Source organism: Nocardia halotolerans (genome assembly GCF_042650145.1).
In the GTDB taxonomy this organism is placed as follows: Bacteria; Actinomycetota; Actinomycetes; order Mycobacteriales; family Mycobacteriaceae; genus Nocardia; species Nocardia halotolerans.
The window spans coordinates 170,736-286,078 of record NZ_JBHSDL010000014.1 but is presented as its reverse complement, the minus strand read 5'-3'; the positions used below and the strand labels follow the sequence as shown (position 1 = coordinate 286,078).

87 protein-coding genes and 1 pseudogene (2 of these 88 cut by a window edge) are annotated in these 115,343 nt (G+C 69.4%); 64 read left to right on the top strand and 24 right to left on the bottom strand.

All coding sequences use genetic code 11. The annotated features are described in order from the left end of the window. Window positions 1-724: the 3' portion of a phosphatidate cytidylyltransferase gene (locus ACFO5K_RS11860; RefSeq protein WP_378560417.1), read on the top strand. The gene continues 206 nt to the left of window position 1, outside the view; only the last 724 of its 930 coding nucleotides appear in the window; its start codon lies off the left edge, out of view; it ends in the stop codon at window positions 722-724. A gap of 4 nt (window positions 725-728) precedes the next feature. Here ACFO5K_RS11860 and ACFO5K_RS11855 read toward each other — a convergent pair whose 3' ends face one another. Further along, a complete protein-coding gene (locus tag ACFO5K_RS11855) occupies window positions 729-1,082 on the bottom strand; it encodes a LapA family protein (RefSeq protein WP_378560414.1) in 354 nt (117 codons plus the stop codon). A gap of 114 nt (window positions 1,083-1,196) precedes the next feature. On the opposite strand from ACFO5K_RS11855, the gene rlmN reads away from it, so the two are divergent. From rlmN to ACFO5K_RS11840, 3 genes are all read left to right on the top strand, one after another. Continuing rightward, window positions 1,197-2,306 carry a 23S rRNA (adenine(2503)-C(2))-methyltransferase RlmN gene (rlmN, locus tag ACFO5K_RS11850; protein WP_378560411.1) on the top strand — a complete coding sequence of 370 codons (1,110 nt, stop codon included), beginning with the start codon at window positions 1,197-1,199 and terminating at the stop codon, window positions 2,304-2,306. A 180-nt stretch (window positions 2,307-2,486) separates the two neighbouring features. After that, complete coding sequence (locus tag ACFO5K_RS11845; RefSeq protein ID WP_378560408.1) at window positions 2,487-3,662, top strand: serine/threonine-protein kinase; 1,176 nt, start codon at window positions 2,487-2,489, stop codon at window positions 3,660-3,662. Window positions 3,663-3,705: 43 nt separating this feature from the next. Then, window positions 3,706-4,710, top strand: coding sequence for a LysR family transcriptional regulator (locus ACFO5K_RS11840; RefSeq protein WP_378560405.1), 1,005 nt, complete (start codon window positions 3,706-3,708; stop codon window positions 4,708-4,710). Between the two features lie 58 nt (window positions 4,711-4,768). Here the strand turns inward: ACFO5K_RS11840 and ACFO5K_RS11835 are convergent, their stop codons facing one another. Continuing rightward, window positions 4,769-5,038, bottom strand: coding sequence for a DUF2631 domain-containing protein (locus tag ACFO5K_RS11835; RefSeq protein ID WP_378560402.1), 270 nt, complete (start codon window positions 5,036-5,038; stop codon window positions 4,769-4,771). A 95-nt stretch (window positions 5,039-5,133) separates the two neighbouring features. On the opposite strand from ACFO5K_RS11835, the gene dxr reads away from it, so the two are divergent. From dxr to ACFO5K_RS11810, 5 genes are all read left to right on the top strand, one after another. Beyond that, entirely contained in the window at window positions 5,134-6,315 is a 1,182-nt protein-coding gene (gene dxr / locus ACFO5K_RS11830) for a 1-deoxy-D-xylulose-5-phosphate reductoisomerase (RefSeq protein ID WP_378560399.1), read from the top strand. 156 nt (window positions 6,316-6,471) lie between these two features. Further along, window positions 6,472-7,668: a M50 family metallopeptidase gene (locus tag ACFO5K_RS11825; RefSeq protein ID WP_378560396.1), complete on the top strand. Its 1,197-nt coding sequence runs from the start codon at window positions 6,472-6,474 to the stop codon at window positions 7,666-7,668. A 93-nt stretch (window positions 7,669-7,761) separates the two neighbouring features. After that, entirely contained in the window at window positions 7,762-8,916 is a 1,155-nt protein-coding gene (gene ispG / locus ACFO5K_RS11820) for a flavodoxin-dependent (E)-4-hydroxy-3-methylbut-2-enyl-diphosphate synthase (protein ID WP_378560393.1), read from the top strand. Between the two features lie 90 nt (window positions 8,917-9,006). Further along, entirely contained in the window at window positions 9,007-9,858 is an 852-nt protein-coding gene (locus ACFO5K_RS11815) for a GNAT family N-acetyltransferase (RefSeq protein ID WP_378563747.1), read from the top strand. A 55-nt stretch (window positions 9,859-9,913) separates the two neighbouring features. After that, entirely contained in the window at window positions 9,914-11,701 is a 1,788-nt protein-coding gene (locus tag ACFO5K_RS11810) for a penicillin-binding transpeptidase domain-containing protein (RefSeq protein ID WP_378560390.1), read from the top strand. Here the strand turns inward: ACFO5K_RS11810 and ACFO5K_RS11805 are convergent. Beyond that, entirely contained in the window at window positions 11,695-11,910 is a 216-nt protein-coding gene (locus ACFO5K_RS11805) for a hypothetical protein (RefSeq protein ID WP_378560387.1), read from the bottom strand. The genes ACFO5K_RS11810 and ACFO5K_RS11805 overlap by 7 nt on opposite strands. A 259-nt stretch (window positions 11,911-12,169) precedes the next feature. Beyond that, window positions 12,170-12,667: a peroxynitrite isomerase gene (locus ACFO5K_RS11800; RefSeq protein ID WP_378560384.1), complete on the bottom strand. Its 498-nt coding sequence runs from the start codon at window positions 12,665-12,667 to the stop codon at window positions 12,170-12,172. Window positions 12,668-12,782: 115 nt separating this feature from the next. Between ACFO5K_RS11800 and ACFO5K_RS11795 the strand changes: the two genes are divergently transcribed. Beyond that, window positions 12,783-14,117 carry a TIGR03118 family protein gene (locus tag ACFO5K_RS11795; protein ID WP_378560381.1) on the top strand — a complete coding sequence of 445 codons (1,335 nt, stop codon included), beginning with the start codon at window positions 12,783-12,785 and terminating at the stop codon, window positions 14,115-14,117. Window positions 14,118-14,341: 224 nt separating this feature from the next. Beyond that, on the top strand, window positions 14,342-14,806 hold the full coding sequence (locus tag ACFO5K_RS11790; protein WP_378560378.1) for a hypothetical protein: 465 nt from the start codon (window positions 14,342-14,344) through the stop codon (window positions 14,804-14,806). Between the two features lie 95 nt (window positions 14,807-14,901). On the opposite strand, the gene ACFO5K_RS11785 is transcribed toward ACFO5K_RS11790, so the two are convergent. Continuing rightward, window positions 14,902-15,765 carry a helix-turn-helix domain-containing protein gene (locus ACFO5K_RS11785; RefSeq protein ID WP_378560375.1) on the bottom strand — a complete coding sequence of 288 codons (864 nt, stop codon included), beginning with the start codon at window positions 15,763-15,765 and terminating at the stop codon, window positions 14,902-14,904. Window positions 15,766-15,781: 16 nt separating this feature from the next. On the opposite strand from ACFO5K_RS11785, the gene ACFO5K_RS11780 reads away from it, so the two are divergent. Both ACFO5K_RS11780 and ACFO5K_RS11775 read left to right on the top strand, forming a co-directional pair. Then, a complete protein-coding gene (locus tag ACFO5K_RS11780) occupies window positions 15,782-15,958 on the top strand; it encodes a hypothetical protein (RefSeq protein ID WP_378560372.1) in 177 nt (58 codons plus the stop codon). A 233-nt stretch (window positions 15,959-16,191) separates the two neighbouring features. Continuing rightward, on the top strand, window positions 16,192-16,551 hold the full coding sequence (locus ACFO5K_RS11775) for a DUF4254 domain-containing protein (RefSeq protein WP_378563745.1): 360 nt from the start codon (window positions 16,192-16,194) through the stop codon (window positions 16,549-16,551). A gap of 4 nt (window positions 16,552-16,555) precedes the next feature. Here ACFO5K_RS11775 and ACFO5K_RS11770 read toward each other — a convergent pair whose 3' ends face one another. Beyond that, complete coding sequence (locus tag ACFO5K_RS11770; protein ID WP_378560369.1) at window positions 16,556-17,278, bottom strand: GntR family transcriptional regulator; 723 nt, start codon at window positions 17,276-17,278, stop codon at window positions 16,556-16,558. Window positions 17,279-17,374: 96 nt separating this feature from the next. Between ACFO5K_RS11770 and ACFO5K_RS11765 the strand changes: the two genes are divergently transcribed. The 6 genes from ACFO5K_RS11765 (at window position 17,375) to ACFO5K_RS11740 (ending at window position 23,456) form a co-directional block, all read left to right on the top strand. Beyond that, window positions 17,375-18,502, top strand: a complete 1,128-nt coding sequence (locus ACFO5K_RS11765; protein ID WP_378560366.1) for a TIGR03364 family FAD-dependent oxidoreductase — start codon at window positions 17,375-17,377, stop codon at window positions 18,500-18,502. Window positions 18,503-18,511: 9 nt separating this feature from the next. After that, window positions 18,512-19,195: a phosphonatase-like hydrolase gene (locus ACFO5K_RS11760; protein ID WP_378560363.1), complete on the top strand. Its 684-nt coding sequence runs from the start codon at window positions 18,512-18,514 to the stop codon at window positions 19,193-19,195. A gap of 75 nt (window positions 19,196-19,270) precedes the next feature. Next, complete coding sequence (locus ACFO5K_RS11755; RefSeq protein ID WP_378560360.1) at window positions 19,271-20,317, top strand: 2-aminoethylphosphonate ABC transporter substrate-binding protein; 1,047 nt, start codon at window positions 19,271-19,273, stop codon at window positions 20,315-20,317. A gap of 28 nt (window positions 20,318-20,345) precedes the next feature. Beyond that, window positions 20,346-21,587 carry an ABC transporter ATP-binding protein gene (locus ACFO5K_RS11750; protein ID WP_378560357.1) on the top strand — a complete coding sequence of 414 codons (1,242 nt, stop codon included), beginning with the start codon at window positions 20,346-20,348 and terminating at the stop codon, window positions 21,585-21,587. Window positions 21,588-21,768: 181 nt separating this feature from the next. Then, complete coding sequence (locus tag ACFO5K_RS11745; protein ID WP_378560354.1) at window positions 21,769-22,656, top strand: 2-aminoethylphosphonate ABC transporter permease subunit; 888 nt, start codon at window positions 21,769-21,771, stop codon at window positions 22,654-22,656. 2 nt (window positions 22,657-22,658) lie between these two features. After that, window positions 22,659-23,456, top strand: coding sequence for an ABC transporter permease (locus ACFO5K_RS11740; protein ID WP_378560351.1), 798 nt, complete (start codon window positions 22,659-22,661; stop codon window positions 23,454-23,456). Window positions 23,457-23,554: 98 nt separating this feature from the next. Here the strand turns inward: ACFO5K_RS11740 and ACFO5K_RS11735 are convergent, their stop codons facing one another. Next, window positions 23,555-25,744, bottom strand: coding sequence for an MMPL family transporter (locus ACFO5K_RS11735; RefSeq protein ID WP_378560348.1), 2,190 nt, complete (start codon window positions 25,742-25,744; stop codon window positions 23,555-23,557). A gap of 95 nt (window positions 25,745-25,839) precedes the next feature. Between ACFO5K_RS11735 and ACFO5K_RS11730 the strand changes: the two genes are divergently transcribed. The 4 genes from ACFO5K_RS11730 to ACFO5K_RS11715 all read left to right on the top strand — a co-directional run bounded on the left by ACFO5K_RS11730 (window position 25,840) and on the right by ACFO5K_RS11715 (window position 31,453). Then, window positions 25,840-26,481, top strand: a complete 642-nt coding sequence (locus tag ACFO5K_RS11730) for a TetR/AcrR family transcriptional regulator (RefSeq protein ID WP_378560345.1) — start codon at window positions 25,840-25,842, stop codon at window positions 26,479-26,481. A gap of 89 nt (window positions 26,482-26,570) precedes the next feature. Continuing rightward, window positions 26,571-28,865, top strand: a complete 2,295-nt coding sequence (locus ACFO5K_RS11725; RefSeq protein WP_378560342.1) for an FdhF/YdeP family oxidoreductase — start codon at window positions 26,571-26,573, stop codon at window positions 28,863-28,865. Window positions 28,866-28,878: 13 nt separating this feature from the next. Continuing rightward, window positions 28,879-29,742, top strand: a complete 864-nt coding sequence (gene map / locus ACFO5K_RS11720) for a type I methionyl aminopeptidase (RefSeq protein WP_378560339.1) — start codon at window positions 28,879-28,881, stop codon at window positions 29,740-29,742. Between the two features lie 64 nt (window positions 29,743-29,806). Further along, on the top strand, window positions 29,807-31,453 hold the full coding sequence (locus ACFO5K_RS11715) for a cobyric acid synthase (RefSeq protein ID WP_378560336.1): 1,647 nt from the start codon (window positions 29,807-29,809) through the stop codon (window positions 31,451-31,453). Window positions 31,454-31,472: 19 nt separating this feature from the next. Here ACFO5K_RS11715 and ACFO5K_RS11710 read toward each other — a convergent pair whose 3' ends face one another. Then, window positions 31,473-32,225, bottom strand: a complete 753-nt coding sequence (locus tag ACFO5K_RS11710; RefSeq protein ID WP_378560333.1) for an SDR family oxidoreductase — start codon at window positions 32,223-32,225, stop codon at window positions 31,473-31,475. A gap of 157 nt (window positions 32,226-32,382) precedes the next feature. On the opposite strand from ACFO5K_RS11710, the gene ACFO5K_RS11705 reads away from it, so the two are divergent. Together ACFO5K_RS11705 and ACFO5K_RS11700 are read left to right on the top strand one after the other, a co-directional pair. Then, complete coding sequence (locus ACFO5K_RS11705) at window positions 32,383-33,282, top strand: LysR family transcriptional regulator (RefSeq protein WP_378560330.1); 900 nt, start codon at window positions 32,383-32,385, stop codon at window positions 33,280-33,282. A 135-nt stretch (window positions 33,283-33,417) separates the two neighbouring features. Next, window positions 33,418-33,981: an alpha/beta hydrolase gene (locus ACFO5K_RS11700; protein WP_378560327.1), complete on the top strand. Its 564-nt coding sequence runs from the start codon at window positions 33,418-33,420 to the stop codon at window positions 33,979-33,981. A gap of 67 nt (window positions 33,982-34,048) precedes the next feature. Here the strand turns inward: ACFO5K_RS11700 and ACFO5K_RS11695 are convergent, their stop codons facing one another. Further along, window positions 34,049-35,086 carry an alpha/beta hydrolase gene (locus ACFO5K_RS11695; RefSeq protein WP_378560324.1) on the bottom strand — a complete coding sequence of 346 codons (1,038 nt, stop codon included), beginning with the start codon at window positions 35,084-35,086 and terminating at the stop codon, window positions 34,049-34,051. A gap of 250 nt (window positions 35,087-35,336) precedes the next feature. Here ACFO5K_RS11695 and mqo point away from each other — a divergent pair, with 250 nt between their 5' ends. From mqo to ACFO5K_RS11660, 7 genes are all read left to right on the top strand, one after another. Next, window positions 35,337-36,851 (top strand): malate dehydrogenase (quinone), encoded by a 1,515-nt coding sequence (gene mqo / locus ACFO5K_RS11690; RefSeq protein ID WP_378560321.1) that lies wholly within the window; start codon window positions 35,337-35,339, stop codon window positions 36,849-36,851. A 6-nt stretch (window positions 36,852-36,857) separates the two neighbouring features. Further along, a complete protein-coding gene (locus ACFO5K_RS11685) occupies window positions 36,858-37,316 on the top strand; it encodes a GNAT family N-acetyltransferase (protein ID WP_378560318.1) in 459 nt (152 codons plus the stop codon). Window positions 37,317-37,643: 327 nt separating this feature from the next. Then, complete coding sequence (locus ACFO5K_RS11680; RefSeq protein WP_378563743.1) at window positions 37,644-39,809, top strand: magnesium chelatase subunit D family protein; 2,166 nt, start codon at window positions 37,644-37,646, stop codon at window positions 39,807-39,809. A gap of 357 nt (window positions 39,810-40,166) precedes the next feature. Further along, entirely contained in the window at window positions 40,167-40,781 is a 615-nt protein-coding gene (cobO, locus tag ACFO5K_RS11675) for a cob(I)yrinic acid a,c-diamide adenosyltransferase (RefSeq protein ID WP_378560316.1), read from the top strand. Between the two features lie 4 nt (window positions 40,782-40,785). After that, complete coding sequence (locus ACFO5K_RS11670) at window positions 40,786-42,156, top strand: cobyrinate a,c-diamide synthase (protein ID WP_378560313.1); 1,371 nt, start codon at window positions 40,786-40,788, stop codon at window positions 42,154-42,156. A gap of 135 nt (window positions 42,157-42,291) precedes the next feature. Then, window positions 42,292-42,639, top strand: a complete 348-nt coding sequence (locus ACFO5K_RS11665) for a cobalamin biosynthesis protein (RefSeq protein ID WP_378560311.1) — start codon at window positions 42,292-42,294, stop codon at window positions 42,637-42,639. 404 nt (window positions 42,640-43,043) lie between these two features. Beyond that, complete coding sequence (locus ACFO5K_RS11660) at window positions 43,044-44,642, top strand: TROVE domain-containing protein (protein ID WP_378560308.1); 1,599 nt, start codon at window positions 43,044-43,046, stop codon at window positions 44,640-44,642. Between the two features lie 207 nt (window positions 44,643-44,849). Here ACFO5K_RS11660 and ACFO5K_RS11655 read toward each other — a convergent pair whose 3' ends face one another. Continuing rightward, window positions 44,850-45,941: a hypothetical protein gene (locus tag ACFO5K_RS11655; protein WP_378560305.1), complete on the bottom strand. Its 1,092-nt coding sequence runs from the start codon at window positions 45,939-45,941 to the stop codon at window positions 44,850-44,852. Window positions 45,942-45,955: 14 nt separating this feature from the next. Next, a complete protein-coding gene (locus tag ACFO5K_RS11650) occupies window positions 45,956-47,086 on the bottom strand; it encodes a phosphotransferase family protein (RefSeq protein ID WP_378560302.1) in 1,131 nt (376 codons plus the stop codon). Between the two features lie 131 nt (window positions 47,087-47,217). On the opposite strand from ACFO5K_RS11650, the gene ACFO5K_RS11645 reads away from it, so the two are divergent. From ACFO5K_RS11645 to ACFO5K_RS11630, 4 genes are all read left to right on the top strand, one after another. Then, entirely contained in the window at window positions 47,218-48,627 is a 1,410-nt protein-coding gene (locus tag ACFO5K_RS11645; protein ID WP_378560299.1) for a DoxX family protein, read from the top strand. Window positions 48,628-48,802: 175 nt separating this feature from the next. Beyond that, the gene (gene cobA / locus ACFO5K_RS11640) at window positions 48,803-50,059 is read left to right on the top strand and encodes a uroporphyrinogen-III C-methyltransferase (RefSeq protein WP_378560296.1); all 1,257 of its coding nucleotides are present in this window, start codon (window positions 48,803-48,805) and stop codon (window positions 50,057-50,059) included. A 51-nt stretch (window positions 50,060-50,110) separates the two neighbouring features. Then, window positions 50,111-51,625 carry an MFS transporter gene (locus ACFO5K_RS11635; RefSeq protein WP_378560293.1) on the top strand — a complete coding sequence of 505 codons (1,515 nt, stop codon included), beginning with the start codon at window positions 50,111-50,113 and terminating at the stop codon, window positions 51,623-51,625. Window positions 51,626-51,676: 51 nt separating this feature from the next. Then, window positions 51,677-52,303, top strand: coding sequence for an HD domain-containing protein (locus tag ACFO5K_RS11630; protein ID WP_378560290.1), 627 nt, complete (start codon window positions 51,677-51,679; stop codon window positions 52,301-52,303). Window positions 52,304-52,306: 3 nt separating this feature from the next. Here the strand turns inward: ACFO5K_RS11630 and ACFO5K_RS11625 are convergent, their stop codons facing one another. Next, window positions 52,307-52,507, bottom strand: coding sequence for a hypothetical protein (locus ACFO5K_RS11625; protein WP_378560287.1), 201 nt, complete (start codon window positions 52,505-52,507; stop codon window positions 52,307-52,309). 206 nt (window positions 52,508-52,713) lie between these two features. On the opposite strand from ACFO5K_RS11625, the gene ACFO5K_RS11620 reads away from it, so the two are divergent. Together ACFO5K_RS11620 and ACFO5K_RS11615 are read left to right on the top strand one after the other, a co-directional pair. Next, window positions 52,714-52,995, top strand: a complete 282-nt coding sequence (locus ACFO5K_RS11620; protein ID WP_378560284.1) for an ArsR/SmtB family transcription factor — start codon at window positions 52,714-52,716, stop codon at window positions 52,993-52,995. After that, the gene (locus tag ACFO5K_RS11615) at window positions 52,995-53,390 is read left to right on the top strand and encodes a VOC family protein (RefSeq protein ID WP_378563740.1); all 396 of its coding nucleotides are present in this window, start codon (window positions 52,995-52,997) and stop codon (window positions 53,388-53,390) included. Before ACFO5K_RS11620 ends, ACFO5K_RS11615 begins: the two co-directional genes overlap by 1 nt. Before the next feature lie 43 nt (window positions 53,391-53,433). Here ACFO5K_RS11615 and ACFO5K_RS11610 read toward each other — a convergent pair whose 3' ends face one another. The 6 genes from ACFO5K_RS11610 to ehuB are packed head-to-tail and all read right to left on the bottom strand — an operon-like array spanning window position 53,434 to window position 57,765. Then, window positions 53,434-53,925, bottom strand: a complete 492-nt coding sequence (locus ACFO5K_RS11610; RefSeq protein ID WP_378560281.1) for a hypothetical protein — start codon at window positions 53,923-53,925, stop codon at window positions 53,434-53,436. A gap of 15 nt (window positions 53,926-53,940) precedes the next feature. Next, window positions 53,941-54,684, bottom strand: a complete 744-nt coding sequence (gene yaaA, locus ACFO5K_RS11605) for a peroxide stress protein YaaA (protein ID WP_378563738.1) — start codon at window positions 54,682-54,684, stop codon at window positions 53,941-53,943. A 59-nt stretch (window positions 54,685-54,743) separates the two neighbouring features. Further along, window positions 54,744-55,499 (bottom strand): ectoine/hydroxyectoine ABC transporter ATP-binding protein EhuA, encoded by a 756-nt coding sequence (gene ehuA / locus ACFO5K_RS11600; protein WP_378560278.1) that lies wholly within the window; start codon window positions 55,497-55,499, stop codon window positions 54,744-54,746. A gap of 4 nt (window positions 55,500-55,503) precedes the next feature. Further along, a complete protein-coding gene (gene ehuD / locus ACFO5K_RS11595; protein ID WP_378560275.1) occupies window positions 55,504-56,151 on the bottom strand; it encodes an ectoine/hydroxyectoine ABC transporter permease subunit EhuD in 648 nt (215 codons plus the stop codon). Next, the gene (ehuC, locus tag ACFO5K_RS11590; protein ID WP_378560272.1) at window positions 56,148-56,870 is read right to left on the bottom strand and encodes an ectoine/hydroxyectoine ABC transporter permease subunit EhuC; all 723 of its coding nucleotides are present in this window, start codon (window positions 56,868-56,870) and stop codon (window positions 56,148-56,150) included. Before ehuC ends, ehuD begins: the two co-directional genes overlap by 4 nt. A gap of 7 nt (window positions 56,871-56,877) precedes the next feature. Beyond that, window positions 56,878-57,765: an ectoine/hydroxyectoine ABC transporter substrate-binding protein EhuB gene (gene ehuB, locus ACFO5K_RS11585; protein ID WP_378560270.1), complete on the bottom strand. Its 888-nt coding sequence runs from the start codon at window positions 57,763-57,765 to the stop codon at window positions 56,878-56,880. A gap of 235 nt (window positions 57,766-58,000) precedes the next feature. On the opposite strand from ehuB, the gene ACFO5K_RS11580 reads away from it, so the two are divergent. Continuing rightward, window positions 58,001-59,743 carry a proline--tRNA ligase gene (locus ACFO5K_RS11580; protein ID WP_378560268.1) on the top strand — a complete coding sequence of 581 codons (1,743 nt, stop codon included), beginning with the start codon at window positions 58,001-58,003 and terminating at the stop codon, window positions 59,741-59,743. 149 nt (window positions 59,744-59,892) lie between these two features. Beyond that, window positions 59,893-61,644, top strand: coding sequence for an acyl-CoA dehydrogenase family protein (locus tag ACFO5K_RS11575; protein WP_378560266.1), 1,752 nt, complete (start codon window positions 59,893-59,895; stop codon window positions 61,642-61,644). A gap of 227 nt (window positions 61,645-61,871) precedes the next feature. On the opposite strand, the gene ACFO5K_RS11570 is transcribed toward ACFO5K_RS11575, so the two are convergent. Next, entirely contained in the window at window positions 61,872-62,303 is a 432-nt protein-coding gene (locus tag ACFO5K_RS11570; protein WP_378560264.1) for a ferritin-like domain-containing protein, read from the bottom strand. Further along, on the bottom strand, window positions 62,300-62,905 hold the full coding sequence (locus tag ACFO5K_RS11565; RefSeq protein WP_378560261.1) for a hypothetical protein: 606 nt from the start codon (window positions 62,903-62,905) through the stop codon (window positions 62,300-62,302). Before ACFO5K_RS11565 ends, ACFO5K_RS11570 begins: the two co-directional genes overlap by 4 nt. Before the next feature lie 337 nt (window positions 62,906-63,242). On the opposite strand from ACFO5K_RS11565, the gene rimP reads away from it, so the two are divergent. The 12 genes from rimP to truB all read left to right on the top strand — a co-directional run bounded on the left by rimP (window position 63,243) and on the right by truB (window position 75,976). After that, window positions 63,243-63,866 carry a ribosome maturation factor RimP gene (gene rimP, locus ACFO5K_RS11560; RefSeq protein ID WP_378560258.1) on the top strand — a complete coding sequence of 208 codons (624 nt, stop codon included), beginning with the start codon at window positions 63,243-63,245 and terminating at the stop codon, window positions 63,864-63,866. Continuing rightward, a complete protein-coding gene (nusA, locus tag ACFO5K_RS11555; RefSeq protein ID WP_378560255.1) occupies window positions 63,863-64,891 on the top strand; it encodes a transcription termination factor NusA in 1,029 nt (342 codons plus the stop codon). The genes rimP and nusA overlap by 4 nt, the downstream gene beginning before the upstream one ends. A 70-nt stretch (window positions 64,892-64,961) precedes the next feature. Continuing rightward, window positions 64,962-65,294, top strand: coding sequence for a YlxR family protein (locus ACFO5K_RS11550; protein ID WP_378560252.1), 333 nt, complete (start codon window positions 64,962-64,964; stop codon window positions 65,292-65,294). A gap of 108 nt (window positions 65,295-65,402) precedes the next feature. Beyond that, the gene (gene infB / locus ACFO5K_RS11545; RefSeq protein WP_378560249.1) at window positions 65,403-68,372 is read left to right on the top strand and encodes a translation initiation factor IF-2; all 2,970 of its coding nucleotides are present in this window, start codon (window positions 65,403-65,405) and stop codon (window positions 68,370-68,372) included. 89 nt (window positions 68,373-68,461) lie between these two features. Beyond that, window positions 68,462-68,755, top strand: coding sequence for a DUF503 domain-containing protein (locus tag ACFO5K_RS11540; protein WP_378563735.1), 294 nt, complete (start codon window positions 68,462-68,464; stop codon window positions 68,753-68,755). Window positions 68,756-68,846: 91 nt separating this feature from the next. Continuing rightward, window positions 68,847-69,293: a 30S ribosome-binding factor RbfA gene (gene rbfA, locus ACFO5K_RS11535; RefSeq protein ID WP_378560246.1), complete on the top strand. Its 447-nt coding sequence runs from the start codon at window positions 68,847-68,849 to the stop codon at window positions 69,291-69,293. Between the two features lie 105 nt (window positions 69,294-69,398). Next, window positions 69,399-70,400 carry a DHH family phosphoesterase gene (locus ACFO5K_RS11530; protein WP_378560243.1) on the top strand — a complete coding sequence of 334 codons (1,002 nt, stop codon included), beginning with the start codon at window positions 69,399-69,401 and terminating at the stop codon, window positions 70,398-70,400. Between the two features lie 169 nt (window positions 70,401-70,569). Further along, entirely contained in the window at window positions 70,570-71,922 is a 1,353-nt protein-coding gene (locus ACFO5K_RS11525; RefSeq protein ID WP_378560240.1) for an MATE family efflux transporter, read from the top strand. Window positions 71,923-72,055: 133 nt separating this feature from the next. Continuing rightward, on the top strand, window positions 72,056-73,192 hold the full coding sequence (locus tag ACFO5K_RS11520; RefSeq protein ID WP_378560237.1) for a lipase family protein: 1,137 nt from the start codon (window positions 72,056-72,058) through the stop codon (window positions 73,190-73,192). Window positions 73,193-73,271: 79 nt separating this feature from the next. Beyond that, window positions 73,272-74,228: a metallophosphoesterase family protein gene (locus tag ACFO5K_RS11515; protein ID WP_378563732.1), complete on the top strand. Its 957-nt coding sequence runs from the start codon at window positions 73,272-73,274 to the stop codon at window positions 74,226-74,228. 150 nt (window positions 74,229-74,378) lie between these two features. Then, complete coding sequence (npt, locus tag ACFO5K_RS11510; protein ID WP_378563729.1) at window positions 74,379-75,050, top strand: 4'-phosphopantetheinyl transferase Npt; 672 nt, start codon at window positions 74,379-74,381, stop codon at window positions 75,048-75,050. After that, window positions 75,050-75,976, top strand: a complete 927-nt coding sequence (gene truB, locus ACFO5K_RS11505) for a tRNA pseudouridine(55) synthase TruB (RefSeq protein ID WP_378560234.1) — start codon at window positions 75,050-75,052, stop codon at window positions 75,974-75,976. Before npt ends, truB begins: the two co-directional genes overlap by 1 nt. A gap of 357 nt (window positions 75,977-76,333) precedes the next feature. Here the strand turns inward: truB and ACFO5K_RS11500 are convergent, their stop codons facing one another. Continuing rightward, on the bottom strand, window positions 76,334-77,830 hold the full coding sequence (locus tag ACFO5K_RS11500; RefSeq protein WP_378560231.1) for an FAD/NAD(P)-binding protein: 1,497 nt from the start codon (window positions 77,828-77,830) through the stop codon (window positions 76,334-76,336). Between the two features lie 129 nt (window positions 77,831-77,959). Between ACFO5K_RS11500 and ACFO5K_RS11495 the strand changes: the two genes are divergently transcribed. Next, window positions 77,960-79,087 (top strand): helix-turn-helix transcriptional regulator, encoded by a 1,128-nt coding sequence (locus tag ACFO5K_RS11495; protein WP_378560228.1) that lies wholly within the window; start codon window positions 77,960-77,962, stop codon window positions 79,085-79,087. Window positions 79,088-79,212: 125 nt separating this feature from the next. Here the strand turns inward: ACFO5K_RS11495 and ACFO5K_RS11490 are convergent, their stop codons facing one another. Continuing rightward, window positions 79,213-79,881, bottom strand: coding sequence for a metal-dependent transcriptional regulator (locus tag ACFO5K_RS11490; protein WP_378563726.1), 669 nt, complete (start codon window positions 79,879-79,881; stop codon window positions 79,213-79,215). A gap of 198 nt (window positions 79,882-80,079) precedes the next feature. Between ACFO5K_RS11490 and ACFO5K_RS11485 the strand changes: the two genes are divergently transcribed. The 5 genes and pseudogenes from ACFO5K_RS11485 to ACFO5K_RS11465 all read left to right on the top strand — a co-directional run bounded on the left by ACFO5K_RS11485 (window position 80,080) and on the right by ACFO5K_RS11465 (window position 109,813). Next, window positions 80,080-81,048 carry a bifunctional riboflavin kinase/FAD synthetase gene (locus ACFO5K_RS11485; protein ID WP_378560225.1) on the top strand — a complete coding sequence of 323 codons (969 nt, stop codon included), beginning with the start codon at window positions 80,080-80,082 and terminating at the stop codon, window positions 81,046-81,048. A 146-nt stretch (window positions 81,049-81,194) separates the two neighbouring features. After that, entirely contained in the window at window positions 81,195-81,464 is a 270-nt protein-coding gene (gene rpsO / locus ACFO5K_RS11480; RefSeq protein ID WP_067492627.1) for a 30S ribosomal protein S15, read from the top strand. Window positions 81,465-81,856: 392 nt separating this feature from the next. Next, window positions 81,857-84,130 carry a polyribonucleotide nucleotidyltransferase gene (locus tag ACFO5K_RS11475; RefSeq protein WP_378560222.1) on the top strand — a complete coding sequence of 758 codons (2,274 nt, stop codon included), beginning with the start codon at window positions 81,857-81,859 and terminating at the stop codon, window positions 84,128-84,130. A 584-nt stretch (window positions 84,131-84,714) separates the two neighbouring features. Next, a pseudogene (locus tag ACFO5K_RS11470) lies at window positions 84,715-108,252 on the top strand (non-ribosomal peptide synthase/polyketide synthase); the annotation flags it as partial. Window positions 108,253-108,481: 229 nt separating this feature from the next. Next, window positions 108,482-109,813, top strand: a complete 1,332-nt coding sequence (locus ACFO5K_RS11465) for a M16 family metallopeptidase (RefSeq protein WP_378563723.1) — start codon at window positions 108,482-108,484, stop codon at window positions 109,811-109,813. Between the two features lie 4 nt (window positions 109,814-109,817). On the opposite strand, the gene ACFO5K_RS11460 is transcribed toward ACFO5K_RS11465, so the two are convergent. Next, the gene (locus tag ACFO5K_RS11460; RefSeq protein WP_378560216.1) at window positions 109,818-110,159 is read right to left on the bottom strand and encodes an ArsR/SmtB family transcription factor; all 342 of its coding nucleotides are present in this window, start codon (window positions 110,157-110,159) and stop codon (window positions 109,818-109,820) included. A gap of 94 nt (window positions 110,160-110,253) precedes the next feature. On the opposite strand from ACFO5K_RS11460, the gene ACFO5K_RS11455 reads away from it, so the two are divergent. Next, window positions 110,254-111,459 carry an MFS transporter gene (locus ACFO5K_RS11455; protein ID WP_378560213.1) on the top strand — a complete coding sequence of 402 codons (1,206 nt, stop codon included), beginning with the start codon at window positions 110,254-110,256 and terminating at the stop codon, window positions 111,457-111,459. A gap of 55 nt (window positions 111,460-111,514) precedes the next feature. On the opposite strand, the gene ACFO5K_RS11450 is transcribed toward ACFO5K_RS11455, so the two are convergent. Next, window positions 111,515-111,910 carry a VOC family protein gene (locus tag ACFO5K_RS11450; protein ID WP_378563720.1) on the bottom strand — a complete coding sequence of 132 codons (396 nt, stop codon included), beginning with the start codon at window positions 111,908-111,910 and terminating at the stop codon, window positions 111,515-111,517. Window positions 111,911-112,046: 136 nt separating this feature from the next. Here ACFO5K_RS11450 and ACFO5K_RS11445 point away from each other — a divergent pair, with 136 nt between their 5' ends. The 5 genes from ACFO5K_RS11445 to ACFO5K_RS11425 form a co-directional block, all read left to right on the top strand. Then, entirely contained in the window at window positions 112,047-113,153 is a 1,107-nt protein-coding gene (locus ACFO5K_RS11445; RefSeq protein WP_378560210.1) for an alcohol dehydrogenase catalytic domain-containing protein, read from the top strand. Between the two features lie 71 nt (window positions 113,154-113,224). After that, window positions 113,225-113,971: a 4-hydroxy-tetrahydrodipicolinate reductase gene (gene dapB / locus ACFO5K_RS11440; protein WP_378560207.1), complete on the top strand. Its 747-nt coding sequence runs from the start codon at window positions 113,225-113,227 to the stop codon at window positions 113,969-113,971. Continuing rightward, entirely contained in the window at window positions 113,968-114,471 is a 504-nt protein-coding gene (locus ACFO5K_RS11435) for a hypothetical protein (RefSeq protein WP_378560204.1), read from the top strand. The genes dapB and ACFO5K_RS11435 overlap by 4 nt, the downstream gene beginning before the upstream one ends. A 6-nt stretch (window positions 114,472-114,477) precedes the next feature. After that, window positions 114,478-114,930: a flavodoxin family protein gene (locus ACFO5K_RS11430; RefSeq protein ID WP_378560201.1), complete on the top strand. Its 453-nt coding sequence runs from the start codon at window positions 114,478-114,480 to the stop codon at window positions 114,928-114,930. 112 nt (window positions 114,931-115,042) lie between these two features. Continuing rightward, window positions 115,043-115,343 carry the 5' portion of a response regulator transcription factor gene (locus ACFO5K_RS11425; protein WP_378560198.1) on the top strand. Its footprint extends 374 nt past the window's final position, so only the first 301 of its 675 coding nucleotides appear in the window; it begins with the start codon at window positions 115,043-115,045; its stop codon lies off the right edge, out of view.

The following is a 115,343-nucleotide window of genomic DNA, read 5'->3' as shown; positions in this document are numbered from 1 at the left end:
GTTCATCGGGGTGGCCGGTGTCGCGGTGGGCGTGGCGACCTGGGAGGTCACCAAACGGCTGCGTGAGGCCGATGTGCTGGTGCCGCGGGTGCCGCTGCTGGTGGGTGGTCAGGCGGTGTTCTGGCTGGGCTGGCCGTGGGGCGCCAACGGTGTGCTCGGCGCGTTCGCGGCGACGGCGCTGACCTGCATGGTGTGGCGCCTGTTCGATCACGGGATCGGTGTGGCGCCACGGAACTTCCTGCGTGACACCGCGATCGCGCTGTTCACCCTCACCTGGATCCCGTTGCTCGCCGCGTTCGCGACGCTGTTGCTGCTCGAGCCCGATGGCAACCTGCGGGTGCTGACCTTCATGATCCTGGTGGTCTGCTCCGATGTCGGTGGCTATGTGGCCGGGGTGCTGTTCGGCCGGCATCCGATGGTGCCCGCGATCAGCCCGAAGAAATCGTGGGAGGGGTTCTGCGGTTCGCTGGTGTTCAGTGTGATCGGTGGCCTGCTCACCGTCACGCTGCTGCTCGAGGCGAACTCCATGATCGGTGTGGTGCTCGGGGTGGGCTTGGTCGCGGTGGCCACGGTCGGCGATCTGATCGAGTCGCAGATCAAGCGCGAACTCGGCATCAAGGACATGGGCACGTTGCTGCCCGGGCACGGCGGCATCATGGACCGGCTCGACTCGATGCTGCCCTCGGCGTTCGTGTCCTGGCTGGTGCTCAGCGCGCTGGTCTGAGTTCTCAGCCCTGCCGGGCGGCGTGGCGCAACTGCATGATGCGGACGCCGCCGACCAGGCCCATCACCAGGGCGCCGATGATCACCGACAGCAACACGGTGATGCCGAGCGGTAGCGACAGGCTCCAGAACAGCAGGTCGACTTCGACCTTGTCGAGGTTCTGGATGATGAAGATCAGCAGCACGATCCCGAGCAGCGCGGCCGCGATCAGCGCGACCCAGGTGTAGCCGGTGCGCGACCGGACCAGGGCTTCGGGTTTGGCCCGCCGGTGTGGCGCCGGGCGGGGCTCGGTGTGGTCGGTGGGCTCGGTGACCGGCTCCGGAGCCGGTGACGCGCCCGATTCTGCGTTCGTGGACATGACTCGATCATCGCCGACGGCTATCACCGCCGCACGCATCTTCTCGGTAACGTCGCCCGGCCGTGACAGCCCGCCCACCGTCGCCGCTGCCGGGTTTGGGACAATGGTGGAATTATGGCCACCTCCCTGCCCCTCGTTTTCGATGCCCCGCGTCGCGGTATGCCGCCGCGCCACCTCGCCGACCTCGATTCGGACGAGCGCAAGACCGCGGTGCAGGAGCTGGGACTGCCGAAGTTCCGGGCCGATCAGCTGGCCCGCCAGTACTATGGGCGGTTGCAGGCCGACCCGGCACAGATGACCGACCTGCCCGCCGATGTGCGCGACAAGGTCGGCGAAACCCTGTTCCCGCCGCTGCTGTCGGTGGTGCGCAACATCGCCTGCGATGAGGGCGATACCCGCAAGACGCTGTGGAAGGCGCACGACGGAACCCTGCTGGAGAGCGTGCTCATGCGCTACCCGGACCGCAACACCCTGTGTATCTCCAGCCAGGCCGGTTGTGGCATGGCGTGCCCGTTCTGCGCGACCGGGCAGGCGGGGCTCACTCGCAATCTGTCGACCGCCGAGATCGTCGACCAGGTACGCGCGGCCGCGGCCTCCCTGCGTGACGGTGAGGTGCACGGCGGCCCCGGCCGGTTGTCCAACATCGTGTTCATGGGCATGGGGGAGCCTCTCGCGAACTACAAGCGCGTGGTGAACGCGGTCCGCCGGATCACCTCGCCCGCGCCCGACGGCCTCGGCATCTCGCAGCGTTCGGTGACGGTCTCGACCGTCGGCCTCGCGCCCGCGATCCGCAAACTGGCCGATGAGAACATGTCGGTGCGCCTCGCGGTCTCGCTGCACACCCCCGACGACGAACTGCGCGACACCCTGGTGCCGGTGAACAACCGCTGGTCGATCGCCGAAGTACTCGACGCCGCCCGCTATTACGCCGACAAGTCCGGCCGCCGCGTCTCGATCGAGTACGCGCTGATCCGCGACATCAACGACCAGCCGTGGCGCGCGGACATGCTCGGCAAGAAACTGCACAAGGCCCTCGGCCCGCTCGTGCACGTGAACCTGATCCCGCTCAACCCGACCCCGGGCAGCGAGTGGGACGCCAGCCCCAAGCCGGTCGAGAAGGAGTTCGTGCGCCGCGTGATCGCCCAGGGTGTGTCGTGCACGGTGCGCGACACCCGGGGCCAGGAAATCGCGGCGGCCTGTGGACAGCTCGCCGCCGAAGGCTGAGCTGGGCCCGGTGATTCGCCGGTGCCGGGTCTCGCCGAGCGCGGGGGTGCCGGTGGGTATGGTGGGATCGGATCGGCCGGTGGGCGCCGGTCGGAGCGGGACTGCCTCGTCACCCGGTGAGGTTGCCTGACGGGCGTCGAGCGTACTGGCTGTTCGCTCGCCAGAAAGGTAGCGGTCGAAGTGGTTTCTGACGGGACGGTGTTCGCCGGGTACACGATCGACCGGCAATTGGGCCGTGGCGGCATGGGGTCGGTGTATCTGGCCAGGCATCCGCGGCTGCCGCGCTGGACCGCGCTCAAGCTGCTGAATCAGGAGTTGTTCTCCGACAAAGAGATCCGTGCCAGGTTCGAACGCGAGGCCGATCTGGTGGCCCAGCTGGACCACCCCAATATCGTCACCGTGTTCGATCGTGGTGTCGAGGACGATCAGCTGTGGATCAGCATGCAGTACATCGACGGTATCGACGCTTCCATGCTCGATCCGGCCACCCTGCCGCCGGATCGGGCGCTACAGATCATCGGTGAGACCGCCGCCGCGCTCGACTACGCGCACCGTGCCGGCGTCCTGCACCGTGATGTGAAGCCGGCCAACATCCTGCTCGCGCGTTCGCAGAGCCAGGAGCGGGTGTATCTCACCGATTTCGGGATCGCGCGCCTGCGTGACGATTCCGGCCACCTCACCGAGACCGGTTCGTTCACCGCGACCCTGGCCTACGCCGCACCCGAACAACTCACCGGTGTCGCGCTGGATCATCGTGCCGACCAGTATTCGCTGGCCTGCACCCTGTACACACTGCTCACCGGTTCGGCCCCGTACGAGTCGGCGAGCCCGGCCGCGGTCATCACCGGTCACCTGCAGTCGCCGCCGCCGCCGGTGAGTCCGCGCCGGGCCGGTCTGGCGCCGAATCTGGATGCCGTGATGGCGCGGGCGCTGGCCAAGCGGCCCGCCGACCGGTTCAGCTCCTGCGAGGAGTTCGTGGCGGCGGCCCAGCGGGCGCTGCGCACCGGGACCACCGGGGCCAGGCCGATCGCCCGCCCGCCCTCGGGGGCCCATGGGCAACCGTTCGTCGCCATGCAGCCGATGCGCCCGGTGCACGTGCCCGGTACGCCGGCCCATCCCATCGGCGCGGCACCGATGGCCGCCCGAACACCGGCGCAGGCACCGATGCCCGCTCACCCGCAGATGCCGCCGCGAGCCGGTGCGCCGATGGGCCTGCCGCAGCCGGGGATGCACCCGCCGATGCCGGGACCCGCGCCGTCGGGCCAGGGGTGGGGCTCGATCTTCGGGGTCTATCTGGGGTTGTTCGCCGGTGTCATCGTGATCGCGGTGTTGATCGCGGTGCTGTCGAACATGTGATCGGCGCGCCGGCCTGTTCGGCGGGTGCCATATTCTGGTCAGAATGAGCGACTTCGACGTCACCGCCGCCGACTCCATCGACCTCGCCCGGTTACGTCGCTTCGTCGCCGTCGCCGAGGAACTGCACTTCGCGCGCGCCGCGAAAGCCCTGCGCATTCCCCGGCAGAGCCTGAGTGCCACCGTGATCGAACTGGAGGGCGAACTCGGTACCCGGCTGTTCGTGCCCGGCGCCTCGCCCACCCAGCTCTCCGCGGACGGCGCAGCGCTGCTCGCCCACGCCAGGGACTTGATCAAAGCCCAGGAGCAGGCCGAACGTGAGCAGCAGCCCGAGGAGCCCGCGAGCCTGCGAGTCGGTTTCGTGCCCGGGGTGACGGTGTCGAAGTGGGCACGTGTCTGGGGTGAACGGCTGCCGGAGCATCCCTTGGCGGTCGTCGGGGTGGGACAGGGCGAGCAGGAAGCCGCGTTGCGGGCGGGCCGGGTCGAGCTGTGCTTCGTCCGGTTACCGATCGATCGCACCGCGATGAACGCGATCCCGTTGTGGCGGGAGACGCCGGTCGCGGTGGTGCAGAAGGACGACGCGCTCTCGCTGCTGGACACGATGACCCTCGCCGACCTGGCCGGCGAGCAGCTCCACGACACCTCCGACCCGGATCAGGCCGCCGAGGCGCTGGCGATGGTCGCCGCCGTCGGCGGTGTGGCGATCGTGCCGCAGTCGATCGCACGGCTGCACCATCGCCGTGACCTGGTGTATCGCCCGATCACCGACGCCGAGGTCACCGAGATCGCCCTGGCCTGGCCGGTCGGGTCCGACACCGAATTGCTCGAGGAATTCGTGGGGATCGTGCGCGGTCGTTCGGCGAACAGTTCACGCGGGGCGGTCGAGCCGGAACACGCGCAGGCCCCGGCGCGTAAGGGCACCGCGGCCAAGTCCGCCGCGAAGAAGCCGGGGGCGAAGAAGCCGGGGGCGAACAAGCCCGCGGCCAAGCAGCGCGGTGCCGCACAGGGTGGTGGCCGTGGCCGCAAGCCGGGAACGCGACGCGGCCGCTGACATGCGAAACGCCTGCGGCGCGTGATGATTGCCGCAGGCGTGGGCCGTGTCGAAGGACTTACTTCGGGATGCGCCGAGTGAACACGTCGGCCACGAGGATGAGCGCGAGCAGCCCGGCCATGCCGACGAGGAAGATGTCTTCCACGTGTCCCTGGTGGTTGCCGATGGTCATCGCGAGCAGGGCGATCACGACGAACCAGCCGGCGATGCGGAACGTCTTGGGCGACTCACCACTCCAGCCCCATGCGGCCGAGGGCACCTCGGCCGGGTCGACGCTGGTGGCGACGGCGCGCTCGGTGCTGGCTTTTTCGAGGTCCGTGGCGGCCACGATCGCTCCTTAGGGCTCGAGTTCTGGTTGGACGAGTGTGCATATCGTGGCATACGACTGTGTGTCGTAGCCAGTAGCCCTGCCACAATGGGCCCGTGTCCCACCCCGCAACGCGTGCCGCACACGGCCATACCACGTCCACCGATCGGGTGAAGGTGCTGCTCCTGGGCAGTACCGGGTCGATCGGCACCCAGGCGCTCGAAGTGATCGCCGCCAACCCGGACCGTTTCGAGGTGGTCGGGCTGGCCGCGCGCGGTGGCAATCCGGCCCTGCTCGCCGAGCAGATCGCCGCGACCGGCACCCGCAATGTGGCCGTCGCCGACCCCGCCGCCGCCCAGGCGCTCGATCTCGAACTCGGCGGTCCCGACGCCGCCACCGAGCTGGTCCGCCGCACCGAGGCCGACGTGGTGCTCAACGCGCTGGTCGGCTCGCTCGGGCTGGGACCGACCCTGGCCACCCTGAACGCGGGCACCCGGTTGGCGCTGGCCAACAAGGAGTCCCTGGTGGCGGGTGGTTCGCTGGTGACCCGCGCCGCCGCGGCCGGCCAGATCGTGCCGGTCGACTCCGAACACTCCGCGCTGGCCCAGTGCCTGCGCGGTGGCCGCGCCGAGGAGGTGGACCGGTTGGTGCTCACCGCCTCCGGCGGCCCCTTCCGTGGCTGGAGCACCGAGATGCTCGAAGCGGTGAATCCCGCCGAGGCCAAGACCCACCCCACCTGGTCGATGGGTCCGATGAACACCCTCAACTCGGCCTCGCTGGTGAACAAGGGTCTGGAACTGATCGAGACGCACCTGCTCTTCGGCGTCCCCTACGACCGCATCGACGTCACCGTGCACCCGCAGTCGATCGTGCATTCCATGGTGACCTTCACCGACGGTTCCACCCTCGCTCAGGCCAGCCCGCCGGATATGAAGCTGCCGATCGCGTTGGCCCTCGGCTGGCCCGACCGCATCGCCGGCGCGGCCACCGCGTGCGACTTCGGCACCGCCTCGACCTGGACGTTCGAGCCGGTCGACGACGAAGTGTTTCCCGCCGTGCGCCTGGCACGTCAGGCGGGGGAGGCCGGAGGCAGTGTCACCGCGGTCTACAACGCGGCCAACGAAGTCGCGGTGCAGGCCTTCCTCGACGGCAAGATCAGCTTCCCCACCATCGTGCGCACCGTCACCCGCGCGGTGGAGGCCGCTGACCGCTGGCACGCCGAACCCGATACCCTGGACGACGTCCTTGCGGCCGACCGCTGGGCCAGGCAGTACGCCGCGGAAGTGATCGCGGCGTAACAGGCGTCCTGACCCGACGACAAATCGAGACCACCACGTTTTCGGCCGCCCCGGATCCGAGGGCCGAGACGTAATGCCGAAGGCGAAGTATCGGCCCTCGGATTCGGGGTTACGAGGCCGAAAACCCGCGGCGCCAGCCGCCAAAGAAAGGGCCTGATGGTATTCGCGCTGGGGTTCGCCCTGTTCGCCCTCGGCATCACGATCTCGATCGCGTTGCACGAATGCGGGCACATGTGGGCCGCGCAGGCCACCGGGATGAAGGTGCGCCGCTATTTCATCGGATTCGGGCCGCGGATCTTCTCCTTCCGACGCGGGGAGACCGAGTACGGCCTCAAGGCGCTGCCGCTGGGCGGGTTCTGCGATATCGCCGGCATGACCGCGCTCGACGAACTCGAGCCCGAAGACGTCGACCGGGCGATGTATCGCCAGTCCACCTGGAAGCGCCTGGTCGTGATGTTCGGCGGGATCGCGATGAACTTCGTGCTCGGATTCATCCTGCTGGTGGTCTTGGCGGTCGGGTGGGGGCTGCCGCAGCTCGAGCAGCCGCCGGAGACCGCGCTGGGCAACATGGGTTGCGTCGCGGAGCAGACCGCGGACAAGAAGCTGGAGCCGTGCACCGGCACCGGTCCCGCACAGCGCGCCGGGCTCCAGCGTGGTGACGTGGTGACCGCCGTCAACGGTGTCGAGGTGACTACGTGGACGCAGTTCCAGTCCGAAACCCAGAAGCAGGACGGTCCGTTCGAGTACACGATCGAGCGTGACGGCCGGACGCTGACCGTGCCTGTCACCCCGGAGCGGGTCGTCCGGTGGCCGAAGGAGGGTCCGGCGCGGGAGGTCTCCGCGGTGGGCGTGGGCCCCGACTACGCCGAGCCCCAGCAGTACGGGGTGGTCGCCGCGATTCCGGCCACCATCTCCTTCACCGGCGAGTTCTTCGTCGAGACGGTGAAGTCGCTGGCAAAGATGCCGCAGAAGGTTTCGGCACTGTGGGATGCGGTCACCGGTGGTGAGCGTGATCCGGAGACGCCGGTCAGTGTGTACGGCGCCAGCCGTATCGGCGGCGAGACCGCCGAACGCGGGCTGTGGGGCATGTTCATCCTGGTGCTGGCCAGCCTGAACTTCTTCCTCGGCGCGTTCAATCTGCTGCCGTTGCTGCCGTTGGACGGCGGCCACATCGCGGTGGTGCTCTACGAGAAGGCCCGCGACATCGTGCGCTCCTGGCTCGGGAAGGCCGCGGGCGGGCCGGTCGACTACCTCAAGTTGTTGCCGATCACCTATGTGGCGGTCGTGATCGGTGGCGCGTTCATGTTGCTGACCCTGGCCGCCGACATCGTCAACCCCATCCGTTTGCCGTGATGTCCGCTGTCGTGCCCCTCACAGGGCGGCAGGTCAGTGGGCACGACTAAGCTCGTGGTCGAACCCGAACCGTAGGAAAGAAGGCAGCCGAACGTGACCAGCACAATCGGATTGGGGATGCCCGGCGCTCCCGCTGCTGTTCTGGCCCCCCGGCGCAAGACTCGTCAGTTGATGGTCGGCAAGGTCGGTGTGGGCAGTGACTTCCCGATCTCGGTGCAGTCGATGACCACCACCAAGACCCACGACATCAACGCCACGCTGCAGCAGATCGCCGAGCTCACCGCGTCGGGCTGCGACATCGTCCGGGTGGCCTGCCCGCGTCAGGAAGACGCCGACGCCCTGGCCACGATCGCGAAGAAGTCGCAGATCCCGGTGATCGCCGACATCCATTTCCAGCCGCGCTACATCTTCGCCGCGATCGACGCCGGTTGCGCCGCGGTGCGGGTGAACCCGGGCAACATCAAGGAATTCGACGGCCGTGTCGGTGAGGTCGCCAAGGCCGCGGGGGCCGCCGGTATCCCGATCCGCATCGGTGTGAACGCCGGGTCGCTCGACAAGCGGATGATGGAGAAGTACGGCAAGGCCACTCCCGAGGCGCTGGTGGAGTCGGCGCTGTGGGAGGCGAGCCTGTTCGAGGATCACGGCTTCGGCGACATCAAGATCTCGGTGAAGCACAACGACCCGGTGATCATGGTGGAGGCCTACCGGCAGCTGGCGGCGCGCAGCGATTATCCGCTCCACCTCGGCGTCACCGAGGCCGGTCCGGCGTTCCAGGGCACGATCAAGTCCGCGGTGGCCTTCGGCGCGCTGCTCAGCGAGGGCATCGGTGACACGATCCGGGTCTCGCTCTCGGCCCCGCCCGCCGAGGAGATCAAGGTCGGTGGCCAGATCCTGCAGTCGCTGAACCTGCGCCCGCGCAAGCTCGAGATCGTGTCGTGCCCGTCGTGTGGCCGCGCCCAGGTGGACGTGTACACCTTGGCCGACGCTGTCGCCGCCGGTCTGGACGGGTTGGAAGTGCCGTTGCGCGTGGCGGTGATGGGTTGCGTGGTGAACGGCCCGGGCGAGGCCCGTGAGGCCGATCTCGGGGTCGCCTCCGGTAACGGCAAGGGCCAGATCTTCGTCAAGGGTGAGGTCATCAAGACTGTTCCCGAGGCGCAGATCGTGGAGACGCTGATCGAAGAAGCCATGCGTATCGCCGAGGAAATGGGCGAGCAGCCCGGTGGCGAACCGGTGGTCACCGTCAGCTGAGGGATCCGCTACTCACAGTCGGGCCTCGGATTCGGCTGACCCGTACCACTGGGCCTGCTTTCGTGGCAGGCTGGTGCCGTGCGGAGTCTGCTGGAGCCGACGCGACGATCCAAGGCCACCCCCGCGCGCCCGGTCGCCGTTCACGATCTGGGCGAGGTGCTGCGCGTGCTGGATTCCGACCCGGTGGCCTCGTGCATGATCGCGGCCCGGGTCCAGGAATTCGGCCTCACCGCGCGTGCCGGTCTCGGCGAGTTGTGGTGCCGCGGCAACCCCACCGATTCGCTGTGTTTCTCCGGCGCCAATCTGGTGCCGCTGCGCGGTGACGCGGGCGCCCTGCGCGCGTTCGCCGACCGGGCGATGCGCTGGCCACGGGTGTGTTCCTCGGTGGTCGGCAGACAAGAACTCACCTTGCCGCTGTGGGATCTGCTGGCCTCGCGCTGGGGGCCGGCCAGGGATTTGCGGGCCGACCAGCCGCTGCTGGCCCTGGGCGAACCCGCGCTGGCCCGGCCCGACGCAGCGGTGCGACGGGTGCGTCCCGACGAGATCGACCGCTACCTCAACGCCGCGATCGCCATGTTCATCGAAGAGGTGGGCATCGATCCGCGCGCGGGCGACGGCGGCCGCGGGTACCGGCGCCGCATTCGCGGCCTCATCGAATCAGGAAGGGCCTGGGCGCGTTTCGAGGACGGCGCGGTGATCTACAAGGCCGAGATCGGGTCGCTGTCGCGGCGCACCGGCCAGATCCAGGGCGTGTGGGTGCACCCGGATTTCCGCGGCACCGGGGTGGGTACGGCGGGTACCGCGACGGTCGCGAATGCCGTTGTGGCGACGGGTCGTACGGCGAGCCTGTATGTCAACGACTACAACCGCATCGCCCGACGTGCTTACAGCCGTGTGGGTTTCCGGCAGATCGCGACCTTCGCCACTGTGCTCGTGGATTGAGTTCGCCCGCGTTGCTGCGCGTTCGGGTGGGATTTCGCCGCTACCATCGGTCCCGATGAGGACTCGGATGCTGACGATCTGCGCGGTGGCCGTGCTCGCGCTCACCGCGAGTGCCTGCTCGTCGCCGCAGGGGCCGGTACCGGCCGCCGAAGCCTTCGCCGACGCGTTCGCCGACCACGATTTCGCCACCGCGGGCGGGCACACCACCGCCCCCGAAAAGGCCACGCAGGCACTGACTTCGGCTTGGCAGGCGCTGCAGGCGGAGAAGCTGTCGGTCCGCACCGGCCGCGCGCGGGTGAGCGGTGACACCGCCACCGTCGACTACACCTACGAGTGGACCCTGCCCAGGGGCAGACAGTGGACCTATTCCGGTGAGCTGCAACTGGGCCGTACCGGCGGTCGCTGGCTGGTGCGCTGGAGTTCGGCGGGCATCCACCCCAAGCTGGGGGACACCCAGACCCTGCAATTGCGCACCAAACCGGCTCCACGTGCCCGGGTCAACGAGTCGGCCGGTAGTGATGTGCTGGTTCCGGGCACCGTGTCGCGGGTGCGGTTCACCGTGGCCGACGCCCCCGACCCCGAGCGCGTCGCCGGGGCGCTCGCGGCCGCGCTGAGCCATATCGACCCGGTCGCCTACACCCCGCAGTCCATCCTCACCGCGGCCCGCCGCACCGACGGCGCGCACACGGTGATCCTGCTCGACGAGTACGAGGCCAACACCATCGGCGCCCGGTTGATCGGGCTGCCCGGGGTGACCCTGACCCAGGAGTGGGACATGGTGCCCACCGATCGTAAGTTCGCCCCCGATCTGCTCACCCAGGTCCGCAAAACCGTGATCGCCGAGGTGGATGGCAAGGCCGGTTGGAGTGTGGTCACCCAGAACGCGCACGGCGCCGATCTCGGGGTGCTGCACGAGGTGGCGGCCCAGCCAGCGCCGTCGTTCTCTCTCAGCATCGACCGGTTCGTGCAGAACTCCGCCCAGCACGCGGTGAATCTGCGCACCGAGCAGACGATGATGGTGGTCCTGCGGCCCTCGACCGGTGCGATTCTCGCGGTGGCCCAGAACAAGGCCGCCGATCGCGACGGTCCGGTGGCCACCAGCGGCCAGTACCCGCCGGGTTCGATCTTCAAGACGGTGACGGCCGCGGCGGCGATGGAAGCCGGTGTCGCCACCCCCGACACCGTGCTGGCCTGCCCCAGCCGCACCGTGATCGGGGAGCGGACCATCCCCAACTACAACCTGTTCTCCGTGGGCGAGGTGCCGATGGCCACCGCCTATGAACGCTCGTGCAACACCACTTTCGCGCGGCTGGCCAGCCGGCTCGACCCCGACGCCCTCACTGCGGCCGCGGCGCGGCTGGGCATCGGTCAGGACTACCGGGTGGTCGGGCTGCCCACCCTGTCGGGCTCGGTGCCGCCCGCCGAAGGGCTCGTGCAGCGCGCCGAAGACGGAATCGGGCAGGGCAGGGTGGTGGCGAGCCCGTTCGGCATGGCGGTGATGGCCGCCGCGGTGGCGCACGGTTCGGCGCCGGTGCCGTATCTGATCGAGGGCAGGCCCACCGAGATCGTCGGCGAACGCCCCACCCTCGACCCGGAAGTGGCCGAGGGGCTGCGCGACATGATGCGCATGGTGGTCACCGGCGGCACCGCCGAACGGATCCGGGACCAGGGTGAGGTGTACGGCAAGACCGGCGAGGCCGAGGTCGAGGGCGGCTCGCATTCCTGGTTCGTCGGCTATCGCGGTGACATGGCCTTCGCGACGCTGTTGGTGAAGGGCGGCAGTTCCGACAATGCCGTGGCCGTCACCCGGGACATGTTCGCCGCGCTGCCGTCGGGTTACTGACCGGGTTCGGTCGCGGCTCCGGCGTTTCCGGTCGCCAGCAGGTCGCGCACCTGCGCCAGCCAGCTGCCTTCGGTGGGCGCTGTGGCCACCTGGTTGACGGCGACCGGTTCCGGGGCGGCTCGCACACCGGTGTCCTCGAGCAGATCGATCGCGGTGGCGCCGCCGAAAATCAGTCCGGCGGTGGTGAGAATCAGAGTGGAACGCCTCATATTTCGTCTCCCTCGGGCAGGGGTTCGACGCGCAGTTTCCGGGGCAGTCCTTCGTATCGGCTGGAGATCAACTGGTGAAAGAAACCGTAGAGCGGCAACCACGTGGGTAACAGAGGTGTGCGCACAGCGAAACACAATTGTTGCCTGGTGTGCGGGCGTGTTCGAACACTTCCGCAGTCGGCGGCGACGAACCGGTGAACGAATCGTGTCGCGGGGCGAAACCGCAGTTCAGTGCGCTGGTGCGGGGCAATTCCCGATATCACGCGCGTTGCAGCGACGCCGCCAGATGATGTTGCAGAGATTCCCCGACAGCCGCCATCCGCAAGGTGTAGTCGATCGTGTCACCGGTGACATGGAAAGAACGCCCCACCGCGGTAACCGATTTCGCCGATCCGCTCAGTCCGATATTCGTCGAATTCAATTCCAGTCGAATACCGTCGACGGTTTCGGTGATCGTGCCCTCACAGATCTCGGTGATCCCGGTGGGATGGGCGAGCACCAATTCCACGCGCCCGGGCGCCGGGCAGCGCAGGTAGCCGGTCTCGGCGTGCAGTGGCCTGCCGTCGGAACCGGCCTTGGTGCGCTGCCGGTAGGTGAGGAACGGCCTGCCCAGATGACCGAAGGTGATCTCCTCGACATAATCGAACGGCTCGATGGTCGGATACTCACCGTGGCCGCGGCCACGCCAGCTGCCCAGCAGCGGGGCCAGGGCGGCGATGGCGGGATGCGGGCTCACGGGGGCGCTGGGTTCGACCACGGGCGACAGCCTAGACCGGGTGCCGAGGCGATGTTCACGGCACGCCGCCGCACCGGTCAGGTTAAGGTCAGCCTCGCCTGAACGCCGTCCGGCGCAGGACGAAAGGAAACAAACGTTGAACGGACATGTGCGGGCCGTCCGCAAGCTGCGGTCCGGGGTGGCGCGCGGTGTCGTCCTCGGCGCGGCGCTGCTCGTCGCAGCCGGATGCGCGAGCAGCGGGCAGGCCGCCGAACAGGTCGCCGCCCTCGACGGCAACCGATACAGCCAAACCGACCTGGCCGCGAACAAGGACTCCTATCACGCCCAGTTCACCCTCTCGGAGATGGTCGGCCCGTGGGGGCTGGCGCACCGCGCCGAGGGCGCGGGCGGACATTTCTGGGTGGGCGCGCGCGGCAAGTCGTTCCAGTTCCTCGGTGATGTCACCGCCTCCTCGGACACCGAACTGCAGAAACTGACCCGCGACAAGTTCGGCTCCGTCGGCATCCCCGGCGCCGCCGACAAGAACGCGGGCAAGACCACCGGCGTGGTGTTCAATCCCGCGCCCCTCAACTCCGACCTGTTCGTGGTCCGTGACCAGTGGGTCGACCTGGACGGCATGCCGGTCCCGCTCACCGGTTCGGCGCGCGTCATCTTCGCCACCGACTCCGGCAAGCTCGCGGCGTGGACCGAGCAGGCGCCCGACGGCGCCGTCATCCGCCGCGACGGCGGCGCGAACCAGGTGTTCGACGGCTCGGCCCAGGGCATGGCCTTCTACGGTGTCGCCCTGGCCCCCACCGGCGACAAACTGCTCGTCGCCGACTTCGGCACCGACCCGCAGGTGCGCACCTTCGACAAGAACTGGCAGCCGGTGGCGACCACCGGTTTCGCCAACCCGTTCGCCACCGGCGAGGTGATCGACCCGGCCACCCCGGAAAAAGGCAAGCAGGCCGTGCCCGGTGACCCCGCGCCGTTCAACATCACCACCGTCGGCAGCCGGGTCTTCGTCTCCTACGCGGTCACCACCGCGGACGGCAAGGACCCCGAGGCTTTCGACAAGGGCGAGTACGACGTTCGCGACGCCGCGGCCGACGAAGCCGCCGGCGGCACCCCGGACCGGGGCAAGGTCGCCGAGTTCGACGCCACGGGCAAACTGGTGCGCATCATCGACGACGGCGGCCGGCTCAACGCACCGTGGGCGGTGACCATCGCCCCGTCGAACTTCGGTGCGCTCTCGGGCAAGCTGCTGATCGGCAACTCGGGCGGTCTGGGCCGCGTACTGGCCTACGACGACACCACCGGCACCTTCGTCGACTACCTGCGCGACGGAGACGCCGAACCGGTCGAGATCAACGGACTGCGGGCGCTGAAGTTCGGTAACGGGGAAAGCCTGGGCGATACCAACGCGCTCTACTTCACCGCTGCCCCCGAAGACCACAAGGCCGGTTTGTTCGGCAGCCTCCGCGCACGGTGAGTGCGCGGGAGTAGCGGTTCCGCGAGGTCAAGGCGGGCGGACAAGGACGGCGGTGGGGACAATCCGAATGTCCGGTATGCGATTTGCTTCCGTCCGGGGCCGTTGTGCGGGACAGTGGTGGCGGGATGATTGCCAGGTGCTCGCGATCGGCGCATGTGGCATCGTCCCGTCGCACGCGATGGCATCCTCACCGGGGTGTCGGGCCCGATCCGGAGGTATGCCAGATGAAGGTTTCGCGCTGTGAAACGCGGTCTTCTACGGGGCGCACGACGCTGCCCGGCCGCGACATGCTGCTGGCCGCGTTGCGTGGTTTGCCACATGATGACCACCCGGTCCTCGACGCGGCGGGCGAACTGGCCGTGCTGCACCAGTTGCGGGAACGGGTACCGGTGCGCGAAGCCGCCGGTATCGATCGTCGCCGGTGGCAACTGATGCGGGCGATCGACCGCTGGGTGATTCTCGCCGCGCCCGTGCCGTTCGCCGCCGCCGACGAGCACTGCGAGACCCTCGGCGGACTCGTCGACCGGCTGGCGCGACACAGCGCACTGGCCTTCGTCGCCCTGGCCGGTGCTCCCGAACCGGTCTTCTACGACGAATGGGTCCGGCTCGACGACCTGGCCGACTCCTACCAACGCCTGATCGACGACCTGTGGGCCGGCGTACGCAGCCTGCCCGCCCACACCTACTGAACTGCCGGGTGATCCCACACCCGGTCACCGGTCACGCACCCGCCACGGCGTGCCGGGGCACTGACGTGGCTCTACGCCGCGCTCGGGTCGAGCCGCTATTTGCCGATGTTGTCGCGCGCCTGCTGGATCAGCGCCGCCGAGTCCCGCGGGCTCAACGCCATGGCCCGCAGTTGATCGAAGATCACACCGAAGCGCCGGATCTCGGAGTGCCCCTCGACCAGGTCGTGCACCGACATGCTCTCCACGTACACCAGTTCGGGATCGACCGGGTTGCGGAAGTCGAGCAGGGTGAAGGAACCGGCCATGCCGGGGTGGGCTCCCGCGTCGAACGGCAGCACCTGCAGGATCACGTTCTTGCGCTTGGTCTCGAGCAGTAACCGGTCGAGCTGGCCCGCCATCGTGGCGGGCCCGCCGACGACCCGGCGGATCGCCGCCTCGTCCATCACCACCCACAGTTCCAGCGGATCGTCCTTGGTCAGGTTGACCGCGCGGTCCATCCTGGCTTGGGCCCGGCTCTCCATCACCGCGGCGTCGAGCCGGGGCATCGAGGTGTCGATCACCGCCGCCGCGTAGTCGAAGGTCTGCAGCAGACCGGGCACCGTCGACGTCTGGTATTGGCGTGCCGAGAGTGCTTCCGCCTCGAAGTTTATGTAAGTGGCATAGACATCGGACAGGGCGCCTTCGTAGGCGTGTGACATCCCCGGTTTGAGCGCATCGGTGAGCAGGCTCAGCGCTTCCTCGCGCATTTTGTCGCTGACCTGATACAGGTCGAGCATCGCGCTCAAAGTGCGGCGCTGCGGGCGGGCCTGCGCCATTTCGATCCGGTACAGCGTTGTCACATTGATGCCGGTACGCGCGCTGACGTCTTCCTTGCTCAGCTGCGCGCTCTCGCGTAACTCGCGCAGCATGGCGGCGAGCCGGCGCAGCCGGACGGTCAGTGTCGTGCGCTTGCCTGCCATGGGGTCCCCTTCGCCTGTGGCGCGCTTCGTGATTCGCATTATTGCGCTGTCGGTGCCCGATGTCACGCGATCGGCGAAGAAGGCGGACCGCGTGCTGAGGCGGTGGTCGGTGCCGTCTGTGGTCGCCGCGAGCCGCCGCGCATCACTGGATGTGACCGCTGGTTCTGTCAGGGCGGCTTTACTGCATGAGTGACAACGCAATCTTGCGTTTCCCGTTGTGAGCGAGCATGATCCAGATAGCCTGGTTGCGAACATACCGAACAGATGACCGGGATAACCGAATCGAGAGCCAATCATGTTGGTAGACAAATCTTGGGTGTCGGGTGAATTCGGGGCGTTGCGATGAGCGCGCCGGTGATGGGGATACTTCCGACGGCGCCACAATTGTTGTGCGCCTTTCAGGGGCGGCGTTTTCAGGATCGCGAATTGTTGCGCTCGGCGCACGCGCTCGCTGAACTGCACGAACGGCGGGCACAGGTGCGTGACGCCGCGCTGATCGCCGAAATCGATTGCCGGCGGGGCGAACTCGTCGACGACATCAACGACTGGATCGTGTCCGAGATCCCGATCCATCGCAACGGTGCCTCGCTGCACACCGAAAGTCTCGGTGCCGTTGTCGATCGGATGGCTCGTAGCTGGGTGGACGCGAACCAGGCCATCGACCTCGACGGTGTGCGCAGCGACACCACGCACAAGCACTGGTACCAGCTGGCCGAGCTCGTCGACGGCTACACCGACCTGGTCACCGATGTGGCCGGCGGTCGGCGCAGGTTGCCGGAGCAGTAGGTCATCACGCCGATACCGGAGACAGCATCGCCTCGAAGGCGATGCGGTCACCCCGGTACAGCGAGCGCACCCGCTCCACGGGTGCGCCATCGGCATCCACGCTGCGCCTGTGCAGCAACAGCATCGGCAACGCGGTGGTGCATTCGAGCAGGCCGGCCTCCCGTGGCGCGGCGAGCACGGTTTCGATGCGTTCGCGCGCACCGGCGAATTCGACGCCGGTCGCGCGGATCGCCGCGTACAACGAGGTGGTCGGGTCGTAACTGCCGCGCAGGCAGGCGAAGCGGTGTAACGGCAGGTAGGTGCTCTCCAGGCCGATGCGTTCACCATCGGCCAGCAGCACCCGTTCCAGGTGCATCACCGGTGTGCCCGGTTCGAGTTCGAGGTCGGCCGCGGTCGGGTCGTCGGCGGCGATGTCGTCCCAGGCGACCAGGATGCGACCGGGTGTGCGGCCCAGGCTGATCGCGCCCTCGGTGTAGGAGCGCAGCGACAGCGGCTGGGTCAACTTGGGCCGCGAGACCACCGTGCCGCGGCCACGACGGCGAATTCTGCCCTCCACCAGCAACTCCCGCAGTGCGTGGCGGACGGTCTCGCGGGCTACGCCGAACCGGTTGGCCAGCTCTCGCTCCGAGGGCACCGAATCGCCCTCGGCGAGATCGGCCAGGATCGCGTCGATCTGAGTGCGAACCAGGAACACTTTCGGAACGCGCGCGGCGGGCGGTGAATCCATGCCGACAGCGTACCCGGATTGGTCTATACCAAAAGTTAACCTGGCGTTCGCGCTGCCCACACCCATTGGTCTAGACCGTTCGTCATCATCGGTGTCATGCGATTGGTCATCATCGGCGGCGGGATACTCGGCACGGCACACGCCTGGGCCGCGATCGGCCGCGGGCACGAGGTCGTGCACCTGGAACGCGAACGTGAGGCGCGCGGGGCCACGGTCCGCAACTTCGGACTGGTCTGGGTGTCGGGGCGTTCGGCGGGGGAGCTGGAACTGACCCTGCGCGCACGCGAACTCTGGGGTGAGATCGGCGGCCGGGTCGCCGGCGTGGGCTTTCGGCCCGCGGGCTCGATCACCCTGGTCCGCACGCCCGCCGAGCTGGCGGTGGCCGAGGCCGCCGCGACCGGCCCCACCGCGCAGGAGCGCGGATTCACCCTGCTCGAACCCGACCGGGTGCGCGCCCTGAACCCGGCACTGCGCGGCAAATACCTGGCCGGACTGCACTGCTCGGCCGACGCGGCGGTGGAATCGCGCCAGGCGCTGCCCGCGCTGCGCGCCCACATGGCCGCCAGCGGGCGCTACACCTTCCACGATGGCACCGAGGCCCGTTCGGTGCGCGACACCGGTACCGGCGCGGTGGTACTCGACGATCAGGCCCGCCGCCACGAAGCCGACCTGGTCGTGCACTGCCCCGGCGCCGCGCACACCGGGCTCACCCGGGAACTGGCCGGTGACCTGCCGGTGCGCCGGGTCCGGCTGCAGATGATGCAGACCGCGCCGCTGGACGAACCGCTCACCACCGCGATCGCCGACGGCGACAGTTTCCGCTACTACCCGGGCTACGCGGGCACCGCGGTGGACACGCTGGCCACCGAGCAGTCCCAGACCGCCACCGCGGCCGAGCACAGGATGCAGCTGCTGTGCGTGCAACGACTACACGGCGGCCTCACCATCGGCGACACCCACGAGTACACCGAACCGTTCGCCTTCGACGTCGACGAAGCTCCCTACGACCACCTCACCGAGGTGACCGAAGAACTGCTGGGGCGCAAGCTGCCGCGCGTGGTGCGCCGCTGGGCCGGGGTCTACAGCCAGAGCGTGGACCCGGCCGCCGTCGTCACCCGGGTGCGTCCCGACACCAACGTCTGGGTCGTCACCGGCCCCGGCGGTCGCGGTATGACCCTGGGCCCCGCCATCGGCGAGCAGACCGCCGACCTGATCGGACTGTGAGGTAAGACCGTGCCCGACAAGACGATTCAACTGGCCGTGCTCGACATGGCGGGCACCACCGTCGCCGACGGCGGACTGGTGCTGCGCGCGTTCGAGAACGCCGCGACCGCCGTGGGCATCGAGGTCGAGGGTCCGCGCCGCGAGCAGGCCCGCCGCTACGTCATCGAGACCATGGGCCGGTCCAAGATCGAGGTGTTCCGGGCGCTGCTCGGCGACGAGGCCGCCGCCCAGGCGGGCAACCGTGCCTTCGAGACCGCCTACGACGCGCTGATCGACGAGACCGACATCGCACCGATCCCCGGTGCGGTCGAAGCGATCACGGCACTGCGCGAAGCCGGGATCCGGGTCGCGCTGACCACCGGCTTCAGCCGCGGCACCCAGGACAAGCTGCTGCGGGCACTGGGCTGGACCGCACTGGCCGACCTCACCCTCGCACCCTCCGACGCCGGACGCGGCCGCCCCTACCCCGACCTGGTACTCACCGCCGCGCTGCGCCTCGGTACGGACGCGGTGGACCGGATCGCGGTGCTCGGTGACACCACCAGCGACATCGCCACCGGTCGCGCGGCGGGCGCCGCGATCGTGGCGGGCACCCTCACCGGCACCCACGACGCCGAACAACTGCGCGCGGCGGGCGCCACCCACGTGATCGCCTCCGTCGCCGACTTCCCGGCACTGGTACTGGCCCACTGAACTCGCGTCCGGCACCCGCCGCGACGACATCTCCCTGCGATTCCCCTCGACACCCACACGAAAGTTGCTTTCATCGTGCGTACTTCCCTCACCGCGCGCCGCCTGTCCAGGGCCGCGCTGTTGCTGGCCGGGGTCACCGCCGTCGCGTTCACCGCGGCCTGCGGTGGCACCGGTGCCGAATCGGCCGACGGCAAGACCGTCACCGTGTACTCCGCCGACGGTGTCGGTGACTGGTACAAGAACCGGTTCGCCGAATTCACCGAGCAGACCGGGATCGCGGTCAACCTGGTCGAGGCCGGGTCCGGCGAGGTCGTCAACCGGGTCGACAAGGAACAGTCCAATCCGCAGGCCGATGTGATCGTCACGCTGCCACCGTTCATCCAGAAGGCGAAGCAGTCGGGGCTGTTGCAGCCCAGCGGCATCGACACCACCGCGGTGCCGGCCGCCGACAAGGACGCCGACGGCACCTACGTGACGATGGCCAACAACTACCTGTGCTTCATCGCCAACCCGTCGGTCGAGGCCCCGGCGCTCACCTGGGACGACCTGCTGAAGCCGGAGTACAAGGGCAAACTGCAGTACTCGACGCCAGGTCAGGCCGGTGACGGCACCGCCGTGCTGGTACTGCTGCAGCAGTTGCGCGGCAAGCAGGGGGCCCTGGACTACCTGGCCGCGCTGCAGGCCAACAACGTGGGCCCGTCGTCGTCGACCGGCAAGCTGCAGGCCAAGGTCGACAAGGGAGAACTGCTGATCGCCAACGGTGATGTGCAGATGAACCTGACCACCGTGCAGGAGAAGGGCTCGAAGTTCAACGTCTTCTTCCCCGCTGCCGACGGCAAGCGCGCCACGGTGTCGGTGCCGTACATGATGGGCCTGGCCAAGGGCGCACCGCACCGGGTGGACGCCACCGAGCTGATGAGCTTCCTGATGGCTCCCGATGCGCAGAGCAAGCTGGGCCCCGAGGCGTTCGCGGTGTCGCCGCGCACCGATGTGGCCCCACCCGCCGAGGGCGGTCCCGCCGCGGCACTGCGCGGGGTCGAGGTCGTCGCGGTGGACTGGGATCGGGTGCTCACCGAGCTCGACGCCGACATCGCGGCGTACCAACAGGCCATCAGTAGCTGAATCCGGCTGCGTTGTAAGGGAGTTGACGATGTCCGACGGTGACCTGCGCACGAAGTCCGCCGCCGCCCGAATCGGGTCGGCCACGAACGAACCCGCGATCGTGTTCGACCGGGTCGGGGTCAGTTACGGCAGGGGCCGCAAAGCCGCGGTGGCGCTGGCCGATTTCACCCTGCGCGTCGCCGTCGGCGAGACCGTCGCGCTGCTGGGCCCGAGTGGCTCGGGCAAGTCGACCGCGCTCAAGGCGCTGGCCGGTTTCGTCCGGCCCACCTCGGGGGCGGTGCGGCTGGCGGGCCGCGACGTCACCGACCTGTCACCCGCCAAACGCGGGATCGGGGTGGTGGTGCAGTCCTACGCACTGTTCCCGCACATGAACGTGCACAGCAATGTGGCGTTCGGGCTGAAGTCGCATCGGGTACCGCGTGCCGAGATCGGGGCGCGGGTCACCGAGGCGCTGGAGATGGTCGGGATGGGCGCCTACGCCGCGCGCCTGCCCCGCGAACTGTCCGGCGGTCAGCAGCAGCGCGTGGCGATCGCGCGCGCACTGGCCATCCGGCCCGAGGTGCTGTTGCTCGATGAGCCGCTCGCCGCGCTCGACGCCCAACTGCGGCACTCGATGCTCGGTGAACTGCAGCAGTTGCGCCGCGCGTTGCCCGACACCGCCATGCTGTACGTCACCCATGATCAGGCCGAGGCGCTAGCCCTGGCGGACCGCATCGCGGTGATGCGCGATGCACGCCTCGTCGACATCGACACCGCCGAAAACCTCTGGCAGCGACCACCATCGGATTTCACCGCCGGATTCCTGGGCGGCGCGAATCTGGTGCCGTGCACGGTCGACCACATCGCCGGCACCGCCGCCCTGGTCACCGCGGGCCCCGCCACCCTGCGGGCGCGGGCACCGAAACCTGGTGTCGTGCAGGATGACTGGAAGCCCGGTGACGACGCGCTGCTCTGCATCCGGCCGCACACCCTCACGATCGGCACGCCATCGGACCGAGAGGCCCTGCGTGCCACGGTGCGCAGCGTGGTGTGGCGCGGCGCGTCGACCAGGGTCGAACTGGACGTCGAAGGTCTGCCCGGCGAACTCGCCGCCGATGTCCCCGGCCACTTCACCGCGACAGCGGGATCGGTCGTCGGTGTGCGGATGCCGGACCCGGCCGGTGTGCTGATCCCGAACTCGATCGGAAATGGTCCAACGCGCCGCACCCGGCCCTCGCCGATGGGAGCGTCCGGCGCCGCCGACCCGCGTCGTCCGGAGAATCCGTCATGACCTGCTCGATCTCGGCGCTCGGCCCTCGATCGCGCTCGACCGGTTCTCGAGTCACCGGACTCGTGCGGGGCGATACCGCCCCGCTCGGCCTCGCGAGGATGGGTTCGCATTCGAGGTTCGGTCCGGCCACGAATCGGGTGCGGGCGCGGGCCGTGCGATGCCGCGACGAGGCGGTGCGCCCATGAGCACACCGGTTCTCGAGCCGTCCACGGTGCAGCCGAAGGTCCCCGCGCGTGCCCTGTGGCTGCCGGTGCTGTGGGTGCTGCCGCCGGTGCTGGTGGTGCTCGGCATCGCCGGGTATCCGATTCTGCGCGTGCTCACCGAATCGACCCGGACGCCGACCGGGCGGGGGACCGAGGTGTGGACCTCGGTACTCGAATCCACGGCCTTCCGGGAAGCGCTGTGGCGCACGGTGTCCATCGCGGTGTGCTCCACGGCCGGCTGCCTGGTGCTCGGCACCTTCCTCGCGATCGTGCTCGCGTTCGTGCCCTTCCCCGGGTCCGGGGTGGTCGGCAGGCTGATCGACACCATCCTCACCCTGCCCTCGTTCCTGATCACACTGGCCTTCACGTTCCTCTACGGCACGGCAGGCGCGGTGAACGCGCTGATCACCGAATTGACCGGCGCCACCACGCCGGTGATCGACTTCCTGACCACGCCGCTGGGCGTGATCCTGGCCGAGATCACCTTCTTCACCCCGTTCGTGGTGCGGCCAGTGCTGGCCGCGTTCGCGCAGCTGCCGCGCGAACAACTCGATGTGGCGGCCAGCCTCGGCGCTTCGCCGTGGCGGGTGCTGCGCCGGGTGGTACTGCCCGAGGCGTGGCCCGCGCTGGCGGCCGGCGGCAGCCTGGTGCTGCTGCTCACGCTCAACGAATTCGGCATCGTGCTGTTCACCGGCGCCAAGGGTGTGATCACCCTGCCCGCGCTGATCTACACCCGCGGCATCGTCACCTTCGACCTGCCCGGCGCCGCCGTGCTCGCCTCGGTGCAGGTGCTGCTCTCGCTCACCCTCTACCTCACCTACCGGTTCGTGTTCGCCCGGTTCCTGACCCGCCCGAAGGGAGACTGATCGTGCTCGTCTGGACTCCACGCGGAAAAGCGCTGGTGCTTGGTGTGTTCGGGATCGTGGTGGCGGTGGTCTTCGTCGCCCCGATCGCGACTGTCGTCGCGGCCGCACTGGCGGGCAGCTGGACCGGCCCGCTGCCCTCGGACCTCGGCTTCGCCAACCTGGGCAACGCGCTCAGCGGTGAGCAGGCGGCGAGCCTGTCGGTGAGCCTGCAGACCGCACTGCTGGCCGGGGCGATCTCGCTGGTCCTGGGCACCTGGGCCGCGCTGGCCTCGCGGGCGGCGCCGACCTGGTTACGCCGCCTGACCGACGCGGTGTTCCACCTGCCGGTCGCGGTGCCGTCGGTGGCGATCGGCCTGGGCGTGCTCATCGCGTTCAACGAACGCCCGCTGCTGCTCGGCGGCACCAAGTGGATCGTGATCGTGGCCCACACGGTGCTGGTGCTGGCGTACACGTTCAGCGCGGTCTCGGCCGCCCTGGACCGCCTCGACCCCGCCTACCGGCAGGCGGCCGAATCCCTGGGCGCCGGTCCCGTGCGGGTCCTGTGCCAGATCACCCTCCCGCTACTGCTGCCCGCGCTCGGCGCCGCCGCCGGCCTGTCGGTCGCCCTGTCGATGGGCGAACTGGGCGCGACGATCATGGTGTATCCAGCCACCTGGAAGACCTTGCCGGTCAACATCTTCGCCCAGACCGACCGCGGTGAGGTCTTCGACGCGGCGGCGGGAACCACGGTCCTCGTGGTGGTCACCCTGGTGGTGCTGGTCGTCCTCGGCCGCATGCGGGGGCGTGCGGCACTGCGCTGACCGCGGGCCGTCCGTCCGTCGCGGCCGCTGTGCCCGCCCGACAGCACCGACCACCACCACGCGCTCGACCTACCGGGTGCTCCTGGGCGGCTCCGCGATCACACCCGCGAGGCCACGGGGTGCGTGGACTCCGGCGTGGCCCAGCTCGATTCACGCAGCCCGAAGCGGTTGTGGAAGCGGCGCAAGGGCCCCGGCGCCCACCAGTTGGCACGGCCGGCCAGCCGCATGAGCGCGGGAACCAGAACTCCCCGGACGAGGGTGGCGTCGACGACGACGGTGATCGCCATACCGATGCCCAGTTGCTGCAGGAACGCGACGCCGCTGGTGGCGTAGACCGCGAAGGACGCGGCCAGGACCAGCGCGGCGGCGGTGATCAGCGGGGCCGAACGGGCGATCCCGCGAGGGATGGAGCCGATCGGGTCGCCGGTGCGGTCGTAGTCCTCCTTGATGCGGGCCAGCAGGAACACTTCGTAATCCATCGACAGGCCGTAGGCGATGCAGAACATGAGGATCGGGATGCTCGGCTCGATGCTGCCGACCGGGGTGAAGCCGAGTACGCCGGCCAGCGCGCCGTTCTGGAAACCCCACACCAGCACGCCGAACATCACCGACATCGACAGCACATTGAGGATCGAAGCCTTCAACGGTGCCAGCACGCTGCCCGTCATCAAGAACAGCACCGCGAAGATGACGAGCATGATGAGCGCGGCCACCAGCGGCAGTCGCGCGGTGACGCCGTCGCGGTAGTCGGCCAGGTCGGCGGGGTAGCCGCCGACGAGGACATCGAACGGCGCGGGGGTGGCACGGATCTCGCCCACCAGGGCGTGCGAGTCAGCGAGCGCGGCGACGGTCGGCACGACCCGCAACCAGGTCGCCTCCCCGTCGGTGAAGCCCGCCGCGCGCACCGGGTCGTTCGTCGCACCCGCGCCGAAAGCGCCTGCCGCCGAATCCACGCGCAGGACACCGGGAATCGTGGCGAGTCGCTCGGCGTACGGTGCCAGTTCATCGAGATCGGACGCCCGCGGTGCGATGACGTGGACGGCGTCGGCTTCCTCGGTCTCGAACTCGGCGCGGATCGTGTCGTACATGGCGCGCACCGGCTGTGCGGAGCTCACCACCCGGTCGTCGGGCGAGCCGAAGTGCACACCGAGCGCCGGCGCGCCGAGCAGCAGCAGCACCAGCAATGCCGAACCGCCGGCCACCACCGGCCGGCGCATCACGTATTCGGCCACGCGGTACCACAAACCTTGTTCCGGCACACCGATCGGCCGCTGGGGCAGGGCACGCCGGCCGAGCAGCCGCAGCGCGGCGGGCAGAACCACCACCGACGCGAGCACCGCCGTGGCCGCTACGGCGATCCCCGCGTAGGCGAACGATCGCAGGAAGGGAAAGGGGAAGGCGAACAGCACGGCTGAGCTGACGGCCACGGTGGCGGCACTGAAGGTGATGGTGCGCCCGGCGCCCGCCACCGCCCGCCACGTGGCCGCGGCGACGTCGTGGCCCGCGCTCAGCTCCTCCCGGAACCGGTAGATCATGAACAGCCCGTAGTCCACGCCGAGGCCGATGCCCATGACCAGTGCGATATTCGCCGCGAAGGTCGATACATCGGTGAACAGGCTCACCACGCGCAGTGCGGCGAGTGTGCCGATCACACAGAACAGGCCGATGGCAACGGTGACCAGCGCCAGTGTGACCCGGCGCAACACCAGTGCCAGCAGCGCGAACACCAAGGGGAGCACGATCAGTTCGGCGCGCAGGAAGTCGGTGGCGGCCTGTGCGGCGACATCACGGAACACCTCGTCCGCGCCGCCGAGGGTGAGGGTGACCGCGGGGTCGCGGCCGGCCTCGATGATCTCGGTCTCGATGCCGGGCAGGATCTCACCGCGCACCCGGTCGGCATCGCCGGGCGCCCATGCCAGCACGAGAGCGTTGCCGAAGCCGTTGCCGGCCAGGGTGTCCGGCGCGTCCGCCGACCAGAACGACCAGGCGTCGCCGACACCCGGATACTGCCCGAGTTGTTCGGTGAGCCGGGTGCCGACGGCAGCGACCTCGGGGTCGCGCACGTCGCCGTCGACCGCGGTGACCAGGATCGCGATATTCGCCGCGCCGGTATCGAACCGGGTCGCCAATTCCGCTGCCGCAGCGGAGGCTTCGGAGTTGGGATGTTCGAATCTGTTCAGTGATAGCGCGTTCATCGCACCGCTCGCCACGGCGATGAGCAGCACGAAGGCCGCCAGGGCCGCGGCGAGTAGGGAGCGTGGCCGGTGGGTGACGAACCGTCCGAGCATGGGTCGTTCCTCTGTTAGTCTGCGACTGATACGAGCAATTACTCGTAAGTTGCAGCCGAGAATACGAGTGATTGCTCGCATATACAAGGAGGAGTATGGCCGAGGTGCGCCGCCAAGAGCGCGGTCGTCGTCGTATCGAGCAGATCCTGCAGGCCGCAGCGCGGGTGTTCGCCGAACGTGGTTACGAGAACGCGACCACCAACGCGATCGCCGCCGCGGCCGGGATCTCGCCCGGCTCGCTCTACCAGTACTTCCGCAACAAGGACGAACTGGCGGCCGCGCTCGCCGAGCTGTACCGGGAGCGGCTCATCGCCTTTCGCGCCACCTTCGACACCGATGTGGGCCCGGCCGACCTGGACGCGTTGCTCGACCGGATCCTCGGCCCGCTGGTGGAGTTCAATCTGGCCAATCCGGGTTTCAAGGCGCTGTTCGCCCGCACCGATATGCCCACCGCGATGCGCGAGGCGGTCGCTCCCGCGCACCAGGCCATCCACCAGCAGGTGGAAGCTCTCGTCGGCGCGCTGTTCCCGGACATCACCGCCAAGCAGCGCACCCGCACCGCCGCGGTCGCCATCCAGACCTTGCGCGGCATGATGCCGATGATCATCGACGCCCCCGACGACGAGCGGCCCGCCCTGGTCGCCGAGCTGCGCCTCGTGCTCCGCTCGTATTTGCTGGCCCGCGCCGGCCGTACGGAGGCTCCGGGTCAGGTGAACCCGGCCGAGGACGCCGGGTGAGAGCCGGCGGCGCGGTGTTGACATCGGTGCGTGAAGTGGGAGCCTTTGATCACCGTGCCGTGCCGCCGACTCGCCGAAGAAAGCCGACCATGACCCCGATCGATGACCCCGAAGACGAGCTGACCGTGACAGCACCCAAGACCTGGGCAGCCGGGGTGCCCGGAGTGGTCCACGCGGTGGAGTACTCGCTGTCACAGACCTCACTGGTGCGCACCGGCCGCACCCTGCTCAACATCAATCAGACCGACGGTTTCGACTGCCCCGGCTGCGCGTGGCCCGAGCCACGGGATCGTCACCGCAACGAGTACTGCGAAAACGGCGCCAAACACGTCAACGACGAGGCCACCACCCGCCGGGTCACCGCCGAGTTCTTCCGCGAGCACTCCGTGGCCGAACTCGACACGATGTCGGATCACTGGCTCAACCAGCAGGGCAGGCTCACCGAGCCGATGGTGCGCCGGCCCGGCGCGACACACTACGAACCGATCGGCTGGGACGCCGCACTGGAGTTGATCGCCACCAGCCTGCGCGGGCTCGAATCGCCCGACGAGGCGCTGTTCTACACCTCCGGCCGGCTCAGCAACGAGGCCGCGTTCCTGCTGCAGTTGTTCGTGCGCGCCTACGGCACCAACAACCTGCCCGACTGCTCCAACATGTGCCACGAATCCAGCGGCTCGGCCCTGCAGCAGACCCTCGGTGTCGGTAAGGGCAGCGTGTCGCTGGAAGACATCTACGCGGCCGACCTCGTCTTCGTCGTCGGACAGAACCCGGGCACCAATCATCCGCGCATGCTCAGCGCGCTCGAGCAGACCAAACGCAACGGCGGCAAGATCGTCGCCGTGAACCCGCTGCCCGAAGCCGGGCTGATCCGGTTCAAGAACCCGCAGCACGCGCGCGGCGTACTGGGGCGCGGCACCGCCATCGCCGACTACTTCCTCAAGATCCGCTCCGGCGGCGACCTCGCCCTGTTCCAGATGCTCAACCGACTGCTGCTCGAAGCCGAGGACGCGGCACCGGGCACGGTGCTCGACCACAGGTTCATCGCCGGGCAGACCAGCGGTTTCGAAGCCTTCGCCGAGCACGCCAGGCGGATCAGCTGGGACACCGCGCTCACCGCCACCGGTCTGACCCGCGCCGAGATCGAACAGGTGCACCAGCAGGTGCTGGCCAGCGACAAGATCATCGTGTGCTGGGCGATGGGGCTCACCCAGCACAAGCACGGGGTGCCCACCATCCGCGAGATCGTCGACTTCCTGCTGCTGCGCGGCAACCTGGGCCGTCCCGGCGCCGGTGTGTGCCCGGTGCGTGGGCACAGCAACGTGCAGGGCGACCGCACGATGGGCATCTGGGAACGGATGCCGCAGTCATTCCTCGACGCTCTCGGCACCGAATTCGGGTTCACCCCGCCCGCCGCGCACGGACTCGATTCGGTGGGTGCGATCCGGGCCATGCGCGACGGCAAGGCGAAGGTGTTCGTCGGCGTCGCGGGCAATTTCGTGCGCGCCACCCCCGACAGCGCCGTCACCGAGGCGGCCTTGCGCCGGTGCGAGCTCACGGTGCAGATCTCCACCAAGCTCAACCGCTCGCACACCGTGTGCGGTGCCACAGCGCTGATCCTGCCCACACTGGGCCGCAGCGACCGCGACATCCAGGCCACCGGTGAGCAGTTCGTCACCGTCGAGGACTCGATGAGCGAGGTGCACGCTTCACGCGGACGCCTGGACCCGGCCTCGCCGCACCTGCTGAGCGAGGTGGCGATCATCTCCCGGCTGGCGCGGCGCACGCTGGGGCAGGGCAATACGATTCCGTGGGAGGAATTCGTCGCCGACTACCGCAGCATTCGTGATCGCATCTCGCGGGTCGTGCCCGGGTTCGAGAACTTCGACGAACGGGTCGACCGGCCGGGTGGGTTGCGCCTGGCCAACCCGGTGAACGCCGGCATTTTCCGCACTTCGACCGGAAAAGCGGAGTTCACCTGCAACGACGTGGCGATGCTCGAGGTGCCGCCCGGCTACCTGATTCTGCAGTCGCTGCGCGCACACGACCAGTGGAACACTGTTCCGTACACGAACAACGACCGCTACCGCGGCATCCACAACGCGCGCCGGGTGATCATGGTCAACCCCGTGGACCTGGCCGAACGCGGCCTCACCGACGGTGACGTGGTCGACATCGTCAGCGTGTGGCACGACGGCACCGAACGGCGCGCGCAGAACTTCGTGGCGGTGGCGTATCCGGCCAGTCGCGGCTCGGCGGCGGCGTACTATCCCGAAACCAATGTGCTGGTGCCCCTCGACAGTGTGGCCGACATCAGCAACACCCCGACCTCGAAGGGCATTGTGGTGCGCCTCGAACCCGTCGAGGCCGCGGTCGGCGCTCCCTAAGTACACTTCGTCTATGTCCGTGCGCACCCGTCAGCCACTCGTTCCCGGCATCCAGTCGCCGATCCGGGATGTCCCGCGTTCCATCGAGCGCCCCGAATACGTGTGGAAGCAGACCGTGAACGAGGGCAACGAGCCCTGGGTGCAGACCGCCGAAACCATCGACAAGATGCGGATCGCGAGCAAGATCGCGGCACAGGCCCTCGCGGAAGCGGGGAAGGCGGTGGCGCCCGGCGTCACCACCGACGAGCTCGACCGCATCGCCCACGAGTACATGTGCGACCACGGCGCGTACCCGTCCACCCTGGGCTACAAGGGTTTCCCCAAGTCCTGCTGCACCTCGCTCAACGAGGTGATCTGCCACGGCATCCCCGACTCGACGGTGATCGAGGACGGTGACATCGTCAACATCGACGTCACCGCCTACATCCACGGCGTGCACGGCGACACCAACAAGACCTTCCTCGCCGGTGATGTCGACGAGGAGGTGCGCCTGCTGGTCGAGCGCACCGAAGAGGCCACCAACCGGGCGATCAAGGCGGTCAAGCCGGGGCGCGCGCTCAACGTGGTGGGCCGCGTGATCGAGGCCTACGCCAACCGCTTCGGTTACGGCGTGGTGCGCGACTTCACCGGCCACGGCGTCGGCCCCACCTTCCACAGCGGGCTGGTCGTGCTGCACTACGACCAGCCCGGCATCGAGTCGATCATCGAACCCGGCATGACCTTCACCATCGAGCCGATGATCAACCTCGGCGGCATCGACTACGACATCTGGGACGACGGCTGGACCGTGGTCACCAAGGACCGTCAGTGGACAGCCCAGTTCGAACACACCCTCGTTGTCACCGAAACAGGCGCGGAAATCCTGACCTTGCCGTGAGCGGGGTCAATTCGAAGCTCGTGCACGCTCGCCTGTGCGCCGCGCCCACGGGTCGGGTCCGCGGGTGAGCGAGGCAGTGCTGCGGGGCGCGCTGCTGATCGCGGGGACGACCTCCGACGCCGGGAAAAGCGTGGTGGTGGCGGGGATCTGCCGGATGCTGGCGCGGCGTGGAGTGCGGGTGGCGCCGTTCAAGGCGCAGAACATGTCGAACAATTCCGTCGTGACGGTCGACGGCGGGGAGATCGGTCGCGCTCAGGCATTACAGGCCCGCGCCTGCGGACTCGAACCCAGCGTGCGGTTCAACCCGGTGCTGCTCAAACCCGGCAGCGATCGACGCTCACAGCTGGTGGTGCGGGGCAAAGCGGTCGGAACTGTCGGTGCGCGTGACTATTTCACCCGTCGTCAGCAGTTGCGCGAGGTGGTCGCCGACGAACTCGCCGACCTACGTGCGGAATTCGACGTGGTGATCTGTGAAGGCGCTGGTTCGCCTGCCGAGATCAACCTGCGCGCAACCGATCTCGCGAACATGGGGCTCGCCCGGGCTGCGGACATTCCGGTACTGGTGGTGGGTGATATCGATCGTGGGGGCGTGCTGGCGCACTTGTTCGGCACGGTGGCCGTCCTGGAACCCGAAGACCAGCAACTCGTCTCGGGTTTCATCATCAACAAGTTCCGTGGCGACGTCGCCCTGCTGCAACCGGGCCTCGATCAGCTCACCGCCCTCACCGGACGCCCCATCCTCGGTGTGCTCCCGTTCGCCGAAGACCTCTGGCTCGACGCCGAAGATTCTCTCGGCACCATCTCCGGCGCCCCGGTCGGCCGCCCCGCCCCGCCGCACGGCACCGACTGGCTCACCGTCGCCGCCATCCGCCTGCCCCGCATCTCCAATTCCACCGACATCGAAGCCCTCGCCTGCGAACCGGGCGTCACCGTCCGCTGGGCCGACAGCCCCCACCAGATCGCCACCGCCGACCTCGTCGTCCTGCCGGGCAGCAAGGCCACGGTGTCGGACCTCGAGTGGTTGCGCGCGAACGGTTTGGGCGATGCCCTACGCGCCCGCGCGGCCGCCGGGCGCCCCATTCTCGGCATCTGTGGCGGGTATCAGATGCTCGGCCGACGCATCGTCGACGGAGTGGAACACGTCGCGAGCCGGCCGGTCGGAGAAAACGACCCCGACACCGGCGACGCACGCTCGCCGATTGAGACCCTCTTCACCGGCGACCCGGTGCGCGGCGAGAACGCTTGGGTGACCGCGGGGCTCGGGCTGCTCGACCTCGACATCGAATTCGCGGAACCGAAGATCGCACGCCAGGTCGCCGGGTCGGCCGGTGGCCTCCCGATCGCCGGGTACGAGATCCACCACGGGCGGGTGCACCGCAGTAGCGACCCCACCTGGCTGACCGTCGACGGCGTGCCCGAAGGCAGTGCGCTGGGCGGTATCTGGGGTACCCACGTCCACGGCCTGCTCGAGTCCGACGAATTCCGGCGCGCCTGGCTCACCGAAGTGGCCGCCGGGGCGGGCCGCACGGGGTTCGCCGTCGCACCCGATACTTCCGTATCCGCCACCCGCACAGCTCAACTCGATCTCCTGGCGGATCTGATCGAAACGCATCTGGACTGCGCGGCCCTCGAAGACCTGCTCACCCAGGGCACCCGAACGGCCCACCCGGTCATCGGCAGCGCGATCGTCGACGACACCCGCCGGGCGTGATCTCGGCGGGTGACCGCGTTCACCGCGTGGTGTAGCCACCATTGGCGAAGATCGTCTGTCCGGTGATCCAACCGCCCTCGGCCACCAGGAACTCCACCAGCGGTGCGATGTCCTCGATCTGGGTGAGCCGGCCGTTCATCGCCTGCGACTTGTGGAATTCCACCCGCTCGGGGGTTTCCTGCGGGTAGAAGAACGGGGTGTCCATCGGGCCCGGCGCCACACTGTTGACGGTGATGCCGCGCGGCGCGAACTCTTTGGCCGCGGCCCTGGTGAAGTGCTCGACGGGGCTCTTGGCGCCCGCGTAGGTGGAGTAGCCGTCGGTGAACGCGGCCAGCAGCGACGTGACGATCGTGACGACGCGGCCGCCGTCGTCGAGCCGCTTGCCCGCCTCCTGCAGGAAGAAGTACGCGGCCTTGGCGTTCACGTCGAACATCGCGTCGTACTCGGCTTCGGTGGTTTCGATGATCGGCTTGCGCAGCACCTTGCCCACGGTGTTCACGGCGATGTCCACCCCGCCGAACGCTTCGATCGCGGTGTCGAACATGCTCACGATGTTGGCCGGCACGGTGAGGTCGCCCTGGAACGCGACGGCCTCGACTCCGGCGGCCTTCGCGGCGGCGACGGTGTCGTCGGCGTCGCCTTTACTGGCGTCGCTGTTGTAGTGGACCAGCACATTCGCGCCGTCCTCGGCGAGCGTGGTGCTGATCAGCCGCCCCAGATTCTTGGCCCCCGCGGCCACCACGGCGGAATTCCCGCTCAGCACGCCTGTCATTGCTGCATCCTCTCGTCGGTGTGTCCATCGCCTGGCTCCCAGGAGTGATGTCGAAGTCCTACGATGCCGACGCTAGGTGCGCTGGAAACAAAGGGGAAACAGTAGTTTCTGGCCGCTTCACAAATTTTGGTTGTGTGCCGAGGTAGGGTCCAGGGCCATGGCCGTTCGGACTCCACGTGACGGCAGGCCACTGGACCTGCATCGCCTCCGCCAGTTCCTCGCGGTGGCCGAACACAACGGGTTCACCAGCGCCGCAGCCGAACTGCACCTCACCCAGCAGGCGCTCAGCGCGGCGATCGCGCAGCTGGAACGGCAGTTGAGGGTCGCCCTGTTCGACCGGTCCGGGCGCACCCTGAACCTCACGCCCGCCGGCGCCGTGCTGCGTGACGGCGCCCGCGCGCTGCTCGCCGCCGCCGCGACGCTGGCCGAACAGACCCACGAGGCCGGCACCGCCTCCCCGCGCCCCTTCGTCATCGGCCACACCCCGGCGATCACCGCCGAGGAGGTGTATCTGCTGCTGGCCCCCGTCCGCGACCAACTGCCCACCGCTTCGCTCACCGCCCGGCAGGTGTTCCCCTCAGCGCTGGCCCCCGCGCTCTACGACGGCGAGATCGACCTGGCGTTGCGCCGCGGCGTGGCGATGCCGCCCGACCTCGTTTCGGCGATCATCGCCTACGACCCGGTCCGCGTCGCCGTCGACAGCAACCACCGGCTGGCCGCCCGCACCGAACTCCACATCGGCGACCTGCGCGACGAGTCGGTCATCGTCTGGGCGCCCGCCGGCCACTCCTTCTACACCGACTTCCTGCTCAGCAACTACCGTCGAGCCGGTTTCGAACCGAACTTCGTGGTCAACCGGATCCAGGGCACACCACCGATCACCGCCGTCGTGGGCAACGACCACATCGCCTTCGTCACCGCGCCCGCCGGCCCCGCCCTCGGCGGGCGCGTCACCGTCATCGACCTCACCGACCCACCGCTGGCCCCGACCCAAGCCCTCTGGCTCCCGCACACGGTCTCCCGAATCCGCGACCTGCTCACGGTGCAGCGAGGATGACACGGCAGGCGTTGTGACAGGTTCGGCATTTTGGTGCTGCCGGACAGTGAAAGCCCAGTACACGGGTGTGCGGCACGCGGTACTCGCGGCGGAACACCCGGTGCCGTTAAGGCTGGCCGTGTACCGTACACCGGCATGAAATCTCGGCAGATCACGGTCGGTGACCAGGCCTGGACAGTGCGCGTCGACGGCCCCGCTTCGCGGCACAATGTGCTGCTGCTTCCCGACGCCGACGACCCTGCCGACGTCTTCGACAACGTGTGTGCTCGGTTGCACGAATCCGAGTTGCAGACCGTTGTCGTGGAGTCAGTCGCCGGACTCGACCCGGCGGGAGTGCACGCCGTCCTCGACGCGCTGGAACTGCCCTACGTCAACGTGGCAGGGCGTGGCACGGGTGCCGCACTGGCCTGGCGGGTGTGCGCGGGCCGCTTCGGCCGGTTCATGAGCCTCGTCGTCGCCGACCACGGCCACCCCGCGGTCCCCGGTGCCGACGGCAACGCCCCGGACCCGGCCTGTCCGCCGCTCGAACTCCCGGTCACGATGCTCGTCACCAAAACCGTCCCCCGCGCCACCGCCGACGCCTCCGGCCGCTACGTCTACGGCGAATTCCGTGTCGTCCCCCTCGAAGTCGACAACGTCGCCACCGAAGCGAGCCACGAACTCGCCACCGAGATAGTGCTGCGCACCAGCCTCTGGTGAGCCGTCGGGATCACCACGCTCCGGTACCGGCGTGCTCTCGGGCGACGCCCGCCCGAGAGCGTGGTGATCACTTGTCCACGTTGTGCTGGGTGGTGAGCCAATCGAGCCAGTTGTCGGTTTCGGTGAAGGCGGTGGTGCGGGCCGGGTTCGCGGAGAGGTAGACGTCGTGGCGGGCGCCGTCGATGGGGACGATGGAGGTGCGTTCACCCAGGCAACCGGCCCAGCGTTGGATCTGGCGGACGTCGAGAACGGCATCTGCCACGTCGACGGCGGGGGAGTGCTCGCGGGCGAACTTGGTGACCCGTGACCGCAGGATCAGCGCGGGAACGCCGATGGTGAGGCCTTGTTGCAGGCGTGCCTGGCCCTGCCGGATCGCACGCAACCAGCCGAGCCGCACGGGTTCGCCGGCCAGCGGCTTCCACTCCAGGTTGTAGTCCCACTCACCGGCGCGGGTGCGGTGCAGGCTGTCGCCGTACGCGGTGCTCACCCCCATACCGGGGATCTGCGCGAACGCGCGGAACCGGCCGACCGCGTTGATGATCGGCGTGCCGACGGTGCGGTAGAACGACGGCCCCTGCAGGTCGAACCACGGGCTGTTGAGCACCACCCCGGACACCCCGGCGGCGGCACTGCCCCCGGCGGCCTCGAGCCGGTCCAACCAGAGCGCCGTGACCAGCCCGCCGGTCGAATGGGCCAGGACCACCACGTCGTTGCCGGTCTCCTCGCGGGCGATGCGCAGCGACTCGTTCAGTTCGGCGTCGTAGAACGCCAGATCGCTGACATAGTGCGCGCTCTGCCCCTCGCGCCGCGAACGACCGCATTTCCGCAGGTCCAGGGCATAGAAGCGGTGGCCGCGAGCCGCGAAGTGCTCGGCCAGATGTTGCTGGAAGAAGTAGTCGGTGAAGCCGTGCACGTAGAGCACCGTCGGCGCGTCGGCCGGTGTGTCGGCCTCGGGCCGGTAGCGCACCAAGGTGGCGACCACCTCGCCCTCGCCGTCGGGATCGGGCCCGAGGGGCAGTGTGCGCTGTTGGAAGGCGGTGCCGAGGATGTCGGTGTGCCATTGCTCGTCGGTCCGACCGGCCGTGCCGAGGGTTTCGTTCGTCACACCGGTCAATCTATCGCGCGGTCACGGCGACGTGCAGGGTTGCTCTACATCACATTCGGCTGGTCCGTTGCTGTGCGGCGATCCGTTGAGGTGCACAATTGGATTCAGGTGAACGACGGGTAACCTACCCCCGGCGATTCACTGCGAGTCGCCTCAACACTGCCAAGCGCCCGCGCCAAGCCAACTCACCCGCCGGTGGGTAGCTGAGAAGGACAAGGAAGTCGATCTACCCGTGCCGAACGCTGCGAAGATGGAAAAGACCGATGTAGTTCTGATCGGGGCAGGCATCATGAGTGCCACGCTGGGCGTGCTGCTGCGGCAGCTGCAGCCGGACTGGACGATCTCGGTGTTCGAGCGCCTCGACGCCGCCGCCGCGGAGAGCAGCGACCCGTGGAACAACGCGGGCACCGGCCACTCGGCGCTGTGCGAACTGAACTACAGCCCGCAGAACGCCGACGGCTCGGTCGACGTGAGCAAGGCCGTCGACATCAACGAGCGCTTCCAGGTCTCGCGCCAGTTCTGGGCCTCCGCCGTCGACACCGGTGTGCTCAACGACCCGGCCGGCTTCATCAACCCCATCCCGCACGTCAGCTTCGTGCACGGTGCCGACAACGTCGACTACCTGCGCAAGCGCTACGAGGCGCTCGCCCCGCACCCGCTTTTCCGCGGTATGGAGTTCATCGACAGCCCCGACGAGTTCGCCAAGCGCCTGCCGCTGATGGCCAAGGGCCGTGACTACTCCGACCCGGTGGCGCTGAACTGGTCCGACGGCGGCACCGACATCGATTTCGGTGCGCTCACCAAGCAGCTGCTGGCCCACATCGGCTACTCCGGCGGCGAGATCGCCTTCGGCACCGAGGTCCGCGACCTCGACAAGCAGTCCGACGGCACCTGGAACGTCACCGTGCGCAACCTGCGCACCTACCAGTCGCGCACCCTCAACGCGAAGTTCGTCTTCGTCGGCGCCGGTGGTGGCGCGCTGCCGCTGCTGCAGAAGTCCGGCATCGCCGAAGCCAAGGGTTTCGGCGGATTCCCGATCAGCGGCCAGTTCCTGCGCTCGACCAACCCCGAACTGATCGCCGCGCACGAAGCCAAGGTGTACGGCAAGGCCGCCGTCGGCGCGCCGCCCATGTCGGTGCCGCACCTGGACACCCGCGTGATCAACGGCCGCAAGGGCCTGCTGTTCGGCCCCTACGCCGGCTGGACCCCCAAGTTCCTCAAGGACGGCTCCAACGCCGACCTGTTCAAGTCGATCAAGCCGAACAACATCGGTTCGCTCGTCGGCGTCGGCCTCACCGAGATGGGTCTGACCAAGTACCTGGTCAGTGAGCTGCTGAAGTCCCAGAACGGCAAGGTCGGCGTGCTCGAGGAGTTCCTGCCGCGCGCCGACGGCCGCGACTGGGAACTGATCACCGCCGGTCAGCGGGTGCAGGTCATCCGCCGCAAGGGCGCCGGTGGCGTGCTCGAGTTCGGTACCGCGGTCATCTCCGCCGAGGACGGTTCGATCGCCGGTCTGCTCGGTGCGTCGCCGGGTGCCTCCACCTGTGTCACCGCCATGCTCGATGTGATGCAGCGCTGCTTCCCGCGTGAGTACGCGGGCTGGACGTCGCAGCTGCAGCAGATGATTCCCTCACTGGGACAGAAGCTCTCGGAGAACCAGGCGCTGTTCCAGGAAGTGTGGGACTGGACGAACAAATCGCTGAAGCTCGATTCGGTCAGCGGCTCCACCGTGCGTGACGAGTCCGGTCTCGCCGAGGTGCGGTAGCGGCCCGTGCGGTCGCCGGTGAGCGTGCGGCGGTCATGGGCGGCGGATCTCGACGCCGCCACCCTGTACCGGCTGCTGAGATTGCGCGTCGAGGTGTTCGTGGTCGAGCAGGAATGCGCCTATCCCGAATTGGACGGGCGTGACCTGCTGCCGGGCACCCGGCACCTGTGGATCGATGCCGAGGGCGAGATCGTGGCCACGCTGCGACTGCTGGAGGAGCAGGTCGACGGCGAAGACGCCTTCCGCATCGGCCGGGTCTGTGTCGCGGCGAATGCCCGCAAAGGCGGCCACACCACCCGGCTGATGCGGGCCGCGCTCGCCGAAACAGGTGCTGCGACGGTGCGATTGGACGCGCAGTCGCATCTGGTCGGGATGTACGCCGCGTTCGGCTTCGTGGTAGACGGTCCGGAGTTCGACGACGACGGCATCATGCACACGCCGATGCGGCGCGGCCGGGTCGCGTAGGTCGCCGTGGCGGCACCGCGTGGAATCACCGGGCCACCGCATTCGTCGACCTGTTCGCCTGCGGCCGACGCGGACCCGGTGCGCAGGTCGACACCACATGGCGTTCGCTGTGCGTTGAGTGCGTCGTGGTCGTGCCCTGAGTTCGGCCGAGGACCGGCGTAAACGTGCAGATGGCGTCCGGCGGATCAGTTTCCTGACGAGCGCGGGCCGATTGCGCGGTCCGGGCGGCCAGTGCCCGGGGGCCGGCGCAGATCGCGGCACGCATACAGTTGGTGTGTGCCTGGTTTTGCTGATGTTGCCGCTGGTCCGCACACCGCCGCGCATGGGGTGGGTGAAGCGGGGTTCCCGTTCTCCGCTGTGGTCGGGCAGGAGCAGCTGCAGCTGGCGTTGATCTTGTCGGCCGTGCATCCGGGGATCGGCGGGGTGCTCGTGCGAGGCGAGAAGGGGACCGCGAAGTCGACCGTGGTGCGCGCGCTCGCGCAGTTGCTGCCGCCCGTGGTCGACGAGACCGGGGCCAGACCGGCGAAGCTGGTGGAGCTGCCGGTCGGCGCGACCGAGGACCGAGTGGTCGGTTCGCTGGACCTCGAGCGGGTGCTGCGCGACGGGGAACAGGCGTTCCGGCCCGGACTGCTCGCCGCCGCCCATCACGGCGTGCTCTACGTCGACGAAGTGAACCTGCTCCACGACCACCTGGTCGACGTGCTGCTCGACGCCGCCGCCATGGGCCGCGTGCACGTGGAACGCGACGGCGTCTCGCATTCGCACCCCGCGCGTTTCGTGCTCGTGGGCACCATGAACCCCGAAGAGGGGGAGCTGCGCCCGCAGTTGCTCGACCGGTTCGGCCTCACCGTCGACGTGTCGGCCTCCCGGGAGGTCGACGTGCGCATGTCGGTGGTGCGCCGCCGGCTCGACTACGAGGCCGACCCCGCCGCGTTCGCCGCCCGCTACGTCGACGCCGACCAGGTCGTGGCCGAGCGGATCCTCACCGCCCGTGACCGGTTGCCCGAGGTGGTGCTCGACAACGGTGAGCTGCGCCGGATCGCGGCACTGTGCGCCTCCTTCGATGTGGACGGGATGCGCGCCGACCTCGTGGTCGCCCGGACCGCGACCGCGCACGCGGCGTGGCGTGGGCGCGATCGGGTCACCGCCGACGATGTGCGGGTCGCCGCCGAACTCGCACTGCCGCACCGTCGGCGGCGTGACCCGTTCGACGAGCCGGGGATCAGCGAGGAGCAGCTGGACGAGGCGATGCAGGCGGCTGCCGAAGAGGTCGAAAAGGCCTCGGGGGACGACGAATTCGATGGGCCCAACGGTTCGCGGGGCGACGGGAACGGTGCGGACGGAGACGCTGCGGGGGCGGACGGGCCGAACGGTTCCGAGCCGCAAGAGGGCGGCGACGAGGCGCTGCGCACGGATGAGCGTGGTGGGATCGGCCATCGCAACGACGGCGGTCCCGATGACAACGGGCCCGATGGCGGCCCCGAGGACGGCGGCCCTGATGGTGGCCCCGAGGGGGATGGTCCTGATGGCGGTCCCGAAGGCGGCGGCCCTGATGGTGGCGGTCCTGACGGTGGTGGGCCCAACGGCGGTGGTTCCGGCGGCAATTCGCGTGCGGACGACGCCGACGGTGATGGCCAGGGTTCGCGTCCGGGAGCCGAGGAGTTCTCCGGCACACCGGTCTCGGCGTCGCGGCAGGCCCCCCGCTGGGAAGTGCCCGGTATCGGCGAGGGTGCGCCCGGCCGACGGTCGCGCGCCCGCACCCGGTCCGGCCGTATGGTCCGACCCGACACCGACACCTCGACCGGTCTGCACCTGCTGGGCACTGTATTCGCCGCGGCCCCACGGCAGTTCGAGCGCGGCAGGTTGAGCGGTCCGCTCGCGCTGGCCGCCGAGGATCTGCGAGGCGCGTATCGCGAAGGGCGCGAAGGCAACTTGGTCGTCTTCGTGGTCGATGCCTCCGGCTCGATGGCCGCCCGCGACCGGCTCACCGCCGTGACCGGCGCCATCGTCACTCTGCTGCGAGACGCTTACCAGCGCCGCGACAAGGTGGCCGTGATCAGTGTGCGCGGCAGCGAAGCCGAGCTCGTGCTGCCGCCGACCTCTTCGGTCGACATCGCCGTGCGCCGCCTGGCCGGGCTGCGCACCGGTGGCAAGACTCCGCTCGCCGCGGGTCTGCTGAAGGCCCGCGAGGTCATCGCCCGCGAACACGTCCGCGACCCGCGCCGCCGCCCGATGCTGGTGCTGCTCACCGACGGCCGCGCCACCGGCGGACCGGCGCCCCTCCCACGTACTCGTACCGCCGCGCGCCTGCTCGCAGGCGAAGGACACACCGCCATGGTCATCGACTGCGAACGCGGCATGATCCGCCTCGGCCTCGCCGCCGAGCTGGCCCGCGACCTGCGCGCCCGCTACCTCCGTCTCGACGAACTCACCGGCGAAACCGTCGCCGAGGTGGTCCGCACCTCGGGAGGGCCGGCCGGACGCGCGGCCTGAAGTCCTTCGCGGGCCCGGCTGGCCACGTGGCGATTGTCGTACTGCCGTCCTGGCCTTCGGCTCGACTCTTCGTGTCCCGAGTCGACCACGCTCCGGATTCCGTACTGCCGGCCTGGCGTCCGGGCTGAGCCCGCACGCATCCGCCCCACATCCCGGTTCTGCGCGTAGACGCTGATCGGGATGAGCGGGCGCGGGGCTTGTGTCGTGTGCTGATAGAAAGGGTGTCGAGCCGACGTCGTACGGTCCGGTGGCGGTGGAGTGCATCGCACCGGGCGACCGGTGGTTCGCGTGTCGCGGACCAGTGCCGGCAGGCGCCCGTAGGCGGCCCGTGTGAGCGGGTCGAGAAGAGGAGTTTCTGTGCCCAAAGGTGTTCCGGAGGTCGTGCCGGCGGACGGTCTGACCACGCGGCAGCGGCGGAATCAGCCGGTGCTCGCTGTGCACACCGGTCCGGGCAAGGGCAAGTCCACAGCGGCGTTCGGGATGGCGTTGCGGGCCTGGAATCAGGGGTTCGACGTGGCGGTCTTCCAGTTCGTGAAGAGCGCCAAGTGGAAGGTCGGCGAGGAGGCCGCGTTCCGGACACTGGGCACTCTGCACGAAGAGACCGGGGCAGGCGGTGCGGTGGAGTGGCACAAGATGGGCGAGGGCTGGTCCTGGTCGCGTAAGCACGGTACCGAGGAGGATCACGCCGCTGCCGCGCTGTCGGGCTGGCGTGAGATCGCCCGCCGCCTCGCTGCCGAACAGCACCGCTTCTATGTGCTCGACGAGTTCACCTACCCGCTCAAATGGGGTTGGGTCGACATCGACGAGGTGGTCGAAACCCTCACCAACCGTCCCGGCAACCAACATGTTGTCATTACCGGCCGCGACGCACCGCAAACCTTGATGGACGCCGCCGACCTGGTCACCGAGATGACCAAGGTGAAGCACCCCATGGACGCGGGCCGTAAGGGCCAGCGCGGAATCGAATGGTGACCGGATGAGCGCTCCGGCGGTGGTGATCGCCGCGCCGGCCTCGGGGAGCGGCAAGACGACACTGGCGACCGGACTCATCGGCGCGCTGCGGCGGGCCGGGCATCAGGTCGCGCCGTTCAAGGTCGGGCCCGACTACATCGACCCCGGCTACCACGGGCTGGCGGCCGGGCGTCCCGGCCGGAATCTGGATCCGGTGCTGGTGGGCGAGGATCGGGTGGTGCCGCTGTACCGGCACGGCGCGCAGGGGTGTGACATCGCCATCGTCGAGGGCGTGATGGGCCTGTTCGACGGGCGGATCGACGAGAACCGCACCGACGCGATCGCCGAGGGTTCCACCGCGCAGGTGGCGGGGCTGCTCGGAGCGCCCGTCGTGCTGGTCGTCGACGCGCGCGGACACTCCCAGAGTCTGGCCGCCCTGCTGCACGGCTTCGCCACCTTCGACTCCGCGGTGCGGCTGGGCGGTGTGATCCTCAACCGCGTCGGCAGCGAACGCCACGAACAGGTCCTGCGCGCGGCCTGCGAACGTGTCGGCCTCCCGGTCCTCGGGGCCCTGCCGCGTATGGCAGAACTGGAAGTCCCCTCCCGTCATCTCGGGCTCATCCCCGCCGTCGAACACGGCAGTGCCGCCACCGCCGCGGTCGACGCGATGACCGAACTCGTCGCGGCCCACGTGGATTTGCGGGCGATCGTCGAACTGGCCGGCGGCTCGGCCGGCGGCGACGCCTGGGATCCGGTGACGGAACTGGCCGCCGTCGAGCACACGCGTGCGGACCCGCTGATCGCGATGGCCGGGGGACCGGCGTTCACGTTCGGATATGCCGAGCACCGGGAACTCCTGGCCGCCGCCGGGGCACGGGTGGTCGTGTTCGATCCGCTGTCCGACGAACTGCCGGACGGCGCGGCGGGGTTGGTGTTGCCCGGCGGATTCCCGGAAGAACACGCCGCGCAGCTCTCCGCGAACGAACGGTTGCGCGCCGCGGTGGCCGACGGGGCCGCGCGTGGTCTGCCGATCCACGCCGAATGCGCGGGTCTGCTCTACCTCACCCGCTCCCTCGACGGTCACCCGATGGCCGGGGTCATCGACGCCGACGCCGAATTCGGCCCCCGCCTCACCCTGGGCTACCGCGACGCCGTGGCCCTGCACGATTCGGTGCTGTGGCGTGCGGGCGCACGAGTCCGCGGCCACGAGTTCCACCGCACCCATTTGCTCGACACCGGCTCGGCGCATGCCGCCTGGGGTTGGCGCACCACAGCTTCGGCTACCGAAGGTGCGGTGGTGGGCCAGGTCCACGCCTCCTACCTGCACACCCATCCGGCCGGGAACCCGGACGCGATCGCCCGATTCGTCACCGCCGCACAACGTTTTGCACCCTGAATCCGCAATGAAGGTGTGGTGACGATGACGGCATCCGGCGACGATCAGCGACCTGGCACACCGGGCGACACAGCGTCATCCGAACCTGTCGAACCGGGTGTCACCCGCGCTGCACCTGAGGTCGAGGCGTTGGCGGTGGCTGTTGGGGTCGGGATGCGGCTGGGTACCGATGCGGAACCTATCGTGCGCGCGGTGCGGACGGCGGTCGGTGACGCCAGGATCGCCTGTTTGGCGACGCTCGACCGGCGAGCCATCGAATCCGGCATTCGCGCTGCCGCAGCGATTCTCGGTACCACCGTGGTGGGGTTCACTGCCGAGCAATTGGCTGCGGTCGAGGTGGCGCACCGTTCGGATCGGGTGTCGGCGGCGGTCGGTGTCCCCAGCGTGGCCGAAGCGGCGGCGCTGCTGGCAGGCGGTGAACTCGTTCTCGGCAGAACTGTTGTCGACGGGGTAGTGGTCGCAGCGGCCTCGGTGCAGCCGTAACACCCGGGAATTAATTCGCTGGGCAAGTTCGATCGTGCGCAGTAGCGTCATTCTCAGCAGTTGCGAGGCGGACCGGAACCGATCGGTTACCACTTTTACTGGGGATGTCGCGGGTTCGAATCCCGCCCGTCGCCGCGAGGTGACGGTAGCTCAGCTCGGTAGAGCACCTACACCGGTCGGACACACACGTCCGCCGCGCAATTGTCCAGGTAGATGAGCAGGACGGGCCGGAATCGGTCGGTTATCCGGCACGACCCCATGGGTCCAGCGGGTTCGAGTCCCGCGGCGGGAAGCGATTTTCCGTCTTCGGCCGAAACAACATGTCCGTCCGCTCATCCACTTCACCACACGCCCCGGGTCCGGGGCCGAAAATCGACGCCGGTACGCGTATCGGAGGGGGAACAATGAACATTCTGTCGCGCATTTCTCGGCGCAACACACCGCAGACCGCGCCCGCCGATATCCGGCAGGTCGTCAACAACGCGGGCGGTTACGTTTTCGAGGTCACCCCGCAGGCGCGGGTTCGCCGATTCCTCACCCTGGGAACCGAATCCGGCACCTACTACGTCGGTGCGGAGGCATTGACCGCTGACAACGCCGAATTCATCGTCGGCTACGCCGCCGAGCACACCACCGACCTGGTTCGCGAGATCGTCGAGATCTCCACCTCCGGTCGCGCACCACGGCAGAATCCGGCCCTGTTCGCGCTGGCCGCCGCGGCGTCGGTCGGTGACCTCGACGGCCGCCGCGCCGCGTTGGCCGCCCTGCCGCTGGTGGCGCGCACCGGCACCCACCTGTTCCTGTTCGCCGGCTACGCCGAGCAGTTCCGTGGCTGGGGCCGTGGCCTCACCCGCGCGGTCGCGAACTGGTACCTGGACAAGCCGGTCGAGGACCTGGCGTTCCAGGTGGTCAAGTACCGGCAGCGGGAGGGGTGGACGCACCGCGACCTGCTGCGCCTGTCGCACCCGGCGACCACCGACGACGAGCGGAGCCGGCTGTTCGATTGGCTCTGCGGCCGGGCACCGGAACTCGACGGCCTGGCACTGCTCGACGGTTTCCAGCGAGCACAGGACGCGCCGGTGGACCGGGTACCGGATCTGGTGCGTGAGTACCGGCTCAGCTGGGAGATGCTGCCCGACACCGCGATCGGCGACGCCGGGGTGTGGGAAGCATTGCTGGACAACGGCATGGCGCAGACGGCGCTGTTGCGGCAGCTGCCGCGCCTGACCCGCCTCGGTCTGCTCGAGCCGCTCGGTCCGCGCACGGCCGCGATCTGCGCGCAGCTCACCGATCCGGCACGGCTGCGTAGCGCCCGCGTGCACCCGATCTCGGTGCTGATCGCCCTGCGCACCTACGCCGGCGGGCGTTCGGCGCGCGGCGCGGGCACCTGGACACCGTCTGCCCCGGTCGTCGACGCCCTCGACAGCGCGTTCTACGCGGCATTCGAGTCGGTGCGGCCGACCGGCCTGCGTCACCTGCTGGCCCTGGACGTCTCGCACTCGATGACAACTGCGATCGGCGGGCTCCCGCTCTCGGCGCGCGAGGCTTCGGCCGCCCTCGCCCTGACCACCGCCCGGACCGAACCGCGACACGAGATCGTCGGGTTCACCTCGGGCGGCAAGGGATGGGGAGGAGCGCGTGATCTGTCGCAGCTGTCGATCTCGCCGCGGCAGCGTCTCGACGACGCCGTGCGGGCGGTGTCGGGCCTGCCGTTCGGTGGTACCGACTGCTCGCTGCCCATCCTGCACGCGCTGGACAAGGGCATCGAGGTGGATGTGTTCACGATCTACACCGACAACGAGACATGGGCGGGTTCGGTGCACCCGCACCAGGCGCTGGCCCGCTACCGCCGCGAGGTGAACCCGCGAGCCAAGCTCGTGGTGGTCGGCATGACCGCGACGAAGTTCACCATCGCCGACCCCGACGACGCCGGCATGCTCGATGTCGCCGGTTTCGACGCGGCGGTGCCGGCCTTGCTGGCCGACTTCGCCACGGCCGCGTAGGACCCGGGCGGGTCGGCCCGCCTCGGCGGCGACCACCGGGTTCGTTCGCGCGCTCGGTGGGGGAACGCGCGCGGTCGGGTCCGGGTCGGCCAGTTCGCAGCCGCCCTGTCGGCCGGCTTCGCCGCAGCCGCAGCGGGTCTGGTGAAGATGTGGTGCCGCCGCGACCTCGTTGTCGCGGCGGCGCCGCTCTTCTCGCCGAGAGGTCCGTCAGCCGGCGACGGAGGTCCAATCGGCGAAACCGGTGGGGTCGTGACGACCCATCGAGGCGTGTTCGAACAGGCCCCAGCCCTCGGCGTCACCGCAGCGGGCGTGGCCGATGTGGTCGATCACGCCGTAGGGAGTGCGGCCCTTGATCGTGGGGTCGGTGAGGTCGTAGCTGCTCGACAGCGACCAGTTCTCACCCATCCAGCGACCGTGGGTCCAGTCGGGGTCGGCGCCGTAGCCGCAGCCCACGTGCAGGGCGATGCCGGGGCACGATTCGATCTCCACCTCGAGCGGTGCGCCGTCGGGCGTGGTCATGTCCAGGCGCACCGACTTCGGGTGGCGGGTGCCCGGTTCGTAGACCCAGTGCATGCGCGGCCAGCCGAGCTGTTCCTTGCGGCCGTCGTTCCAGATGCGGACCGCGTTGTTGAGGGTGCGGGTGCCGTCGGGCTCCTCCTGCACGATCACCACGATCGAGAACTGTTCGAACCGCAGCGGGGCGTACAACCACCAGAACCCGTCCATGCCGGTGGGCCGGCCGGCCGGGTCCGGCTCGCCCGAGGGGCGGATGCCCCACGACCGGTCGCGGCTGCCGGTCCACACCGCCGGGTCGACGGTGTGGTCACGGCCGTCGACGGCGAGCGTGCCCGCCCAGGAACCCAATTGGGCGAAGCGGGAAGCTTCGATGATCGGCCGAGTACCCGACAGGATCAGGTGCGGTTGTTCCTGCACGGCCGGTTGCGCGCCGGTCCAGGTGAGGTCGAAGCTCAGGTCGTCGTGCTCGCACACCACGCGCAACCGCTGCAGCGGTTCCAGCACCTCGATGTGGTAGCCGCCGACCCGGGTGTTCAGGTCGCGGGAGGTGAGCGCGTCGGAGAAGCGCACCGCGCGCTGGCTGTCACCGTGGCGCACGGTGGCGAAGGCATCGACCACGCCCAGGTTCGGGTACACGCCGAAACCGGTGACCAGCATGGTGTCGCCGGCCGGATCGAAGGCGTTGAAGTAGTAGCGGTCGTAGAAGTTGCGGTCGCTGGTGGCCACCCGGGCCAGCGACAGCGGAGTCTGGTGGACGGGGTACTCGTCCAGCGGTACGGGCATGATCGCGCGCATGGTCAGTCCCACTCGTAGGTGCCGTCGAGCAGCGCCTCGAGGCTGAGGCGGTGCATCACGTAGTCGTCGAGTTCGGCGGGGACGGTGTCCTCACCGAAGTGGATCATCCGGCGCTTGATCCGGGCCATCACGATCGCGTGCCGCAGCGCCGCGTAGATGATGTAGAAGTCCAGGTCGCGCACCGTGTGGCCGGTGAGCTCCTCGTACTTCCCGACCACCGCGTCGCGGCGCAGGAAGTCGGGCAGGCCCGGCTGGTCGAAACGGGTGGCGATGTCCTGGAAGAAGCGGTGGATGAAGATCAGCCAGCCGAGGTCGAGCTCGCGCGGGCCGAAGGTGGCCATCTCCCAGTCCAGCACCGCCGCGGGGGTGAACCCGTCGAACAGGATGTTGCCGGGCCGCGCGTCGCCCCAGTTCAGTACCTCGGGGCCGGTCTCGGTGGGCCAGTTGGCCTCGAGCCAGTCGAAGGTCCGCTCGATCAACGGGATCTCGACGCCGTCGTCGGTCAACGCCCACTTGTACCAGGCACGCTGGGCTTCGAAGTGCCTGCGCAGCGCCGACCCCTCGCCGTCGAGCAGCGGGAAACGTTCGGTGATGTCGTCGATGGCGTGCACCTGGGCGACCACCTCGACGGTGGCGTCGGTGATCTGCGCGCGCTCGGCCACCGTCGCGTCGAAAACCCAGCCGAAGAACACGTACGGGGGGTTGTCGGCGGGCACGCGGCCCTCGACCTTCTCCATCACGAAAAACGGTGTGCCGAACACGGATTCGTCGAGCTCGAGCCAGCGCAGCGGCGGCACCGCGACCTCGGTGGCCGCGGCCACACCCGACATCACCTGGTATTGCAGCGGCAGGTCGTAGGACTGGAACACCGGGAACGAGGCGTCCTCGGGTGCCATCCGGGCCACGAAGGAACCGCCGTCGGCCACGCCGGCCGCGGTCCACTCGGCGTCGAACAGGATGGTGGTGCTCGACATGCCGCCGGTGCCGGGCTTGCTCACATTGCTGATCTTCGGGGGCGCGTCGGCACCGACCGGACCGGACAGCCACCGCGACAACTGCGCGGCGAGTTCGTCGAGATCCCGCTCGGTGACGGTCAGCGACTGCTGCGCGGTGAGGTCCGGGTCATCGGACATATGTGAGGTACCCCTGTCAACGAGATGAAACACGTTCCGATACCGGGGTACCGGAATACCGACCGGAATGTAAGCCGGGCGTCGGTGAGTGAGATTCAGGGTTGACAGGGTAAAGATCGGGGTTTTCCTGGATGTCAACCCCCGCTACCGTCGACAAGAGTTCGGTGACAACGGATTTCGACGGGGAGGTAGCGGTGACGGCAGTGCTCACGCAGGACGCGCACGACGAGACGGCGAGCCCGCCACCAGCGCCTGCCTGGCATCCGCTCACCCGGTTGGCTTTCCGGTTCAGTGCCGCCTACCTCGGACTGTTCTGCCTGTGGATGGCGCAGATCACCTTCGTGTTCTTCGGTGTGCTCGCTCTGCAGCTGCCCGACAAGGTAGTGCTCTGGCAGATCGGCGCACTCGCGCCGCTGAGCAACTGGATCGGGGAGCAGGTGTTCGGTGTGCCCACCGAGCTGGGCATGAACGGCAGCGGCGACCAGGCGACGATCTGGATCCAATGCGGCCTGGTGCTGGTGCTCGCGGTGCTGATCACGGTGGTGTGGTCGGTACTGGACCGGCGCAGACAGGCCTATCCGCGGCTGCTGAGCTGGTTGCTCACCGCACTGCGGCTCGCGGTCGGCGGGCAGATGCTGTTCTACGGTTTCGCGAAACTCGTCCCGACCCAGATGCCGGAACCGGCGTTGACCACGCTGCTGACCCAGGTGGGCGACCTGACGCCGATGTCGATGCTGTGGACCCAGGTCGGTGCCTCGCCGATCTACCAGATGGCTTTGGGCGCGGCCGAAGTCGTCGGCGGACTGCTGCTGTTCTGGCCGCGCACCGCGACGCTGGGCGCCATGGTGACCGTGATCAGCATGGCGCAGGTGTTCCTGTTGAACATGACCTACGACGTGCCGGTGAAGATGCTGTCCGGGCATCTGCTGCTGATGAGCCTGGTGCTGCTGGCACCGCAGGCGCGCAGGTTGGCGAATGTGCTCGTGCTGCAACGGCCCTCGGAACCGATGACGCAACCACCGCTGTTCGCCTCGCCCCGGGCGAATCGGTGGGCCACCGTGGTGCAGATCGCGGCCGCGGGGTGGATCGTGACGGGTTGCCTGGTCCTCGGCGCGGACAACTGGCGCGAATACGGTGGTGGCGCACCGAAACCCGAACTGTACGGAATCTGGGAGGTCGGTGAGTTCACCGTGGAGCGGACACAGCTGCCGCCGCTGTCCACCGACCCCACGCGCTGGCAGCGCCTGATCGTGGACCGAGGCACGGCCGGCTACCAGCGGATGGACGACACGATCGTGCCGGTCATCGCCGCTGTCGACGGATCGACGCTCACACTCACCGCCGCGCCCACCGGCCCCGACATGGCCCCCGCGCCCTACGCGAACTTCACCCTCGACCGGCCCACCGGCGACCGGCTGGTCCTGAACGGTGAACTCGACGGCAAGCCCGCCACGGTCGTGCTCACTCGCGTCGACCTCGACGGTTTCCCCCTGCGGTCCACCGGATTCCGCTGGGTTCAGAACCAGCCCTACTTCGGCTGACCCGCAGGGTGGGCCACCCGCCGCGCGGCGGCTGATCCACCTCCGGCCGGTCCGCCGCCGAGCCGAGCGACCGGCCCCCGCGGGTCGTCGCGTTCGTCGTCGACACCGATGCGCGAACACCCGATCGGCCGGGCGCGTTCGGCGGGCGGCGGGCCACGAACTAGGCTCCGACATTGTGCCGAACACCTCTGACACCGCATCGCAGCAGCCCACCGGGGACCCGAACTACCTGGTCGGGCTCGATCTGCGCGGACGCCGGGTCGTCGTGGTCGGCGGTGGCACCGTCGCCCAGCGCCGCCTCGGATTGCTCGTGGCGGCCGGCGCCGACGTACACGTGATCAGCCGGGCGGTGACCCCCGCCGTCGAGGGCATGGCCACCGCGGGACAGATCACGGTGGAGCTGCGGGACTACGCCGACGGCGACCTCGACGACGCCTGGTACGCGATCGCCTGCACCGACGAACCCGAAACCAACGCGGCCGTGGTCGCCGAGGCCACGAGCAAGCGCGTCTTCTGCGTCCGCGCCGATATCGCCCGCGACGGCACCGCCGTCACCCCGGCCACCGCGCGCTACGACGGACTCACCCTCGGTGTGCTCGCCGGTGGCGTGCACCGGCGTTCGGCCGCGGTGCGCAACGGGCTGCTCGAGGCCCTGCAATCCGGTGTCGTCACCGACGATTCGGAACCGATGACCCCGGGCGTCGCGCTGGTGGGTGGCGGACCCGGCGATCCCGACCTGATCACCGTGCGTGGTCGCCGGTTGCTCGCGCGCGCCGATCTGGTCGTCGCCGACCGGCTGGCGCCGCCGGAACTGCTCGCCGAACTCGGCCCGCACGTCGAGGTGATCGACGCGGCGAAGATCCCCTACGGGCGTTCGATGGCGCAGGAGGCGATCAACCTCGCCCTCGTCGAAGGAGTCAAGGCGGGCAAATTCGTCGTCCGGCTCAAGGGCGGCGACCCGTACGTGTTCGGCCGCGGCTACGAAGAGCTCGAGGCGTGTGCCGAGGCGGGCATCCCGGTGACAGTGGTGCCCGGCATCACCAGCCCCATCTCGGTGCCGGGCGCGGCGGGCATCCCGGTGACCCATCGCGGGGTCACCCACGAGTTCGTCGTCGTCAGCGGCCACGTCGCCCCCGACCATCCCGATTCGCTCGTCGACTGGTCGGCGCTGGCCAAGTTGCGCGGCACCCTGGTGCTGATGATGGCCGTGGAACGCATCGACAAGTTCGCCGCCGTTCTGCTCGACGGCGGCAAGCCCGCCGACACCCCGGCCACGGTCATCCAGGAGGGCACCCTGCGCACCCAGCGGGTGGTGCGCGCGGATCTGGCCACCGTCGCCGAGCGGGTGAAGCAGGAGGGCATTCGCCCGCCCGCGATCATCGTCATCGGGCCCACCGCGGCCTTCGGGGCGCAGCTCGCCGACCCCGCCTGAGTTCACGAGCACGGACCTGGCCGTTCGCGGCGTCGTTTACAGTGGTCGACTGTGCTCGAAAACCCCGCTGCCTCGACGCAGTCCCCGGTGAAGCAGTCGGCCTTCGGGCTGGCGATCATCGTCCTCAGTGGCCTGCAGTTCATGGTCGTGCTCGACGGCACGGTAGTGATCTTCGCGTTGCCCCGGTTGCAGGAAGAACTGGGTCTGTCCGGTTCCGGCGGTGCCTGGACCGTCACCGCCTACGGCCTCACCTTCGCCGGCATGATGCTGCTCGGTGGCCGGCTCGGTGACGTGTTCGGCCGCAAACGGATGCTCATCATCGGTGTCGGCTTGTTCACCGCCGCCTCGCTGGCCTGCGGTCTGGCGCAGGGTGAGCTGGCGCTGCTGATCGCGCGCGCGTTCCAGGGCGCCGGTGCGGCGATCGCGGCGCCGACCGCGTTCGCCCTGGTCGCGACCACGTTCGCGCCCGGTAAAGCCCGTAACCAGGCGGTGGCCGTGGTGGGTTCGATGGCCGGGATCGGCTCGGTGAGCGGCCTGGTGATCGGTGGTCTGCTCACCGAGATGTCGTGGCGGCTGATCTTCCTGATCAATGTGCCGATCGGTGCGCTCATCGTGCTCGGCGCGATGTACACACTGTCCGACACCGCCCACCATCGGGCGCCGCTGGACGTGAAGGGCGCGGTGCTGGGGACGCTGGCCTGTGCGCTGGTGGTGTTCGGCGCCACCGAGGGCCCGTCCTGGGGGTGGGGCAGCCCGGTCATCCTCACTTCGCTGATCGTCGGTGTGGTCCTGCTGGTCACCTTCGTGCTGATCGAACGCAACGAGACCGACCCGCTGCTGCCCTGGTCGCTGTTCGACAGCCGCGACCGCAACTCGACGTTCCTGCTGATCTTCCTGGCCGGCGCGGTGCTGGGCGCGATGACCTTCTTCGTCGCCCAGATGCTGCAGAACTCGCTCGGCTACAGCCCGCTGCACGCGGGCATCGCCTGCATCCCGTTCACCATCGGCATCGGTCTCGGTGGCGCGCTGGCCTCCAAGGCGGCCCTGGTCGTTCCGCCGCGCTGGTTGCTCATCGGTGCGGCGCTGGTGCTGTCGGCCGCCCTGCTCTTCGGGTCGACACTGGACCGCCACATCGCCTACCCCACCACCTTGCTGCCGCTGCTGATCGTGATCGGTTTCGGTGTCGGGGTGGCGATGGTGCTCGCGCCGCTGTGCGTGCTCGTGGATGTGCCGCCCGCCGATATCGGCCCGCTGTCGGCGGTGGGGCAGATGTTCATGAACCTGGCGACCCCCATCGCCATCGGCCTGCTCACCCCCATCGCGGCCTCGCGCACCCTGTCGCTGGGCGGCAGCCCCGAGACCAAGGTCTCGGCGATGAACGGGCCCCAGCTCGACGCGCTCACCAGCGGCTACACCACGGTGTTGCTGGTGTGCTCCGGGCTGGCCCTGCTCGCCGCCGTCGTGGCCTCGACCCTGCGTTTCACTCCGGCCCAGCTGGCCCAGGCCCAGCATGCACAGGAGGAAGCGCAGAAAGTGGGAACGCCGAATACGGTTGTCCGGCAATGATCGTGTGACTGCCGGGTTGCCGCTCCGGGAGGGCGGCGTGAGACTGGTGGCATGACTGCGTTGTCGGATAGCCTGCTCGAGCGCTGGATCACCTTGGCCGGGGCCGACTCCGAACAGATCGGCGCCGGTATCATCGGCCGCTACGCCGAACCCCACCGGCGTTATCACACCCAGGCGCACCTGGCGGTGATGCTCACCGCCATCGACGAATTGGCCGAGGCCGCAACCGATGTCGCCGCGGTGCGTTACGCCGCGTTCTTCCACGACGCGATCTACGCGGTGGATCGCGCCGACAACGAGGAACGCAGCGCCGATCTCGCCCGCGATGTGCTCGAATCCCTCGGCGCCTCAGTGGCATTGGTGGAGGAGGTGGTTCGGCTGGTGGTACTCACTCGCGGTCACGACGTCGAGGCGGGTGACGCGAACGGCGCCGTTCTCTGTGACGCCGATCTGGTCGTACTCGGTGGCACCCCCGAGGAATACGCCGCCTACGCCGCCGCCGTCCGCGACGAATACCGCCACGTCCCCGACGACCTGTTCCGCGCGGGCCGTGCCTCGGTACTGCGTCATCTGGCCGACCAGCCCCGCCTGTTCCGCACCGCGTCCGCCTTCGGACGCTACGAAGCCAGGGCGCGCGCCAACCTCGGGGCCGAACTCGTCAGCCTGACCACGGGATAGCGCTCAGTCCTTACGGCCGGTGAGAGCCAGTGCGGTACCCAGGTCGATCATCATCAACCCGCTGGTGCCCCCGACGGCGGCGAGGCGGCGTGGCGACCGTGCGAACCAGGACCGGGCGGAGTCCGCGGCCAGCGCCCGGATCGAGTCGCTGACCAGTGCGATGGCCGGGATGCAGAGCCCCAGGAGCAGTATCTGCGGTGGCACCGAACCGCGGGCGGTAGCCCGGGTGCGACGACCAACAGGAAGGCCGGCCCCGCGAACGACACCAGCGAACCCCAGGACAACATGGCTGTTCACGTTGTCGTGCGGGTTCGTGGTCGGGGCCGGGTTCCACGATTCGGGCGCCGCGCAGCCTTGACAGGCAAGTAACAACTTGCCTATCGTTCGATGTGGAGACGGCGGGAGGGCACATGACCGATATCTTCATCGCGCTCGCGGACCCGACGCGGCGCGCCCTGCTCGACGAGCTGGCCGATCGCGACGATCAGACGCTGTTCGAACTCTGTGCCCGGCTCGTCACGAAGTACGGGATCAGCTCGTCGCGCCAGGCCATCACCCAGCACCTGCGGGTACTCGAAGACGTCGGGCTGGTGCGCACGCGCCGGGAAGGTCGATACAAGTACCACCGCGCCGACTTCGCGCCACTGCGCGTGGCCTGGACGCGCTGGCCGATACCCCAGGAGGACACATGATTCGCATCGGTGTGACCAGCGTTTTCGTCGACGATCAGGACAAGGCCGAAGCCTTCTACACCGACGTGCTCGGCTTCCAGCTCAAACACAAGGTGCCCCTCGGCGAATACCACTGGCTGACCGTTGTCTCACCCGCCGACCCCGATGGCACCGAACTGCTGCTCGAACCCGACCAGCACCCCGCTGCCAAGGCCTACAAGAGCGCACTCAGCGCTGACGGCATCCCGATGATGGTCTTCACCGTCGACGACATCGATACCGAATATCAGCGTTTGCTCGACCGCGGCGTCTACTTCACCCAGCCACCCCAGCCGATGGGCCAGGTCGTCACCGCCGTCTTCGACGACACCTGCGGCAACCTCATCTCCCTGAACTCGCCGGTCGCCACCGATTGATCGGCAGCCGGCACCACCAGGTATACCGCGCACAGCGGTGCGGCTACTCGGACTCCCGGAGGTCCGCGACCAGCCGGGGCGTGCGCCACTGTGTCACCAGAGCCGCCCATCGGTGGAACGGGTACGAGAGGCGGACGACGAAGTAGTTCAGGTACTCGACCACGCCGAAGAGCCATACACCGACGACGAGCAGCGCACCGGCGCCGGCCGGGAGCCACACGATCACCCCGATGAGCCCGGCCGCGAGCAGAACCGGGTCCAGGACGCGCAGGGCCCGGTAGGTCGCGGCGACGCGGCGTGGCATCGGTGTTCGTCCGGCCCAGCCGCGAGCCGACAGCCAGTACACGCCCGCCTGCACGAGGATCACGAGCAGCGGTGCCAGCGCCGACCAGAGGGCGAGGGCGCCGTCTCGGGTACTGGTGACCGGCAGCAACCCGGACACAGCGATGGCCGCGAACACCGCCGCCGCAGCCAGCTCGCCCGTCCCCAGACTCGTGTATCTGCGTCGCAGTGTTCTGTGGCGATCGACGACCATCGTCTCGATCCCTTCTCAGGTGATGATGAGCAGTTCGGTGGGGGACGCGATTTCGGCTCGGAGGCCGGCCTTCGTCGCGACTCGCGCCACCGCGCGGATGTCGGTGGGATCGGCGCGGGTGAGCACCAGGGCGCGGGCAAGCAGCCCCTTGTGATGCTTGTTGAAGTGACTGACGACGGTGCGGGAACCGTCGGGATGCTCAGTGAGGACATTGGCGGTGACGGCGCCGGGCACGCGACCCAGTTGCTGATAGGTGCCCGAGCGCAGGTCGATGACGAGCTCGCCCGCGGCTTCGGCGTAGAGGGCGTCCGGTAGCACCTCGCGCCACAGGGCCGAAAGCGTCGGCAGGCCCGGGAGTTTGGTGCCACCGGAGAGACGGTAGGCGGGGATCGGATCGCCGGCACGGACGGCACCGAACAGGGCCGAGCCGATGCCGATCCGCGCGTGGGCCTTGGCTCGCTGGGCCTTGGTGAACGCCTTGGCGTCCAGCGCGTCGTAGAGCACACCGGTGTAGCGCTCCAGGGCGGGGCGCGTCGCCGACGTGCGCAGCGTCGCGTTGCGGGCGATCTCGGCGTCAGCGCTCTTGCCGAGGCCGAGCACGGCGGCCGACGCCGCCGGGTCGGCCGCCAACCGTTCCACCTCGGTGATCAGCGTGTCGCGGACCGCCGACAGCTGCGGCATCGCCAGATCAGCGAGGTCGAGCGGGGCGCCCGATCCGCCGTCGGACTTGGTTTCGGAGGGAGGCAGCAGCACCAGCACGAGCGTCAACGGTAATCGTCACCGGAATCGCCACCTCCCCCCGGACCCACCGAGCGGGTTCAGCGCACCGCTTCCAGGAACTTGCGGGTGCGCTCATTGGTGGGCGCCTCGAAGATCTGCTCCGGCGGGCCCTGCTCGATGATGCGCCCGCCGTCGAACATCAGCACCCGGTCCGACACCTCGCGCGCGAAACGCATCTCGTGGGTGACGATCAGCATGGTGATGTCGGTGGTGTCGGCGATGGTGCGCAACACGTCGAGCACATCGCCCACCAGTTCCGGGTCCAGCGCGGAGGTCACCTCGTCGAGCAGCATGACCTTCGGGTCCATCGCACAGCATCGCGCGATCGCCACCCGCTGCTGCTGGCCACCGGAGAGCTGTGAGGGGTGGGCGTCGGCCTTGTCGGCCAGCCCGACCACACCGAGCAGATGCATGGCCCGTTCGCGCGCCTCCTTCTTCGACTTGCCCAGCACGTGAATCGGGGCCTCGGTGATGTTCTCCAGCACCGTCATGTTCGGGAACAGGTTGAACTGCTGGAACACCATCCCGATCTTGGTTCGCACCGCACGCAGGTGTTTCTCCCTGGCGGGCACCATCTTTCCGCCGCGCTCGGTGTGGGTGAGTGGTTCACCGTCGACCCAGATCACCCCGTCGGTGATCGTCTCCAGCGTCATCAGCAGGCGCAGGATGGTGGTCTTGCCCGAACCGGAGGGCCCGATCAGGGTGACCTTCTCCCCGCGCTTGACGCTGAAGTCCAGGTGGTCGAGCACGACGAGGTCGCCGAAGCGTTTGACCACCTGATCGAATCGGATCATCTCGTCAGTAGTAGGCAAGTCGCTTCTCCAGTCTTCTGATCAGCACGGAGGTCGGGTAGCTGGCGACCAGGAAGAACACACCGGCCAGCGTGATCGCCTCCAGGTACGCGAAGTTGCGCGCCCCGAATTGTTGTGCGGCGGTCACCAATTCGACGACCGAGATGGCGAACAAGAACGGGGTGTCCTTGAACATCGACACGGCGTTGGTGCCCAGCGCCGGCAGGCTGGCCCGGATCGCCTGTGGCAGCACCACCGCACCCCAGGTGCGCCGCGGCGGCAACGACAGCGCGCGCGCCGCTTCCCACTGGCCCTTGGGCACCGATTCGATCCCGGCCCGGTACACCTCGGCCAGATAGCTCGAGTAGTGGATACCCAGCACGGTGATGCCGATCTGCAACGCCGAGAACTGGGTGAGCAGGGTGTAGGCGAACAGCAACTGCACGACCAGCGGGGTGAGCCGGACGAACTCGCTCACCGCGTGCACGGGCGCGGCCACCCAGCGCGGCATCGTCTGGCGGATCAGCGCGATCACCAGTCCGAGCGCGGCCGCGAGCGCGAAACCGAGCACCGTCGCGAGCACGGTGATCTGGAAGCCTTCCCACAGCACCGGCAGCGCGTCGCGGGCGCGTTCCCAACTCCATTCGGCGGTCATGAGCTCACCTGCGCACGGGAATCGTCAGGTTTGAGGCTGAGGACTTCCTTGAGCGACGCGCCGCGGCCCAGCTTGGTCTTGGCGCGCGTCTCGAGCAGGTTCATGCCCAGGGTCAGCAGGTAGGCGAGCACGAAGTAGATCAACAGCCCGACGCCGAAGGAGAACAGGGTGTCAGCGGTGGTCCTGCGCAATTGGCCGATCTCGTAGGTCAGGTCGTGCAGGGTGATGTAGGACGCCAAGGCGGTGGCCTTGAGCAGGTGCACGAGCAGATTGGTGAGCGAGGGCAGCATCAGCGCCCACGCCTGCGGGAACAGCACCCGCCGCATCCGCTGCCACGGGCTGAAGTTCAGCGCCACCGCGGCCTCGAACTGGGCGCGCGGCACCGCGTTGAGCGCGCCGCGCACCACCTCGGCACCGTAGGCGCCGTAGTTCAGACCCAGCGCGAGGATGCCGCAGAACACCGGGTCGAGCTTGTAGCCGAGCAACGGCAACACGTAGAACAGCCAGAACAGCTGCACCAACAGTGAAGTGCCGCGGAAGAATTCGATGGTGACCCGGGCACTGCCGCGCACCGCGAGATTGTGGAAACGCGCGGAGGTACCCAGGGCGAGGGCGAGGACGAACGCGAGCAACGCGCCGCCGAAGGTCAGTTCCAGCGTGACGACGATGCCCTCCCACACAGCGGGGAGGGCATCGCGCAACGCATCGAGGTTGCTCATACGTGGATCAGATTTCGCCCTTGCACAGCTTGGCGGTCGTGTATTCCGGGTCGGGCAGCTCGCGCTCGGTGAAGCCGAACTCACCCACGATCGAGAGGTACTTGTCCTTGTCGGAGGTGATCTTGGCCAGTTCCTCGTTGTAGGCGGCCAGCAGATCGGGGTCGGTGGTGCGGAACACGGTGCCGCCCGCGCCCACCTGCGGCTTGCCGTCGATCTCGGCGACGAACGACGGTGTCACCTCGACGGCGGCGTCGGGGGTGTGGTTCTTGAGCCAGTTCAGCGAGATCGCGGTGAGCGCGAACACGTCGGCGCGACCGGAGGTGACCGCGTCCATGCCGTCCTGCGGGGTGCCCACCTGGGTGGCGTCGATGCCGAGGGCGGCGGCGTAATCGGATTCGATGGCGCCGGTCATCGAGGCCATCTTCGCGCCGCTGGACTTGATCGATTGCATATCGGTCAAATTCATCGGGTTGCCCGGTTTCACCATCAGCGCGGTGGTGTACATGAATTCCGGTTCGCTGAATGCGGCCTGCTCACAGCGCTTGGGCAGAATCGACATGCCCGCACTGACGGCGTCGAAGCGGTCGGCCTGGAGGCCGGGGATCAGCGCGCCGAATTCGGTCTGCACACCGTCGACGGTCTCGATGCCGAGATTGCCGAAGATCTCGCGGTGCAGAGCCACGGTGGCGCCGGTGAGCTGGCCGTCGGCCTGGAACGAATAGGGCGCCTCACCAGCGAAACCCACGGTGATCGAGCCCTTGTCCTTCAGCGACTGCAACAGTTCGCCGCTCTCGGCGGTCTCGGTCTTGGTGCAACCGGCCAGGGCCGCGGCCACCAGGGCAGCACCAGCGAACACCGCTGTACAGCGCCTGGGCAGGGATTTGTTCTCAGCCATAGCCGACCTCGCAAGAGTAGTAATCAATTGTGAACGAATGTATCCAGAAACCTAGTGCATCACCCATTTGCCCGCCGTCCGTGCGTTATCACCTTGTTATCCGATGATTGAAAGAGATTCACAATGGGTAACCTGATCTGCGCTTTCCTGAACCCACCGGTTTTGCGAGGCCTGGCGGTGCCGAGGTGGTAATCGGCTGTCGGCCCGCGCGGACCAGGGACTACCCTGTGCATCCGTGATCACCCGCCTCTCCCGCCTGTTCCTGCGCACCCTGCGAGACGATCCCGCCGACGCCGAGGTGCCCAGCCACAAACTGCTCGTTCGCGCCGGCTACGTCCGGCGCGTCGCCCCGGGTGTGTACTCGTGGCTGCCGCTGGGTCTGCGCACCCTGCGCAAGATCGAGGACGTGGTGCGCCAGGAGATGGACGCCACCGGCGCCCAGGAGATCTCCCTGCCCGCGCTGCTGCCGCGCGAGCCCTACGAGACCACCAACCGGTGGACCGAATACGGCGACGCCCTGTTCCGCCTGCAGGACCGCAAGGGCGGCGACTACCTGCTCGGTCCCACCCACGAGGAACTGTTCGCGCTCACCGTGAAGGGCGAGTACAACTCCTACAAGGATCTGCCGGTCACCCTGTACCAGATCCAGGCCAAGTACCGCGACGAGGAACGTCCGCGCGCCGGCATCCTGCGTGGACGTGAGTTCATCATGAAGGACTCCTACTCCTTCGACCTCGACGACGACGGCCTGGCCGCCAGCTACGCCACCCACCGCACCGCCTACCAGCGCATCTTCGACCGGCTCGGTGTCGAATACGTGATCGTGGCCGCCACTTCCGGCGCCATGGGCGGTAGCGCGTCCGAGGAGTTCCTCGCCGAGAGCGTCGTCGGTGAGGACACCTACGTGCGCTGTGTCGAATCCGGCTACGCGGCCAACGTGGAGGCCGTGGTCACCCACGCACCCGCGGCCCTGCCGATCGAGGGCCTGCCCGCCGCCGTCGAACACGACACCCCGGACACCCCCACCATCGCGACGCTGGTCGACTGGGCCGGCGAAGCCCTCGACCGGAAGGTCACCGCCGCCGACACGTTGAAGAACGTGATGGTGAAACTGCGCCACCCCGACGGCAAGACCGAGATCCTCGGGATCGGCATCCCCGGCGACCGTGAGGTCGATGACAAGCGCCTCGAGGCCGCCGTCGAACCGGCCACCGTGGAACTGCTCACCGATGCCGATTTCGCCGCCAACCCGTTCCTGGTGAAGGGCTACATCGGCCCGAAGGGACTGCAGGCCAACGGTATTCGCTACCTGGTCGACCCCCGCGTGGTCGAGGGTACCTCGTGGATCACCGGCGCCGACGCCCCGGGCAAGCACGTGGTCGACCTGGTGGCCGGACGCGACTTCACCCCCGACGGCACCATCGAGGCCGCCGAGGTCCGCGACGGCGATCCCTCGCCCGACGGCGCCGGGCCGCTGGTGTCGGCGCGTGGCATCGAGATCGGCCACATCTTCCAGCTCGGCCGCAAGTACACCGACGCCTTCGAGGTCGACGTGCTCGGCGAGAACGGCAAGCCGGTGCGGCTCACCATGGGCTCCTACGGCATCGGCGTGTCCCGCATGGTCGCGGTGATCGCCGAACAGCAGCACGACGACAAGGGCCTGCGCTGGCCCGCCGAAGTCGCCCCGTTCGACGTGCACGTGGTGATCGCCAACAAGGACGCCGCCGCGCGTGACGGTGCCGAACACGTGGTCGCCGGCCTGGACGCCGAAGGGCTCGAGGTCCTGTTCGACGACCGCACCGCCTCGCCCGGTGTGAAGTTCAAGGACGCCGAACTGCTCGGCATGCCCTGGATCCTGGTGATCGGCCGCGGTTGGGCCGAGGGCAAGGTGGAGCTGCGCAACCGTCGCACCGGCGAAGCCGAGGAGATCCCGGCCGAGGACGCCGTCAGCGCGGTGACCGCCAAGGTCCGCGGCTGAGCGCACCGCACCACTCGCGCCGTCCCGCTCGACGCGGGGCGGCGCGAGTCGCGTTTGCGGGGATGCTCCGGCCCCAAGTTACGCCTACGTAGGGGAAACCTGCTGGTAGCGAGCTCGAGCGTGGAGGTGGCGCTGATAAGTTGGCTGGCATGACGAGTTCGCCCAGCCTGCTGTTCAACCCCGCCACCTACGACCCGCAGCACTTCGATGCCGAGACCCGCCGGCTGCTGCGGGCCACCATCGAGTGGTTCGAGTCCAAGGGCAAGGCGCAGTTGCTGGCCGAGGATCGCGCCGCGGTGTGGGTCGAGGAGTTCCTCGAGTTCGTGGGCAAGGAAAAGCTGTTCGCCACCTTCCTGACCCCTGCCGCCTACGCCGACGGCGACCCGAACAAGCGCTGGGACGCCGCCCGCAACGCCGCCCTGTCGGAGATCTTCGGCTTCTACGGCCTCGCCTATTGGTATGCCGAGCAGGTGACCATCCTGGGCCTGGGCCCGATCTGGCAGAGCGACAACGAGATCGCCAAGCGCAAGGCCGCCGCCGACCTCGACAACGGTCAGGTGATGGCCTTCGCGCTCTCCGAGCGCGACCACGGCGCCGACATCTACAACACCGACCTCATCCTCACCCCGACCGAGCCGGGCAGCGCCGACGCCGAGGCGGGGATCCTGTTCCGCGCCAACGGTGAGAAGTACTACATCGGCAACGGCAACGTCGCCTCGATGGTGTCGGTGTTCTCCCGCCGCGGTGACGTGGAAGGCCCGCAGGGCTACGTCTGGTTCGCCGCCGACAGCCGCCACGCCCACTACCACCTGGTCGAGAGCGTCATCCACGGGCAGATGTACGTCAGCCACTTCCGGCTGGAGAACTACCCGGTGACCGCCGCCGACATGCTCCACGAAGGCCCGGAAGGCTTCTCGGCCGCACTCAACACCGTCAACGTGGGCAAGTTCAACCTGTGCCACGGTGGCATCGGCATGGTCGAGCACTCGTTCTTCGAGGCCATCACCCACGCGAACAACCGCATCCTCTACGGCAACCCGGTCACCGACTTCCCGCACGTGCGCGGCAATTTCGTCGACGCCTACGCCCGGCTGATCGCCATGAAGCAGTTCAGCGACCGCGCCGTCGACTACTTCCGCAGCGCCTCACTCGAGGACCGCCGCTACCTGCTGTTCAACCCGATGACCAAGTCCAAGGTGACCTCCGAGGGCGAGGTCGCGATGACCCTGCTGCTGGATGTGCTGGCCGCCAAGGGGTTCGAGAAGAACACCTACTTCGCCGAGGCCTCGCGCTACATCAACCACCTGCCCCGGCTCGAGGGCACGGTGCACGTGAACGTGGGCCAGATCCTGAAGTTCATGCCGAACTACCTGCTCAACCCCAAGGAATACCCGGCGATCGGCACCCGGCTCGAGGCCGGCGACGAGGAGTTCTTCTGGCAGCAGGGCCCCGCGCGCGGTGCGGGCAAGGTGCAGTTCGCCGACTGGACCCCGGCCTACGAGCGGGCCGCCGACGTGCCGAACGTGGCCCGCTTCTACGAGCAGGCCAAGGCGCTGCGTGAGCTGCTGCTCACCGCGGCCCCCGAGGCCGGCCAGCAGCAGGACCTGGACTTCATGCTCACCATCGGCCACCTGTTCTCCACCGTGGTCTACGGCCAGCTGATCCTCGAGCAGGCCGAGCTCACCGGCCTCGATCGTGACGTGCTCGACCAGATCTTCGACTTCCAGATCCGCGACTTCAACACCCAGGCCACGGCGATGCTGGGCAAGTCGTCGGTCACCGACGCCCAGCGTGACTGGGCGATCGCGGCCCTGCGCACGCCGGTCGCCGACACCGCTCGCTTCGACCGGGTGTGGCAGCAGGTGCAGTCCTACGACGGCGCGTACGCGATGCGTCCGTAGCGGAGGTCCCCGCCGCCCACGCGGGTGTGCGGGTCTCGGCGCCGGGCCGGTCCGGCGTGTGGCCGGTCTGGCGTGTGGCCGGTCTGGCGTGTGGCCGGTCTGGCGTGTGGCCGGTCTGGCGTGTGGCCGGGCGTAATCGTGCGAATCTCATCGTTCCAGTCGGCTACCTGACTGGCGTGAGGGCGTATCGCACGATTACGCCGGATGCGGGAGCCCGGTGGAAGCGGTCAAGCCCGGCCCGGGAACGCAACGGTCGAGGGTCCCGTACCCAGGATCGACTGCCAGCGAGCCCGGCGCACGGCCGCCTCGGTGAGTGCTTCGGTGGCAGTGGCGCGAACGGTCGCGTCAACGGCCTGCTCGACCACCGCGTACCAGGCTGCGGCGCAATCGGATTCGACCGTCACGGCCAGGTTCGCCGCCGGGATCGGATCATCGACCGGGAACGGTGGCTGGTAGGCGGCGTCGGGCGCTCCGGGATCGGTGCCGTCGGCCTCGAGCAGCTCGACGGTGGCGTCGCGGCGAGCGCGATGCGCGGCACTGAACTCGGCGACCAGGTGCGAGCGGTCGCTGTTGGCGTAGGCCGCGATCACGCCGTAGGCGTAGACGGCGGCGTACTCGGCATCGAGCGCGCGCTGCACGGCCTGACGTTGGTCGGTCATGACAGCAGCACTCCCGCTTCGGCGGCACACGCCGCGCTGATCGAGGCCAGTAGTCCGGCGCGATAGCCGGTTTCGGTCCGGGCGAGCGCGGCGGCGGCCTGCTGCGAACGGACCAGCTGGTCACGTAGCTGAGACAGCGAGAGCGGCTGCTGGGCGGTGGACCGGACGACTTCGGCGGGCACCGGTGCGCCGTCGGGACCGGGCACGGTCACCGCCGCGGTGCGCCGTGCCGGTGTGGTGCCGTCGCCGTACACGCCGATCACCCGATCGATCTCGGCGCGCAGGGCGTCGGCGTGCGCGGTGCGTTCTTCGGCGACCGTCCTCAGCGCGGCACCGGCCTGCGGCGCCAGCGCGATCGCGGCCGTCGCGGCGGCGGCATCGGCGCGGGCCAGCACCTCTTGCGCGGCAAGGGGATCGGGTGCGTGGACGGTGTCCTCGGCCGCGCACGCCGCGAGGACGGCAACCGCGGGAACACCGAGCGCGCTCGCGCCGACGAGCCGCAGCAGGGTGCGCCGGCGCCAGGCCGGTCCACTGTGCGCGGCCTGGAGTGGGCCGATCTCGCGCGCCGGCAAAGCCTTTCGAATGCCGGTGTGCTGATTCACGGTTTTCGGCGCGTGCACCGAAGCCGACGGCGCGGATCTCGACGCGGAGTGTACGACGGCGGCCGACCGGGCGGATTCGATCCGTGTGGGATGGGATTCGTGCCGGTCGGAGCGTATGCCGGAAGGTCGCCCGGCGCTCGGCGGGACGGTATGGCGGTGGGGCACGTGCACCATCGTGCCAGATCTCGCGCGGGCGGTATTTCCGCGCCGGGCACGCCGGAACGGACCGGTGCGCGACGGCCGGTGGCTGGTCCTTTACACTCTCGGGGCGCGTTACGCTAGACCTTCGGCGTAGAAAATTTCCGATCGCGTCACAACTGAACCAGGAGCCGCCCATATGCCGATACCCACCGAGGAAAGGGTGAGCCAGCTCGTCGCTGAGCTCGTCGCACGCCGGGGATTCGACCTCGAGGGCGTTGTGATCGCAGCCGCGGGCAACGGTGAGCTGGCTCCGGTTCGGGTGAAGGTCACCGTCGACAGCGACGGCCCCGTAGATCTGGACGCCGTCGCCGAACTGAGCCGCGAGCTGTCGGAGTCGCTCGACGAAGCGGGCGATTTCGGCGAATCCCCCTACCTGCTGGAAGTGACCACCCCGGGCGTGGACCGCCCGCTGAGCACCGACCGGCACTGGCGCCGCGCGCAGGGACGCAAGGTGAAGCTCGCGCTGGCCGACGGTGCCGAAGCCGTCGAGGGCAAGAAGCGCTTCGAGGCCAGGGTCGGTCAGCTCGCCGACGATGCCACGATCGCGCTCGTCCTGGGCGGGCGCAACAAACCGCACCGCGTGCACGTGCCGCTGGCCGACATCGCCTCGGCGGTCGTCCAGGTCGAATTCAACGCCCCCGGTGCCGCCGAACTCGAACTCGCCGGCGGTATCGCCGCAGGCCGTCCCGTCCCGGGCGACGAACCCGCCGACCTCGCCGGCAATCACAGTGACACACCCACCGAAGGGGTTGCGGAATGAACATCGAAATCGAAGCCTTGCGCGCGATCGTCGCCGACAAGGGCGTCCCCATCGAGACCGTGATCTCGGCGATCGAGTCGGCGCTGCTGACCGCTTACAAGCACACCGAGGGTCACCAGCCCAACGCCTACATCGACATCAACCAGAAGACCGGTGTGGTGCGGGTGATGGCGCGTGAGGTCGACGCCGACGGCAACCTCGTGTCCGAATGGGACGACACGCCTGAGGGTTTCGGCCGGATCGCGGCCACCACCGCCCGCCAGGTGGTGTTGCAGCGGCTGCGTGACGCCGAGAACGAGAAGTCCTTCGGCGACTTCAGTGCCCACGAGGGCGAGATCGTCGGCGGGGTGATCCAGCGCGACGCCAGGGCCAACGCCCGCGGCATCGTGGTGGTGCGCATCGGCAGCGACGCCAACGGCGCCGAGGGGCTGATCCCGCCCGCCGAGCAGGTACCGGGCGAGACCTACGAGCACGGCGACCGGATCAAGTGCTACGTCTACGGTGTCTCGCGGGGTCAGCGCGGCCCGCAGATCCAGCTCTCGCGTACCCACCCGAACCTGGTGCGGCGGCTGTTCTCGCTCGAGGTCCCCGAGATCGCCGACGGCTCGGTGGAGATCGTGGCGGTGGCGCGCGAGTCGGGTCACCGTTCCAAGATCGCCGTGCGCTCCACCGTGCCCGGTGTGAACGCCAAGGGCGCGTGCATCGGCCCGATGGGCCAGCGCGTGCGCAACGTGATGAGCGAACTGGCCGGTGAGAAGATCGATATCATCGACTACGACGAGGATCCGGCGACTTTCGTCGGTAATGCGCTGTCGCCGTCGAAAGTGGTTTCGGTCACTGTCGTCGACCCCGAGGCGCGAGCGGCGCGGGTGATCGTGCCCGACTTCCAGCTCTCGCTGGCGATCGGCAAGGAGGGCCAGAACGCCCGCCTGGCCGCCCGCCTGACGGGCTGGCGCATCGATATCCGCAGCGACGCGGCCCCGGAGCCGGACGACTCGGTCCGGCCGGAGGTGCATCGCAGTTGATCCGGCGGGCCCGAATTCGGGGTCACCGGGTGACAGGTTGGTAACTTCGGCAGGGGAGGGGTTCGTCGTTATGACCGGGTCACCGGTAGAGTGGGTGAAGGACCGGCCCGCGCAATCCGTTCGAACCTGTATCGGATGCCGTCAGCGCGAGCCGTCTGCCGACCTGTTGCGGATCGTGACGCAGCCTCGGGCCGCCGGCAGTTCTACTGCTGGAGCCCCGGTGGTGATCGTCCCCGATCCACAGCGCAGACTTCCCGGACGGGGTGCCTGGCTGCACCCCGTTTCAGCCTGTCTGCGTTCCGCAGAGCGGCGCCGAGCATTCGGCAGAGCCCTACGAGTGTCCGGAAATCTGGATATCTCAGCCCTGGAGCAGTACCTCGAGAACAGGCACGAGCACTCATGAGCACACCGTGAAGCACCAACGATGAACGTCCATCGGAGATAACCCGAGGTCGTGCGGGCCCGCCTTACCTAGGCGGTGTCACTGCTCGACCTCTCAGTGAGGAGAGCAGTGGCAGGCAAGGCCCGCGTGCACGAGTTGGCTAAAGAACTCGGTGTCACAAGCAAGGAACTACTCGCGAAGCTCAAGGAGCAAGGCGAGTTCGTGAAGTCGGCGTCCTCGACGGTGGAAGCACCCGTCGCACGTCGTCTGCGCGAATCAGTCGCGTCGAAGTCCGCCCCGGCGGCCGACGCGAAGCCGGCGGCCCGTCCCGGACCGTCGCAGGCAGCCCGACCGGCCGCCAAACCCACTCCCGGCGGTCCCCGCCCCGGTCCGCGTCCGGCTCCGGCGGCTCCCGCCGCTGCCGCGACCCCCGCGGCGCCCGCCCCGGCACCGGCCGCTCCGGCCGAGCCGAAGCCGGCTCCGGCCGCCAAGCCGACCCCGGCGGCCGCGGAATCCGCGCCGCCTGCCGCCAAGCCGGCCGACGCGCCCGCACCCGGCCCCCGCCCCGCCCCCGGCGCTCCGCGTCCGGGTCAGGGTGGTCAGCCGCCGCAGCAGCAGGGTCAGCCCGCACCGGCTGCCCCGCGTCCGGCCGCGCCCGGCCCGAAGCCCGGCCCGAAGCCGCCGCGCGTCGGTAACAACCCGTTCAGTTCCGCTCCGGATCGTGATCGTGCGCCGCGTCCCGCCCCGCAGGGCGGCCCGCGACCCACTCCGGGTCAGGGCGGTCCCCGTCCGGCACCCGGCCAGGGTGGTCCGCGTCCGGCTCCCGGTCAGGGCGCTCCGCGCCCCGGCCAGGGTCAGGGCGGTCCCCGTCCGGCCGCCGCGCAGGGCGGTGCCCCGCGTCCCGGTGGCGCACGTCCCAACCCGGGTTCGATGCCTCCGCGTCCGAACCCCGGTGCCATGCCGGCGCGTTCGGCTCGTCCCGGCCCCGCGGCCGGTGGCCGTCCGGGTCGTCCCGGTGGCGGTCCCGGTGGCGGCGCAGGTCGTCCCGGTGGCGGCGGCGGTGGTGGTTACCGCGGTGGCGGTGGCGGTGCCCCCGGTGCTCCCGGTGGTGCGCCCGCGGCCGGTGGTTTCCGTGGACGTCCCGGTGGCGGTCGCCCCGGTGGCCCCGGTGGCCGTGGTGGCGCGGCCGGTGCGTTCGGTCGTCCCGGTGGCGCCGTGCGTCGTGGCCGTAAGTCGAAGCGGGCAAAGCGCGCCGAGTACGAGAACATGCAGGCGCCCGCCGTCGGTGGCGTGCGGCTGCCCCGCGGCAACGGTGAGATCATCCGTCTCGCCCGTGGCGCGTCGCTGTCGGACTTCGCCGAGAAGATCGACGCGAACCCCGCAGCACTCGTACAGGCCCTGTTCAACCTCGGCGAGATGGTCACGGCCACTCAGTCGGTGAACGACGAGACCCTCGAGCTGCTCGGCGGCGAGATGAACTACGTCGTCCACGTGGTCAGCCCCGAGGACGAAGACCGTGAGCTGCTGCAGTCGTTCGACCTCACCTACGGCGAGGATGCCGGCGGCGAGGAAGACCTCGAACAGCGTCCGCCGGTGGTGACCGTGATGGGTCACGTCGACCACGGTAAGACCCGACTGCTCGACACCATCCGTAAGGCCAATGTGGCCGAGGGCGAGGCCGGTGGCATCACCCAGCACATCGGTGCCTACCAGGTGCTGACCAACCTCAACGACGAAGAGCGTTTGATCACCTTCATCGACACCCCGGGTCACGAGGCGTTCACCGCCATGCGTGCCCGTGGTGCGAAGGCCACCGACATCGCGATCCTCGTGGTCGCGGCCGACGACGGTGTCATGCCGCAGACGGTGGAAGCGATCAACCACGCCCAGGCCGCGGATGTGCCGATCGTTGTCGCGATCAACAAGATCGACAAGGAAGGCGCCAACCCGGACAAGATCAAGCAGCAGCTCACCGAGTACGGCCTGGTCACCGAGGAGTACGGCGGCGAGACCATGTTCGTCAACATCTCGGCCAAGCAGGGCCTCAACATCGATGCGCTGCTCGAAGCGGTGCTGTTGACCGCGGATGCCTCGCTGGACCTGCGGGCCAACCCGGACATGGACGCCCAGGGTGTCGCCATCGAGGCGCACCTGGACCGTGGCCGTGGCCCCGTGGCCACCGTGCTCATCCAGCGCGGCACGCTGCGCGTCGGTGACTCGATCGTGGCGGGCGACGCCTACGGTCGCGTGCGCCGCATGGTCGACGAGCACGGCGAAGACGTGCACGCGGCGATGCCGTCGCGTCCGGTGCAGGTCGTCGGTTTCACCTCGGTGCCCGGCGCAGGCGACAACCTGATCGTGGTCGAGGAAGACCGGATCGCGCGTCAGATCGCCGACCGCCGCAATGCGCGCAAGCGCAACGCGCTGGCCGCACGCAGCCGCAAGCGGATCAGCCTGGAAGATCTGGATGCCGCCCTGAAGGAGACTTCGGAGCTCAACCTGATCCTCAAGGGCGACAACTCCGGTACCGTCGAGGCCCTCGAAGAGGCCCTGCTCGGGATCGAGATCGACGACGAGGTGCGTCTGCGCGTCATCGACCGCGGTGTCGGTGGCGTCACCGAGACCAACGTCAACCTGGCGTCGGCCTCCAACGCGATCATCATCGGCTTCAACGTCCGCGCGGAGGGCAAGGCCACCGAGCTGGCCAACCGCGAAGGCGTCGACATCCGGTACTACTCGGTGATCTACCAGGCGATCGACGAGATCGAGAAGGCCCTCAAGGGCATGCTCAAGCCGATCTACGAAGAGGTCGAACTGGGCCGGGCGGAGATCCGCGCGATCTTCCGTTCGTCGAAGATCGGCAACATCGCCGGTTGCATGGTCACCTCCGGTACGGTCAAGCGCAACGCCAAGGCGCGCCTGATCCGCGACGGCCGGGTGATCGCGGAGACGATGACCATCTCCTCGCTCAAGCGGGAGAAGGACGACGCCACCGAGGTTCGCGAAGGTTTCGAGTGCGGTATGACCGTCACCTACAGCGACATCAAGGACGGCGACATCATCGAGGCATACGAGCTGCGCGAGAAGCCGCGCGACTGATATCGCACACCGGTCCACACGCCGCATCCGAGTTTCGGGTGCGGCGTGTGGTCATGCGGGCGATCCCGTCTACCAGGAGGTGAGCACCGCTGTACATCGGTGCGCTCGAATTCGATCTGCTGCTCGGTGACGTGCATTCGCTCAAAGAGAAGCGGTCGGTGATCCGGCCGATCATCGCCGAGCTACACAAACGCTTCGGCGTGCACGCTGCCGAAGCCGGAGACCAGGACCTGCACCGCCGGGCACTGCTCGGTGTGGCCATGGTCAGTGCGGAAACCGGGCACCTGAACGAGGTGCTCGACAAGTGTGAGCGGCATGTTGCCGCGCGTCCGGAGATAGAGTTGCTGGCAGTACGCCGCCGGATCTTCGGTCCCGAAGACTGATAGATGCGCGGCCCGGGTGTCGAAACTCGCCAGGCGCAAGCCTGCGTAACACGTAGGGCCGCACCCGGGCCGCCGATGAGAGGAGCACCCCATGGTGGATCAAGCCAGGGCACGCCGACTCGCCAAGCGGATCTCCGCGATCGTGGCCACCGCGATCGAGTACGAGATCAAGGATCCGCGGCTGCGGTTCGTCACTGTCACCGATGCCAAGGTGACCGGTGACCTGCGCGAGGCGACAATTTTCTACACGGTGATGGGCGAGACGCTCGAGACCGAACCCGATTACACGGCGGCGGCCGCGGGTCTGGAAGCGGCCAAGGGCGTGCTGCGGTCCAAGGTGGGCGCGGGAACCGGGGTGAAGTTCACTCCGATCCTGACCTTCACCTTGGACAAGGTGCCCGACGCGGCACGCGAGATGGAGGAGCTGCTGGCTCGGGCCCGTGCCATCGACGACGAGGTGGCCAAGGTCGCGGCCAACGCTGAGCACGCCGGCGAGGCCGATCCGTACAAGTCCGATCGCGCCGACGAAGACGAGTAGGCATGCCATGTCCGGTCAGTGTCCGGAGAAGGCGGCGGCAGTGACCACGCCGGGTGGCGTGGGCACTGCCGTGTTCGGTCGGTGCCGGCTCGCGGTGGTGCGGCCATGACCGGTCTTCGCGACGGAACCGCACTCGACGCCGCCGTGGCCGCCTTGGCCGCGGCCGAGTCGGTGACGATCCTGTGTCATGTGCAGCCCGACGCCGACACCGTCGGCAGCGGGCTGGCGCTGGCGCTGGCCCTGCAGCGGCGCCAGGTGCCGGTGTGGGTGTCATTCGCCGAACCCGCGGAACTGCCCGCTTCGCTGCGCACCCTGCCCGGCGTGCAACTGCTGGTACCGCCCGCGCAGATACCCCGCGAGGTCGATCTGCTCGTTGTCGTCGATTGCGGCGCGCGCAGCCGTCTCGGCGCGCTCGCCGACCGATTACCCGGTGCGGCAACCACATTGGTGATCGATCACCATCGAGCCAATGACGGTTTCGGCACCGTGGACCTGATCGAGGAGTCCGCGGCCTCGACCACCGAGCTGGTCATGCGCCTGCTCGACGCCTGGGAGGTGCCGATCGACGCGTCGATCGCGCACTGCCTGTTCGCGGGCCTGGTCACCGACACCGGATCGTTCCGCTGGGCGCGCCCGGGCAGCCATGCCATGGCCGAACGGCTGCTCGCCACCGGTATCGACGGCACCGAGATCACCCGCGCCCTGCTCGACACGCACCCCTTCAGCTGGTTGCCGATGTTGTCGAAAGTGCTGGCCTCGGCCGAACTGGTGCCCTCGGCCGCCGGTGTCGGCCTGGTGTACGCGCTGGTCCGCGCCGCCGACACCACCGAGGTCGGCCCGGAAGAAGTCGAGAGCGTCATCGACATCGTGCGCACCACCGCGCAGGCCGGAATCGCCGCCGTCTTCAAGGAAGCACGCGGTCAGAACGACCGCTGGACGGTCTCACTGCGCTCGCGCGACTCCGCCCCCGGCGTGACCGACGGCATCGATGTCGCGGCCGTGGCCAGCGGATTCGGTGGTGGCGGGCACCGCTTCGCGGCGGGTTACACCACCTATGGCAGCGCCGATTCGGTCGTGCGCGCGTTGGTGGCCGCGCTCGGTCGATAGCTCCCACGATGCTCGCCCCACAGTTCGCCGTGTACCCGCTGCACCTGTGCCGAGTAGAACTCTGCGAAGTCTCGGTAGTCCGTGGGCGTCGGTAGCCTCGCTCGGTTGTCGGTGGCATGTGCCACCATCAGGCGGGTCGGGTGTTGTCGTGGGGCGGTGGGAGGTCGGCGTGGGGTCTGTAGCGGGTGCCGGATCGGTCGAAGAGGTGGGGCCTCGGCGGATTCTCGGCATCGCTGTGCCCACCCTGGGTGTGCTTGTCGCTGAGCCGCTGTATCTGCTGTTCGATATCGCGGTGGTGGGGCGGTTGGGGGCGTTGTCGCTGGCGGGTTTGGCGGTGGGCGGGGTGATCCTCGGGACGGTGAGTACCCAGTTGACGTTCCTGTCCTACGGGACGACGGCGCGGGCGGCTCGTCGGCAGGGCGCAGGTGATCGGGCGGGTGCGGTCGCGGAAGGGGTGCAGGCGAGTTGGGTGGGGCTGGGGATCGGGGCGGTGATCGTCGCGGTGATCCAGTTGTTCGCGGCGCCACTGTGCGCGGTACTCGCCGGTGGCGGCGACATCGCTGATGCGGCACTGGCGTGGGTGCGCATCGCCGTGTTCGGGGTGCCGTTGATCCTGCTGTCGATGGCCGGGAACGGATGGATGCGCGGGGTACAGGATGTCCGCCGGCCATTGACCTATGTTGTCGCGGGACTGGCACTTTCGGCCGTGCTGTGCCCGGTGCTGGTGTACGGGTTACTCGGCGCGCCACGCATGGAGCTGGCCGGATCAGCGGTGGCCAATCTCATCGGCCAATCCGTGTCGGGTGCGCTGTTCGGTTATGCCCTGCTGCGAGAACAGGTGTCGTTGCGTCCCCAGCCGGCCATGATGCGCGCCCAGTTGGTGCTCGGTCGCGATCTGATCGTGCGCAGTCTGTCGTTCCAGGTGTGTTTCGTCTCCGCCGCGGCGGTCGCCGCCCGTTTCGGTGCGGCCTCCGTCGCCGCCCACCAGCTGGTGTTGCAGCTGTGGAACTTCCTCGCGCTGACCCTGGATTCGCTCGCCATCGCCGCGCAGACGCTGGTCGGGGCCGCGCTCGGCGCCGGAAGCGCCCACCGTGCGAAAGAGATCGCACGCCGGGTCACCGCCTGGTCGGCGGTATTCGCGCTGATCCTGGCCGCTACCTTCGCCGCGGGGGCGGGGATGATTCCGCTGGTTTTCACCGGCGACGCCGCCGTACTCGATCGCGCGCACGTCATCTGGTGGTTCTTCGTCGCCATGATCCCGGTGGCCGGCGTGGTCTTCGCCCTCGACGGTGTGCTGCTCGGCGCGGGCGACGCCGCCTTCCTGCGCACCGCCACCTTGGGTGCGGCCCTCACCGGATTCCTGCCGCTGATCTGGTTGTCGCTGGTCTTCGACTGGGGAGTGGCGGGGATCTGGAGCGGGCTGGTGGTGTTCATGCTGGCCCGGCTGCTCGCCGTCGTCGTTCGTGCGCGTTCGGGTCGCTGGGCGCAGGTGGGTGCGCAGATACCGGACGAACTCACGTGATCGGGGGAGCGGCCGCGGCGGCGTCCGGGAGTGCGGGCACCGCGGGCCCGGGAAACGTAGATAGTGCTCACAGTGGCTTGGTCGCCTACCGTCGAGGCGGAGATCCGGGGCGAACGATGGAGGCGAAACGGGCGTGTACGACGTGATTTCGAAGGCCGGCCGGGTGCTGGCCGGTGCGCTGACACTGGTCGCGGTGGTCGCGGGCGTCCCCGCGACGGCACAGGCGGCACCCGAGCATCCGGGCCGGCTGGTCTCGCATACCGCGCAGCCGCCGGGCTGGGGTGAGTGGTCGCGGGCGTCGATCGTCGAATACAGCACCGAGGCGGCCACGGGCGGGACGACGAAATCGGCCGGGCTGCTGTTGCTTCCGGATGCCCCGGCACCCGAAGGTGGCTATCCGGTGGTGGCGTGGGATCACGGGACCAGTGGCCTCGCACCGCGCTGTGGGCTCACCACGTCCAAGGCCGCGCGCGAACGACCGCTGCTGCAATCATTCCTGGATCAGGGCTGGGCGGTTGTCGCCCCGGACTATCTCGGGCTGTCGGCGGGCGCGGACACCGTGCACCCCTACCTGCACACCCGCAGCGAAGCCACGGCGACGATCGATGTGGTTCGCGCCGCACGGGCGGCGGAACCGAGCCTGTCCCCGAGCTGGTCGGTGGTCGGTGGTTCCCAGGGTGGGCACGCCGCACTGGCCACCGGCAATCTCGCCGCCGACTACGCGCCGGAACTCGACTTCCGCGGCACCGTGGCGCTGGCACCGGAATCGCAGTTCGAGCAGATCCTGTCCCGGCTCGATCCGAAGGTCCCGAATCTCCCGGTGGTCGACCGGCTGGTCGGCCCGTTCGCGGGCATGCTCGCCGGATTGCGCGCCACCCGCCCCGACCTGGATGTGAACGGCACGCTCAGCGCCCGCGGCCGACAGGTGGTCGACGCGATCGCCACCAGTTGTGTGCACGAATTCGACGCGGTCGTCGATGGTGCCTCGCTCGGCGCACTGCTGGCCAGACCGATGGAATCCGCGGGTGTGGGTGCCGCGCTGCGCGACTACATGATGGTGCCGACCGTCGGCTACCGGCAGCCGATTCTCATCGCCCACGGCGCCACCGACATGGTGGTGCCGCTGCCGATGACACTCGCGTTGCTCGGGCAGATGCGCTCGGCGGGCACCGAGGTCGAGTTCGCGCAGTACCCGGGTGGCCACGAGCAGATCGCCGCGGAGTCCCACCGGCGCGTCCTCGACTTCGTGGGCGGGTTGTTCGCCGCCTGAGGCCACGGTCTGCGGCGACCTCGTTGCTTCGCCGACCCTTCGACGTCTCGTGGGGCAAGGATGTGCCAAGGTGGGTGTGGTGATACCGAAGTTGATGGCGGTCAGCGACGTCCATGTGGGACATCAGGGCAACAAGCCGGTCGTCGAGCAGATCCGGCCCGATTCGCCCGAGGACTGGCTGATCGTCGCCGGTGACGTGGGGGAGAAGGCCGAGGAAGTGCGGTGGGCGCTCGAGCTGCTGCGCGGCCGCTTCGCCAAGGTCATCTGGGTGCCGGGCAACCACGAGCTGTGGACCACCCCCAAGGACCCGGTGCAGATGCACGGTGCCGCCCGCTACGACTATCTGGTGGCGATGTGCCGTGATCTCGACGTCGTCACCCCGGAGGACCCGTTCCCGGTGTGGAACGGGCCGGGTGCGGAGAAGTTCGGCGGCGCGGTCACCATCGCCCCGATGTTCCTGCTCTACGACTACTCGTGGCGCCCCGCCGGAACCCACACCAAGGCGCAAGCCCTGGCGGTGGCGCGGGAACGCAATGTCGTGGCCACCGACGAATTCCTGCTGACTCCCGACCCGTACCTCACCCGCGACGCCTGGTGCCACGCCCGCGTGCAGTACACCCAGCGCCGCCTCGACGCGCTGGCGCCCGACACCCCGCTGGTGATGATCAACCACTTTCCGCTGGTCCGCCAGCCCACCGAGATCCTGTTCTACCCGGAGTTCTCGCTGTGGTGCGGCACCGACCTCACCGCCGACTGGCACACCAGCTACAACGTGGTGTGCTCGGTCTACGGCCACCTGCACATCCCGCGCACCACCCACTACGACGGGGTTCGCTTCGAGGAGGTCTCCCTCGGCTACCCACGCGAATGGAAGCGCCGCGGCATGCCCGAACCGCTGCTGCGCCAGATCCTGCCCGAACCGGTCTACGCCGAAGGCGACCTCAACGCCTGGGGTGGGCACTTCACCGTCACCCCGGAAATGGAAGCAGCCGCCGCCGAAATGCGCGCCAAAGCGGAACGGCGCCGCGGTGTGTGAGCCGGATTTGCGTCGGACGTCGACCACTGATTTGGTGATGCACATGAGCAACTCATCGGGGACGGGCGGACGCAGCTGCGCCCGTCCCGCCGGCCGCCGAACTCACCGGACGACCACCCAGGTCCGGCCATGAGTCACAGGGAGGCGGGTCTGCTTCAGAACATATTGCCTGCCGGGGTGGCGGCCGCGGAGCTGCTGGCCTACCCGGAGGACTTGAAGGCGCACCCGGCCGAGGAACACCTCATCGCCAAGTCGGTCGAGAAGCGGCGCCGCGACTTCATCGGCGCCCGGCACTGCGCCCGGCTCGCGCTCGAACAACTCGGTGAGCCCCCGGTCGCCATCGGCAAGGGGGAGCGTGGCATGCCCATGTTCCCGCGCGGGGTGGTCGGCAGCCTCACCCACTGCGACGGTTACCGTGCCGCCGCGATGGCGCACGCGCTGCGTTTCCGTTCGGTCGGCATCGACGCCGAACCGCACGCCGCGCTCCCGGACGGGGTGCTCGATTCGGTGAGCCTGCCCGCCGAACGTGACTGGCTGGCCGCCGCACCCGCCGACGGCCTGCACCTGGATCGGCTGCTGTTCTGCGCGAAAGAGGCCACCTACAAAGCCTGGTTCCCGCTGACCTTGCGCTGGCTCGGTTTCGAGGACGCCCACATCACCATCGACATCGATGCCCGCACCGCCGATTCCGGTTCCGGCACCTTCCACACCAAGCTGCTGGTGCCGGGTCTGACGAACGACGGCGGTACCCCGCTGACCGCCTTCGAAGGACGTTGGACGATCGCCGACGGGCTGATCCTGACCGCGATCGCGCACGGCTGATGGCGGCCCGCGTATCCCGGGTGGGCGAGCTCGGCGGACTCGTGATCGTCGACAAGGACAGTGGGCTCACCAGCCACGATGTGGTGGCGCGCGGCCGCAAGCTGTTGCGCACCAAGAAGGTCGGCCACGCGGGCACCCTCGACCCGATGGCCACCGGTGTGCTGGTGCTCGGTGTCGAACGGGCCACCAAACTGCTCGGCCAGGTGATCCTCACCTCGAAGGCGTACACGGCGACGATCCGCCTGGGCCAGGCCACGATCACCGACGATGCCGAAGGCGAGGTCACCTCGACCACGTCCGCCCTGCACGTCACCGAGGCCGAGATCGCCGCCGGTGTCGCCGCGCTGACCGGGGACATCGAGCAGGTGCCGGCCACGGTGAGCGCCATCAAGATCGACGGTGAACGTGCCTACGCCCGCGCCCGCGCCGGTGAGGACGTGCAGCTCGCCGCCCGCCCGGTGACGGTGTCGCGCTTCGAGGTGCTCGCCCGCCGCGACACCGGCGAGTTCGTCGACCTGGACGTGGAAGTCGACTGCTCCTCGGGCACCTACATCCGTGCCCTCGCCCGCGACCTGGGCGCGGCCCTCGGGGTCGGCGGCCACCTCACCGCACTGCGCCGTACCCGGGTCGGCCCGTTCACCCTCGAACACGCCCGCACTCTGGAAGAACTCGCGGTGGCCGCCGACGCCGAGCAACCCCTGCTCAGCCTCGACATCGACGATGCCGTCCGCACCGCGTTCCCGCACCGCGACATCGACGAGTCCCAGGCCGAGGACCTGCGCAACGGCCGCTGGCTGGACCCGATCGGCATCAAGGGCGTCTACGCGGCCCTCGATCCGGCGGGCAGAGCCATCGCGCTGCTCGAGGAGAGCGGTAAGCGCGCCGCGTCGGTGATGGTCGTCCGACCCCGGGGTATCGGCGACTGAACTGGTGTTCTGCCGGCTGACGTGGAGCGTTCAGGTCTGTGCGACAGACCGCTCGAGCCGGTTACCGCTGCTGGTGCGTCATCATGGTCAGACGTCGTCGGCGCCGGGCACCACTTCGCCGACGACGGGCAGGTCGGCTGATCGGATATCCGGCGCGGGCCACGCTGGTGGGCTCGGCCGGTCAGCTGATCATGGGCGGATTCGGTCGGTGAACCGGTCACCGCGCGGTGCGTCGGGCCGGGACGTGACAAATGCCGCACCGTCATGCCGCAACGATCAGGTCGCGACCCGATCCGTGGCGGTGTCGGCCCGCCACGGATCGGGTCCGCGATCAATGTGGGGCGCCACCTCAGCGTGTTACGCGCACCGCTGACCGGGCGAACCGGCCGACATGTCGGGCGTTCCTCGGTCCTGCGCCGGTGCCTTCGCCAGTTGTTCGGCCAGGGCCATGGCTTCGGTGGCGAGGCCGGGCGGGTTGGTGGCGATGAACATCGAATCGGCGGACAGGTTCCCGAGGACATGCCAGGCGCCGGTGGGCAACAGGGCTCGGGTTCGTGGGTCGGTGCGCAGACCGCCGGTCGGGGCGAGTTCGGCTGTCGCGGTATCGAGCAGGCGGGTCACCAGCGACGCGGTGTCCTGTGGGGTCACGTAGGCGGGCGGGTTGACGGCATTGATCACCACGTCGGCCGTCCACGCGGTGTCGTCGGTGACTGTGAACCCCGTATCGGCCGCGCTGATCCCGGTGACTCCGGTCCGCAACCGAACCTGCCCCGCATCCAGCAGGCCGAGCAGGATACGCGCATTGTGCGGGACCATCGGTGAACTGAGGCTGCTGATGGTGCGGAAATGCCCGGTGCGCAACACGGTCCGGTCCGCGGCGGTGAGCGCGGGCCACAGGACCGGGCCCATCGTGCGGATCGCCATGGTGAGCAGGCGCCTGCCCAGTAGCGGGGAGTCGACCTCACCCAGTTGGCGGCGCAGACGGGTGGTCGCGTCTTCTGTCCCGCTGATCTCCGCGGCGAATGCGTCGAAATCCGCACCGGTTCCGGCCAATTCGCTCCGCATCAGCGCGACGACATCGCTGAAGGCGACCGGGCCTCGCGACGCCAGTTCGAGGGCGGCGGCCGGTGTGAGATGCCGCGGTGTCAGCGGTCGTGGTCGTTGCTGGACGAACGGCAGGACGCCGCTGCGCGAGAGCAGCGTGATCGGGCCGCGATGGCCGTTCGAGGTCAGTGCCGCTGCGATGTCGACGGCGGTCAGGCCACTGCCGATGACCGCTACCCGGGCGTCGGCGTCCACCTCGCCCACCGTGCGTGACAACGGGTACGGCTCACCGACATAGCCGGGCGCGCCGGTCAGCCCGTAGTTGTCGCGGGGGCGGCCGCTGCCGACACACAGCACCGCCCGGTCCACCGGATGCGCGCCGCCGCCCTCGGTGCGCAGCACCACCGGCTGCTGTTGCGCGATGTCGGTGACCCGGTCGTTCACCACGCTCACCTGCCAGCCGCCGCGCCGCAACCGGTCGATCGAGGCCCGTGCCGTCTGCTCCAGGTACTCCCCGTACATCGCCCGCGGCACGATCGGCTGCCCGAGCCCGGGATCGAGAAACCGCATCGTCTCCGGCCGCTGCGACAGCCAGCGCACGAAATGTCCGGGATCCTCGGCGCGCACCGACATCAACGCCGGCGGGGCGTTCACCCGTACCGCAGGCAGGTCGTGCTGGTAGGCCCGTCCGCGCCACAGGGCAGCGGTCCCCTCGAACACCGTGATCGCGCCCGGCGCCCGGTCGGTGCCCGCCAGTGCGTCGAGCAACCCGACGGCGGCCACACCCGCACCGATGATCCCGATTCGCATATCGACTCCTGTTCTCCGGCGGCTGAGCGCCGCGTGCATTCCGGTGCTCAGCCTGACCGGGCCGCCGCCGTGGCGGTATCCCACGATTGCGGGATTCCGCCGCGCGCGATCTGCGACGACAATGGGGACATGACCGCTGCGCCCGCTCCCGCGATGGACGCCCTGCTGGCCGCGATCGATACCGCCGGGGACGCGCACGAGCTGTTCGCCCGCACCTCCACCCGCTTGCGGCGCATCGTCGCCTTCGACGCCGCGGTGTGGGTGGCCACAGACCCGGTCAACGGGCTGACGACGGCACCGGTGCGGGTGGAGAACCTGCACGAGGGTGGCTGCGGAGCCTATTGGGAATCAGAACTTTTCGCTGAGCACGTCAACCTGTTCCGTGAGCTCGCGGTGGCCCCGGTGCCGGTGGCCGGGCTGCGCGCGGTGACCGGGGACCGGCCGTCGCTGAGCCCGCTGTACCGCGGCTTCATGCGACCGCGCGGCTTCGATGACGAGCTGCGGGCGGTGCTGCGCGTCGACGGTCAGGGCTGGGGGCAGGTCAGCCTGTTCCGGGAACGCGGCCGACCGGCATTCGAGGCCGCCGAGATCGCCGCGCTGCACACACTGTCGGCACCGATGGCGGGCCGGCTGCGAGGCGTTAGCCGACCACAGGTCGCCGGCCCGCCTGGCGCGCACGCCCCCGGGCTGCTCCTGTTCGCCGCCGACGGTGCCCTGCTCTCGATCAACGACGAGGCACGCGAACTGCTCGCCCAGATGCCGCCGGGGCCGAGCACCACCACCCCTTCGGGCCTCGAATTGCCGTTGCCCGTGTGGATTCTCAGCACAGCGGGCCGGGCCAGGCTCACCGGTGCCGGTGCCGGTGCCGGTGCCCGCATCCGGATCCGGGCCACCACCGGCCACTGGCTGGTCTGTCACGCGTCCCAGCTGCGCGGGGCGAGCGGAGCGCCGGATACGACGGCACTGGTGATCGCGCATGCCGCGCCCTCGGACATTGCGGCGCTGGTCGTGGCGGCCTATGAACTGACCCCGCGCGAACTCGAGGTCACCGAACTCATCGCCGCGGGACTGTCCACCGCCGAGATCGCCGCCCGGCTGTTCGTGTCCGCCCACACCGTCCGTGACCACGTGAAGTCGGTGTTCGACAAGGCGGGCGTCAGCAGTCGCGGTGAACTCGTCGCCACGCTGTTCAACGATTACCGCCGGCCGCTGCTCGAGCCGGTCACCCAGCGCGTCCACGATGGGCTGGTCGGGTGATCGGATTTCCGGCGGGGAGCCACGCTGGTGAGCTGATCATCGCGGTCGGATTCGGCCGGTGATCGGTCACCGCGCGGTGCGTGGGGCCGGGAGGTGACCACCGCCGAACCGTCATGCCGCAACGATCAGGTCGTGAGCCAAATAGCTTCGGCGGCAAGGGTTCCCAGCTCGGTGGGGGACTCGGCCGAGGCGATGCGGATGGCGATGGTGCCCGCGAAATCGCGACGTTCCTCCACTTCGATCACCGTGTCGAGCGCGATGCCCACCGAGTCGAAATAGCGCAGCATGTCCGGATCGGAGTCGGAGATGCGGGCCACCCGGCCGGATTCGCCCGCGGCGAAATCGCTGAGGCGCTGAGCCGGGGGTGTGGGGACAGCACCGTCGGGCGAGGGGATGGGGTCACCGTGTGGATCGCGGTCGGGATAGCCGAGTTTGGCGTCTATGCGCGTCATCAGCAGCTCCGAGACGGCATGTTCGAGGATCTCGGCCTCGTCGTGCACCTCGTCCCAGCCGTACCCGAGTTCGTTCACCAGGAAGGTCTCGATCAGGCGGTGACGGCGCACCATGGCCACGGCGGCGCGGCGACCGTGCTCGGTGAGGGTGATCGAGCCGTAGCGGGCGTGCTCGACCAGACCCTGGTCGGCCAGTTTGCGCACGGCCTCCGACACCGTCGAAGCCGACACGCCGATCCGCTCGGCGAGCAGCTTGGTCGACACCTTCTCCTGCGACCACTCCTGGGCGGTCCAGATGACCTTCAGATAGTCCTGGGCCACCGCCGACAGCTCGGGCGCCATCGTGGCGGTGGCAGCGAGTTCGGCCTGCTCGGCGGGCTGCGTCTCCACTCGGCGGGTCGCGACATCTCGTTTACCTGGCACATTATTGATGTTAGGCATCCCTGGCCCGAATGACACATCGGCGAGCGCGGGACGCGCGCGGCGATTCGGCCCGCACCGGAATTCTGTTCGGGCAGCGCTTTGCGTAGGCTTCGCTCTGTGCACAGATGGCGAAGTCTCGACGACGTGCCCGCGGACTGGGGGCGTTGCGTCCTCACGATCGGCGTGTTCGACGGGGTACATCGCGGACACGCGCAGCTGATCAGCCGCGCGGTGGCCGCGGCGAAGAAGCGTGGTGTTCCCGCGGTCCTGATGACCTTCGACCCGCACCCGATGGAAGTGGTGCGGCCGGGCTCACATCCGGCTCAGCTCACCACCTTGACCCGGCGTGCGGAGCTGGCCGAGGAACTGGGCATCGACGTCTTCTGTGTGATGCCCTTCACCCACGAGTTCATGAAGCTCACTCCCGCCGGTTACGTGCACGACCTGCTGGTCGAACGGTTGCACGTGACCGAGGTCGTGGTCGGTGACAACTTCACCTTCGGCAAGAAGGCCGCGGGCACCGTCGACACCATGCGCGAACTCGGCGAACGGTTCGGCTTCGAGGTCGACGGGGTCACCCTGCTCGGCGAGCACGCCGTCACCTTCTCCTCCACCTACATCCGCGCCTGCGTCGATGCCGGTGACATGGCCGCCGCGGCCGAGGCGCTGGGCCGCCCGCACCGGGTGGAAGGCGTCGTCGTGCACGGTGACGGGCGCGGTCGCGGGCTCGGATTCCCCACGGCCAATGTGGCCCCGCCCATGCATGCCGCCATTCCCGCCGACGGCGTGTACGCGGGCTGGTTCACCGTGCTCGGTGCAGGTCCGGCCATCGGCACCGTCGCGGCGGGCGAGCCCGCGATGGCGGCGATCTCGGTCGGCACCAACCCGACGTTCTCGGGGCGCTCCCGCACGGTGGAGGCCTACGTGCTCGACGGCGAGGCCGATCTGTACGGCCAGCACGTCGCGGTCGACTTCGTGGCGCAGCTGCGCGGGATGCGCAAGTTCGACTCCATCGACGACCTCGTCGAGGCGATGGGCCGTGACGTCGAGGCCGCGCGCAAGGTCCTCACCGCCGCCGAGGTCTGAGGCGTTCGGCGGCACGCAGGCCGGTTCGGTATGCCGTACTCGACGGCTGGTAAAGTTCCCCCTCGGGTTTGCTGCGGTCCGCGGTGGCGCCCACCCCGGGTAACCGGACCTACGAGCGCGGAACTGAAAATTAGGAGTCGAGCCACATGGCGCTGACCACTGAGCAGAAGTCGGCCATCCTGGCCGAGTACGGCCTGCACGAGAAGGACACCGGTTCGCCGGAGGCGCAGATCGCGCTGCTGTCGAAGCGGATCTCGGACCTGACCGAGCACCTCAAGCAGCACAAGCACGATCACCACACCCGCCACGGCCTGCTGGCCCTGATCGGTCGTCGTCGCCGCCTGTCGAAGTACCTGCAGGCCAAGGACATCAACCGCTACCGTTCGCTCATCGAGCGTCTCGGCCTGCGCCGCTGATCTGCTACGACACGCCTCCACGCTGAGGCGGTCGGCGAGTAGCCAATGGGAAGAAGTACACTTCTTCTCGTTGGCTATTCGTGTATTCGGCGACCATCGGGTTTCCGCGTGCACTACACAACATGTGACAGCCGTGTGCATCCGTCCACGTGGCGTCGGTCTTCGGTAGTGGCCTTTCGGCAGGCGATGTTCTCACCGCCGTCGGGCTTCGATCGATGACCGCCACCGCGTCGCCGCTTCCAAGGGGATACGGCCGGGTGCTGCGCGTGGCGACCAGGAGGGTTTCCGCGTGTCCGTGTCCGGTACGGCTGACGAAAAGCTGGTTCGCGCCCATCAGGTGAGTACGCCTGGCATCGGCAGCGCGACCGGCGAGACGAGAGGTCGAGAGAAATATGACGCAGACAACTGAACGTACGACCACAGCGGTCGAGGTCGAGCCCGGTGTTTTCGAATCGGTCGCGCTGCTCGACAACGGTAGCTTCGGCACCCGCACCATCCGCTTCGAAACCGGCCGTCTGGCCAAGCAGGCCGCCGGCGCCGTCGCCGCCTACCTGGACGACGAGACCATGCTGCTGTCGGCGACCACCGCCGGCAAGCACCCCAAGGAACAGTTCGACTTCTTCCCGCTGACGGTCGATGTCGAAGAGCGCATGTACGCCGCGGGCCGCATCCCCGGCTCGTTCTTCCGTCGCGAGGGCCGCCCCTCCACCGACGCGATCCTGACCTGCCGCCTGATCGACCGTCCGCTGCGCCCGACCTTCATCGACGGTCTGCGCAACGAGATCCAGGTCGTGGTCACCGTGCTCAGCCTGGACCCGCAGGACCTCTACGACGTGGTGGCCATCAACGCCGCCTCGGCGTCGACCCAGCTGTCGGGCATCCCGTTCTCCGGTCCGATCGGTGGTGTGCGTGTCGCGCTCATCGGCGGCCAGTGGGTCGCGTTCCCGACCGTCGAGCAGCTCGAGGGCGCCGTGTTCGACATGGTCGTGGCCGGCCGCGTCACCGACACCGGTGACGTCGCCATCATGATGGTCGAGGCCGAGGCCACCGACAAGGTGATCGCGCTGGTCGAAGACGGTGCGCAGGCGCCGACCGAAGCCGTGGTCGCCGAGGGTCTGGAAGCCGCCAAGCCGTTCATCGCGCGCCTGGTCCGCGCACAGGCCGACCTGGCCGCGCTGGCCGCCAAGCCGACCCAGGACTTCCCGCTCTTCCCGCCGTACGGCCCCGATGTGTTCGAGGCGGTCGAGGGCACCTCGAAGCTCGAGCTGAACCAGGCGCTGAGCATCGCCGACAAGCAGACCCGCGAGGCCCGCATCGACGAGATCAAGGCCGAGGTGCTCGCGCGCCTGGGCGAGGACTTCGTCGGCCGTGAGAAGGAACTGGGTGCCGCGTTCCGCTCGGTCACCAAGAAGCTGGTGCGCCAGCGCATCCTCACCGACGGTTTCCGGATCGACGGCCGTGGGCTCGCTGACATCCGTCAGCTCTCGGCCGAGGTCGACGTGATCCCGCGCGCCCACGGTTCGGCGATCTTCGAGCGTGGCGAGACCCAGATCATGGGTGTCACCACGCTGGACATGGTCAAGATGGCGCAGCAGGTCGACTCGCTCGGCCCGGAGACCTCCAAGCGCTACATGCACCACTACAACTTCCCGCCGTTCTCCACCGGCGAGACCGGTCGCGTCGGTTCGCCGAAGCGCCGCGAGATCGGCCACGGCGCGCTCGCCGAGCGTGCGCTGATGCCGGTGCTGCCCTCGCAGGAGGAGTTCCCCTACGCCATCCGTCAGGTCTCGGAGGCGCTGAGCTCCAACGGCTCCACCTCGATGGGTTCGGTCTGTGCCTCCACCCTGTCGCTGCTCAACGCCGGTGTGCCGCTGAAGGCGCCGGTCGCGGGTATCGCCATGGGTCTGGTGTCGGACACCGTCACCAACGACCAGGGTGTCGACGAGGTCCGCTACGTGGCGCTGACCGACATCCTCGGCGCCGAGGACGCTTTCGGCGACATGGACTTCAAGGTGGCGGGCACCCGTGACTTCGTCACCGCCCTGCAGCTCGACACCAAGCTCGACGGTATTCCGTCGCAGGTGCTGGCCGGTGCGCTCAACCAGGCACACGACGCCCGCACCACCATCCTGGACGTGATGGCCGAGGCCATCGCCACCCCGGACGAGATGAGCCCCTACGCCCCGCGCGTGACTGCCATCAAGATCCCGGTCGACAAGATCGGTGAGGTCATCGGGCCCAAGGGCAAGATGATCAACCAGATCACCGAGGAAACCGGCGCCAACATCTCCATCGAGGATGACGGCACCGTGTTCGTCGGTGCGACCGACGGGCCGTCGGCCCAGGCCGCGATCGACATGATCAACGCCATCGCCAACCCGCAGCTGCCCAAGGTGGGCGAACGTTTCCTCGGCACGGTCGTCAAGACCACCGCCTTCGGTGCGTTCGTGTCGCTGCTGCCGGGCCGCGACGGTCTGGTGCACATCTCCAAGCTGGGCAACGGCAAGCGCGTGGCCAAGGTCGAAGACGTGGTGAACGTCGGCGACAAGCTGCGCGTGGAGATCGCCGATATCGACAACCGTGGCAAGATCTCGCTCGTCCCGGTCGAGGACGAGGCCGCCGCGACCGAGTCGGCCGACGCCGCTGAGGAGACCGCCGCGGAGTAGCCGCTCCCGGTAGTTCCCGAACTCCGAAACACCCCCGCCGAGCGCTTCGGCGGGGGTGTTTTGCGCTGTCCGCGGTAGGTGGTGTGCATCACTGTGATGCAACGGTGATGCAACGTCGGTTCGGTTAGTGTGGTCGGACACAGTAGGAGATTGTGTTGTCGGCCGTCACAGCCCGCTCGGCGCGGGGTGTGTTCGCGGCCGTGTGCGGTCGGATTGCCGACCTGCCGCCCGGTTCAGGGCATCTACTCTTCGGGCCGATATTTTGACTGAATCTGGTCCGGTTTATTATCGAAACGAATACGCTTCAGTCGTCTGCGGGCGTGTGTGCCGGGTGTCGGGGTTCGACGATGGAGGTCGGGAGATAGCCGAGTTATTGCTGGTTGCCTGGTGGCGAACCGGATCGTGGCGATCGTGTCATAGCCGATCGCACTGAATGCCGGTGTGAGAGGGCGGATTTCGGGCAAGGTGCCCGAGGTTGGCCGCCCCGTATCGATCCCGTCACCGGCGTGCGAGCCGGGGGAGTTCCGAGATTTTGTGCGGCCGCGTGGCGTTACCCGCGGCCGGTAGATGGAAGGCAGTGTGCGATGACCAACCCCACTCCGGCGCGCGCGGAAACAGAGCAGCCGGCAGCGCTGGTGGCGGCGGTCGCGGCGATGGATCCGGCGCGGATCGCGGTCGAGTTCGACGCCACCACGGTGTCCTACGCCGAACTGGACGCCCAGCTCACACTGATGGCCGAACTCACCGGCGGCGCGCTGGACCCGGACTCGCTGGTGCAGGTGGTACTCGCCGAGCTGTTCCCGACCGTGGTGGACGCGGCCGAGGGCACCTTCGGACGGCTGGTGGACGCGCTGGCCGACGACGCGATGTCGGTGCTGGGGATCGAGTCGCCGGCGGCCGGACAGGCACCGACCCTGGTCGACCGGTTCGTCGAGCAGGCCGCTCGCACGCCGGACCGGGTCGCGGTGCAGTTCGGTGCGCAGACACTGACCTATGCCGAGTTCGACGCCAAGGTGCGGGTGCTGGCCGCGCGGCTGGCCGAGATGGGCGTGGGCCCCGAATCGCTGGTGGGGTTGGCGATGCGGCGCAGTGTCGAGCTGATCGTGGCCGTGCACGCCATCGTGCGCGCGGGCGGGGCGTATGTGCCGCTGGATCCCGATCATCCGGTGGACCGGTTGCACTATGTGCTCGAGGTGGCACGGCCCGTGGTCGTCGTGACCCGCGCGGGCGACGAACCCGACCTCGACGGTGCGCCGGTGCTGCGGACCGACGACATCGACTGGACCGACACACCCGCCGAGGTGCGATCGCTCGCGCGGGCAGGCAACACCGCCTATGTCATCTTCACCTCCGGGTCCACCGGCAAGCCCAAGGGCGTGGCCGTGACGCACGGTGCGATCGTGGCGAACCTGGACTGGCGCCAGCGTTGCTACGCCATGACCGAGACCGATGTGGTGCTGCAGAAGACGCCCTACACCTTCGACGTGTCGGTGTGGGAACTTTTCTGGCCCTTACAGATCGGTGCCCGGCTGGTGGTGGCCGAACCCGGCCGTCACGGCGACCCCGCCTACCTCGCCGCGCTGATCGCCCGGCACCGGGTCACGGTCACCCACTTCGTGCCCGCGATGCTGGCGGCGTTCGTCGGCGAGCTGGCCGAGACCGGGGCGAGCGCGGATCTGTCGTCGCTGCGCCTGGTGTTCGCCTCGGGTGAGGCCCTGCCCGCGGCCACCGCCGCACGTCTGCGCACCCTGTCGGCGACCGCGCTGCACAACCTGTACGGCCCCACCGAGGCCGCGGTCGACGTCACCGCGCACGAAGTGACCGCGGCCGACGAAGTGTCGGTGCCGATCGGTGGCCCCGCCGACGACACCGGCCTGCTGGTTCTCGACGAGAACCTCGATCAGGTTCCGGCCGGAGTGGTCGGCGAGCTGTACCTGACCGGTGTCCAGCTGGCGCGCGGCTACGTGGCCCGGCCCGGGCTGACCGCGGACCGGTTCGTGGCCGATCCACACGGCATGCCCGGCGAGCGGATGTACCGCACGGGCGACCTGGTCCGGCGGCTGCCCAGCGGTGAACTGGAATACCTGGGGCGCACCGACTTCCAGGTGAAGCTGCGTGGTCTGCGGATCGAGCTCGGTGAGATCGAAGCGGTGCTGGCCGCCCATCCCCGGGTCGGCAACGCCGCGGTGCTGCTGCACCGGCACGCGGCGGGCGAGGCGCTGGTCGGCTATGTGGTGAGCGTCGACGGCGAGCCGCTGGACCCGGCTGAACTCACCGCCCACGCGAAAGCGTCGATGCCGGAGTACATGATCCCTGCGCTGCTGGTGCAGGTGCCGGCCATGCCGGTCAACGCGAGCGGCAAGCTGGATCGAAAGGCCCTGCCGGAGCCGGACTTCCGGGCCGGCGCGGCCGAATTCCGGGAGCCGCGCACCGCGACCGAGCGAGCGGTGGCCGCCCTGTTCGCCACGCTGCTCGAGGTCGAAACCGTCGGCCTCGACGACGACTTCTTCCAGCTCGGCGGCAATTCACTGATCGCCACCCGTGCCATCGCGCGGCTACAGGCCGACTTCGGCGTGCGCGTCGACGTTCGGGACTTCTTCGACAGCCCGACCGTCGCGGTGCTGGCGAAACTGGTCGAGGACGGGGCCGCCGACGAACGCCCGGCGCTGGTCGCGGGCCCGCGTCCGGATGTGCTGCCGCTCTCGCCCGCTCAGCAGCGCATGTGGTTCCTGAACCGGTTCGACCCGGACACCGGGGCTTACAACATTCCGATCGCGGTGCGGTTGTCCGGTGCGCTCGATCATGCGGCGTTGCGGGGTGCGGTAGGGGATCTGATCGCCCGGCACGAGGTGCTGCGCACGGTGTATCCCGAGGTGGACGGACTGGGTTCGCAGGTGGTGCTCACCGCGGAGCGGGCCTGCGAGTTGCTCGGCGCCGAGGCCGACGGTGCTGCTCACAGTGCCGTAGCCGGTGCGGCCGGTGCGGCGAACCTCGGTGAGGAGCTGGTGGCCGGGGCGATTTCTGAAGTGGGGAGCGCGCTTTCGGTCCTGCTGCGGCCCGTCGGTGTTGCCGCTCGGGATCTTCCGGGTGTGTTGGCTCGGGAGATTCTGCGTGGCTTCGATGTGACCGCCGCACCACCGGTGCGGGTGCGGTTGTTCGAAGTCGACGGCGATCATGTGCTGGTACTGGTGGTGCACCACATCGCCGCCGACGGCTGGTCGGCCGGTCCGCTGGTGCGCGACACCATGACCGCCTATCACGCGCGCACCGAAGGGGCGGCGCCGCAGTGGGTGCCGCTGCCGGTGCAGTACGCCGACTACACGCTGTGGCAGCGGGCCGTGCTCGGCGCCGAGGACGACCCGGCTTCGCAGGCCGCGGGCGAGATCGCCTTCTGGCGGGGTGCGCTGGCCGGACTGCCCGACGAATCGGGGCTGCCTGCGGATCGTCCGCGCCCGGCCACCGCGTCGATGCGGGGGCGCCGGGTGGAGTTCACCCTCGACGCCGACCTCGTCTCGGCGCTGAATGCTGTTGCCGCCCAGCAGGGTGCCACGTTGTTCATGGTGTTGCACGCGGCGCTGTCGGTGCTCGTCGCGCGCCTGTCGGGCACCGAGGACGTGGCGATCGGCAGTCCGGTCGCCGGTCGCGGTGCCGCCGAACTCGACGACGTGATCGGCATGTTCGTCAACACCGCTGTGCTGCGCACCCGGGTGCGTGGTGCGGAGCCGTTCACCGAACTGCTCGACCGGGTGCGCGCCGAGGATCTGGCCGCCTTCGAACACACCACCCTGCCGTTCGAACGGCTCGTCGAGGTGCTCGCACCACCGCGTTCCGCCGGTCGGCACCCGCTGTTCCAGGTGGCGCTGTCGCTGCAGAACCTGCCGACCACCAGCTTCGAACTGCCCGGCCTGCGCGCCGCCGCCGTGGACCTGCCCTACGACATCGAGAAGTTCGACCTCTCGGTGACCCTGCGCGCCACCGGTGCCGGTCTCAGCGGTGAATTCTCCTACGCCACAGATCTGTTCGACGAACCGACGATCGACCGAATGGTGCGCCGCTACACCGGCCTCCTGGCTGCGATCGGCACCGACCCACAGACCCTGGTCACCGACCTGCCGCTGCTGATCGACACCGAACTCACCGAACTGACCACCCGCACCGGCGGTGAATCCGTCCCCGCGCCACTGCTCCCCGAGGTCCTGGCCCGCGCCGCCGCCGACCCGGCCGCGCTCGCGATCCGGGACGGCGCCCACACCCTCACCTACGGTGCACTCGCCGCCGCCTCCGCGCACCTGGCTGCCCGCCTGGCCGACCTCGGGATCGGCCCGGGCGACCTCGTGGCCGTGAGCATTCCACGCTCGGCCGCGTCCGTGACCGCCGTCTGGGCGGTCATCGAGTCCGGTGCGGGATTCCTCCCCGTCGACCCGAACTACCCGCCCGACCGCATCAACCACATGCTCGCCGACTCCGGCGCCGCCGCGGGCATCACCCTCGCCGGGCTGGTCGCGGACCTGCCCGAGTCGGTGCCGTGGCTGGTGCTCGAGCTCGGCAACCCGGGGGCCGATGTCGCGGTAGCGGTTACCGAGCCGGGTGCCGGCGGTGCTGCCGACCGTGGTCCGCAGGGTGCTGCTGACGAGCTGGGTGCGTCCACCGACGCAACTGAATCCGGTGCCTCGACAGACGCCGCTGAGGGCGGTGCGGCATTCGACGCGGCTGAGCCTGAGATTGTCGAATCCGGCGGGCCGGTCAGTGGCGTCGAACTCGGTACAACCATTGATTCGGCTCCGACGAACGCGCGGATCGGCGTGTCGCCGGGATTGCGGCGGCCTGCCCCGTTGGATCCCGCCTATGTCATCTACACCTCCGGCACCACCGGTCTGCCCAAGGGTGTCGTGATCCCGCATGCCGCGGTCGCCGCGCACCTACCCGTGCAGGCGGGGCGGTACCTGGCTGCCGCGGATGCGCGGGTGCTGCACGTGGCCTCGCCCTCGTTCGACATCTCCGTGGCGGAATTGCTGCTCACGGTGTGTGCGGGGGCGACGATGGTGGTGGCCCCGAACGGGGTGTTCGGCGGGGCGGAGCTGCGGGAACTGTTGCGGGTCGAGCGGGTGACCCATGTGGTCATCACACCGTCGGCGCTGGCGACCGTGGACCCGGAGGGACTCGACGACCTGCGAGTAGTGGTCGTCGGTGGTGAGCCGTGCCCGGCGGAGCTGGTGAAACGCTGGACCACTGCCGTTCCGGAACTGGTCTTCCGCAACGGGTACGGGCCCACCGAGACCACCATCGTCACCAACATCAGCGAACCGCTCGGCGCGGCAACACCGATCACGCTCGGTGCGCCGGTGGCAGGCGTCACCGAGCTGGTGCTGGACCAGCGGCTGCGGCCGGTGCCGGTGGGCGTGGTCGGCGAGCTCTACATCGCCGGGGCGCAGCTGGCGCGCGGCTACCACCGCAGGCCGGCACTGACCGCCGCCCGCTTCGTCACCAATCCCTACGGTGCACCGGGCGAACGCATGTACCGCACCGGCGACACCGTGCGCTGGATCCGGCGCAACGACGTCTATGAGCTGGAGTACCTGGGCCGCAACGACTTCCAGGTGAAGGTGCGCGGATTCCGGATCGAACTCGGCGAGATCGACGCCGTGCTCGCCCGGCACCCGAGCGTGCACTTCGCCGCCACGGTCGGGCATCGGACCGACGCCGGAGCGACCGTGTTGGCGGCCTATGTGGTGCCCGTGCCCGGCGCGGTCATCGATACGCACGCCCTGCTGGCGCACGTCGGTGCGCACCTGCCCGCGCACATGGTGCCGGCCGCGATCATGAGCCTCGACGCGGTGCCGCTGACCCCGGTCGGCAAACTCGACCGCACCGCGCTGCCCGCACCGATCTTCGAAGCCGCCGCTTACCGCGCGCCCGAAACCCCCGCCGAGCAGGCGGTCGCCGCCGCTGTCGCCGAGGTCCTCGGTGTGCAGCGGGTGGGCCGCGACGACGACTTCTTCGACCTCGGCGGCAACTCGCTGCTCGCCACCCGCCTGATGGCGCGGGTCGGCGCCGACCTCGACATCCGCATCCCCGTGCGCCAGCTCTTCGACACCCCGACGGTGCGCACCCTGGCCGCGGCGGCCGACGGTGCGCGCGGGACCGGGGCGGGTCCCGCCCTCATCGCGGGCCCCCGCCCCGACCCGCTGCCGCTCTCACCCGCGCAGCAGCGCATGTGGTTCATGAACCGTTTCGACCCGGGTTCGGCCACCGACAACATTCCCCTGGCCGTGCGCCTCACCGGCACCCTCGACGTCGCCGCATTACAGGCCGCGATCGTCGATGTGCTGCAACGCCACGAGGTGCTGCGCACCCGCTACCCCGAACGCGACGGTCACGCGGCCGCCGAAATCCTGCCCGCCGCGGGTCTGGTGCCCCCGGTGCACCCCGAGATCATCTCGCCGGAGGCCGTCGCCGACGCGGTGCGGACCTTCGCCGCCGTCGGGTTCGACCTCACCGTCGACGCCCCGATCCATGCGGCGCTGTTGCGCGTGCAACCCGCCGGCACAGCGGCGCAGGACAACCCGCCCGATCCCGAGGAGGCCGTATACGTCCTGGTCATCGTGCTGCATCATATTGCGGCGGACGGGTTCTCGTTCGGACCACTGATTCGCGATGTGCTCGCCGCCTATGGTGCGCGCGCCGCTGGTACCGCGCCGCAGTGGTCTCCGTTGAGCGTGCAGTACGCCGACTACGCGGTGTGGCAGCATGCGGTTCTGGGCGCCGCCGAGGACACGGCATCCGTGGCCGCGAAGCAGATCTCGTTCTGGCGGGCAGCGCTCGACGGACTGCCGGAGCAGTTGGAACTGCCCACCGATCGCGTTCGGCCCGCCGTGGCCTCGCGACACGGTGCCGTGCACGCCGTCGACCTCGACACCGGCACGCATCGTGCGCTGGCCGAGTTCGCGCGGGCGCACGGCGTGACGGTGTTCATGGCCGCACACGCGGTGTTCGCGGTGCTGCTGGCCCGGTTGTCGGCGACCACCGATATCGCGATCGGCACCCCGGTGTCGGGGCGCGGTGACCGCGCGCTCGACGATCTGGTCGGCATGTTCGTCAACACCCTGGTCCTGCGCACCGAGGTGGAGCCGGCGACGCCGTTCGCCGAGCTGCTCGGCCGGGTCCGTGACACCGACCTCGCGGCCTTCGGCCACGCCGACGTGCCGTTCGAGCGCCTGGTGGAGGTGCTCGATCCGGTGCGCTCCACCGCCCGCAACCCCCTGTTCCAGGTGATGCTGTCACTGCACGAGGACACCGCCCGCGAGCTCGCGCTGCCCGGTCTCACGGTGTCCGGTGTCGACCTGCCCGTCGGTGCGGCCAAGTTCGACCTCGAGCTCACCCTCACCGAGCACCGTGACGAAACCGGTGCTCCCGCCGGTATTTCCGGCGCTTTCCTGTACGCCACCGACCTGTTCGACGCCCCCACCGTCGCGGGCTTCGCCGCCCGCCTGCGCCGCCTGCTCGCCGGTGTCCTCGCCGACCCGAATCAGCCGGTCGGTGACATCGACCTCCTCGACCGATCCGAACGCACCGAAATCCTGACCACCTGGAACAACACCACCACCGTCGATACGACACCCACTCTCGCCACACTGTTCGCCGATCAGGTCGCGGCGACTCCAGAGGCGATCGCGGTCATCATCGATATCGATCCGGCCACCGCCGAAACACCACCACTCGAAGCCCCCACCGCGCTGCCTGCCCGCACCACGAGTACCGCCACGGATCACGCGACTCGGCGCCCCGCTCACGACGGTAGTGACGACACGAGTGGCGGTGTGGAGTCGGCGCGAGAGACGATCGCCGCCATTGGTCCCGCGACTGGGCGCCCTGCTCACGACGGTAGTGACGACACGAGTGGCGGTGTGGAGTCGGCGCGAGAGACGATCGCCGCCATTGGTCACGCGACTGGGCGCCCTGCTCACGGCGGTAGTGACGACACGAGCGGTGGTGCGGAGCCGGTGGTGGAGATGATCGCCGCTCGTCAGGCAGCGGGGGCCACGGAACGCGTGCGTGACGAGCGGGCCGCGACGGAGTTGTCGTATGCGGAGTTCGGGGCGCGGGTCGCGCGGTTGGCGCGACACCTGATCGGGCTCGGGGCCGGGCCGGGGGCGTTGGTCGCGGTGGCGATGCGCCGCGGGGTCGACCAGTTGGTGGCCGTGCACGCGGTGCTCGCGGCCGGGGCGGCGTACGTGCCGGTGGATCCGGATCATCCGGCGGAGCGCACCGCGTATGTGCTGGCGCAGACGGCACCGGTGTGTGTACTCACGGTCACCGGCTCCGGTGTGTCAGTGGGGGAATCGGTTGTCGCGGTGGACACCCTCGACCTGTCGGAACTGTCCGCGCAGCCGGTGACCGACGAGGAGCGGTGTGGCGCGCTGCGTCCCGAACATCTCGCCTATGTCCTGTTCACCTCCGGTTCGACCGGCCGGCCCAAGGGGGTGGCGGTGCCGCACAGGGCCGTGGTGAACCAGTTGCGCTGGTTGCAGCACGCGCACCCGCTCGGTGCCGAGGACGTGGTGTTGCAGAAGACACCGTTCACCTTCGACGCGTCGGTGTGGGAACTGCTGTGGCCCCTGCAGGTCGGTGCGCGCCTGGTGCTGGCCACCGCCGACGGGCACCGCGATCCGGCCTATCTGGCTGCTGCCACCGCGCGGCATCGGGTGAGCGTGATCCAATACGTGCCATCGGTGTTGAGCGTTGTCCTCGCCGAAACCGCAGCGACGCAGATGGATTCGCTTCGGCTGGTGTTCGCCGGCGGTGAGGCGCTGGGCACCGACCTGGCCCGGCGGGTACGCGCGAACACTGGTGCCACGGTGGTGAACCTCTACGGTCCCACCGAGACCGCCATCCAGGTCACCACCCACGAAGTCCGCGACGAGCCGGGTGCCGCGGTGCCGATCGGCAAGCCCGTCGCCGGTACCCGGGTCTACGTCCTGGACGCGCGGCTGCGGCCGGTGCCCGCCGGTGTTGCGGGCGAGCTGTACGTGGCGGGCACCCAGCTCGCCGACGGCTATCACAGCCGCGCCGACCTGACGGCCGAGCGTTTCGTCGCCGACCCCTTCGGCACCGGGCAGCGCCTGTACCGCACCGGTGACCTGGTCACCTGGCGCACCGGCCCCGACGGGCCGACGCTGCACTACCTGGGCCGCACCGACTTCCAGGTGAAGCTGCGCGGCCTGCGGATCGAACCCGCGGAGATCGAAGCCGCCCTGACCTCGGTCCCGGGTGTCGGCCGTGCCGCGGTCCTGGTCCGTTCCGGCGAAGGCCGACCCGACCAACTGGTCGCCTACGTCGTCACCGACTCCGCCGCGTCGGCCGCCGGCCGCGCTCGGCCCGTTGCCGCTCCCGCCCCGCAACAGAGCGCCGCACCGGCCGATCTCGACGCCGCGGTCGCCGCGGTCCTCCCGTCGTACATGGTGCCCAGCGCCTACGTATTCCTCGACGAGCTGCCGGTCAACGCTTCCGGCAAACTCGACCGTCGCGCCCTGCCTGCGCCGGAGGTCCATGAGGTCGGCTACCGCGAGCCAGGCACCGCTGTCGAACGGGTCGTCGCCGCCACCTTCGCCGGTGTGCTCGACCTCGACCGGGTCGGCGCCGACGACGACTTCTTCGCGCTCGGCGGTAACTCACTGCTCGCCACCCAGGTCGCGGCTCGCCTCGGCACCGCACTCGATGCGCGGGTGCCGGTACGGGAGCTGTTCGAGGCGAGCACGGTCAGTGGGCTGACGCACCGGCTGGAAGCGTTGTGCGGCACCGGCAGCCGCCGTGGACCGGTGGCCGTTCGGCGCCCGCAGCGGATTCCGCTCTCACCCGCGCAGCAGCGGATGTGGTTCCTGCACCGATTCGATCCGGACTCGGCCGCCTACCACATCCCGGTCGCCATCCGGCTCAGCGGCGAGCTCGACTCCGCCGCGCTGCGCGGCGCGCTCGGGGACCTGATCGCCCGGCACGAGACGTTGCGCACCACCTATCCCGAATTCGACGGGCAGGCGACCCAGCTCGTCGGGGCGCCGTTCGTCCCCGAGCTCACCGTCACCGACGTGGCACCGGCCGAGGTGCCCGCGGCGGTCGGCACCGTGCTCGCGGGTGGCTTCGACATCACCACCGAGGTTCCGGTGCGCGCCGCCCTGCTGCGGGTGGCGCCGACCGAACACGTGCTGGTCCTGGTCGTGCACCACATTGCCGCCGACGGCTGGTCCATGGGCCCGCTGACTCGCGACCTGGTCACCGCCTACGCCGCCCGCGCCGCCGGTTGCGCACCGCACCTGCCCGCGCTGCGCGTGCACTACGCCGACTACGCCCTGTGGCAGACCGAGGGCCTGGGCAGTGCCGAGGACCCGGATGCGCCACTGGCCCGTCAGCTCGACTACTGGACGCACCGCCTGACCGGGCTGCCCGATGTGCTCACCCTGCCCGCCGACCGTCGCAGGCCGCTGGTCGCCTCGAACCGGGGCGCCACTTTCACCGCCACCCTGGACGCCGAATTGCACCGGGGCATCGAAGAACTCGCTCGCGCCCGGCGCGCCACGCCGTTCATGGTGCTGCACGCGGGTCTGGCGGTGCTGCTGGCCCGGTTGTCGGCCGGCTCCGACATCGTGGTGGGTACCCCGGTGGCCGGACGTGGGCACCGGGAACTCGACGACATCGTCGGCATGTTCGTCAACACCCTCGTGCTGCGTGCCCGGGTCCGCTCCGACGCCCGCTTCAGTGACCTGCTCGACGAGGTCCGCGCCGGCGATCTCGACGCCTTCGACCATGCCGATGTGCCGTTCGAAAGCCTGGTCGACGCAGTGAATCCGGCCCGTTCCCAGGGCTATTCGCCGCTGTATCAGGTGTCGCTGGCCTTGCAGAACCAGCGCCGCAGCGCCTTCGAACTGCCCGGGCTCACCCTGTCGGCGCTGGAACTGCCCGACGCGCCGATCGAGGTGGACCTGGACTTCACCTTCGTCGACCGATTCGGCGGCGACGGCCGCGCCGAGGGCCTCGACCTCGAACTGCGCTACGCCACCGACCTTTTCGACGCGGGCACCGTCGCCGAGCTGTTCGGCATGCTGGAGCGGGTACTGCGGGCAGCGGTCACCGCACCCGGCACCGCGGTCGGTGACCTCGCCCTGCTCGACGGCGCCACCCGCGCGGATCTGCTGGCCGGCCCGCACGGTGCGGAGGTCGCTCTGCACACCGAGCTCGCCGAGCTGGGCATCACCGCTCCGCTGGCCGCGCACCTGCTCGACGCGGCAGCCGCCCGCGATCCGCGGGCCGTCGCGGCCGTTTTCGAAGGCGCCGAGATCACCTACGGTGCGCTCGCGCACCGCGCCAACCGGATGGCGCGCCGGTTGATCGAATGCGGTGTCGGGCCGGAAACACCGGTCGCCGTGGCGGTTCCGCGCAGCCTCGAACTGCTGGTGGTGCTGCACGGTGTGCTCGCCGCGGGTGGCGTCTATGTGCCGGTCGACCTCACTCAGCCCGCCGACCGGGTCGGGTACGTGCTCGAGACGGCGGCGCCGCGGCTGGTCGTCGCCGCGCACGCGGATGACCTCGACCAGGTGGACACCAGCATCCGATCCGTCACGGCCTCGGTGCATTTCGCGGCCGCCAGCCGCTCCGGGTTCCCGGTGCTCACCGTGGCCCAACTCGAGGATCCGGCGCAGCACCCGGTCGCGGGTACCCCGGTCACCGATGCCGAACGCCTCGCGCCGCTACACCCCGATCACCCGGCGTACGTGCTGTTCACCTCCGGGTCCACCGGCACACCCAAGGGCGTGATCGTGTCGCATCGCGCGGTGGTCAACGAATTGTGCTGGCTGCGTGGCGAGTACGCGATGTCGGCGGCGGATCGGCTGTTGCAGCGCGCACCACTGACCTTCGACGTGTCCCTCTGGGAGCTGCTCGCACCCGCCCTGCTGGGCGCCCCGCTGGTGCTGCTGCGACCCGGCGGCCACCTCGACCTGGCCTATCAGGCGCAGGTCCTGCGCGAACAGCGCATCACGGTGGTGGAGATGGTGCCCTCGGTGCTGGCCGCGATGCTGGCCGAAGGGCTCGGTGACGCGCTGAGCGGGCTGCGGATGCTGCACGTGGGCGGTGAGGAACTGCCCGCGCCGCTCGCGGCCACCGTGCTCGCGACCATCCCCGGCGAACTGCACAACACCTACGGGCCCACCGAGGTGGCGATCACCAGCACCTTCCAGCAGATCCACGCCCCGGTCTCGCAGACCGAACAGCCGATCGGCGTACCCACCTGGAACGTGCGCGCCTATGTGCTCGACGAACGACTGCACCCGGTTCCGGCCGGTGTGACGGGTGAGCTCTATCTGGCCGGCGATCAGCTGGCTCGCGGCTACCTCGGCCGGTCCGACCTGACCGCCGACCGCTTCGTCGCCGACCCGTACGGACCCGAGGGCCGGCGCATGTACCGCACGGGCGACCTGGTGCGCCGTGACCGCCACGGCGCGCTGGTCTATCTGGGCCGCAACGACTTCCAGGTGAAGATCCGTGGTCTGCGGATCGAGCTCGGCGAGATCGAGACCGCACTCGGGGCCGCCCCCGGCGTGACGCAGGCGACCGTGCTGCCCGCCACCGACGACGCGGGCCGCCAGTGCCTGGTCGGTTACGTGGCGGGCGAGGTCGACCTCGCGGTGGTGCGCGCGCACGTCGCCGGCCGGGTGCCCGCCTACATGGTGCCCACGCATCTGGTGGTGCTCGAGACGGTGCCGCTCAACTCCGCGGGCAAGCTCGACCGGTCCGCGCTCCCGGCGGCGGACCTGTCGGCCACCACCGCCTATGTGGCGCCGCGGCCGGGCACGCAGACCGCGCTGGCCGAGGTGATCGCCGACCTGCTCGGCGTCCCCCGGGTCGGTGCCGACGACGACTTCTTCACCGTCGGCGGCAACTCGCTGCTCGCCATGCGCCTGGTCGCGCGTGCCAACGCGGTGCTCGGCAGTGCACTGGACGTGCGCGATGTGTTCGACGCGCCGACCGTCGCCGGTCTCGCCGCGCGTGCCGCCGACCACGGTGCGGCGCTGCCCGCGCTCACTGTGCGACCCCGCCCGGACCGCATCCCGTTGTCACTGGCCCAGACTCGTCTCTGGTTGCTGAACCGCATCGACCCCGGTTCGGCGGTCTACACCCTGCCGATCGCGCTGCGCCTGCACGGTGCGCTCGATACCGACGCCCTGTGGGCGGCGTTGGCCGATGTCCTCGAACGGCACGAGTCCCTGCGCACGGTGTTCCCGGCCGATGCAGACGGTCCGACCCAGGTGGTCCTCCCGGTCGATCAGGTGCTGCCGGAGGCGATGGTGCGCGAGGTCGCCGAAGCCGACCTCGCCGAGGCGGTGCGCACGGTGATCGGTGCGGGCTACGACCTGACCACCCAGCCGCCGCTGCGCGCCGCGCTGCTGCGGCGGGCCGGCGAAGACACCTCATCCGAATCCCGGACGCGAGGCGGCGCGGGGGAGCGCGAGCATGTGTTCGTGCTGGCTGTGCATCACATCGCCGCCGACGGGGTGTCCACCACACCGCTGGCGCGGGATCTGATCACCGCGTACGCCGCGCGGGCCGCGGGCCGCGCTCCGGAGTGGCAGCCACTCCCGGTGCAGTACCCCGACTTCACGCTCTGGCAGCGCGAAGTACTCGGCGATGCCACGGACCCGGCTTCGCGTCTGGCACGTCAGTTGTCGCACTGGCGTACGGAATTGGCGGGCCTGGCGCCCGTGCTGGAGCTGGCGACCGACCGGCCGCGGCCCGTGGTGCGGACCGGGGCCGGTGCGGCCGTCGGATTCGAGGTGCCCACCGAGGTGGTGGCCGGGATCGACGCGCTGGCCCGCTGCCACGGTGTGTCCGCCTTCATGGTGGTGCACGCGGCGTTCGCGGTACTGCTGTCGCGCCAAGGCGCCGGCGCCGACATCGCCGTCGGAACCCCGGTCGCCGGCCGCGCCGACGCCGCCCTCGACGACCTGGTCGGCATGTTCGTCAACACCCTGGTACTGCGGACCACGATCGACGCCGGTGCCGGATTCGACGCCGTGCTGGCCGAGGCGCGCGCCGCGGACCTGCGGGCGTTCGCGCACGCGGACCTGCCGTTCGAGCGACTCGTCGACGAACTGAACCCCGTGCGCTCGACGGCGTACTCGCCGATCGTGCAGGTGATGCTCGCCTTCGAGCACCGCGACGACACCACGATCGAACTGCCCGGTCTGCGGATCGGCGAGTTCGTCCTGCCCGCCGCCACCACCCAGTTCGACCTGTCCCTGGCGATCAACGAAACCACCGGCGCCACCGGCGAACCGGGTATGCGTGGGTGGCTGCGGTACGCCACCGACCTGTTCGACGCCGAGACCGTGGCCGCGTTCGGTGCCCGATTCGTGCGCGTACTGAGCGCGGTGGTCGCCGATGACACCGTTCCGGTCGGCGAGATCGACCTGCTCACGGCCGCCGAGAGCGCACAGCTGGCGGTCTGGAACGACACCACCACCGCCGCACCGGACCTCGACGCGACCCTGGTGTCGATGTTCGCCGAGCAGGCCCGGCGCACCCCGGACGCGGTCGCACTCGAGTTCGAGGGCCACCGGATCACCTACGGCGAGTTCGCCGTTCGGGTCGCACAGTTGGCACGGTGGCTGATCGCCGAGCAGGTCGGGCCCGGCGTCATCGTCGGAGTAGGGCTGCGGCGGGGGATCGACCTGCTCGTCGCCGTCCATGCCGTGCAGGCCGCCGGTGCCGCGTATCTGCCGCTGGACCCCGACCACCCCGCCGACCGGATCGCCGACGTGCTCGCCACCGCGGCACCGGTCTGCGTGCTGGCGGCCGAGTTCCCGGAAACGGGCACGCGCACAATCGATCCGCGTGCCATCGACCTCGACGGTTTCCGTGGCGACCCGGTGACCGACGCCGACCGGCTGCGCCCGCTGCGTGGCGCGGACCTGGCCTACGTGCTGTTCACCTCCGGGTCGACCGGCAAGCCCAAGGGCGTCGCGGTGAGCCACACCTCGATCGTGAACCGACTGGTCTGGATGCAGGACACCTACCGGCTCGACGCGACCGCCACCGTCCTGCACAAGACCCCGATCACCTTCGACGTCTCGGTGTGGGAACTGTTCTGGCCCTTGCAGGCCGGAGCCACCTTGGTGATCGCGCGCCCCGACGGGCACCGCGACCCCGCTTACCTGGCCGAGATCATCACCCGCACCGGGGTCGATGTCGTCCACTTCGTGCCCGCGATGCTGTCGGCGTTCCTCGCCGAACCCCGGGCCGCCGAATGTGTTTCGGTGCGGCAGGTGTTCGCCTCGGGAGAGGCGTTGCCCGCCGCCGACGCCCAGCGGCTGCGCGCGTTGATCCCCGGGGTCGCCGTGCACAACCTGTACGGGCCCACCGAGGCCGCCGTCGACGTCACCTTCCACGAGGTCACCGCCGCCGACACCGTGACGGTGCCGATCGGCGCACCCGTCGCCAACACCGCACTGCACGTCCTCGACGCCCGCCTGCGCCCGGTGCCCGTCGGCGTCCCCGGCGAGCTCTACCTGGCCGGGGTGCAATTGGCGCGCGGCTACCTGGCGCGACCCGACCTGTCGGCCGACCGTTTCGTGGCCGGCCCCTACGGCGCGCCCGGCGAGCGGATGTACCGCACGGGCGACCTCGTCGTGCGCACCCGCACCGGTGAACTGGAGTACCTGGGCCGCACCGACTTCCAGGTGAAGGTGCGTGGTCTACGCATCGAACTCGGGGAGATCGAAGCCGCCCTGCTCGACCTGGACGCGGTCGACCGCGCGGTCGTCACCGTGCGCGACGACGGCACCGGCGACTACCTCGCGGCGTACGTGGTCCCGGCCGCCCCGGATTCGGGCCGCTCCGTGGACGGCCACACGACGACTCTCCCCGCTGCTCAGATGGGCGGCGCGGGCGCGGTGGCGGCGGCCGCCGACATCGCTGATGCGTCCGGCACCGGACGCGATGACGGTGCGCGGCCTGGCGATATTCGCCCGGCGCTGAACCTTGATTCGCACCCGGCGCCGCACCCTGATTCGCACCCGCCGCTGAACCTCGAGCGGGTGAAGACCCGCTTGCAGCAAGTACTTCCGGCATACATGGTGCCCACTGCGTTCGTGGTGCTGGCCGAGTTCCCGGTCAATGCCTCCGGCAAGCTCGACCGGCGCGCCCTGCCCGCGCCCGAACTGGTCGAACGGGAATTCCGGGCCCCGGCGACGGCTTCGGAGATGGCGGTGGCCGAGGTGGTCGCCGAGGTGCTCGGGATCGAACGGGTCGGTGCCGATGACGACTTCTTCGACCTGGGCGGCAATTCGCTGATCGCCACGCGGGTGGCGGCCCGGCTCGGCGCCGCGCTGGACCGGCAGGTACCGGTGGCGCGGATCTTCGAGACACCCGTGGTGGCCGACCTGGCTGCCGCGCTGGACGCCGCCGAGGGGCGGACGCGGCCGGCGCTGGTCGCCGGACCACGACCCGCGGCGATCCCCTTGTCGCCCGCGCAGCAGCGGATGTGGTTCCTCAACCGGTTCGACCCCGACTCGGCCGGCTACAACGTGCCCATCGCGGTCCGGTTGCGCGGAGCGCTCGAACTCGACGCGCTCACGGCCGCGGTCGACGATCTCGTCGAACGCCACGAAGTGCTGCGCACCTACTACCCGGAAACCGCGGACGGACCGGTGCAGCAGATCCTGCCCGCCGCCGAAGCCGGCGTGGCACTGCGCGTTCGCGAGATCGATGCCGCCGAGGTCGTCGACGCCGTGACCGCCTTGGCCGCCACCACCTTCGATGTCACCGCCGGGGTGCCCTGGCAGGTGGTGCTGTACCGGATCGGCGCCGAGGAGGCCGTGCTGGCCGTGGTGGTGCACCACATCAGCGCCGACGGCTCATCGGTGCCGCCGCTGGTGCGCGACCTGATGACCGCCTACCTCGCCCGCCGCGACGGAGCCGCACCGCGGTGGAACCCGCTGCCGGTGCAGTACGCGGACTACGCGCTGTGGCAGCGGGCCGTGCTGGGCGAGGAAAACGATCCGGCCTCGGTGGCCGCCCGCCAACTCGACTTCTGGCGCGGCGAACTCGCCGACCTGCCCGACGAACTGGCATTGCCACTGGACAGGCCGCGCCCCGCCGTGCGCAGTCTCGCCGGCGGCACCGTACCGGTCACCCTCGACGCCGCCACCCACGCCCGGCTCACCGACCTGGCCAGGCAGTCCGGCGCCACCCTGTTCATGGTGGTGCACACCGCCTTCGCGGCCCTGCTCGGACGCCTGTCCGGCAGCGGTGACATCACCGTCGGCACCCCGGTGGCCGGTCGCGGGGAGGCCGCGCTCGAAGATCTCGTCGGCATGTTCGTCAACACTCTGGTGTTCCGCACACGACTGCGAGCCGGGGAAACGTTCCAGCAGTTGCTCCTTCGCCAGCGGGCCACCGATCTCGCCGTGTACGCCCACGCCGACGTACCGTTCGAACGTCTCGTCGAGGTGCTGGACCCGGCTCGTTCCACCGCGCGGCATCCGCTGTTCCAGGTCGGTTTCTCCTTCCAGAACTTCGAACGCGCCGAACTGGCGTTGCCGGGGATCACCGTGTCGAGCTTGGACACCGACAACGCGCTGTCGCAGTTCGACCTGCACCTGATCGTCAGCGACGACTACGCCGCCGACGGCAGTGCGGCGGGCGTGCACGGCGTGCTCACCTACGCCCACGATGTCTTCGACACCGAAACCGCCGCGGCGGTCGGCGCTCGCCTGCAACGGTTGCTCACCGCCGTCGCGACCGCACCACAGACGCCGCTGGACGCCATCGACGTGCTCGATCCGGTCGAACGAACCCGCATCCTCGCGCAGTGGAACGCCACCGCACACGACATCGACCGGACCGCCACGCTGCTCACCTCCTACCGGGCGCGGGTGCGGGCGAACCCCGAAGCCACGGCACTCGTCTTCGACCGGACATCGTTGAGCTACGCGGCGTTCGACGAGCGGGTGAACCGGCTGGCGCGGCACTTGATCGCGGCGGGGGCCGGGCCCGATGTGCTGGTCGCGGTGGGCATGCGGCGCTCGATCGACCTGGTCGTCGCGATGTACGCGGTGCTCACCGCCGGTGCGGCCTACGTGCCGATCGACCCCGACCATCCGGTCGAGCGGATCGGCCAGATCCTCGAGACCGCGCGCCCGCATCTGGTTGTCACCAACGAAGACGACCGGCCCGATCTGCCGCTCGCGCACCGATCCGGCGCGGGGCCCGATATCGTCGTCCTCGACACGGTCGACACCACTCGTTACCCGTCGCATCCCGTGGCCGACAGCGAACGCCGTGCTCCACTGCACGATTCGAACCTCGCCTACGTGCTGTTCACCTCCGGGTCCACCGGGAAGCCCAAGGGCGTGGCGATGAGTCACGCGGGGATCCGCAATCAGGTGGCGTGGCTGGTCGAGCACTACCGGCTCGACGCCACCGATGTGTACCTGCAGAAGTCGGCGGCCACTTTCGACCTGTCGGTGTGGGGATTCTTCGCCCCACTCGCCGCCGGGGCGAGGCTGGTGCTCGCCGCCCCCGACGGCCACCGTGATCCGCTGTACCTGGCCGAGCTCGTCGCCGCACAACGCGTCACCGTGATCGACTTCGTGCCGTCGATGCTGGGCGTGTTCGCCGCACATGCCGAGGCCGAGCAGCTGCGCAGCCTGCGGCTGGTGCTGGCCATCGGCGAGGCGCTCACCCCGGACACCGTCGCCGCCGTACGCGCGAAATGCGCTGCCGCCGTGCACAACCTGTACGGACCGACCGAAGCCGCCGTCTCGGTCACCGCCTGGCCGGCCGAGGACGCGACCGGACCCACCGTGCCGATCGGTGTGCCCGAGTGGAACACCCGGGTCTACGTCCTCGACGAACGACTCCGCCCGGTGCCGCCGGGGGTCGCCGGTGAGCTGTACCTGGCCGGTGATCAACTGGCCCGCGGCTACCTCGGCCGAGCGGATCTCACCGCCGACCGCTTCGTCGCCGACCCGTTCGCCGCGGTGTGCGTCGGCCGGGTTGCCGAAGCGACTGAAGCCGCTGGTCGGGCTGCTGAGGTCGCGGATGCGGCCGTTGAGGGTGCGGCAGAGCCAGGCTCCGCTACCGCCTTCTGGCCATCAGAGAACCCCACCCCCACTCCGGCGGCTCGCATGTACCGCACCGGTGACCTGGTGCGCTGGACCCGTGACGGTGTCCTGGTGTATCTGGCGCGCAGCGACTTCCAGGTGAAGTTCCGTGGTCAGCGCATCGAGCTGGGCGAGATCGAAGCCGCGTTGCAGGCCCTGCCGACCGTGCGTCAGGCCGCGGTGCTGGTGTCGGCGAGCCCGAACGGCGACCGGCTCGTCGGGTACGCGGTGCCCACGCCCGGCGCCGACCCCGACCCGGCCGAATTGCGAGCGGCTGTGGCGCGGGTGCTGCCGTCGTACATGGTGCCGTCGGTGGTCGTCGTGCTCGACGCCTTCCCGCTCAACACCTCCGGCAAACTGGACCGCACGGCGCTGCCCGACCCGGACTTCGTGGCCAGGCCGTTCCGTGCGCCCGTCACCGGCGCGCAACGCGCGGTGGCCGAGGTGTTCGCCGAGGTGCTCGGGCGCGAACAGGTGGGACTCGACGACGACTTCTTCGAACTCGGCGGCAACTCGCTGATCGCCACCCGGGTCGCCGCCCGCCTCGGCGCGGCGCTGTCGACCCGGGTGCCGGTGCGCGCCCTGTTCGAATCGACCACCGTCGCCGGGCTCGCCGACGCGCTCGCCGCACACGCCGGCAGCGGCGCGCGGACCGCGCTCGTGGCAGGTGCCAGGCCGCAACGGGTGCCGCTGTCGGCGGCCCAGCAGCGCATGTGGTTGCTCAACCGGCTGGACCCGGAGTCGGCGGCCTACAACATCCCGATCGCGGTGCGGCTCACCGGTGACATCGATGCCAACGCCCTGGCCGCCGCGGTCACCGATGTCCTCGACCGCCACGAGGTGCTGCGCACCGCCTACCCGGCGATCGACGGCATCGGACACCAGGCGGTGTGGGAATTCGTGCCCGCGCCGGTGGTGGAAACCGTGGACCCGATCGCGGTACCCGCCATGGTGGCCGCCGAGATCGGTCGCGGCTTCGACGTGACTGTCGCCCCACCGGTACGGGTGCGGGTATTGCGTTGCGCGCCCGACGAAGTGGTGCTGGTGGTGGTGATCCACCACATCAGCGCCGACGGGTTCTCCGCGGGACCGTTGCTGCGCGACACCACCCTCGCCTACCTGGCGCGGCGCGCGGGTGCCGAACCCGATTGGGCGCCACTACCCGTGCAGTACGCGGACTACACGCTGTGGCAGCGCGCGGTACTGGGCAGCGAGGACGACGCCGGCTCCGTGGCCGCCCGGCAGCTGCGGTTCTGGCGCACCGAACTCGACGGGCTGCCCGGCCTACTCGAACTGCCCACCGACCGGCCCCGCCCCGCACTCACCTCGAACCGGGGTGCGAGCGTGGAAACCGTGGTGCCCCCGCGAGTGTGGCAGCGGGTCGCCGCGCTGGCACGCCGGATGGAAGCCAGTGAGTTCATGGTCGCCCACGCGGCACTGGCCGCGCTGCTGGCCCGGCTCGCCGGCAGTAGCGACATCGCAGTCGGCACACCGGTGGCCGGCCGTGGTGAGCAGGCGCTGGATCAGCTCGTCGGTATGTTCGTCAACACCCTCGTACTGCGCACCGCCGTCGACCCCGCCGCCTCGTTCACCGCGTTGCTGCGCCAGGCCAGGCGGGTCGATCTGGATGCCTTCGAGAACGCCGAGGTGCCGTTCGAACGTCTCGTCGACGCCTTGGACCCGGTGCGCTCCACCGCCCACAGCCCGCTGTTCCAGGTGATGCTCGCCTTCCAGAACCTCGACGGCGCACCCGCCGAGGTCGTCCTGCCCGACCTCACCGTCACCGCACTGGACGCCGCAACCACCATCGCCAAATTCGACCTGGACCTGGTCCTCACCGACACCGCCGACGGCGGCCGCGCAGTGAGCTTGACCTACGCCACCGACCTGTTCGACCACACCACCGCCGTCCGCATCGCCGAGGGATACGTGCGGATCCTCGAAGCGGTGACAGCCGAGCCGGACGCCGCGATCGGCGACATCGACCTGCTCACCGACAGTGATCGGCGCCTGCTCGAGGCGTGGTACGACACGGTGCCTCGGGTGAGTTCCGAGAGCGGCAAAGGCAATTCGGTGGGCCCGGTGTCCGACGCGTTCGGAAGGTCGCTGTCGACTGCCTCAGGCGTACCGGAGGCCGGGAGTGCCACGCCTGCTGACGCACCGGCCGCGATGCCCGAGGAGTGGGCCCGTCTCGCTCCCACAGCCGAGCCGGCCGCGCCTGTCGGCGTGCTGCCCACCGCATTCGACCGGCAGGCCGCCGCGACACCGGCGGCGATCGCGCTCGTCGACGGCGAATCCGAACTCACCTACGCCGAATTCGCGGCACGGGTGAACCGGCTGGCCCGGCACCTCATCCAGCACGGGGTGGGCCCCGAAACACCCGTGGCCGTGGCCGTGCGCCGGTCGACGGACCTGCTCGTCGGCCTGTACGCGGTGCTCGCCGCAGGCGGCACCTACGTGCCGATCGACCCGGACCACCCGGCCGAACGCATCACCCGCATCCTGCGGATCGCTCGCCCGGCCCGCATCCTCACCACCACCGGCGACCTCCCGGACCTGGTCGGCACGGACGACCTGGCGCGCCCCTCGGCCACGAACGACCTTCCTGTCACGGGCGGTCTCGAAGCGTGGCCCGCCACGGGTGGCGTCTCGGGTCTGTCAGTGGACGGTGTGCCCAGTGCCGGAGACAGCGGTTCGCTGGGGGAGAGCGGCGTCATCGTGGTCGACGCGGTCGACCTCACCGGGTATTCGTCCGCACCGGTCCGCGATGACGAGCGGGTGCGGGCCTTGCGGCCCGAGAACACCGCGTACGTGATCTTCACCTCCGGGTCGACCGGTCTGCCGAAGGGTGTGGGTGTGCCGCACCGGGCGGTCGTCAATCAGCTGGAGTGGTTTGCCCGGTGCTTCGGGATAGGTGCGGGGGATGTCGTGTTGCACAAGACGCCGACGACCTTCGATGCCTCGATCTGGGAGTTGCTGTTGCCGCAGCGAGTCGGTGCGCGGACGGTCATCGCCCGGCCCGGTGGGCACGGTGATCCGGCCTACCTGGCCGCGCTGATCGCCGAACAGCGCATCGACACAGTGCAATTCGCGCCGACCTTGCTCGCGGCCTATGTTGCGCACCTCGAAGCGGACACCGCGCGGGACGCGTCGGACCGCGTACCGCGAGCCGGTTCGCGACAGCCGCTTGCGGGGGACTCGAACCGCGTGCGTCCCGGCGAGGCCACCGCCCACCCGGTGTCCGGAACCGGGTCACTCCGCAGGGTGTTCGCCGGCGGTGAGGCGCTGCCTGCCGCGCTGGCCCAACAGGTGCGGGCGCTGACCGGTGCGCAGGTGGTGAACCTGTACGGACCCACCGAAACCACGGTGCAGGTCAGTAGTCACGTGGTGAGCGCCGGCGACAACCACACCGTGCCGATCGGTGCGCCGGTGGACAACACGAAGCTCTACGTGCTCGACGCACGACTGCGGCCCGTGCTGCCCGGCGTGACCGGCGAACTGTACGTGGGCGGCGCGCAGGTGGCCCTCGGCTATCTCGGGGCGGCCGAACTCACCGCCGAGCGATTCGTGCCGAACCCGTTCGGTGCGCCCGGTGACCGGATGTACCGCACCGGCGACCTCGTTCGCCTGACCACCGCGCGAACCCGCGCTGCCGCACTGGAATACGTCGGCCGCACCGATCTGCAGGTCAAGCTCAACGGTCAGCGGATCGAACTCGGTGAAGTGGAAGCCGCGCTGCGACGGCAGCCCGGCGTCGCCCAAGCGGCGGTCGCGGTGGTTTCGGACGAGGGCGCCGACCGGCTCGTCGGATATGTTGTCGCGGCGGATGCCCAGCAGCCCGACGCGGTGGCCCACGGCGAGTCCGTGGTCGACGCGGCGGTCCTGCGCACCGCACTGGCCGTCGAACTGCCCGGACACCTGGTGCCCGCGGTGGTGCTCGAACTCGACGCGCTCCCGGTCAACAGCTCCGGCAAGCTCGACCGCGACGCCCTGCCACGCCCGCACCTGCGCCGAGCCGCCTTCCGGGCACCGGTCACCGAGACCGAGCAACTCGTGGCCGGTGCCTTCGCCCGGGTCCTCGGCCTGGACCGGATCGGCATGGACGACAACTTCTTCGACCTCGGCGGCAACTCGCTCACCGCGGTGCAGCTGTCGTCGCGGCTGAGCGCGGCCCTGGACACCGCGGTGCCGGTGGCCTGGTTCTTCACCGACCCGACTCCGGCCGTCGTCGTGGCCCGCCTACGCGGCGAGGAAGATGCGGCCGACGCGTTCGCGGTGCTGCTGCCACTGCGCACCAGCGGCACGGGCGCGCCGCTGTTCTGCATCCACCCGGTGGGCGGGGTGTCCTGGTCGTTCGCGGGTCTCACCCGCCACCTGGACTCGCAACGCCCGATCTACGGTCTGCAGTCGCCCGCGCTCACCGCGGACGAACCGCTGCCGGCCACCATCGAGGACTGGGCGCGGCGCTACATCGCCGCGATCCGGGAAGTCCAGCCGACCGGGCCCTACCACCTGCTCGGTTGGTCGCTGGGTGGGCTGCTCGCCCACGCTGTCGCCACCGGGCTGCAAGCCGAAGGTGAGCAGGTGGCGCAACTGGCCATGATGGACAGCTGGCTCGGTGACGGGCCCGAACAGACCCCGCTGCCCACTGTCGCCGATCTGCTCGGCGGACTGGCCGGTGACAGCGTCGGCTTCGACGCCGATGGCCTCGCCGCGGCCGCGGCCGAACTCGGCGGCCCACTGGCCGAACTCGACGGCCCGCGCATCTCCCGGATCATCGACGCGGCCACCGCCTCGATGCGGATGGTCGAGGCGTACCGGCCACGCCGGTTCGACGGCGATCTGGTCTACTTCGCCGCCACCGTCGACGACCCGACCGGGTCACGCGGTGCGGCGAGCTGGGCCGGTGCGGTCGCGGGCACGGTGCACCGGCACGGGATCGACGCCACCCACTGGGCGATGGCCGGTGAGGCGGCGCTGGCCCGGATCGCGGCCGTCCTCGACGCGGCCGCACCCGAGGGGCACACGACGAGGGCCGATGCGCGGGCGGGTGCGGTGGGCGCCTAGAATCGGGCAGCCGGCCGTCGTGCCTGCTGCCTGTTTCGCCGAGGCATCCGCGCACGTCGCCAGCTCCCGTTTCGAGAGGTTGAGAACCCATGCCAGTACAGCCGTCCGGTGGGATCGGGTGAGCACACCACCATTGACCGAATCGAGTGCCGAACCCGCTGACGACGTCTGCACCGACGGTGGTGTGCGCCGCACGGTGCTCCCCGGCGGCCTGCGCGTGGTCACCGAGCATCTGCCCGCCGTGCGCTCGGCCTCGGTCGGCGTCTGGGTCGGTGTCGGCTCCCGCGACGAAGGCCCCACGGTGGCCGGCGCCGCGCACTTCCTCGAGCACCTGCTGTTCAAGGCGACCCCCACGCGCACCGCACTCGACATCGCCGAGTCCATGGACGCGGTCGGCGGCGAACTCAACGCCTTCACCGCCAAGGAACAGACCTGTTATTACGCCCACGTACTCGACGAGGACCTGCCGTTGGCGGTCGAACTCGTCTCCGACGTGGTGCTCAACGGCCTGTGCCGGGCGGCCGACGTGGACGTGGAACGCCAGGTGGTGCTCGAGGAGATCGCCATGCGCGACGACGATCCCGAAGACCTGGTCGCCGACTCCTACCTCACCGCCATGTTCGGCGAGCATCCCATCGGACGTCCGGTGATCGGCAGCGTCGAATCCATCGAAGACATGCGAGCCGCTCAGCTGCGTGGCTTCCACCAGCGCCGCTACCGGCCCGAACGCATGGTGGTCGCGGTCGCGGGCAATGTCGACCACGGGCGCGTCGTGGAACTGGTGCACCGCGCGTTCGGCCCGCACCTCGATCTCGGCGCCGAACCGGCGCCGCGCCGCGAAGGCACCTTCCGTGCCCAGGGCACACCCGGGCTGGTCCGGATCAACCGCGACAGCGAACAGACCCACCTCGCCTTCGGGGTGCGCGCCTTCGGCAGGCACGAAGGTCAGCAGCGCTGGCCGCTGTCGGTGCTCAACACCATCGTGGGTGGCGGGCTGAGTTCGCGGCTGTTCCAGCGTATTCGGGAAGACCGCGGCCTGGCGTACTCGGTGTATTCGAGCGTGGACACCTTCGCCGACACCGGCGCCTTCTCGGTGTCGTTGGGGTGTCAGCCCGAAAACCTCGGGCAGGTGGCGGATCTGGCACGCGGGGTGCTCGACGACGTCGCGGCCAACGGTGTCACCGACGCCGAATGTGCCCGCGCGAAGGGCTCTTTGCGCGGTGGGTTGGTGCTCGGGCTCGAGGACTCGGCCTCGCGGATGAACCGCATCGGGCGCAGCGAACTCAGCTACGGCAACCATCGCAGCGTCTCGGCGACCCTGGCGCGTATCGATGCCGTCACCACCGACGAGGTCAGCGAGGTCGCGCGGACCCTGCTGGCCCGCCCCTACGGCGCGGCGGTGGCCGGCCCGTACCGGCGTACCCGCGAACTGCCCGCTTCGGTGCGAAAGCTCGTCGAGCACTGACCGGTTATCGCGGCCCGCTGTCGTGGGCGCGATTGGCGGCATCGACGACGGCCGAGAGCAGGCCGGGCACGGCGCGGTCCAGTTCGGCGGCGCGCAGCCGCTGATAGGTCTGGCCCTCCTGGGTCAGGCGTTCGATGATGCCCGCTTCGCGCAGGATCTTGAAGTGGTGGGTCGCGGTGGATTTGTTGATCGCGTCGTAGAGCGCACAGCAGCGCAGCGGCGTCTCCGAGTTGCTGAGCCGGCGCACCATCTCCAGGCGTACCGGGTCGTGTAGCGCACCGAGCACGGCGGGGAGCGCGGCCACCGGTATGGTCGGCACCGCGGGAAGATCTTTAGGTTGAGTCATGATCTACCTCACTCCAGGGTTTGATAGTCATCATACTCGGCGTAGGGTCGGGAGCAGTTCGATGGTCGTCAAACTCACCTGATAGGGGCACGGCATGGCAGCGACAACAATGGCGCCGGTCGTGCCTGTTCAGCGCTGGGCCTACGGGCTCGTGCTCGCCGCCACCGGCGTGGCACTCGGTGTCTCGGGAGCGCCCGCCCCGCTCTACGGCCTCTACGAAACCCAATGGCACCTCTCGCCGCTCACCACCACCATGGTCTTCGCCGTGTACGCGGTGGCCGCCCTCGGCGCGGTGCTGGTCTCGGGCCGGATTTCGGACGTGGTGGGCCGCAAACCGGTCATCGTCGGCGCGTTCGCCACCATGATCCTGGGACTGGTCGTGTTCCTGCTCGCCGATTCGGTGCCCATGCTGCTGCTGGCCCGCGCGCTGCACGGCGCGGCCGTCGGTGCCACCGTGGTGGCCGGTGCCGCGGCCCTGCTGGATCTGCGGCCCGAGCGCGGCGCGCGGTCGGGTCAGCTCACCGGGGTGGCGTTCAATGTCGGTATCGCGGTGGCCGTGCTCGGCACGGCCGTACTGGCGCAGTACGCGCCGTCCCCGTTGCGCACGCCGTATGTGGTGATCGCCGTGGTGTGCCTGGCCGCGGCCGCGGGCATGCTGGCGCTGCGCGAACCGCACACCGCCCGGGTGAAGGGCCGCATCACCATAGCGAAACCGGCGGTGCCCGCCGAGATCCGAACCGACTTCTGGTTCTCCGCGATCGGGGTGATGGCGGCCTGGTCGGTACTGGGCGTGCTGCTGTCGCTGTATCCCTCGCTGGCCGCCGCCGAAACCGGAGTGCACAACCTGGTCTTCGGCGGGGTGGTGGTGGCCAGCACCGCCCTGGCCGCGGCGCTGGTGCAACTGTTCGCCACCAGGATCCCGGCGCGCCGCGCGGCCATCCTCGGCGACATCGGCATGGCGGCGGCGCTGCTGGCGACGGTGCCCGCGCTGGCGACCGAACAACCCGCCGCGGTGCTGATCGCCGGGCTGGTGCTCGGCGCCGCCTTCGGGCTCGGCTTCGGCGGTTCGCTGCGCCATCTCGCAGAGGTCGTGCCGCCGCATCGGCGCGGGGAGACCATGTCGGCGTACTACCTGCTCGCCTACTCCGCGATGGCGCTGCCCACGCTGCTCGCGGGCTGGGCGGCGACCACCTGGGGTATCGCGACCGTGTTCCCCTGGTTCATCCTGATCGTTTCGGTGGCGTGCGTGCTGGCCGCCCTGCTCGGGCTGCGCAGCGGCCGGGCCCCGAAGACATCGTGACCCCGCAGGCACCGGCCGGTTCACCACGGGTGGACCGGCCGGGTGCCCGGGCGTTCTAGGTGGGCCAGCCGCCGTACGGCACGGTGATCATCTCCAGGAAATGACCGTTGGGGTCGAGGAAATAGACCCCGCGGCCACCGTCGTTGTGATTGATCTCGTTGACCCCGTGTTGCTGCGGGTCAGCCCAGTGGTCGAGCCGGTAGCGCCGGATCTTGGCGTAGGCGGCGTCGAACTCGGCTTCGGAGACGAGGAACGCGTAATGCTGGGGTTGGATTTCAGAAATGTGTGGCGGCACCCTGGCGAAGTCGAAGGTGACACCGTGCTCGAGGGGGATCGGGATGAACGGACCCCACTGCTTGCCTGTCTCCAGCCCGAGGATGTCCGCCCAGAATTCGGCGGTTTCCCTGTTGTCGTGACATCCGACAATCGTGTGATCGAACTGTACTGTCAGCGGATTTCTCCTTGGTTTCGTGAGAGCACCGACCCTGGGCACGGTACGAGGCGGCCGACAGGAGCACCCTCACCGCGATCGAATCTAGCGCCGAATCCACGCTCGGGCAACGGGTGATTCACGGTAGGTTCGCGCCATGAGGATTCGTGGAGCCGTGCTCGAACGCATCGCCGACCCGGCGCCGTTCGCCGAATCGCAGCCGATCACCGTGTGCGAATTGGAACTCGACGATCCGGGCGCCGGAGAGCTGCTGGTCCGGATCGAGGCGGCCGGCCTGTGTCATTCGGACCTGTCGGTGCTCGACGGCAACCGAGTGCGCCCGGTACCCATGCTGCTCGGCCACGAAGCGGCCGGCATCGTCGAATCCGTGGGGCCCGGCGTCGACGACGTGGCGGTGGGGCAGCGGGTGGTGATGACCTTCCTGCCGCGCTGCGGTGACTGCGCGGGCTGCGCGAGCAACGGGCGCACCCCGTGCGGACCGGGCAGCGTGGCCAACAACGCGGGTGAGCTGCTCGGCGGTGGTCGACGGCTGCGTCGAGACGGTACGCCCGTGCACCATCACCTCGGTGTTTCCGGCTTCGCCACGCACGCGGTGGTGGACCGCCGCTCGGTGGTCGCGGTCGACGACGACGTGCCGCCCGAGGTGGCCGCGGTCCTCGGCTGCGCGGTGCTCACCGGCGGTGGCGCGCTGCTCAATGCCGCGAAACCTGTTGCGGGCGACCGGATCATGGTGGTCGGGCTCGGCGGGGTTGGGATGGCGGCGGTGCTGGTGGCCGTCTCGCTCGGGCTCGGCGAGGTGATCGCGGTGGACACGGTGCCCGAGAAGCTGGCCACCGCGCGCGAGTTCGGCGCCACGGCGGCCTGCACCCCCGCCGAACTCGCGGACAACGCACTGGTCGCCGACGTGGTGGTCGAAGCGGCAGGCAACGTGCGCGCCTTCGAAACCGCGGTGGCGGCCACGGCTCCCGGCGGCGTCACCGTGACGGTGGGGCTGCCCGCCCCCGACGCCACCGCCACGATCTCCCCACTGGCACTGGTCGCCCAGGGGCGCACCATCATCGGCAGCTACCTCGGCTCGGCCGTGCCCGCCCGCGACATCCCCGAATACGTGCGCAGGTGGCGCGCCGGGAAGCTGCCGCTGGAACGGCTCGTCTCGGCCCGCATCGGGCTCGACCAGGTGAACCGGGCGATGGACGACCTGGCGGCGGGCGCGGCGCTACGGCAGGTGATCGTGTTCGACTGAGGTCGGCGCCGCGGCGCCGGGCGCTGCTCGTTAGGCTTGCGGGCAAGCGGAACGAGGCGAGGGAGATACGGGTGACTATTCGGGTCGGAGTGCTCGGCGCACGCGGCAAGGTCGGACAGGCGATCTGCGCGGCGGTGGAAGCAGCGGCCGACCTGGAGCTCGTCGCCCAGGTCGACCAGGGCGACGAGCTGGCGACGTTCACCGAGACCGGCACCCAGGTGGTCGTCGACTTCACCCACCCCGATGTGGTGATGGGCAACCTGAAGTTCCTGATCGAGAACGGCATCCACGCCGTGGTCGGCACCACCGGCTTCGACGAGGCCCGCCTCGCCGAGGTACGCGAATCGCTGACCGGGCGGCCCGAGGTGGGGGTACTGATCGCACCGAACTTCGCCATCGGCGCGGTGCTGTCGATGCGCTTCGCCGAACAGGCCGCGCGGTTCTTCGACTCGGTCGAGGTCATCGAACTGCACCACCCGAACAAGGCCGACGCGCCCTCGGGCACCGCCTACCGCACCGCCGCGCTGATCGCCGCCGCGCGCGCGGAAGCCGGCGTAGGGCGCAGTCCGGATGCCACCACCGCCGAACTCGAGGGCGCCCGTGGCGCCGACGTGGACGGTGTCCGGGTGCACTCGGTGCGCCTGGCCGGGCTCGTGGCCCATCAGGAGGTGCTGCTGGGCACCCAGGGTGAGACCCTCACCATCCGCCACGACTCCATCGACCGCAGCTCCTTCGCGCCGGGTGTGCTGCTCGGAGTGCGCGAGATCGCCGGGCGACCGGGGCTCACGGTGGGGCTCGACCCGTTCCTCGACCTGTGAACGACACCGATTCCGCCGACGCCCGATCCGGCCGCCAGGTCGTGAAAACCGTTGCCCTGGTGGCGTTCCTGGTCGCGGCGCTGATCTTCTACTTCATTCGCCTCGGTGGGCTCGCCATCGCCTACATCGCCGACGGCGGGTTCGCCGGGATCACGATCGGCATCGGCATGCTGTTGCTGCCGATCGTGGGCATCTGGATCGTGTGGGCCACCTTGACCGCGGCACTGGATCACCAGCGTCTGGCCAAACGCATCCACGCCGAAGGCCGTGAGGTCGACACCTCGCAGCTGCCGCGGCGGCCGTCGGGCCGCATCGAACGCGCCGCCGCCGACGCGCTGTTCGCCGAGATCAAGACCGAATGGGAAGCCGACCCCGACAACTGGCGATCCTCCTACCGGCTCGCCCGCGCCTACGACTACGCGGGCGACCGCACCCGTGCCCGCGAGGCCATGCGCCGCGCGGTAGCCCTGGAGAAACTGGAACGCGACCCCGGAAAGTAGCGAACCATGGCCCGGTTACTGATCGTGCACCACACCCCCTCACCACACACCCAGGCGATGTTCGAAGCGGTCCTCGCCGGCGCGAGCGACCCCGAGATCGAGGGCGTGGAGGTGGTGCGCCGCGCCGCCCTGTCCCTCACCGCCGTCGACGTGCTCGACGCCGACGGCTACGTGCTCGGCACCCCGGCCAATCTCGGCTACATGAGCGGCGCGCTCAAACACGCCTTCGACACGATCTACTACCCGTGCCTGGACTCCACCCGCGCCCGGCCCTACGGGTTGTACGTGCACGGCAACGAGGGCACCGAGGGTGCCGAGGCGGGCGTGGACCGGATCACGACCGGCCTGGGCTGGCAACGCGCCGTCGCGCCGGTGGTGGTGTCGGGACCGCCGGGCAAGGCCGATCTGGAACGGTGCTGGGAGCTCGGTGCGACCGTCGCCGCAGGTCTGATGGGGTAATGGCGGTGCGCCCCGAATTCTGGTGGGCTGACACCCGCGCCCGGATGCGGTAGAACTCGACACCGAGTGTTGCGGGCTGGCCGCGGATGGGTGTTCGAGAGGGGAGCGGTCGGTGAGCGATGCGCTACAGGTGCGGGCGGTACGGCGGATCGGGCTGGTGGAGGACCACGAGTCGGTGGCGATCGGGTTGGCCGCGATGCTCGACCCGGAGCCGGATCTGGACCTGGTCGCCAGTGCCGAGACCGTCGCCGGGCTGCTCGCCACCGACACCGACCTGGACCTGGTGATCCTGGACCTGCGCCTGCCCGACGGCTCCACCCCCGAGGACAACGTCACCGCGCTGCGCGAACGCGGCATCGAGGTGCTGGTGTTCACCGGGGCCGACAACGCGTTCCTGGTGCGCTCGGCCGCCA

Bases quoted from the DNA above. Each gene is read 5' to 3' on its own strand.
- ACFO5K_RS11855 (WP_378560414.1), bottom strand. From the start codon at position 1,082: ATGTCCACGAACGCAGAATCGGGCGCGTCACCGGCTCCGGAGCCGGTC.
- rlmN (WP_378560411.1), top strand. From the start codon at position 1,197: ATGGCCACCTCCCTGCCCCTCGTTTTCGATGCCCCGCGTCGCGGTATG.
- ACFO5K_RS11840 (WP_378560405.1), top strand. From the start codon at position 3,706: ATGAGCGACTTCGACGTCACCGCCGCCGACTCCATCGACCTCGCCCGG.
- ACFO5K_RS11825 (WP_378560396.1), top strand. From the start codon at position 6,472: ATGGTATTCGCGCTGGGGTTCGCCCTGTTCGCCCTCGGCATCACGATC.
- ACFO5K_RS11810 (WP_378560390.1), top strand. From the start codon at position 9,914: ATGAGGACTCGGATGCTGACGATCTGCGCGGTGGCCGTGCTCGCGCTC.
- ACFO5K_RS11805 (WP_378560387.1), bottom strand. From the start codon at position 11,910: ATGAGGCGTTCCACTCTGATTCTCACCACCGCCGGACTGATTTTCGGC.
- ACFO5K_RS11790 (WP_378560378.1), top strand. From the start codon at position 14,342: ATGAAGGTTTCGCGCTGTGAAACGCGGTCTTCTACGGGGCGCACGACG.
- ACFO5K_RS11785 (WP_378560375.1), bottom strand. From the start codon at position 15,765: ATGGCAGGCAAGCGCACGACACTGACCGTCCGGCTGCGCCGGCTCGCC.
- ACFO5K_RS11770 (WP_378560369.1), bottom strand. From the start codon at position 17,278: ATGGATTCACCGCCCGCCGCGCGCGTTCCGAAAGTGTTCCTGGTTCGC.
- ACFO5K_RS11765 (WP_378560366.1), top strand. From the start codon at position 17,375: ATGCGATTGGTCATCATCGGCGGCGGGATACTCGGCACGGCACACGCC.
- ACFO5K_RS11750 (WP_378560357.1), top strand. From the start codon at position 20,346: ATGTCCGACGGTGACCTGCGCACGAAGTCCGCCGCCGCCCGAATCGGG.
- ACFO5K_RS11745 (WP_378560354.1), top strand. From the start codon at position 21,769: ATGAGCACACCGGTTCTCGAGCCGTCCACGGTGCAGCCGAAGGTCCCC.
- ACFO5K_RS11735 (WP_378560348.1), bottom strand. From the start codon at position 25,744: ATGCTCGGACGGTTCGTCACCCACCGGCCACGCTCCCTACTCGCCGCG.
- ACFO5K_RS11730 (WP_378560345.1), top strand. From the start codon at position 25,840: ATGGCCGAGGTGCGCCGCCAAGAGCGCGGTCGTCGTCGTATCGAGCAG.
- ACFO5K_RS11725 (WP_378560342.1), top strand. From the start codon at position 26,571: ATGACCCCGATCGATGACCCCGAAGACGAGCTGACCGTGACAGCACCC.
- map (WP_378560339.1), top strand. From the start codon at position 28,879: ATGTCCGTGCGCACCCGTCAGCCACTCGTTCCCGGCATCCAGTCGCCG.
- ACFO5K_RS11710 (WP_378560333.1), bottom strand. From the start codon at position 32,225: ATGACAGGCGTGCTGAGCGGGAATTCCGCCGTGGTGGCCGCGGGGGCC.
- ACFO5K_RS11705 (WP_378560330.1), top strand. From the start codon at position 32,383: ATGGCCGTTCGGACTCCACGTGACGGCAGGCCACTGGACCTGCATCGC.
- ACFO5K_RS11700 (WP_378560327.1), top strand. From the start codon at position 33,418: ATGAAATCTCGGCAGATCACGGTCGGTGACCAGGCCTGGACAGTGCGC.
- mqo (WP_378560321.1), top strand. From the start codon at position 35,337: ATGGAAAAGACCGATGTAGTTCTGATCGGGGCAGGCATCATGAGTGCC.
- ACFO5K_RS11670 (WP_378560313.1), top strand. From the start codon at position 40,786: ATGAGCGCTCCGGCGGTGGTGATCGCCGCGCCGGCCTCGGGGAGCGGC.
- ACFO5K_RS11660 (WP_378560308.1), top strand. From the start codon at position 43,044: ATGAACATTCTGTCGCGCATTTCTCGGCGCAACACACCGCAGACCGCG.
- ACFO5K_RS11655 (WP_378560305.1), bottom strand. From the start codon at position 45,941: ATGCCCGTACCGCTGGACGAGTACCCCGTCCACCAGACTCCGCTGTCG.
- ACFO5K_RS11650 (WP_378560302.1), bottom strand. From the start codon at position 47,086: ATGTCCGATGACCCGGACCTCACCGCGCAGCAGTCGCTGACCGTCACC.
- ACFO5K_RS11645 (WP_378560299.1), top strand. From the start codon at position 47,218: ATGTCAACCCCCGCTACCGTCGACAAGAGTTCGGTGACAACGGATTTC.
- ACFO5K_RS11630 (WP_378560290.1), top strand. From the start codon at position 51,677: ATGACTGCGTTGTCGGATAGCCTGCTCGAGCGCTGGATCACCTTGGCC.
- ACFO5K_RS11620 (WP_378560284.1), top strand. From the start codon at position 52,714: ATGACCGATATCTTCATCGCGCTCGCGGACCCGACGCGGCGCGCCCTG.
- ACFO5K_RS11610 (WP_378560281.1), bottom strand. From the start codon at position 53,925: ATGGTCGTCGATCGCCACAGAACACTGCGACGCAGATACACGAGTCTG.
- ehuA (WP_378560278.1), bottom strand. From the start codon at position 55,499: ATGATCCGATTCGATCAGGTGGTCAAACGCTTCGGCGACCTCGTCGTG.
- ehuD (WP_378560275.1), bottom strand. From the start codon at position 56,151: ATGACCGCCGAATGGAGTTGGGAACGCGCCCGCGACGCGCTGCCGGTG.
- ehuC (WP_378560272.1), bottom strand. From the start codon at position 56,870: ATGAGCAACCTCGATGCGTTGCGCGATGCCCTCCCCGCTGTGTGGGAG.
- ehuB (WP_378560270.1), bottom strand. From the start codon at position 57,765: ATGGCTGAGAACAAATCCCTGCCCAGGCGCTGTACAGCGGTGTTCGCT.
- ACFO5K_RS11575 (WP_378560266.1), top strand. From the start codon at position 59,893: ATGACGAGTTCGCCCAGCCTGCTGTTCAACCCCGCCACCTACGACCCG.
- ACFO5K_RS11570 (WP_378560264.1), bottom strand. From the start codon at position 62,303: ATGACCGACCAACGTCAGGCCGTGCAGCGCGCGCTCGATGCCGAGTAC.
- rimP (WP_378560258.1), top strand. From the start codon at position 63,243: ATGCCGATACCCACCGAGGAAAGGGTGAGCCAGCTCGTCGCTGAGCTC.
- nusA (WP_378560255.1), top strand. From the start codon at position 63,863: ATGAACATCGAAATCGAAGCCTTGCGCGCGATCGTCGCCGACAAGGGC.
- ACFO5K_RS11550 (WP_378560252.1), top strand. From the start codon at position 64,962: ATGACCGGGTCACCGGTAGAGTGGGTGAAGGACCGGCCCGCGCAATCC.
- rbfA (WP_378560246.1), top strand. From the start codon at position 68,847: ATGGTGGATCAAGCCAGGGCACGCCGACTCGCCAAGCGGATCTCCGCG.
- ACFO5K_RS11530 (WP_378560243.1), top strand. From the start codon at position 69,399: ATGACCGGTCTTCGCGACGGAACCGCACTCGACGCCGCCGTGGCCGCC.
- truB (WP_378560234.1), top strand. From the start codon at position 75,050: ATGGCGGCCCGCGTATCCCGGGTGGGCGAGCTCGGCGGACTCGTGATC.
- ACFO5K_RS11500 (WP_378560231.1), bottom strand. From the start codon at position 77,830: ATGCGAATCGGGATCATCGGTGCGGGTGTGGCCGCCGTCGGGTTGCTC.
- ACFO5K_RS11495 (WP_378560228.1), top strand. From the start codon at position 77,960: ATGACCGCTGCGCCCGCTCCCGCGATGGACGCCCTGCTGGCCGCGATC.
- ACFO5K_RS11490 (WP_378563726.1), bottom strand. From the start codon at position 79,881: ATGGCGCCCGAGCTGTCGGCGGTGGCCCAGGACTATCTGAAGGTCATC.
- rpsO (WP_067492627.1), top strand. From the start codon at position 81,195: ATGGCGCTGACCACTGAGCAGAAGTCGGCCATCCTGGCCGAGTACGGC.
- ACFO5K_RS11475 (WP_378560222.1), top strand. From the start codon at position 81,857: ATGACGCAGACAACTGAACGTACGACCACAGCGGTCGAGGTCGAGCCC.
- ACFO5K_RS11460 (WP_378560216.1), bottom strand. From the start codon at position 110,159: ATGACTCAACCTAAAGATCTTCCCGCGGTGCCGACCATACCGGTGGCC.
- ACFO5K_RS11455 (WP_378560213.1), top strand. From the start codon at position 110,254: ATGGCAGCGACAACAATGGCGCCGGTCGTGCCTGTTCAGCGCTGGGCC.
- ACFO5K_RS11445 (WP_378560210.1), top strand. From the start codon at position 112,047: ATGAGGATTCGTGGAGCCGTGCTCGAACGCATCGCCGACCCGGCGCCG.
- ACFO5K_RS11430 (WP_378560201.1), top strand. From the start codon at position 114,478: ATGGCCCGGTTACTGATCGTGCACCACACCCCCTCACCACACACCCAG.